103 protein-coding genes, 2 tRNA genes and 1 pseudogene (2 of these 106 running past the window's edge) are annotated in these 113,698 nt (G+C 71.3%); 52 read left to right on the top strand and 54 right to left on the bottom strand.

What is annotated here, in order from left to right; translation table 11 throughout:
- From VF289_RS12200 to VF289_RS12190, 3 genes are all read right to left on the bottom strand, one after another.
- Positions 1–553, bottom strand: the 5' portion of a protein-coding gene (locus VF289_RS12200; RefSeq protein ID WP_330884159.1) for a Bax inhibitor-1/YccA family protein. Its footprint begins 362 nt before the window's first position; 553 of the gene's 915 nt are visible here — the first part of the coding sequence; the start codon lies at positions 551–553; the stop codon falls past the left edge of the window.
- 137 nt (positions 554–690) lie between these two features.
- Positions 691–1,827, bottom strand: a complete 1,137-nt coding sequence (locus VF289_RS12195) for a PLP-dependent aspartate aminotransferase family protein (RefSeq protein ID WP_330884158.1) — start codon at positions 1,825–1,827, stop codon at positions 691–693.
- Positions 1,828–1,947: 120 nt separating this feature from the next.
- A complete protein-coding gene (locus VF289_RS12190) occupies positions 1,948–3,369 on the bottom strand; it encodes an MFS transporter (RefSeq protein WP_330884157.1) in 1,422 nt (473 codons plus the stop codon).
- Positions 3,370–3,529: 160 nt separating this feature from the next.
- Here VF289_RS12190 and VF289_RS12185 point away from each other — a divergent pair, with 160 nt between their 5' ends.
- Positions 3,530–4,639, top strand: a complete 1,110-nt coding sequence (locus tag VF289_RS12185) for an ROK family transcriptional regulator (protein ID WP_330884156.1) — start codon at positions 3,530–3,532, stop codon at positions 4,637–4,639.
- 14 nt (positions 4,640–4,653) lie between these two features.
- Here the strand turns inward: VF289_RS12185 and VF289_RS12180 are convergent, their stop codons facing one another.
- Together VF289_RS12180 and VF289_RS12175 are read right to left on the bottom strand one after the other, a co-directional pair.
- On the bottom strand, positions 4,654–5,448 hold the full coding sequence (locus VF289_RS12180; protein ID WP_414644477.1) for a YggS family pyridoxal phosphate-dependent enzyme: 795 nt from the start codon (positions 5,446–5,448) through the stop codon (positions 4,654–4,656).
- A 28-nt stretch (positions 5,449–5,476) separates the two neighbouring features.
- Positions 5,477–5,550: transfer RNA gene (locus tag VF289_RS12175), tRNA-Leu, on the bottom strand.
- Positions 5,551–5,611: 61 nt separating this feature from the next.
- Between VF289_RS12175 and VF289_RS12170 the strand changes: the two genes are divergently transcribed.
- Positions 5,612–7,771 (top strand): helicase-associated domain-containing protein, encoded by a 2,160-nt coding sequence (locus tag VF289_RS12170; protein WP_330884155.1) that lies wholly within the window; start codon positions 5,612–5,614, stop codon positions 7,769–7,771.
- Positions 7,772–7,934: 163 nt separating this feature from the next.
- Positions 7,935–8,198, top strand: coding sequence for a hypothetical protein (locus VF289_RS12165; RefSeq protein ID WP_330884154.1), 264 nt, complete (start codon positions 7,935–7,937; stop codon positions 8,196–8,198).
- Between the two features lie 95 nt (positions 8,199–8,293).
- Here the strand turns inward: VF289_RS12165 and gndA are convergent, their stop codons facing one another.
- Entirely contained in the window at positions 8,294–9,754 is a 1,461-nt protein-coding gene (gene gndA, locus VF289_RS12160) for an NADP-dependent phosphogluconate dehydrogenase (RefSeq protein ID WP_330884153.1), read from the bottom strand.
- A gap of 266 nt (positions 9,755–10,020) precedes the next feature.
- On the opposite strand from gndA, the gene VF289_RS12155 reads away from it, so the two are divergent.
- From VF289_RS12155 to VF289_RS12130, 6 genes are all read left to right on the top strand, one after another.
- Entirely contained in the window at positions 10,021–10,830 is an 810-nt protein-coding gene (locus VF289_RS12155; RefSeq protein ID WP_330884152.1) for a hypothetical protein, read from the top strand.
- 67 nt (positions 10,831–10,897) lie between these two features.
- A complete protein-coding gene (locus tag VF289_RS12150) occupies positions 10,898–11,581 on the top strand; it encodes a hypothetical protein (RefSeq protein ID WP_330884151.1) in 684 nt (227 codons plus the stop codon).
- A gap of 21 nt (positions 11,582–11,602) precedes the next feature.
- Positions 11,603–13,267: a DNA repair helicase XPB gene (locus VF289_RS12145; protein ID WP_330884150.1), complete on the top strand. Its 1,665-nt coding sequence runs from the start codon at positions 11,603–11,605 to the stop codon at positions 13,265–13,267.
- 93 nt (positions 13,268–13,360) lie between these two features.
- Positions 13,361–13,861: a LapA family protein gene (locus VF289_RS12140; protein ID WP_330884149.1), complete on the top strand. Its 501-nt coding sequence runs from the start codon at positions 13,361–13,363 to the stop codon at positions 13,859–13,861.
- 54 nt (positions 13,862–13,915) lie between these two features.
- The gene (locus VF289_RS12135) at positions 13,916–14,635 is read left to right on the top strand and encodes a response regulator transcription factor (protein ID WP_330884148.1); all 720 of its coding nucleotides are present in this window, start codon (positions 13,916–13,918) and stop codon (positions 14,633–14,635) included.
- A gap of 36 nt (positions 14,636–14,671) precedes the next feature.
- Positions 14,672–16,204 (top strand): HAMP domain-containing sensor histidine kinase, encoded by a 1,533-nt coding sequence (locus tag VF289_RS12130; RefSeq protein WP_330884147.1) that lies wholly within the window; start codon positions 14,672–14,674, stop codon positions 16,202–16,204.
- 3 nt (positions 16,205–16,207) lie between these two features.
- On the opposite strand, the gene VF289_RS12125 is transcribed toward VF289_RS12130, so the two are convergent.
- The 7 genes from VF289_RS12125 to VF289_RS12095 all read right to left on the bottom strand — a co-directional run bounded on the left by VF289_RS12125 (position 16,208) and on the right by VF289_RS12095 (position 21,823).
- Complete coding sequence (locus tag VF289_RS12125; protein WP_330884146.1) at positions 16,208–16,762, bottom strand: DUF4031 domain-containing protein; 555 nt, start codon at positions 16,760–16,762, stop codon at positions 16,208–16,210.
- A complete protein-coding gene (locus VF289_RS12120; RefSeq protein ID WP_330884145.1) occupies positions 16,759–17,994 on the bottom strand; it encodes a DUF418 domain-containing protein in 1,236 nt (411 codons plus the stop codon). The genes VF289_RS12125 and VF289_RS12120 overlap by 4 nt, the downstream gene beginning before the upstream one ends.
- A gap of 83 nt (positions 17,995–18,077) precedes the next feature.
- On the bottom strand, positions 18,078–18,857 hold the full coding sequence (locus tag VF289_RS12115; protein WP_330884144.1) for a hypothetical protein: 780 nt from the start codon (positions 18,855–18,857) through the stop codon (positions 18,078–18,080).
- Complete coding sequence (locus VF289_RS12110; RefSeq protein WP_330884143.1) at positions 18,854–19,768, bottom strand: ABC transporter ATP-binding protein; 915 nt, start codon at positions 19,766–19,768, stop codon at positions 18,854–18,856. Before VF289_RS12110 ends, VF289_RS12115 begins: the two co-directional genes overlap by 4 nt.
- The gene (locus tag VF289_RS12105; protein ID WP_330884142.1) at positions 19,765–20,526 is read right to left on the bottom strand and encodes a hypothetical protein; all 762 of its coding nucleotides are present in this window, start codon (positions 20,524–20,526) and stop codon (positions 19,765–19,767) included. The genes VF289_RS12110 and VF289_RS12105 overlap by 4 nt, the downstream gene beginning before the upstream one ends.
- Complete coding sequence (locus tag VF289_RS12100; protein WP_330884141.1) at positions 20,523–21,449, bottom strand: ABC transporter ATP-binding protein; 927 nt, start codon at positions 21,447–21,449, stop codon at positions 20,523–20,525. Before VF289_RS12100 ends, VF289_RS12105 begins: the two co-directional genes overlap by 4 nt.
- On the bottom strand, positions 21,446–21,823 hold the full coding sequence (locus VF289_RS12095; protein WP_330884140.1) for a GntR family transcriptional regulator: 378 nt from the start codon (positions 21,821–21,823) through the stop codon (positions 21,446–21,448). The genes VF289_RS12100 and VF289_RS12095 overlap by 4 nt, the downstream gene beginning before the upstream one ends.
- Positions 21,824–22,258: 435 nt before the next feature.
- Between VF289_RS12095 and VF289_RS12090 the strand changes: the two genes are divergently transcribed.
- Entirely contained in the window at positions 22,259–23,932 is a 1,674-nt protein-coding gene (locus tag VF289_RS12090) for an HNH endonuclease signature motif containing protein (RefSeq protein WP_330884139.1), read from the top strand.
- Between the two features lie 94 nt (positions 23,933–24,026).
- Here VF289_RS12090 and VF289_RS12085 read toward each other — a convergent pair whose 3' ends face one another.
- The 6 genes from VF289_RS12085 to VF289_RS12060 form a co-directional block, all read right to left on the bottom strand.
- The gene (locus VF289_RS12085; RefSeq protein WP_330884138.1) at positions 24,027–25,037 is read right to left on the bottom strand and encodes a ribonuclease HI family protein; all 1,011 of its coding nucleotides are present in this window, start codon (positions 25,035–25,037) and stop codon (positions 24,027–24,029) included.
- A 46-nt stretch (positions 25,038–25,083) separates the two neighbouring features.
- Entirely contained in the window at positions 25,084–26,118 is a 1,035-nt protein-coding gene (locus tag VF289_RS12080) for an alcohol dehydrogenase catalytic domain-containing protein (RefSeq protein ID WP_330884137.1), read from the bottom strand.
- A gap of 10 nt (positions 26,119–26,128) precedes the next feature.
- Positions 26,129–27,154 carry a GNAT family N-acetyltransferase gene (locus VF289_RS12075; RefSeq protein ID WP_330884136.1) on the bottom strand — a complete coding sequence of 342 codons (1,026 nt, stop codon included), beginning with the start codon at positions 27,152–27,154 and terminating at the stop codon, positions 26,129–26,131.
- 47 nt (positions 27,155–27,201) lie between these two features.
- Positions 27,202–27,954 carry a class I SAM-dependent methyltransferase gene (locus VF289_RS12070; RefSeq protein ID WP_330884135.1) on the bottom strand — a complete coding sequence of 251 codons (753 nt, stop codon included), beginning with the start codon at positions 27,952–27,954 and terminating at the stop codon, positions 27,202–27,204.
- A gap of 79 nt (positions 27,955–28,033) precedes the next feature.
- Positions 28,034–30,052 (bottom strand): glycoside hydrolase family 2 protein, encoded by a 2,019-nt coding sequence (locus VF289_RS12065; RefSeq protein WP_414644476.1) that lies wholly within the window; start codon positions 30,050–30,052, stop codon positions 28,034–28,036.
- A gap of 62 nt (positions 30,053–30,114) precedes the next feature.
- Positions 30,115–31,158, bottom strand: coding sequence for a LacI family DNA-binding transcriptional regulator (locus VF289_RS12060; RefSeq protein ID WP_330884133.1), 1,044 nt, complete (start codon positions 31,156–31,158; stop codon positions 30,115–30,117).
- A gap of 396 nt (positions 31,159–31,554) precedes the next feature.
- Between VF289_RS12060 and VF289_RS12055 the strand changes: the two genes are divergently transcribed.
- Together VF289_RS12055 and VF289_RS12050 are read left to right on the top strand one after the other, a co-directional pair.
- Positions 31,555–33,093 carry a DEAD/DEAH box helicase gene (locus tag VF289_RS12055; RefSeq protein WP_330884132.1) on the top strand — a complete coding sequence of 513 codons (1,539 nt, stop codon included), beginning with the start codon at positions 31,555–31,557 and terminating at the stop codon, positions 33,091–33,093.
- A 92-nt stretch (positions 33,094–33,185) separates the two neighbouring features.
- On the top strand, positions 33,186–33,602 hold the full coding sequence (locus VF289_RS12050; RefSeq protein ID WP_330884131.1) for a rhodanese-like domain-containing protein: 417 nt from the start codon (positions 33,186–33,188) through the stop codon (positions 33,600–33,602).
- 29 nt (positions 33,603–33,631) lie between these two features.
- On the opposite strand, the gene VF289_RS12045 is transcribed toward VF289_RS12050, so the two are convergent.
- Positions 33,632–35,188 carry a long-chain fatty acid--CoA ligase gene (locus VF289_RS12045; RefSeq protein ID WP_330884130.1) on the bottom strand — a complete coding sequence of 519 codons (1,557 nt, stop codon included), beginning with the start codon at positions 35,186–35,188 and terminating at the stop codon, positions 33,632–33,634.
- 138 nt (positions 35,189–35,326) lie between these two features.
- Here VF289_RS12045 and VF289_RS12040 point away from each other — a divergent pair, with 138 nt between their 5' ends.
- The 5 genes from VF289_RS12040 to VF289_RS12020 all read left to right on the top strand — a co-directional run bounded on the left by VF289_RS12040 (position 35,327) and on the right by VF289_RS12020 (position 39,520).
- Positions 35,327–35,689, top strand: coding sequence for a metalloregulator ArsR/SmtB family transcription factor (locus VF289_RS12040; RefSeq protein ID WP_330884129.1), 363 nt, complete (start codon positions 35,327–35,329; stop codon positions 35,687–35,689).
- Positions 35,686–36,648, top strand: a complete 963-nt coding sequence (locus VF289_RS12035) for a cation diffusion facilitator family transporter (protein ID WP_330884128.1) — start codon at positions 35,686–35,688, stop codon at positions 36,646–36,648. Before VF289_RS12040 ends, VF289_RS12035 begins: the two co-directional genes overlap by 4 nt.
- Positions 36,649–36,658: 10 nt before the next feature.
- Positions 36,659–37,321, top strand: a complete 663-nt coding sequence (locus VF289_RS12030) for a hypothetical protein (RefSeq protein WP_330884127.1) — start codon at positions 36,659–36,661, stop codon at positions 37,319–37,321.
- Between the two features lie 73 nt (positions 37,322–37,394).
- Complete coding sequence (locus VF289_RS12025) at positions 37,395–38,813, top strand: FAD-binding oxidoreductase (protein ID WP_330884126.1); 1,419 nt, start codon at positions 37,395–37,397, stop codon at positions 38,811–38,813.
- 56 nt (positions 38,814–38,869) lie between these two features.
- The gene (locus VF289_RS12020) at positions 38,870–39,520 is read left to right on the top strand and encodes a hypothetical protein (RefSeq protein WP_330884125.1); all 651 of its coding nucleotides are present in this window, start codon (positions 38,870–38,872) and stop codon (positions 39,518–39,520) included.
- Between the two features lie 36 nt (positions 39,521–39,556).
- Here the strand turns inward: VF289_RS12020 and VF289_RS12015 are convergent, their stop codons facing one another.
- Positions 39,557–40,528 carry an MsnO8 family LLM class oxidoreductase gene (locus VF289_RS12015; protein ID WP_330884124.1) on the bottom strand — a complete coding sequence of 324 codons (972 nt, stop codon included), beginning with the start codon at positions 40,526–40,528 and terminating at the stop codon, positions 39,557–39,559.
- Between the two features lie 106 nt (positions 40,529–40,634).
- Here VF289_RS12015 and VF289_RS12010 point away from each other — a divergent pair.
- From VF289_RS12010 to VF289_RS11985, 6 genes and pseudogenes are all read left to right on the top strand, one after another.
- Positions 40,635–41,657, top strand: a pseudogene (locus tag VF289_RS12010) (LLM class flavin-dependent oxidoreductase).
- 110 nt (positions 41,658–41,767) lie between these two features.
- On the top strand, positions 41,768–42,634 hold the full coding sequence (locus VF289_RS12005; protein WP_330884123.1) for a CPBP family intramembrane glutamic endopeptidase: 867 nt from the start codon (positions 41,768–41,770) through the stop codon (positions 42,632–42,634).
- An 82-nt stretch (positions 42,635–42,716) separates the two neighbouring features.
- On the top strand, positions 42,717–43,556 hold the full coding sequence (locus VF289_RS12000) for an S-adenosyl-l-methionine hydroxide adenosyltransferase family protein (RefSeq protein WP_330884122.1): 840 nt from the start codon (positions 42,717–42,719) through the stop codon (positions 43,554–43,556).
- Between the two features lie 30 nt (positions 43,557–43,586).
- Positions 43,587–44,138: an ECF-type riboflavin transporter substrate-binding protein gene (locus tag VF289_RS11995; protein ID WP_330884121.1), complete on the top strand. Its 552-nt coding sequence runs from the start codon at positions 43,587–43,589 to the stop codon at positions 44,136–44,138.
- Between the two features lie 2 nt (positions 44,139–44,140).
- Positions 44,141–45,925 carry a DUF3744 domain-containing protein gene (locus VF289_RS11990; RefSeq protein ID WP_330884120.1) on the top strand — a complete coding sequence of 595 codons (1,785 nt, stop codon included), beginning with the start codon at positions 44,141–44,143 and terminating at the stop codon, positions 45,923–45,925.
- Entirely contained in the window at positions 45,922–46,752 is an 831-nt protein-coding gene (locus VF289_RS11985; protein WP_330884119.1) for an energy-coupling factor transporter transmembrane component T, read from the top strand. The genes VF289_RS11990 and VF289_RS11985 overlap by 4 nt, the downstream gene beginning before the upstream one ends.
- Before the next feature lie 110 nt (positions 46,753–46,862).
- On the opposite strand, the gene VF289_RS11980 is transcribed toward VF289_RS11985, so the two are convergent.
- The 7 genes from VF289_RS11980 to VF289_RS11950 form a co-directional block, all read right to left on the bottom strand.
- Positions 46,863–48,182, bottom strand: coding sequence for a TRAP transporter large permease (locus VF289_RS11980; RefSeq protein ID WP_330884118.1), 1,320 nt, complete (start codon positions 48,180–48,182; stop codon positions 46,863–46,865).
- Between the two features lie 3 nt (positions 48,183–48,185).
- Positions 48,186–48,761: a TRAP transporter small permease gene (locus tag VF289_RS11975; RefSeq protein ID WP_330884117.1), complete on the bottom strand. Its 576-nt coding sequence runs from the start codon at positions 48,759–48,761 to the stop codon at positions 48,186–48,188.
- Positions 48,758–49,831 (bottom strand): TRAP transporter substrate-binding protein, encoded by a 1,074-nt coding sequence (locus tag VF289_RS11970; protein WP_330884116.1) that lies wholly within the window; start codon positions 49,829–49,831, stop codon positions 48,758–48,760. Before VF289_RS11970 ends, VF289_RS11975 begins: the two co-directional genes overlap by 4 nt.
- Positions 49,832–50,024: 193 nt before the next feature.
- On the bottom strand, positions 50,025–50,867 hold the full coding sequence (locus VF289_RS11965; RefSeq protein ID WP_330884115.1) for a nitrilase-related carbon-nitrogen hydrolase: 843 nt from the start codon (positions 50,865–50,867) through the stop codon (positions 50,025–50,027).
- A 7-nt stretch (positions 50,868–50,874) separates the two neighbouring features.
- Positions 50,875–52,023 (bottom strand): hypothetical protein, encoded by a 1,149-nt coding sequence (locus tag VF289_RS11960; RefSeq protein WP_330884114.1) that lies wholly within the window; start codon positions 52,021–52,023, stop codon positions 50,875–50,877.
- Between the two features lie 102 nt (positions 52,024–52,125).
- Positions 52,126–53,127, bottom strand: a complete 1,002-nt coding sequence (locus tag VF289_RS11955) for an ester cyclase (RefSeq protein WP_330884113.1) — start codon at positions 53,125–53,127, stop codon at positions 52,126–52,128.
- A gap of 174 nt (positions 53,128–53,301) precedes the next feature.
- A complete protein-coding gene (locus VF289_RS11950; RefSeq protein ID WP_330884112.1) occupies positions 53,302–54,315 on the bottom strand; it encodes a LacI family DNA-binding transcriptional regulator in 1,014 nt (337 codons plus the stop codon).
- A 109-nt stretch (positions 54,316–54,424) separates the two neighbouring features.
- Between VF289_RS11950 and hisD (VF289_RS11945) the strand changes: the two genes are divergently transcribed.
- The 3 genes from hisD (VF289_RS11945) to VF289_RS11935 are packed head-to-tail and all read left to right on the top strand — an operon-like array spanning position 54,425 to position 57,276.
- The gene (gene hisD / locus VF289_RS11945; RefSeq protein WP_330884111.1) at positions 54,425–55,744 is read left to right on the top strand and encodes a histidinol dehydrogenase; all 1,320 of its coding nucleotides are present in this window, start codon (positions 54,425–54,427) and stop codon (positions 55,742–55,744) included.
- 3 nt (positions 55,745–55,747) lie between these two features.
- Positions 55,748–56,542: an SDR family oxidoreductase gene (locus VF289_RS11940; RefSeq protein WP_330884110.1), complete on the top strand. Its 795-nt coding sequence runs from the start codon at positions 55,748–55,750 to the stop codon at positions 56,540–56,542.
- An 8-nt stretch (positions 56,543–56,550) separates the two neighbouring features.
- On the top strand, positions 56,551–57,276 hold the full coding sequence (locus tag VF289_RS11935) for an HpcH/HpaI aldolase family protein (protein WP_330884109.1): 726 nt from the start codon (positions 56,551–56,553) through the stop codon (positions 57,274–57,276).
- Between the two features lie 35 nt (positions 57,277–57,311).
- On the opposite strand, the gene VF289_RS11930 is transcribed toward VF289_RS11935, so the two are convergent.
- From VF289_RS11930 to VF289_RS11900, 7 genes are all read right to left on the bottom strand, one after another.
- Entirely contained in the window at positions 57,312–58,004 is a 693-nt protein-coding gene (locus VF289_RS11930; protein WP_330884108.1) for an alpha/beta hydrolase, read from the bottom strand.
- Positions 58,005–58,029: 25 nt separating this feature from the next.
- The gene (locus tag VF289_RS11925; RefSeq protein WP_330884107.1) at positions 58,030–58,839 is read right to left on the bottom strand and encodes a carbohydrate ABC transporter permease; all 810 of its coding nucleotides are present in this window, start codon (positions 58,837–58,839) and stop codon (positions 58,030–58,032) included.
- Between the two features lie 71 nt (positions 58,840–58,910).
- Positions 58,911–59,780, bottom strand: coding sequence for a sugar ABC transporter permease (locus VF289_RS11920; RefSeq protein WP_330884106.1), 870 nt, complete (start codon positions 59,778–59,780; stop codon positions 58,911–58,913).
- 36 nt (positions 59,781–59,816) lie between these two features.
- On the bottom strand, positions 59,817–61,151 hold the full coding sequence (locus tag VF289_RS11915; RefSeq protein ID WP_330884105.1) for an ABC transporter substrate-binding protein: 1,335 nt from the start codon (positions 61,149–61,151) through the stop codon (positions 59,817–59,819).
- A gap of 70 nt (positions 61,152–61,221) precedes the next feature.
- Positions 61,222–62,538 carry a histidinol dehydrogenase gene (hisD, locus tag VF289_RS11910; RefSeq protein ID WP_330884104.1) on the bottom strand — a complete coding sequence of 439 codons (1,317 nt, stop codon included), beginning with the start codon at positions 62,536–62,538 and terminating at the stop codon, positions 61,222–61,224.
- Positions 62,539–62,847: 309 nt separating this feature from the next.
- A complete protein-coding gene (locus VF289_RS11905) occupies positions 62,848–63,306 on the bottom strand; it encodes an SRPBCC family protein (protein ID WP_330884103.1) in 459 nt (152 codons plus the stop codon).
- 148 nt (positions 63,307–63,454) lie between these two features.
- Positions 63,455–64,327, bottom strand: a complete 873-nt coding sequence (locus VF289_RS11900; protein WP_330884102.1) for an alpha/beta hydrolase family protein — start codon at positions 64,325–64,327, stop codon at positions 63,455–63,457.
- Positions 64,328–64,468: 141 nt separating this feature from the next.
- On the opposite strand from VF289_RS11900, the gene VF289_RS11895 reads away from it, so the two are divergent.
- Positions 64,469–65,107, top strand: coding sequence for a TetR/AcrR family transcriptional regulator (locus VF289_RS11895; protein ID WP_330884101.1), 639 nt, complete (start codon positions 64,469–64,471; stop codon positions 65,105–65,107).
- 139 nt (positions 65,108–65,246) lie between these two features.
- Here VF289_RS11895 and groL read toward each other — a convergent pair whose 3' ends face one another.
- The 3 genes from groL to VF289_RS11880 form a co-directional block, all read right to left on the bottom strand.
- A complete protein-coding gene (gene groL, locus VF289_RS11890; RefSeq protein WP_330884100.1) occupies positions 65,247–66,890 on the bottom strand; it encodes a chaperonin GroEL in 1,644 nt (547 codons plus the stop codon).
- Between the two features lie 304 nt (positions 66,891–67,194).
- Positions 67,195–67,785, bottom strand: coding sequence for a LytR C-terminal domain-containing protein (locus VF289_RS11885; protein ID WP_330884099.1), 591 nt, complete (start codon positions 67,783–67,785; stop codon positions 67,195–67,197).
- 62 nt (positions 67,786–67,847) lie between these two features.
- Positions 67,848–68,243: a DUF3263 domain-containing protein gene (locus tag VF289_RS11880; protein WP_330884098.1), complete on the bottom strand. Its 396-nt coding sequence runs from the start codon at positions 68,241–68,243 to the stop codon at positions 67,848–67,850.
- Between the two features lie 125 nt (positions 68,244–68,368).
- Between VF289_RS11880 and VF289_RS11875 the strand changes: the two genes are divergently transcribed.
- Positions 68,369–69,046 carry a uracil-DNA glycosylase gene (locus VF289_RS11875; RefSeq protein WP_330884097.1) on the top strand — a complete coding sequence of 226 codons (678 nt, stop codon included), beginning with the start codon at positions 68,369–68,371 and terminating at the stop codon, positions 69,044–69,046.
- Positions 69,047–69,123: 77 nt separating this feature from the next.
- On the opposite strand, the gene VF289_RS11870 is transcribed toward VF289_RS11875, so the two are convergent.
- The gene (locus tag VF289_RS11870; RefSeq protein WP_330884096.1) at positions 69,124–69,822 is read right to left on the bottom strand and encodes a hypothetical protein; all 699 of its coding nucleotides are present in this window, start codon (positions 69,820–69,822) and stop codon (positions 69,124–69,126) included.
- Between the two features lie 157 nt (positions 69,823–69,979).
- Here VF289_RS11870 and treS point away from each other — a divergent pair, with 157 nt between their 5' ends.
- Entirely contained in the window at positions 69,980–71,779 is a 1,800-nt protein-coding gene (treS, locus tag VF289_RS11865; protein WP_330884095.1) for a maltose alpha-D-glucosyltransferase, read from the top strand.
- 10 nt (positions 71,780–71,789) lie between these two features.
- Here treS and VF289_RS11860 read toward each other — a convergent pair whose 3' ends face one another.
- Positions 71,790–72,254: a hypothetical protein gene (locus VF289_RS11860; protein WP_330884094.1), complete on the bottom strand. Its 465-nt coding sequence runs from the start codon at positions 72,252–72,254 to the stop codon at positions 71,790–71,792.
- Positions 72,255–72,683: 429 nt separating this feature from the next.
- On the opposite strand from VF289_RS11860, the gene VF289_RS11855 reads away from it, so the two are divergent.
- The gene (locus tag VF289_RS11855; RefSeq protein ID WP_330884093.1) at positions 72,684–73,856 is read left to right on the top strand and encodes a hypothetical protein; all 1,173 of its coding nucleotides are present in this window, start codon (positions 72,684–72,686) and stop codon (positions 73,854–73,856) included.
- Between the two features lie 89 nt (positions 73,857–73,945).
- On the opposite strand, the gene VF289_RS11850 is transcribed toward VF289_RS11855, so the two are convergent.
- The 3 genes from VF289_RS11850 to VF289_RS11840 form a co-directional block, all read right to left on the bottom strand.
- Positions 73,946–74,017, bottom strand: a tRNA-Thr gene (locus tag VF289_RS11850).
- 52 nt (positions 74,018–74,069) lie between these two features.
- Entirely contained in the window at positions 74,070–74,885 is an 816-nt protein-coding gene (locus VF289_RS11845) for a DsbA family protein (RefSeq protein ID WP_330884092.1), read from the bottom strand.
- 117 nt (positions 74,886–75,002) lie between these two features.
- Positions 75,003–77,084 (bottom strand): serine/threonine-protein kinase, encoded by a 2,082-nt coding sequence (locus tag VF289_RS11840; protein WP_414644474.1) that lies wholly within the window; start codon positions 77,082–77,084, stop codon positions 75,003–75,005.
- 235 nt (positions 77,085–77,319) lie between these two features.
- Here VF289_RS11840 and VF289_RS11835 point away from each other — a divergent pair, with 235 nt between their 5' ends.
- From VF289_RS11835 to VF289_RS11815, 5 genes are all read left to right on the top strand, one after another.
- Positions 77,320–77,997 carry an AIM24 family protein gene (locus tag VF289_RS11835; protein WP_330884090.1) on the top strand — a complete coding sequence of 226 codons (678 nt, stop codon included), beginning with the start codon at positions 77,320–77,322 and terminating at the stop codon, positions 77,995–77,997.
- A 35-nt stretch (positions 77,998–78,032) separates the two neighbouring features.
- Entirely contained in the window at positions 78,033–80,351 is a 2,319-nt protein-coding gene (locus VF289_RS11830) for a circularly permuted type 2 ATP-grasp protein (RefSeq protein WP_330884089.1), read from the top strand.
- Positions 80,344–81,360: a transglutaminase family protein gene (locus VF289_RS11825; protein ID WP_330884088.1), complete on the top strand. Its 1,017-nt coding sequence runs from the start codon at positions 80,344–80,346 to the stop codon at positions 81,358–81,360. The genes VF289_RS11830 and VF289_RS11825 overlap by 8 nt, the downstream gene beginning before the upstream one ends.
- A 188-nt stretch (positions 81,361–81,548) precedes the next feature.
- Positions 81,549–83,015: an FAD-dependent oxidoreductase gene (locus VF289_RS11820; RefSeq protein ID WP_330884087.1), complete on the top strand. Its 1,467-nt coding sequence runs from the start codon at positions 81,549–81,551 to the stop codon at positions 83,013–83,015.
- Between the two features lie 190 nt (positions 83,016–83,205).
- Positions 83,206–84,183 carry a zinc-binding dehydrogenase gene (locus VF289_RS11815; RefSeq protein WP_330884176.1) on the top strand — a complete coding sequence of 326 codons (978 nt, stop codon included), beginning with the start codon at positions 83,206–83,208 and terminating at the stop codon, positions 84,181–84,183.
- A 66-nt stretch (positions 84,184–84,249) separates the two neighbouring features.
- Here VF289_RS11815 and VF289_RS11810 read toward each other — a convergent pair whose 3' ends face one another.
- A complete protein-coding gene (locus VF289_RS11810; RefSeq protein ID WP_330884086.1) occupies positions 84,250–84,837 on the bottom strand; it encodes a TetR/AcrR family transcriptional regulator in 588 nt (195 codons plus the stop codon).
- A gap of 149 nt (positions 84,838–84,986) precedes the next feature.
- Here VF289_RS11810 and VF289_RS11805 point away from each other — a divergent pair, with 149 nt between their 5' ends.
- Entirely contained in the window at positions 84,987–85,376 is a 390-nt protein-coding gene (locus tag VF289_RS11805; protein ID WP_330884085.1) for a DUF1304 domain-containing protein, read from the top strand.
- A gap of 59 nt (positions 85,377–85,435) precedes the next feature.
- Here VF289_RS11805 and VF289_RS11800 read toward each other — a convergent pair whose 3' ends face one another.
- Positions 85,436–86,647, bottom strand: a complete 1,212-nt coding sequence (locus tag VF289_RS11800; protein ID WP_330884084.1) for a pyridoxal phosphate-dependent aminotransferase — start codon at positions 86,645–86,647, stop codon at positions 85,436–85,438.
- Positions 86,648–86,824: 177 nt separating this feature from the next.
- Here VF289_RS11800 and VF289_RS11795 point away from each other — a divergent pair, with 177 nt between their 5' ends.
- The 4 genes from VF289_RS11795 to VF289_RS11780 are packed head-to-tail and all read left to right on the top strand — an operon-like array spanning position 86,825 to position 92,383.
- Positions 86,825–89,071, top strand: a complete 2,247-nt coding sequence (locus tag VF289_RS11795; RefSeq protein ID WP_330884083.1) for an alpha-galactosidase — start codon at positions 86,825–86,827, stop codon at positions 89,069–89,071.
- A 46-nt stretch (positions 89,072–89,117) separates the two neighbouring features.
- Complete coding sequence (locus VF289_RS11790) at positions 89,118–90,032, top strand: sugar ABC transporter permease (protein ID WP_330884082.1); 915 nt, start codon at positions 89,118–89,120, stop codon at positions 90,030–90,032.
- Positions 90,033–90,044: 12 nt separating this feature from the next.
- Positions 90,045–90,989, top strand: coding sequence for a carbohydrate ABC transporter permease (locus VF289_RS11785; RefSeq protein ID WP_330884081.1), 945 nt, complete (start codon positions 90,045–90,047; stop codon positions 90,987–90,989).
- 8 nt (positions 90,990–90,997) lie between these two features.
- Positions 90,998–92,383, top strand: coding sequence for a sugar ABC transporter substrate-binding protein (locus VF289_RS11780; protein WP_330884080.1), 1,386 nt, complete (start codon positions 90,998–91,000; stop codon positions 92,381–92,383).
- Positions 92,384–92,435: 52 nt separating this feature from the next.
- On the opposite strand, the gene VF289_RS11775 is transcribed toward VF289_RS11780, so the two are convergent.
- Positions 92,436–93,596 (bottom strand): ROK family transcriptional regulator, encoded by a 1,161-nt coding sequence (locus VF289_RS11775; RefSeq protein ID WP_330884079.1) that lies wholly within the window; start codon positions 93,594–93,596, stop codon positions 92,436–92,438.
- A 103-nt stretch (positions 93,597–93,699) separates the two neighbouring features.
- On the opposite strand from VF289_RS11775, the gene VF289_RS11770 reads away from it, so the two are divergent.
- Positions 93,700–94,374, top strand: a complete 675-nt coding sequence (locus VF289_RS11770; protein ID WP_330884078.1) for a hypothetical protein — start codon at positions 93,700–93,702, stop codon at positions 94,372–94,374.
- 43 nt (positions 94,375–94,417) lie between these two features.
- On the opposite strand, the gene VF289_RS11765 is transcribed toward VF289_RS11770, so the two are convergent.
- Positions 94,418–95,038 (bottom strand): DUF4126 domain-containing protein, encoded by a 621-nt coding sequence (locus VF289_RS11765; RefSeq protein ID WP_330884077.1) that lies wholly within the window; start codon positions 95,036–95,038, stop codon positions 94,418–94,420.
- A 70-nt stretch (positions 95,039–95,108) separates the two neighbouring features.
- On the bottom strand, positions 95,109–95,765 hold the full coding sequence (locus tag VF289_RS11760) for a PH domain-containing protein (protein ID WP_330884076.1): 657 nt from the start codon (positions 95,763–95,765) through the stop codon (positions 95,109–95,111).
- Between the two features lie 106 nt (positions 95,766–95,871).
- On the opposite strand from VF289_RS11760, the gene VF289_RS11755 reads away from it, so the two are divergent.
- The 6 genes from VF289_RS11755 (at position 95,872) to VF289_RS11730 (ending at position 102,740) form a co-directional block, all read left to right on the top strand.
- The gene (locus VF289_RS11755) at positions 95,872–96,498 is read left to right on the top strand and encodes a hypothetical protein (RefSeq protein ID WP_330884075.1); all 627 of its coding nucleotides are present in this window, start codon (positions 95,872–95,874) and stop codon (positions 96,496–96,498) included.
- Between the two features lie 315 nt (positions 96,499–96,813).
- Positions 96,814–97,446, top strand: coding sequence for a DUF47 domain-containing protein (locus VF289_RS11750; protein WP_330884074.1), 633 nt, complete (start codon positions 96,814–96,816; stop codon positions 97,444–97,446).
- Complete coding sequence (locus VF289_RS11745) at positions 97,447–98,463, top strand: inorganic phosphate transporter (protein ID WP_330884073.1); 1,017 nt, start codon at positions 97,447–97,449, stop codon at positions 98,461–98,463. It abuts the gene before it with no gap.
- 157 nt (positions 98,464–98,620) lie between these two features.
- On the top strand, positions 98,621–99,424 hold the full coding sequence (locus VF289_RS11740) for a hypothetical protein (RefSeq protein ID WP_330884072.1): 804 nt from the start codon (positions 98,621–98,623) through the stop codon (positions 99,422–99,424).
- A gap of 109 nt (positions 99,425–99,533) precedes the next feature.
- Positions 99,534–101,171 carry a phosphoglucomutase (alpha-D-glucose-1,6-bisphosphate-dependent) gene (pgm, locus tag VF289_RS11735; protein ID WP_330884175.1) on the top strand — a complete coding sequence of 546 codons (1,638 nt, stop codon included), beginning with the start codon at positions 99,534–99,536 and terminating at the stop codon, positions 101,169–101,171.
- A 384-nt stretch (positions 101,172–101,555) separates the two neighbouring features.
- Positions 101,556–102,740, top strand: coding sequence for a PT domain-containing protein (locus VF289_RS11730; protein ID WP_330884071.1), 1,185 nt, complete (start codon positions 101,556–101,558; stop codon positions 102,738–102,740).
- A gap of 63 nt (positions 102,741–102,803) precedes the next feature.
- Here VF289_RS11730 and VF289_RS11725 read toward each other — a convergent pair whose 3' ends face one another.
- A complete protein-coding gene (locus tag VF289_RS11725; protein ID WP_330884070.1) occupies positions 102,804–103,322 on the bottom strand; it encodes a protein tyrosine phosphatase in 519 nt (172 codons plus the stop codon).
- A 156-nt stretch (positions 103,323–103,478) separates the two neighbouring features.
- On the opposite strand from VF289_RS11725, the gene VF289_RS11720 reads away from it, so the two are divergent.
- From VF289_RS11720 to VF289_RS11710, 3 genes are read left to right on the top strand one after another with little or no spacing between them, the layout of a single operon-like run.
- Positions 103,479–103,964, top strand: coding sequence for a GNAT family N-acetyltransferase (locus VF289_RS11720; protein WP_330884069.1), 486 nt, complete (start codon positions 103,479–103,481; stop codon positions 103,962–103,964).
- A gap of 7 nt (positions 103,965–103,971) precedes the next feature.
- A complete protein-coding gene (locus VF289_RS11715; protein ID WP_330884068.1) occupies positions 103,972–105,078 on the top strand; it encodes an App1 family protein in 1,107 nt (368 codons plus the stop codon).
- Positions 105,075–105,632: a GNAT family N-acetyltransferase gene (locus tag VF289_RS11710; RefSeq protein WP_330884067.1), complete on the top strand. Its 558-nt coding sequence runs from the start codon at positions 105,075–105,077 to the stop codon at positions 105,630–105,632. Before VF289_RS11715 ends, VF289_RS11710 begins: the two co-directional genes overlap by 4 nt.
- A gap of 15 nt (positions 105,633–105,647) precedes the next feature.
- Here the strand turns inward: VF289_RS11710 and VF289_RS11705 are convergent, their stop codons facing one another.
- Positions 105,648–106,589, bottom strand: coding sequence for an aldo/keto reductase (locus tag VF289_RS11705; protein WP_330884066.1), 942 nt, complete (start codon positions 106,587–106,589; stop codon positions 105,648–105,650).
- A gap of 90 nt (positions 106,590–106,679) precedes the next feature.
- Between VF289_RS11705 and VF289_RS11700 the strand changes: the two genes are divergently transcribed.
- Both VF289_RS11700 and VF289_RS11695 read left to right on the top strand, forming a co-directional pair.
- A complete protein-coding gene (locus VF289_RS11700; RefSeq protein ID WP_330884065.1) occupies positions 106,680–107,282 on the top strand; it encodes a TetR family transcriptional regulator in 603 nt (200 codons plus the stop codon).
- Between the two features lie 66 nt (positions 107,283–107,348).
- The gene (locus tag VF289_RS11695; protein ID WP_330884064.1) at positions 107,349–108,365 is read left to right on the top strand and encodes an aldo/keto reductase; all 1,017 of its coding nucleotides are present in this window, start codon (positions 107,349–107,351) and stop codon (positions 108,363–108,365) included.
- A 76-nt stretch (positions 108,366–108,441) separates the two neighbouring features.
- On the opposite strand, the gene ppc is transcribed toward VF289_RS11695, so the two are convergent.
- The 4 genes from ppc to VF289_RS11675 form a co-directional block, all read right to left on the bottom strand.
- Positions 108,442–111,270, bottom strand: a complete 2,829-nt coding sequence (gene ppc / locus VF289_RS11690; protein WP_330884063.1) for a phosphoenolpyruvate carboxylase — start codon at positions 111,268–111,270, stop codon at positions 108,442–108,444.
- Positions 111,271–111,414: 144 nt separating this feature from the next.
- Entirely contained in the window at positions 111,415–112,152 is a 738-nt protein-coding gene (locus tag VF289_RS11685; RefSeq protein WP_330884174.1) for an amino acid ABC transporter ATP-binding protein, read from the bottom strand.
- Between the two features lie 64 nt (positions 112,153–112,216).
- The gene (ehuD, locus tag VF289_RS11680; protein ID WP_330884062.1) at positions 112,217–112,873 is read right to left on the bottom strand and encodes an ectoine/hydroxyectoine ABC transporter permease subunit EhuD; all 657 of its coding nucleotides are present in this window, start codon (positions 112,871–112,873) and stop codon (positions 112,217–112,219) included.
- Positions 112,870–113,698: the 3' portion of an amino acid ABC transporter permease gene (locus VF289_RS11675; RefSeq protein ID WP_330884061.1), read on the bottom strand. Its footprint extends 8 nt past the window's final position; only the last 829 of its 837 coding nucleotides appear in the window; its start codon lies beyond the right edge, outside the window; the stop codon is at positions 112,870–112,872. Before VF289_RS11675 ends, ehuD begins: the two co-directional genes overlap by 4 nt.

Below are 113,698 nucleotides of genomic sequence, written 5' to 3'. Positions count from 1 at the left end.
CGAGGGTGCCCACCACGGCCTGCAGCGCGATGCCCGGGTAGAAGTACTCCATGGTGCCGCTGAGGCCGCCGAGGAACAGGCCCTCGAATCCGGCGTAGAGCACCACCAGGAACGGCGAGGGCTGCTTCTTGAAGATGTTGATCATCGCGGTGACGAGACCGCCGATCACACCGATGAGGGTCGCCGCACCGGTGATCATCAGGCCCGCCTGGGCCCCGGCGTCGCCGGCCGCGAACGCCAGTGCGTAGGGCAGGATGCCCACGGCGAAGCCGACGACCATCACGATGCCGAGGGTCGCGGTGATGGCGTTGAGCGCATCCCGCATGGTCATCCGGCCGGTGTCGTGACCGCTCGCGGAGGGCCGGGCGTACATCGCCTCGAGATGCTCGGTGCTCTGCGCGGCGGAGCCTGCGCCCTGCGGAGCGAAGCCCGAGGACCACTGGGTGTTCTGAGCGGGTGCGGCCTGTGCGGACTGTCCGAAGCGGGGGGCGTTGTAGTTCGCGCCGCCCTGCACGGCCTGGTCCTGGCCGAACACGATGTTGTGGCGTGCCATGGTGCTCCTCACGTGGGATCGGATGGGTCGACGACAGGGGCCATGGTGCACCCGTCGGACCGACTCGCCCATCGTAGCGGTGCAGCCCGTGATCCACCTGGGTGCCCGCTCCGCCCTGGGCGAAGCGGGCGCCCCTCTCAGCGGGCGGCTGCGGCGAGGGCCTGGTCGAGGTCCTCCAGCAGGTCGCTCAGATCCTCGATCCCGACGCTGAGGCGCAGCAGCTCCTCGGAGATGCCCGCGGCCCGGCGTGCCTCGTCGGTCATCGCCTCGTGCGTCATGGCGGCGGGACGGCAGATCAGGGACTCGACCCCGCCGAGGCTCACCGCATAGGCCGGGTAGCGCAGCGCCTGGAGGAAGGCGACCCTGTCCAGTCCGTCGGCGAGCTCGAAGGACAGCACGGCCCCGCCGCCGACGGCCTGGGAGGCGTGGACGGCCGCCTCCTCCTCGCTGTGGGAGCCGGGATAGCGGACCCGGGCGATGTCCGCCCGGTCGCGCAGATGGGCGACGATCGCCTCGGCGTTCTGCTGCTGGCGCTCGAGCCGCAGCGGCAGGGTCTTGATCGACTGGATCAGGCGGAAGGAGTCCTGCGGCGCGAGCACCCCGCCCTGCGCCACCTGGCTGAGGTGGAAGGCGTCGGCGAGAGCGTCGTCGTTCGTGGTGATGACACCGGCCAGCATGTCCGAGTGCCCGGCGAGGTACTTGGTGGCGGACTGCACGACGACGTCGGCCCCCAGCTCGAGGGGTCTCTGCAGCACGGGGGTCATGAAGGTGTTGTCGACGATCACCAGCGCACCGTGGCGGTGCGCCAGCTCGGAGATGCGGCGCAGGTCGGTGATCCGCAGCGTCGGGTTGGCCGGGGTCTCCACGAAGACGGCACGGGTGGCGGGGGTGAAGTCGGCATCGCTCAGCGCACCGAGGTCGTCGACGAAGCGGCCGGTGACTCCGCGGCCGGGCAGCACCAGGTCCACGAAGCGGTAGGTGCCGCCGTAGACGCTCGCGGGCAGCAGGATCTCGTCGCCGACGCTCAGGGTGGACAGCGAGGCGGCGGTCGCGGCCATCCCGGAGGCGAAGGCGAAACCGTGCGCGGCGCCCTCGAGGGCGGCGAGCACCGTCTCGAGCTGCGCACGGGTGGGATTGGCGCCGCGCTGATAGGCGTACTGACCGTCCTCGCTCGCGCGGTCCAGCTCGAAGGTCGAGGAGAGGTGCACCGGAGGGACCACGGCGCCGTGCGCGAGGTCCTTCAGGGTATGCACGGCGGCGGTCTGGATGTGCACGGGCTCTCCTGGGGTCGGTGGCGTCCCCACCACAGTAGGACCGCCCCACGCCGTACCCCGAAGGCCCATGACCGTTTATGACGGCGGCGGCTCACGCGGCGCGACCGACCCGCCCGGGACTCAGGAGACGATCAGCACGGGCATCGAGCCGGTGGTGCTGGTGCTGGGGGCGGAAGTGGTGCGATCAGCCTCGGCCAGCTCCGGGTCGACCGCGGGGATCTGCCCGGTGTAGGTCTCCTCGTGCTCGCGCAGCACGGCCCGGGTGCGCCGTGCGCGCAGCTGCAGCGCCAGCAGAGCCCCGACGACGAGGAGGAAGCCCATGCTCGCCAGCATGATCGCGACCACCATCGGCGCCCGGAAGCCGAGCCCGCCGGCGATCACAGCCCCGCCGAGGGCCGCGCCGAGCGCGTTGGCGACGTTGAACGCGGCATGGTTCAGCGAGGCGCCGAGCACCTCGGAGCGATGGGCCACTCGGATCAGCCAGGTCTGCAGCGCGGGGCCGAGCGCGGAGCTGCCGACGTTGACCGCGAAGAAGCCGATCAGCAGGCCGGCCAGCGATCCCGGAGCGGCGAGGAACAGGCCCACCAGCGCCGCGATGTAGAGCGGGAAGCCCACCAGCAGGGTGCCGCGCAGGGAGCGGTCGGTGGTCACGCCGCCCAGGATGTTGCCCAGGGTCATGCCGAGGCCCGCCGAGGCGAGCACCCACGGGACCAGGGAGGCGGAGGCGCCGGAGACCTGGGTGGTGATGTCGGCGACGTAGCTGAACACGGCGAAACCGCCGGCGAATCCCACCGCCGCGATGCCCATGACCACCCACAGCTGCACCCGGCGCAGGGCCACGATCTCGTCGACGGCACGACGGCCGGGGACCGCGGGCTGGGCAGGGACGGCCCAGCGGAGGGCGAACACGGTGACCAGGAAGATCCCGGCGATCACCAGGTAGACCACGCGCCAGCCGGCGACCTGCCCGAGCGCCGTCATGAGCGGCACGCCGACGAGGTTCGCGACGGTCAGCCCCGACAGCGCCACGGCGACGCCCTTGCCCTGACTGCCCGGTCCCATGAGGGAGGCGGCCAGCAACGAGGCGACCCCGAAGTAGGCGCCGTGGGGCACTCCGGCGAGGAAGCGGGCGAGCACGGTGAGCTCGAAGGTGGGCATCGCCGCGGACAGCACGGTCCCGGCCGCGAGGGCGATGGCCAGGGCCGTGATCATCGTGGTGCGGCTCCAGCGCACCGACAGCAGGGCGAGGACGGGTGCTCCGACCACCACGCCGAGCGCGTAGGCGGTGATCAGCCCACCGGCGCGGGCGATGCCTGCTTCCGGATCGGTGTCCATCTGGGTGCTGAGCAGTCCGTCCGCGATGCCCGGCAGCAGGCCCATGGTCGCGAACTCGGAGGCGCCGATGCCCATGCCGCCGAGGGCGAGAGCGAGCAGGGCGAAGGTGCGGCGGCGCGCGGAGAGCTGGTGGGGCGCGGAGTCGTCGGCCGCGGCGGCGGCCGGCTCCGGGGGCGGGAGCGGGCGGAATCGGACGGTGCGGATCATGAAGGGTCCTCGATGATCGGGAGTCAGTGTCAGGAGGGCGTCATCGACCGAGGGACCACGATAAGACAACGCTGTTGCGATACGTCAAGGGCGGGTGGGACGATCCGTGTCACAGGGAGCATGCGCTGCTGAGCGAGCGGCCGTGGGCGGCCGTGGGAGGATGAGCGCCGTGAGACCGACCGGACCCCTCGACCGCGTGGCAGGCGCCCATGACGCCGCTCTGCTCGCCGTCGCCCGTCGCGGGGAGCCGGTGGCACGCACGGGCCTCGCCGCAGCCCTGCAGGTCACGCCCCAGGCGATCTCGAAGATCCTCACCCGGCTGATCGACCGCGGTCTGATGGCGGAGGTCGGGTCCTTCTCCTCCGGGCCGGGCAAGCCCACCACCCTGTACCGGATCGTCCCCGAGTCGCGCCGTGCGATCGGACTGCATCTGACCCGCTCCCGACTGCACGGGGTGGTGGCCGACCTCACGGGCCAGGTGCTCGCACGGCACACCGTGGAGATCGACCACGAGCAGCCGGTGCCGAGCCTCATCACCACCCTCGCACGCTCCGCCCGGGAGCTCTCCCGGCACGGGCCCGGGGAGCTGCTGGGCGTGGGGGTCGGGATGCCGGGACCCGTCGATCCCGTCGAGGGCGTCTACCTGGGGTCCCTCTCCCCCGTCACCGCCTGGCGCGGGGCTCCGCTGCGCGATCTGCTGCTCGAGGAGCTCGGCCTGCCCGTGCACCTGGACCACGACTCCCGGGCGGCGCTGGTGGGCGAGAGCTGGTCCCAGCCGGGGCTGCTCGACAACGCCGCTCTGGTGCTCGCCGAGGAGGGGCTGGGGGCGAGCCTGCGCCTGGACGGGTCGATCGTGCGGGGCGCGCACGCCCAGGCCGGGGAGGCCGGGCACATGGTCGTGCAGATGGACGGCCTGCCCTGCGAGTGCGGCCGGCGAGGCTGCGCGCAGAGCGAGTACCTCGCCGCGCTCGCCCATGAGGACCCCGAGCGCGCCGCGAGGGTGCTCGCCACCGTGGTGCTGGACCTGGTGCGCCTGGTCGACGTGGATCGGGTGGTGCTCGGCGGCCGTTCCGTCTACGCCCACCATCAGGTGACGATGGAGGCTGTGCGCCGGGCGCTGGACGACGGCCTGCGGGCCGAGGCACGGGGGCACGTCGAGGTGCTGCTGTCCACCCGCGGCGTGGACCTGATCGCCGCCGGCGCCGCCTGCCAGGTGCTCGAGGACGAATACGGCCTGCCGACCGCGCTGGTGGGCCCCGGCGCGGGATAGGCCTCGGGCAGAGCTCAGCTGGGGCGGGCGCCGAAGACGGCCGAGCCGAGCCGGACGATGCTCGCTCCCTCCTCCACCGCAATCTCGAGGTCTCCGCTCATGCCCATCGACAGCTCGGTGAGCTCGGGAGCCCCGAGCTGCTCGCGCAGGGCGTCACGCAGCTCCCGCAGCCGGCGCAGGGAGGCGCGCACGGCGGTGGCGTCGCTGGTGTTGGCGCCGATCGTCATCAGGCCGACGGGCCGCAGCACCTCGCTGCCCCGCAGCCGCTCCACGATCGGGGCGAGCTCCTCCACGGTGGGAGCGAATCCGCCTTTGGACTCCTCGCCGGAGGTGTTGACCTGGACCAGCACGTCCCGCCGCACGCCCGCCGCCTCGGCGCGGCGCTCGAGCGCGTCGGCGATCCCCTCACGATCCACGCTCTGGATCATCTCGGCGAAGGCGACCACGTCTCGGGCCTTGTTAGTCTGCAGCCGGCCGATGAAGTGGCGGGGCACGCCGTTGTCCACCAGCAGCGGATCGGCGTGCTTGGCGATCTCCTGAGCCCGGTTCTCGCCGACCGCGATCCGTCGATCCCGCGCGCGCAGCAGCTCCACCGCCGCGGCGATCTCCTCCGGGGTGCGGGTCTTGGTGGCCAGCAGCACGGCGATCTCCCGGCTGTCTCGGCCGACGCGCTCGGCGGCGGCATCGAGTCGGGCGAGCACCTCGTCGAGTCGGGCGGCGAGCTGCGGGCGCGGGTCAGCAGCTGGGCCGGCTGGGCCGGTCGAGCCATCAGAGCTCATCGGGATCGTGTCGTCGGCGGAGGAGGTCATGGCCACCATTGTGGCCGACCTGCCGCCGTGCCCCCACCGGGACTCGAACCCGGACTGTGCCGATTTTAAGTCGGCCGCCTCTGCCGATTGGGCTATGGGGGCGAGGAGCGGGGCGGATGCGCTCCGGGACCTCACAGCGGATCACCCTATGCTGGAAGGCATCATGACCGCTGTGATCCGGTCCCTCGCGGACTCCCTGCGACGGTTCGGCGACGACCGGCTCGAGGCCCTGTTCGTCGCCCGACCGGACCTCGCCTCGCCCCTGCCCCGCGGGATCGGACCGCTCGCGGCCCGCGCCGGCGGTGCCACCTCCGCCCGGCGGGCCCTGGAGGCGCTGACCCTGCCCGAGCTGCACCTCGTGGAGGCCCTCGCGGTGCTCGAGGATCGCAGCTCCCCCGCTCAGCTGGCGGCCGCCGTCTCCTCCGACCCGGCCACGATCGCTCCGGCGCTCGAACGTCTGATCACCCTCGCCCTGGTGTGGGGCGAGGACGAGATGTCCCTGATCCGTCCGCTGCGGGACGGGCTGCGCACCCCGGCGGGCCTGGCCGCACCCTCCCCCGAGGACCCGTCGGCCGAGGAGTCCGCCCGCCGTGTGGAGCGAGCCCGCCGCACGCATGCGGAGGCGCTCGAGGCGCTCACCTGGGGGCCCGCGACGGTCACCGGCACCGGCCGGCTCGCCGCGGAGCTGCTGGACGCCGGGATCGTGGTGGCCGACGGCGAGGCGCTGCACCTCCCCCGCCCGCTCCACCTCGCCCTGCGCGATGGACGGGTGCGGCGGAGCCACGCGGCCCAGCGGCCGCTCCCCACCGGTCCCGACCGCACCGAGCGGATCCCCGGCTCGCGCACCGCCCAGGCGGTCGAGCGCGCCTTCGAGGCGCTGCGCCTGCTGGGCACCGTCCGGGGGTTCGACGAGGACCCGCCCGGGGTGCTGCGCCGCGGCGGGCTGCCCCAGCGGGATCTGCGGCGGATGGCCGACCGTGCCGGCACCCCCGTGATCTCCCTGGCGACCGTGCTGCAGTCCGCCTGGCAGGCGGGGCTGATCGGGCACGACGGCCAGGAGTGGCGCCCCACCCGGGACTGGGACTCGCATCGTCGGCTGCCCGCGGAGAGACGCTGGGCGGAGCTCGTCCTCGCCTGGGCGCGCGGGCACCACCTGGCCGCGGTGGTCGGCACCCCGGACTCCTCCGGCGCCGGCCGTTCCCTGCTCTCGGACCTCACCCGCCGGGACGGGGTGCGCACCCGCCGCGGCAGCCTGCTGCGCGTGCTGCGCACCTCCCCCTCCGTCGACGCCACCGAGGACTCCCTCGCTGCGGCGCTCGCCTGGGCGTTTCCCCTGGTCCCGGCGGAGGTGATCCAGGAGGAGACCTCCGCGCTGCTCGCCGAGGGCGAGGTGCTGGGAGTGCTCGACGGCGGGGCTCTCAGCGTGCTCGGCCAGGAGCTGGTGCTCGCCCTGGACGAGGATGTCACCAGTGCCGATGACCGTCTCGCGGCCGCGCTCGAGGCGGCCGCCCCGCCACCGGTCCAGGAGGTGCTGCTGGATGCGGACCTCACGGTGGTGATCCCCGGCCGGCCCGCGGAGCGCCTGCTGGTGCTGCTGGACTGGACGGAGCCGGTCTCCCGCGGCGGGGCGCTCACCCTGCGCTTCACCGCGGCCTCGGTGCGCCGCGCCCTGGCCGACGGACGTGACGGCGAAGCGCTGCTGTCCCTGCTGGCGGAGGTCTCCCGCTCCCCCGTCCCGCAGTCGCTCACCTATCTGCTGCGGGATGAGCAGCGACGCCACGGCCGGGTCCAGGTCTCCCGTGCCACCACCGTGCTGACTGCCGAGGCCGAGGTCCTCGATCTGCTGCAGGCCGCCCCCGAGGCGGCCGCTCTGGGCCTGCACCGCCTGGCCCCCACCGTCGCCGTCACCCTCACCGATCCCGGCTTCGCCCTCCAGACCGCCCGCCTGGCCGGGCTGTCCCCGCAGGCGGTGGGAGCCGACGGGAAGCCAGTCGCGGAGGAGCTCACCCATGCGCTGCGCGGCGGTCCCGTGGAGCCCGACCTGGTCACCATCGACGGGCCGGAGCTGCGCGTACCCGCCGCCGAGGCCGTCGCTCGACTGCGCGCCGCCGAGGAGGGCGGGGCCGACCTCTCCGTCACCGACCGCCTGCTCGACGCGATCGCCCGTGGCGAGGAGATCCCGCTGGGGATCGTCGACGGTCGCGGAGGCGTGGTGGTCAAGCGGGCCCTTCCCCTCTCCCTCGAGGGCGGGCGGCTGCGCGCCCGCGACGCCGCGGGCGACGAGGAGTTCACCGTGCTGGTCCACCGGGTGACGCTGGGCTGACCTCTTGATGCACATCGGTCATGGGGAGTGCTCCCCATGGCGTGGATCCCCCTGGATCGGGATATGATTCGGCACGCCAGGACCGGACACACGAGAACACCCGACCTGGGTTCGGGGGCACCAGCGCCCTCGGAGCTCGATCATCAGGAAGAAGGGGATTCCCATGACCGTACCCACCTCGGGCCACGACATCGAGGCCATCAAGAAGAAGGCACTGATCTGGACGATCGTCGGCTTCATCTGCGGTGGCGTCATCGCCGGCGTGTTCGGCCTGCTCGGCTACCTCAAGGCGGACCAGGAGCCGGAGACGGCGAAGAAGTTCACCAAGATCGCCATGATCATCACGATCGTCGTCGTCGTGCTGTACGTGATCGTCGGCATCCTCTACGCAGTGCTCATCGGCGTCGCCGCGTCCAGCGGTATGTGACGAGCCGCTCCAGACGGCGAAGGCCCCGGACCTGCTGGTCCGGGGCCTTCGTCGTCCGCGGGGCGGGGTGCGGGCGAGCACCCCGCCCTGAGCGATCAGTCCTGCGTGGTCTCGCGGCGGTCCTCGCTCCACTCCACGTGGAAGGTGCCCTCGGCGTCGACGCGCTGGTAGGTGTGCGCACCGAAGTAGTCGCGCTGCGCCTGGACCAGGGCGGCCGGGAGGCGCTCGGCGCGGACCGCGTCGTAGTAAGACAGGGTCGAGGAGAACACCGGGACCGGGTAGCCGCTCGAGGCGGCGAAGGCCACGATCCGACGCCAGGCCGGGATGCACTTGGCGATCTCGGTGGTGAAGTACTCGTCCGCCAGCAGCAGCGGGAGCTTCGCGTCGCGCTCGTAGGCCTCCGTGATGCGGTTGAGGAAGCGGGCGCGGATGATGCAGCCGCCGCGCCAGATCCGAGCCATCGCACCCAGGTCGATGTCCCAGCCGAACTCCTCCGCACCGGCGGCGATCTCGTCGAAGCCCTGCGAGTACGAGACCAGCTTCGCGGCGTAGAGCGCCTTCTGGAGGTCGTCGATGAACTGCGCCGGGTCGGCGATCTCGAGGGTCTGCGCCTCGGCCGGCAGGACCTTGCGGCCGGCCTCGCGCTGCGGGGTCGAGCCCGAGGTGGAGCGGGCGAAGGTCGCCTCGGCGATACCGGTGACCGGGACGCCGAGGTCCAGGGCCGTCTGGACGGTCCAGGCGCCGGTGCCCTTCTGGGCGGCGCGGTCGAGGATGACGTCCACGAACGGCTTGCCGGAGGTGGCGTCGGTGTGGTGGAGCACCTCCGCGGTGATCTCGATGAGGAAGGACTCCAGGTCGCCCTTGTTCCACTCGGCGAAGACGTCGCCGATGGCCGGGGCGTCCATGCCGAGGGCCTTCGACATCAGGTCGTACGCCTCGGAGATGACCTGCATGTCCGCGTACTCGATGCCGTTGTGGACCATCTTCACGAAGTGGCCGGCACCATCGGCGCCGACGTGGGTGCAGCAGGGCACGCCGTCGACATGGGCGGAGATCTTCTCGAACATCGGGCCGAGGCGGTCGTAGGACTCCTTGGTGCCGCCGGGCATGATCGAGGGGCCGTTCAGCGCGCCCTCCTCACCACCGGAGACGCCGGAGCCCACGAAGTGCAGGCCCTTCTCGCGCAGCGCGGCCTCGCGGCGGCGGGTGTCGCCGAACAGCGCATTGCCGGCGTCGACGATGATGTCCCCCTCCTCCATGAGGGAGGCGAGCTCGTCGATGACGGCGTCGGTGGGCTTGCCGGCCTTGACCATGATGATCGCGACGCGCGGCTTCTGCAGCGAGGCGACGAAGTCGGCCATGGACTCCGAGGGGTAGAACTCGCCGTCCGTGCCGTGATCGGCGATGACCTTCTCGGTCTTGGGGACGGAGCGGTTGTGGATCGCGACCTTGAAGCCGTTCCGGGCGAAGTTGCGGGCCAGGTTGGAGCCCATCACCGCCATTCCGGTGACGCCGATGTCCGCGACATCGGCGGGGGACGGAGCGAAGCTAGCCATGTGTTCTCCTCAGGTCGGGTGACAGTCGAGCCGGGCGGGACCGCGGCGGCCGACGGGGTGGTCGGCGGCGCTGGGCGTCCCGGTCCTTCGGCGTCCATCTTAGGGACCTCGGCCCGACACTGCGTCGGAGTGCCGAGCCTTGCCGTGGCGCACCGCTCACCTCCTGTGGGACGACACCGTCCCACGGTTCCGGGCACGTACTGTGGGCGGGACAGCCCAGGACCGCCGGCACGCACCGGCTCACGCGCCACGAGAGAGCCCTCCCGATGACCGTTCCCCCGTCGCCGTACCCGGCTTCGGCCCCTGTTCCCGACGGCACCCCTGTTCCCGACGGCTCCGGCATGCCAGGGCCCGTCGGCGCGACCCCGCCCCGTCCCGGGCCCGGCCAGGATCTGGGCGCGGATCTCGGTGCCGCCCTCCGGTTCGCCGGCAGCGCCCTGCTGCGCAACTGGGTGTCCTTCCTGGTCGTCGGCCTCGTCTACTGCCTCGTCATCACCGTGCTCCTGGTCGGCGGCTTCGTGGGCGGCGTCGTCGCGATGTTCCCGATGCTCGCCGAGCTGGGCCCCTCCGAGGAGCCCCCGCTGGAGGCGACGCTGCTGTTCCTCGCGATCTTCTACGGTGCGGCTCTGCTCAGCGCCCCCTTCTTCCTGCTGTGGCAGTCCGGGTCCGCCCGCGCGGCCGAGGTGGTCCTCGAGGGAGGTCGCCCGCGCCTCGGCCAGGCCTTCGTGGGACCGCTGCGCATCATCCTCACCGCCCTCCTGGTCGGAGCGATCACGCTGGTGGGCATGCTGCTGCTGTACATCCCGGGCCTCATCGCCTCCGTGCTGCTGATCTTCGCGGTCCCGGCCGCCGCCCGCGGGGCCTCCCCGGTCGCCGCGCTCCGGCAGAGCGTCTCGCTGGTCAGGAACAACCTCGCGAACTCGATCGTGACCTACCTCGTGATCGGCATCATCGGCTCGATCGCCGGATCGCTCGTCGTCACCGTCCTCGCCCTGGTCCCCTTCCTGCTGCTCTTCGAGCTCGGCATGTTCGAACGGCTCAACGGCCGCGAGCTGCCGGAGCCGGCCCGGGCCTGAGCTCGCTGCGCCCCGCGAGGGCGGCCCGTCCTCCTCCCCGAACGCCCCGATGATCGCCGGCGGCCCGGTGGCCGCCGCCATCCGCTGGGCCTGGAGCGCCCTCACCCGCAACCTCGGCGCCTTCCTGGTGCCGGCGCTGGTCTACGGCGCGGTGATGATCGCAGGGATCATCGTCTTCGTGTCCATCAGCGTCATGGTCGCGATGACCTCCTACCGCACCGGCGGAGCCCCGGCATACGGCGCCGAGGCGCCGGCGGTCACCGTCGGCGGCCTGATCATCTCGGTCCTCATGGCGCTCGTCGGCGCCCTGTGGGCCTCGGGCATCCTCCGTGCCGGCACCGCAGTCCTCGCCGGCCGTCGGCCGACGATCAAGGAGGGCTTCCTCGGCAACGGGACCACCATCGCCATGGCGTTCGTGGTCGCGCTCCTCAGCAGCGTCCTGAACCAGCTCGGACAGGGCGTGAGCTTCGTGTTCCATCTCCCGGCGATCGCCGTCTCCTTCCTGCTCTACTTCGCCACCGTCGAGGCCGCCCGCAACGCAGGCTTCGGTGAGGCGATCTCCGCCAGCGCGCGTCTCGTGGGGAAGAACATCGGGACGGTCATCGTCACCACGCTGCTCGCCGTCGCGATCTGTCTGACCCTGATCCTCCCGATCCTCGCTGTCGCCGTGATCCCGATCGTGCAGCTGCTGGTGCTCGGCGTGCACCAGCGGGTGACGGGGAACGCGCTCGTCGAGCCCGCCGAGGCCTGAGCGGGGACGTAGCCTGAGGGGATGACCGACGGCCCTCTCATCGTCCAGAGCGACAAGTCCCTCCTGCTCGAGGTCGACCACCCGGCCGCGCAGACCGCGCGGATCGCGATCGCCGCCTTCGCGGAGCTCGAGCGCGCCCCGGAGCACGTGCACACCTACCGCATCACCGATCTGGGCCTGTGGAACGCCCGGGCCGCCGGCTACGACGCCGAGAGCGTGGTCGCCGCGCTGGTGGACCACTCCCGCTATCCGGTCCCCCACTCCCTGCTGATCGACGTCGCGGACACCATGGACCGCTATGGCCGCTTGCAGCTGCGCTCGGACCCCACCCACGGCCTGGTGCTGCACGCCCTGGACCGGCCGGTGCTCGAGGAGGTCTCCCGGGCCAAGCGGATCCAGGGCATGCTCGGCGCCCGGATCGACGAGTCGACGGTCGCCGTCCACCCCTCCGAGCGCGGCGCCCTCAAGCAGGCGCTGCTGAAGCTCGGCTGGCCCGCCGAGGACCACGCCGGCTACGTCGACGGCGAGGCGCACCCGATCACGCTCGCCGAGGACGGCTGGTCCCTGCGGCCCTACCAGCAGGAGGCGGTCGACGGCTTCCGCCACGGCGGCAGCGGAGTGGTGGTGCTGCCCTGCGGCGCGGGCAAGACCCTCGTCGGCGCCGGGGCGATGGCCGCGATGCAGCGCACCACGCTGATCCTGGTGACCTCGACGGTCTCGGCGCGGCAGTGGAAGACCGAGCTGCTGGCCCGCACCACGCTCACCGAGGAGGAGATCGGCGAGTACTCCGGCGCCTCCAAGGAGGTGCGCCCGGTGACGATCGCGACCTACCAGGTGCTCACCATGAAGCGCGGCGGGGTCCATCCCCACCTGGAGCTGATGAGCGCCCGGGACTGGGGCCTGATCGTCTACGACGAGGTGCACCTGCTGCCCGCCCCGGTGTTCCGCATGACCGCGGACCTGCAGGCCAGGCGCCGGCTGGGGCTGACGGCCACCCTGGTGCGCGAGGACGGCCGCGAGGGCGAGGTGTTCTCCCTGATCGGCCCCAAGCGCTACGACGCCCCGTGGAAGGACATCGAGGCCCAGGGCTACATCGCGCCCGCCGTCTGCACGGAGGTGCGCGCGACCATGCCGGCCTCGGACCGCATGGCCTATGCGATGGCGGAGGCCTCGGACCGGCCCCGCCTGGGCGCCGCCCATCCCGCCAAGATCGACGTGGTCCAGAAGATCACGCAGCGCCATCAGGGCGAGCCGATGCTCGTGATCGGCCAGTACATCGATCAGCTCGAGGAGATCGCGGAGCGGCTCGGCGCGGATCTCATCACCGGCCAGACGCCGGTCAGGCGCCGCCAGGAGCTGTTCGACGCCTTCCGCGCCGGCACCATCGACCGGCTGGTCGTCTCCAAGGTCGCGAACTTCTCCATCGATCTGCCGGAGGCCTCGGTCGCGGTGCAGGTGAGCGGCGCGTTCGGCTCCCGCCAGGAGGAGGCGCAGCGTCTGGGTCGGCTGCTGCGGCCGAAGACCGACGGCCGCAGCGCCCACTTCTACACCGTGGTCATGCGGGACACCCAGGACCAGGACTACGCGGCGCATCGCCAGCGCTTCCTCGCCGAGCAGGGGTATGCGTACACGATCGTGGACGCCGAGGAGCTCACGCAGCAGGAGCGTCCGGCCGACGAGCGCTGAGGCCGGTCCGCGCCGAGCCGCACCGCCCTGGCTAGAGTGGGCGCTGCACACCCCTCCCCGCCGCACCGTCGGCCATCCCCTCAGGAGATCGACATGAGCTCATCCGACGATCCCACCCGTCCCACCGCAGGCGACGACGCGAAGCGCGCGGGCGAGCGCCTCGAGACCCCGGCGACCGACCGCCGCAGCACGACGGCTCCCGGCGAGGTCGGCCGGACCGACGCCGACCGGCGCGATCCCGACGGGCACATGACGGACCGGCGCGGGACGGACCGGCCCCGGAAGGACGACCCCGCCGCGGACGTCCCGGACACCTCGAGCGGCGGCAAGACGGCCGGCATGTGGATCGGCCTGATCCTCGGCGCGATCATCCTCGTGCTGCTGCTCATCTTCGTGATCCAGAACAACGTGACCGCCGGGTTCCAGTACTTCGGCGCACAGTTCGATCTCCCGCTCGGGGTGGCGATGCTGCTCGCCGCGATCGCCGGCGCTCTGGTGATGGCGCTGGTCGGGTCGGTGCGGATGCTCCAGATGAGCCTCACGATCCGCAAGCTGCGCAAGCAGCAGGAGAGGATCCACCGCGCCACCCGCTGAACCCGTCCAGCAGACGTCCAGCAGATTCCCAACCTCGAGGAGGACGGTGGTCGCATGACTTCGCATGAGGAACAGGACTTCGAGGCACGACTCCTCGTCGTCGACGACGAACCCAACATCCGCGACCTGCTCGCCACCTCGCTCCGCTTCGCCGGCTTCGAGGTGTTCACCGCCTCGACCGGCAACGAGGCGATCCGGGAGGCCACCGAGAACCAGCCCGATCTGGTGGTGCTGGACGTGATGCTGCCGGACATGGACGGCTTCACCGTCACCCGCCGCCTGCGCGACCGGGGCGAGCAGTACCCGATCCTCTTCCTCACCGCCAAGGACGAGACCCAGGACAAGGTCGCCGGCCTCACCGTCGGCGGCGACGACTATGTCACCAAGCCGTTCAGCCTCGAGGAGGTCGTGGCCCGCATCCGCGCCGTGCTGCGCCGCACACACGGCGGGACGGAGTCCACGGTGGACAGCGCCCTGGTGGTCGCGGACCTGCGCCTGGACGAGGACTCGCACGAGGTCCACCGTGCGGACGTGAACATCGAGCTGTCCCCCACCGAGTTCAAGCTGCTGCGGTACCTGATGCTCAACGCCGGTCGTGTGGTCTCCAAGACGCAGATCCTCGATCACGTCTGGGACTACGACTGGTCCGGCGAGGTGGGGATCGTGGAGTCCTACATCTCCTACCTGCGGCGCAAGATCGACGTGATCGGCGACCCGATGATCCACACCAAGCGAGGCATCGGCTACGTGCTGCGCGCTCCCGAAGGCTCCTGAGGATTGGCCCTGCCGAGCCTGCGAGCAGAACGGCCCGTGTCGCTGTGGACACGGATCGTCGCCCTCATCTCGCTGCTGCTGGTGCTCGGCACCGTCGTCACCGGGAGCCTGTCGCTGTTCCTGCTGAACCGCACCCTGATCCAGTCGGTCGACAACAACCTGCAGTCCGGGATGGGCGACATGCTGAGCCTGGCCCAGCATGAGCTGGCGGGGGACGACGCAGCGATCCAGAACAGCACCTACACCCCGGTCGAGTACGCGGTCGAGGTCCGGGATCGACACGGCCGCACGATCGAGAACGCGGTGGTGCACTACGGGCCCGGGCACGTCACCCTCCCCTTCCCCGACCTCACCGACGAGCAGATCCTCCAGCGCGGCGGCCGGCCCTTCACCGTGCTGGACTCCTCGGAGAACCGCTGGCGCGTGGTCGCGATGGTGAACTCCGCCCCGGAGGGCGGCAGCGTCTTCGTCGCCCTCCCGCTGACCGGGGTGGACCGCACGATGCACGAGATGGCACTGATCATCGTGCTGGTCGGCACGCTCGTGGTGCTGGTGGGGATGGGGCTCGGCGGATACGTCACCCATCGGGCGCTCGAGCCGCTGCGGGATGTCGAATCCACCGCCTCCCAGATCGCCGGCGGCGATCTCTCGCGCCGTGTCCCGGTGACGGAGACCAGCCTCGAGGTGCAGGAGCTCGCGCTGTCCCTGAACGAGATGCTGGTGCGCATCGAGCAGTCCTTCGCCGCCCAGTCCGCCTCGGAGGAGAGGGCCACGCGGTCCGAGGCGAGGATGCGGCGCTTCGTGGGCGACGCCTCGCACGAGCTGCGCACCCCGCTGGCGGCGATCCGCGGCTTCGGCGAGCTGTACCGGATGGGGGCGCTGCCCCATGACGAGGACGTCGCCTCCGCGATGCGGCGCATCGAGGACGAGTCCCGACGGATGGGCTCCCTGGTGGAGAACCTGCTGCGACTGGCCCGGCTGGACGAGAAGCCGGAGCTGGATCTCGAACCGGTGGACTTCACCGATGCCCTCTTCGACGCGGCCCAGGACCTGCGGGCCCTGGATCCGGGGCGTCAGGTGATGGTGACCTCGCTGTCCGGGACCCCGCTGTCGGTGCAGCCGCACCTCGCGATCGGGGTGCTGGGCGATGAGGCCTCGCTGCGCCAGGTGATCCTGAACCTGGTGGGCAACGCCAGCCGACACACCCCCAAGGGCTCCCCGGTCGAGATCGCGGTGGGCTACACCTCCGCAGAGACCGTGCGCATCGAGGTCCGCGATCACGGCGAGGGCATCGACGACGACCAGCGCGAGAAGGTGTTCGAGCGCTTCTACCGCACCGACTCCTCCCGGGTGCGCTCGGCGAGCCAGGGCGGCGGGGCAGGGCTCGGCCTCTCGATCGCCGCCTCGATCGTGCAGCAGCACCGCGGCGAGATCGGGGTGACCGGGACCACGGGCGGGGGCGCCACCTTCTGGGTCGAGCTGCAGGGCACCGAGATCACCCCGGAGCAGCAGGTCGAGCCCGATCAGCGCCGGGCCCTGGGCGAGGAGACCACCCCTGGGGAGCCGTGAGCGTCAGGGGGCCGGCGTCGGGCCGTCCATCACCTGGCCCACGAAGCCGGACCCGGTGCGAGCGCGAGCGAGGTCCTCGAGCCGGGCCAGCAGCGCTGCGGCTGCGCGGCGGCCGTCCGCGTCATGCGCTTCGATCCGCGGGGCACCCTCCGGGTGGTCCCGCGTGAGCCGGAACGCGCCGGGCTCGTCGGGCAGCGGATCGACATGGCCGCGCAGGCCGACGATGAGGTCCCGCGGCACCGGCTCCACACCGAGCGAGGCGGCATGCTCGGCGCTGCGCCGGGCACGGGCCGCCGCGCGGTCCCGGAGCCTGATCCGCAGGCCGGAGGCGATGAGGATCCGGGTGAGCTCCCCGTCGGCCACGAACCTCACGCCCACCGCCGCCAGGGCGTCCCGCGCGGAGGTGGGCCAGTCGTAATGGTCCAGGTCGAAGGAGCGCGGGGGCAGGCCCGCCCGGTCGGCGACCTCGTGCAGCTCCTCGAGCGAGGTGTCGGAGATCAGATGCCCCCACAGCAGTCCGTGGCGGGGCCAGCGCGGGGTGTCGGCGAAGACGGTCACGATCGGGATCCCTTCGGGGTGGGGACTGAGGGGCGCGCTCGGCGCGGATCCGCGGTGGTGGGGCCGGCCAGGCGCCGCAGCAGCACCTCGAGCGGTCCGCGACGGCCCCGACGGTGCAGCAGAGATGCGAGCGGGATCATGGCCAGCCAGCCCGCGACCACGATGACGGCCGTGCCGGCGCTGCCGAGCCGTGCGCCGAGGTCGAGCGTGTACGGCGGGAACAGCGCCATGTACAGCACCGACTGGGCGAGGTAGGCGCTCAGCGAGACGGTGCCCAGCGCCTTGATGCCGCGCACGGCGGCGCCGGCTGCCCTCGTCGGGCGGGTCCCGCCGCCGCGCACCCGCTCGGCCAGCAGGGCCGCGGCCGCGGCGAGGCCGAGCGCACCGGCCAGGCCCGAGTACTGATGCAGCAGGCCCAGCACGCCCAGCAGCGTCGGGCTGTCGAGGTGGGCGTGGCCGGGATCGAGCACGAGCACGGAGGCGAGGGGCACCGCCCCGAGCAGGCCGATCCCCAGCCCCCAGCGGGCCAGCGGCAGCAGCAGGTCACGGTGCGCCTCGACCCGTTCGAGCAGATGGATGCGCGCCAGCAGAGCACCGAGCGCCATCGGGGCGAGCAGAGCCGCGTCGTAGAGGACCGCGAGGGCGAGCTCACGCAGGACACCTCCCGAGCGGATCCCGACTCCGGCGAGATAGCTGGGGGCGGAGGCTTCGGCGTACCCGCTCTGCCCGCTCAGAGCGATGACGCCGTCCGTCCAGCCCCACACCCCGAGCGCTGGCAGGGCGATCACCCCGGCCAGCGGCAGCGCGACGCGGTGCCGGGGGACCAGCAGCACCACGACCATGCCGATGATGGCGTAGGCGACCAGGATGTCCCCGGAGAACAGCAGGATCGCGTGGGCGAGGCCGATGCCGAGCAGCACCAGATGGCGTCGGCCCATCCGCAGGATGAACCGTCGTGCGTCCTCCCCGCGCTCCCGGGACCGGCGGTACAGCACCCCGATGCCGTAGCCGAACAGCAGCGCGAACAGCGGGAAGCCACGGTTGTCGGCCAGCAGGGCGATGAGCACGTCGACCGTGCGATCCAGGCCCGTTCCCTCGCGCTGCTTCAGCAGCACGGTCCACTCCCGCCCGTGCAGCCAGCCCACCATGTTGGCCAGGGCGATGCCCAGCAGCGAGAGCCCGCGGGCGAGATCCGGGCCACCGGCGCGCTGCGCGAGGGGGACGGAGCTCATCACCGCGCCCGCCGCGGCAGGGGGTGCGCGGCGCTGCCGGCAGGGCGGGGGCTCATGCGCGCCATGGTCCCACAGGGTGCAGGTCAGGCGCGGCGCACCCAGCGCCGGCAGCGGAGCACCAGGGCGGTGATCCCGCCGCCGAGGGCGAGGCTCAGGGCGATCGCTTGCGCGGCATCCTTGCTGAACCGGAGGTGGGCGTAGGGGTCGTCGTCGGCGCCGCTGCGCAGCTGCAGTTCAGCGGCCAGCATCCCGCTCAGGGAGAGCACGATGCCGAGGAGGAGGCAGACTCCGAGGTAGACCGAGACCGCCCTGCGCCCGGTCAGTCCCGCCCCGGGCCGGAACGCGTCCCCGCCGATGAGTGCATGGGTCCAGGCGATCGCCCCGCTGAACATCCCGATGTCCACGAGGTGGTCCCGCAGGGTGGGGGATGTGGGGCCGGGGTTCTGCGAGGTGGCCACCTGAATCGTGCTCCAGTGCTGCGTGCCGGGCGCCCAGTCGCTGAGCAGGATCACCCCGGCCGTGCCCAGGACGAGCAGCAGCTGTCCGGCGCTGATCAGCACAGTGCGCGCCCGCACTGCGTCGGCGCGGGAGATCCCCAGGGCGCTGCGCAGCTGTGCACCGTTCTCGAGCACCGGATCGGCGAGATCGGCCGGGAGCCGCACGGCGAGCAGGATCAGCACGAACCCGAGCCGCAGATCGAGGAGGTCCGCACACAGCAGGGTCACCGTCATGAACGTGCCGTACACGGCGAACAGGTCCCGGTGCCGTCGCAGCTCATGGCCGAGCGCGCGGCGCAGCGGGGTCGAAGGGCGCTGCGGGGTCGACGGGCGCTGCGGCACGGTGTTCGCGGTGCGTCCGGTCATCGTGAGACCTCCCGGAGGGTGAAGGTGAGGACGTCCTGGAGCGTGGGGCGGCGCAGGTCCATCAGTCCTGCCAGCCCCACGGCGTCCTCGGCCCGGACCAGCGCCTCGAGCAGCTCCCCGCTGCGGCGGGCGCCCTGCAGCATCGCGGCAGGCGGGGCGGCGGAGGCTTCTATGGTGACCAACACGTGGTCCTCGAGCAGGTCGAGCGCACTGCCCTCGAGCACCACTCTCCCCTCGTGCAGGAGCACGACGTGGTCGACGAAGCGGTCGATCTCGCCGAGGTCGTGGGTGGACAGCAGGATCGTGCGGTCCTCACCGCCGGCGAGGTGCTCGCGCAGCTGATCGAGAACCTCGCTGCGGGCAAGAGGGTCCAGATGGGCGAAGGGCTCGTCGAGCATCAGGAGAGTGGGCCGGATGCCGAGGGCGACGGCGAGCAGCAACCGGGTGCGCTGCCCCGCGGAGAGGCGGCGCAGCTGCGCCGACGGTGTGATGCGGCCCTGTCGCAGCAGGCGACCGACCAGGCGCGCGTCGTAGTCGGGTTCGGCCCGGCGCTGGGCGATCACGAGGTCGTCGGCGCTCCAGTGCTCGGGCTGGAAGGGGGCATCCGGCACGATGCCGATCCCGGCGGGCAGGGCGTCCTCGGGGCCGCCGATCGGTGCTCCCTCGACCTCGACCCTTCCTGAGCTCGGCGCGAGCGCTCCGGAGAGGGTGCGCAGCAGGGTGGTCTTGCCCGCGCCGTTGGTGCCGACGAGGGCGGTGACCTGCCCGCGGTGCACGTCGAAGGAGATGCCCCGCAGCACGTGGCGCAGCGGCCGGGTCCAGCGCTTCGGGTCGGGGAGATCCACCTCGAGCCCGCGCACGGAGACGGCTGTGTCGAGGGAGGACTCGAGGGCGCTGTCGAGGGGAGTCATCGGCCGACCGCCTCCGGCGAGGAGTCCAGCTCGCGGATCCAGCGGCGCGCCCTGGCGCGCAGCGCGAGCACGAGCGCGACGACCGCCACCGCGAGCAGACCCGCGACCACCGGGGTGCCGAGCGTGCCGTCCCAGGGGTCGATGTTCATCACGATCGTCACGAGCAGCAGGGGGATCGTCAGCAGCAGCCCGACGAGGAAGTAGGTCAGAAGGCTCAGCACCGCCATGCTCCGGGCGGGTCGGCGCGTCGTGCAGTCGCCGCCCACCACGATGCCCGTACCGAGCAGAGAGATCGCCGAGAACAGCGCCCCGGCGAGGACGATCCACAGCTGCGGGCCCGACGGGTCGCCGCTGAAGGAGAACGGGGCCGCTCCCCCGGTGCTCGCCCTGCCCAGACGTACGGAGAGCACGGCGCACGCGGCGACCGTGGTGACCACCGTGGCCTGCTCCGCGAGGACCAGCACCACCCGGGCCCGCACCCGGTCCGCGCGGCTGAGTCCGAGGCTCGCGCGCAGCTCCTCGCGCTCGATGGTGTCGGCGCGGCCGTAGCGGTACCAGGCGACCGCCGCCCACAGGGTGAGGACCCCCGAGAACTGGTCGGTGGAGATCGCCGCCCAGACCAGCGCAACGGCGCAGGCGAGAAGCGTGATGGCTGCCCGGCCGGCGTTCAGCCGCAGCTCGGTGCGGAGGGCGAGGCCCGGCCGCTGTACGTCACCGGGCCGCATGGCAGAGGCGCGGGAGGTGTCGGTGCTGGTCATCGTGCGGTCCTCCTCGGAGGCTCGGCCTCGTGGCGGGCGGCGCGCAGCAGGTGGGTGACGATCTCATGCACGTCGGGCCGGCGCAGCGAGGCGATTCTCGGCAGGCCGACGGCGTCATCGACGGCGATCAGGGCACGTGTGCCCGTCCCCGTGGTGACCGCGCCCACGAGGGCCTGATCTGTCGGGTCGACGGTCTCGGACCGCTCGAGCTCGCACAGCAGGAACTCGTCGCGCAGCGACTCGACATCACCGCTGAGCACATCGGCACCCCGGGCGAGAACCACAAGATGGTCCGCGAAGCGCTCGATGCCGTCGAGGTCGTGGGTGGCCAGCAGCAGTGTGCGCTCCTCACCGGTCATGAAGTCCCGCAGCACGTCGACGAGCTCGGTGCGGGCCAGCGGATCGAGAGGGGCGAAGGGCTCGTCGAGGAGGAGCAGCTGGGGGTCCTGCGCCAGGGCGGCGGCGAGACCCAGCTGGGTGGCCTGTCCCTGGGACAGGCGCCTCAGCTCCTGCCCGTGCGGGACGCGGAAGGCGGTCAGGAGCTCCTCGAAGCGCGCGGTGTCGAAGCCGGGGAGCGCGTCCTGGCGCAGTCGGGCCACGTGCCGCGGGGTCCAACGCCGCGGATGAGCGGAAAGACCCGGGACGCTGGCGACGCCCTGCGGGGGTGGGACGCGTGCCGGGCCGAGCGCGGTGCCGAGCACCTCGATCGACCCGGCCGAGAACGGATGCGCTCCGGTGATCGCCCGCAGGGTGGTGCTCTTGCCGGCGCCGTTGGCGCCGACCATCACGGTGACCTGGCCGCTCGGGACCGTGAGGTCCAGCCCGCGCACGGCGGGCAGCGCCTCGGCGTAGGGCCGCTCCCCTGGAGGGAGGCGCACGTCCAGGCCGCGGACGATCACGGCGTCGCTGCGGTGGTGGTTCATCGTTCCCCCTCGAGTCTCTGCGTGAGGCGGCTGCTCAGCTCCCGGTCCTCGATCCCCGCGCTGCGGGCGACGCGCACCGCCGCATCGAGCGCTTCGTCGATCTGCTCGAGTGCCCGGTGGCGCAGCTGGTCCGGGTCCTGGGCACGGACGAACACGCCCTTGCCCCGCACGGCGTCGACGAGGTCGTCGGCGACCAGTTCGTTGTAGGCACGGGTGGTGGTGATGACGCTGACCCGCAGGTCACGGGCGAGGGAGCGGATCGAGGGGAGTGCCTGGCCCGGGGCGAGGTCACCGGTGAGGATCGCGGCGGTGATGCCTTCGCGGATCTGCTCGTAGATCGGCGCGGAGGCGGAGGGGTCGATCGGGATGTGCATCGCTCCCCCTCCTTCGCGCTTCCCCACCGAGTGAACTTACTGTCTATAGACAGCATAGACAGTAGGGGTCCGACGGCGTCAACACTCGGGGCGGCGACACCCTTCACCCAAGCTGGCGCTCGGGACTGCTCAGTACACAGGGTGCGGTATTCGTCCACATTCTCCGGGCGACCTTGACACATCCCCCTTCTTCCCCTCGCCGCTTCCCGCCTTTTCGACATTTCTGCATTTCTGCATTTCTGAGTTTCTGTATTTCTGCACTCCTTGCGGATCGCGGGCCTCAGGCGACGAGCCATCGGAGGCTGCGAGCCATGAGTTGACGACCTTTCCTCCACAGTGACCACTCATGCACATTTTCATCCACATTCTCAGGGTGTCATCCACAGATTTCCCCACGGGGTGGCGACCTGTTTCGAACCTGCATACGATGACGGCATGATGTCGACACCGATGCACAGCGGGGACCGCCCCGGCGAGGACGCTCCTCGCCGGGACGTGATCGCTCCGTCGGGGGACGTCCTCGAAGAGGTGCTGGCTCGCTTCGGCGAGGTCGAGGCCGGTCCCCCGGCCCGCGCGCTGCTCGCTCAGGTCCTCGCCGCAACCCTGCTGGCGTTCACCCAGACCCGCTCGGTGCGCGATCCGCTGCCGGACACCACCCCCGGGAGCGCCGAGGAGGCTCTCGCCGTCCTCGCCGGGATCGACCATCTGCGCGCCTCCCTCGCCGCGGTCGGCGCGATCTGGCAGGTCACGGCCGAGGATCGGATCCGCCGCGATGATTCCGCGCAGGGCGTGCCGTCCTCCCGGCAGGGCCGCGGCGCCGGGCAGGAGATCGCGCTCGCGCGCCGGATCTCCCCGTCCGCCTCCTCTCTCTCCCAGGCGAAGGCTCGTCGGCTCGTGCAGAACATGCCCGGTGCGGTGGACGGCCTCTGGTCCGGTGCCATGACGGATCACCAGGCCTCCGCGATCTCCGGCGCGCTCGACGGTGCCGGTGCGGACACCTGTCGCAGGATCGACGACCACCTCCGTGAGCACCCCGAGTTCTTCGAGGGCAAGGGCAGCAGGCGTCTGCAGGCCGATGTCCGGGACCTGGTCCAGAAGCTCGAACCCGAGACGTCCCGCGAGCGAGCGGAGCGCGCCGCCCGTGCCCGGCACGTGAGGATGACCCCTCTGGCCGACGGCATGGCCCGGATGACCGCCGTGCTGCGCGGGATCGACGCCGTCGCTCTGATGCAATCCCTGCACACGCGCGCCGAGTCGCTCCGCGCCGCCGGCGCGAAGACCTCCCTTCCCGCCCTGGAGGCGGACCTGCTCGTCGAGGACGTCCTCCGGGGCGCAGGCGAGGCGACACCGAGTCCCGATCGGCCTCGCCTCCGCCCCGGCCTGGACATCGGGATCGTCCTCACCGACACGGCGCTGCTGGGACGGGACGACGACGCCGAGACCGCCGAGCTCGCGGGCTACGGCACGATTCCCGCGCACATCGTCCGCGACAACCTGCTCGGCAGTCCGCCGGGCCACCTGAGGGCCGACGAGGAGATGCACCCTGACCAGGAGGTCTCAGCGTTCTTCCGTCGGCTGTACCGGAGCCCGCGCACCGGCGAGCTGGTCGCGATGGAGTCCCGGGCCCGCGCCTTCCCCGCGGGGCTGGCGCGGATGATCCTCTGGCGCGACACCACCTGTCGCACCCCCTGGTGCAATGCGAGGATCCGCCACAGCGATCACGTCGTCCCTCACCATCGAGGCGGAGAGACCAGCCTCGCGAATGGCCAAGGGCTGTGCGCGCGCTGCAACCTGCTCAAGGAGCACGGACTGTGGATCCTCAGTCCGCTGAGCCGCTCGCGGACCCGTGGTGAGGATGCCGCGTCGCACCAGGGATCGAGAGCAGACAGCACCGACCAGTCACCCTCCGACTCCTCGATCCCGCCGGCGGGATGGCTCTGGGTGAGTCCGCACGGAGCCCTCGGCGCATCCCCCACTCCTCCGCTCATCAATCCTTGGCCGGATCCACCGCCAGGGCCGACGGAGTCACCGCCCGCGCCGTCGGATCCGCCGCCCGCAGCGGAAGGCCACGAAGATCTGGCGCCACCAGGGGAATCATCCGCCCCGTAGCCCTCTCGAGGCGCGCAGCCCTGCCGAGGTCCCCTCGACACCCTGGCCGGCGCCTTGACCAGCTCCCGCCCACACGTCAGCGAGAGCGACAGCGTCAGCTGCCGAGCGGAGTGCCCTGGTGGTGGCGCAGCAGCCAACGGCCGTTCTCGCGCACCCAGAGAGAGGAGCGCTCGGCCGCCCCCGCGGGACCTGTGGTCACATACCGCAGCAGCACCACACCGGGCGCGACCTCATCGGCGACGAACTCCGCGGCATCGAGGTCCCCCAGCGGGGCGAGATGGGCGAGGATCTCCTCGCGGTCATAGCGTCGGCCGCTCGCGCCGATCTCGGTGAACGCGGGATGCAGCAGCTCGGCGGCGCTCGGCGGATCGGCGCGCAGACGGTCTCCCAGCAGCGCCTGCTCACGGGCCGTGACCTGCTCGAAGTCGGTGGTCCCCGGGCCATCGGCCACCAGAGCGGTCTCCTCCACGGCGGTGCTGCAGCTCGCAGCGGAAGCCTCCTCGACCTGGTCGAACATGCTGAAGAGGTCGTCGGCCGACTCGGAGGCTGGGCCGGGAGCCGCGACGCCGGGAGCCGCAGCGGCGGGCGCTGTGGTGGCGGTGGCCGTGGTGGCTGGAGGCGCTGCGACCGCTCCCCCGCGCCCTCGATAGCCGGGCCCCACGTCCGGGTCCTGCTTCCTCTGGAAGGCGGTGGCGGCGGCGTTGGCGCGCTTGTCCGCCGCCTCATTCATCGCGTGGCCGGAATGCCCCTTGACCCACTCGAACTCGACGCTGCGCCCGGCGAGCGCGCGATCGATGTCCTTCAGCAGCTCGACGTTCAGCACCGGCTTGCCGTCCTTCTTGCGCCAGCCCTTGCGCTTCCATCCCGGCATCCACTTGGTGACCGAGTTGATGACGTACTGGCTGTCGCACAGGATGTGCAGGTGCTGATCGGCGTCGACGGCTGTGGCCTCGAGTAGGTCGAGCACGGCCTTCAGCTCGCCCATGTTGTTGGTGCCGTGGGGCCAGCCGCCCGCGCGCCAGGTGTCCTCATCGATGTACCAGGCCCAGCCGGCCGGGCCGGGGTTGCCGAGGGCGGAGCCGTCGGCCGCTGCAGTGATGCTCATGGGCTCAATGCTTCCACAGCAGAAGGCGCGCACCGGACCGGTCAGTTCAGACCCAGCGGGCCACCGTCATCCCGGCAGCGGTGGGCGGGTGATCCATCGCGAGCATCGCGGCGGGCAGATCGTCCGCATCGATGATGCGGCCGACGGTCCGTGCCAGGTCCAGTCGCCCCGCCGCGATGTCCGCCAGCAGCTCGGCGTACTCGGCGACGGCGAGTCCATGGCTGCCCAGGATCTGGAGCTCCTGGGCGATCACGCGCCCCATCGGCAGGGCCGGGTCAGCATCCTCCCCGAGCAGCAGCCCCACCTGCACGTGCCGGCCGCGGGGGCGCAGCGAGGAGATCGCGGCGCGCGCGGTCGCCGCCGCGCCGAGCGCATCGACGGTGACGTGGGCGCCGCCGCCGGTCGTCTCGGCCACCCGCTCCGCGATGTCCGGCGCGGAGAGGAGTGCTCGCGCGCCGAGCGCCTCGGCGGCGGCGAGGGCGGTCGGGGAGACGTCGATCGCCAGCACCTCGGCACCGGCGGCCAGCGCGATCATCACGCAGGCCAGCCCCAGCCCACCGCAGCCGAACACCGCCACGGTCTCACCGGGGAGCACCGCGGCCTGCGCACGCACGGCATGGTGCGCGGTGCCCACGCGGCAGCCGAGCCCCGCTGCGAGGGTCATGTCGATCCCGTCCGGCAGCGCCACGAGGTTGTGGGCGGCCTCCGTCACGACCACCTGCTCCGCCCAGGCGCCCTGCTGGTCGAAGCCGGGCTGCTGCTGATCGGGGCACACCTGCGGAGCTCCTGCGAGGCACTGCGCGCAGCGACCGCAGGCCAGGATGAACGGTGCGGTGACCCGGTCCCCCACGGAGAACCCTGTGACCTCCTCCCCCACCTCCGCGACGACACCTGCGAACTCGTGCCCAGGCACGTGCGGCAGCGTCACCGAGTCGTCGTGCCCCTGCCAGGCGTGCCAGTCGCTGCGGCACACCCCGGTGGCATGCACGGTGACGACCGCGCCCCGGGGCGGGCACGCCGGGGCCGGCATCTCGACCATCTCGGGCGGGGTCCCGAAGGACGCGAAGCGCACTGCTCTCATCGGCTGCCCCTCAGACCAGTCGGCCGACGGGCTTCTCGTAGGTGCCGTAGACGGCCTCACGGGCGAAGCCGAGCGCTTCGTACAGCCGCGTCGCACCGGTGAGGGACTCGGCGTCGACCTCGAGCTCGGCGCTCGCATACCCTGCCTCCGCGGCGGCGGCGAGGCTGCGGGCGATGACGGCGCGCGCCAGCCCCCGACCGCGGGCCTCCGGGCGGGTGCCCACCAGGGCGATGTGGAGCACGCCGGGCTTGTCCTCCGAGGTGAGCACGTAGGCGAGGACGGTGCCGTCCGCGTCGAGCGCGATGCTGGAGAGTGCGCGACGCGAGGTGTGGGAGGACCACCAGATCGCCCAGCGCTCGGGCGGGACCGGCGCCGAGCCCCAATGGTCGGCGAAGGCGGCGAGATGGGCGAGGCGAGTGGGCTCGGCCCGGGAGTCCTCGGGGGCGATCACCTGCACCCCGTCACGAGCGATCTCGGGGAGTGCGGCACCGGGCAGCTCGCGGCGCATCACCAGCCAGCTGCGGGCCCGGGAGTAGCCGCGCCGCTCCAGCAGGGGGCGCACGTCGGCGCCGCCGGTCAGCGGGGCGTCCTCCGCCGCGTCGAGGTCCGGGTCGCGGCCGCCGGAGGCGCGGAAGACGGCGTCGACCTCCTCCTGGTGGCGCTCGGCGGCGAGCTGCGCGGCGCGGGCCTCGGCCCAGTCGAACAGGCCCGTCCCCAATCCCCGGCGGCGGTGGTCGGGATCCACCCCACCCATCAGCTGACAGCGCACCCGGCCATCGCGATCCAGGGAGTCGTGGACGTCGACCACGGAGAAGCCGAGCAGCTCCTCCCCCGCACGGACTGCGAGGGTGTCGCGCTCCAGGTCGAGCCCCGGCATGCCGAGCGCTTCGCGGATGCTGGGCTCCTCGGCGGGTTCGCCGAGATCGTCGGCCGCATCGATGCGGTTCAGCAGCGCGGTGACGGCGGGGACGTCGTCGAGGGTCAGGGGAGGACGGGCTGTCGCCGTGCCGGCGTGCGTGGTGTCGGTGGAGGTCACCGCACCAGCGTAATCGGATCCCGGGGACGGGCTCTGCGGAGACTGGCTCAGCGAGGGAGCCGGTAGACGCTCACATGGCTGGCGGAGTCCGCGGTGAACTCCGAGCGGTCCCAGTCCGCCCAGCGGCTCTCCAGCTGGAAGCCGGCGAGCTGCGCCATGAGATCCAGCTCGGCGGGCCAGATGAAGCGGTGCGGGGTGCGATTCAGACGCGCCCCGCGGGCCCCGTCCACCCGGGCCTCGAAGCGCACGTGATGGGAGACGACCTGCTGGCGGAGGAGATCATAGGTGTCCACGAGCAGATAGCCCGGCTCGGAGACCTCGACCGTGCCGCCATGACCGGGGGCGAGCGCCCGCAGCTGCGGCACCCACAGCTCGATGACGAAGCAGCCGCCCGGCGCGAGGTGCCGAGCCGCATTGCGGAAGCACTCGACCTGCTCCTCCTGGGTGAGCAGATTGCTGATCGTGTTGAACACCAGATAGGCGAGCGAGAACCCCTCCCCCGCGCTCGCGGTGGTCATGTCCCCGTGCACGACGGGGATCTCGTCGGCCCCCGCCTTCTCCCGCAGGCGCGCGAGCATCGGCTCCGAGAGCTCGATGCCGCTCACCGCGACTCCCGCCTCGCGCAGCGGGAGCGCGACCCGCCCGGTGCCGATCGCGAGCTCGAGGGCGCGGCCGCCGGCGGCGAGTCCGGCCAGGACCTCGACCGTCGGCCCGAGCACCTCGGGGGCGAACATCCCCTGCCCGGGGGTGTCGTACTCGGCGGCGGCGTGGGCGTCCCAGAGGCGCGATTGATCGACCATGGGCTCATCGTGCCTCCATGGCGAGGGCCCGGCCAGCGATTACTCCTCGCCGGCCGGGCCCTCGCGCTCAGGCCCGCGCTCAGTCCTGTTCGTAGGCGGCGGTGCGCTCCTGCACGGCGCGCAGGCGGGCGAGATCGAGCTTGCGACCGCGCGCGAAGTCGACCACGCCGTTCTTCTCCTGGAAGACGTCCGTCATCTGGGTGTAGCAGTAGGCGAACATCAGCGGGTCCTCGAGCAGCACCCGGGTGAGGCCCTCGAAGCGCTCGTAGAGCTCCTCCTCACTGCGGATCCGCTGGCCGTAGCCCCAGGACTCGGCGGCGTTGTTGCCGGCGCGGTCGGCCTCCTCGGCTCGGCGCGCCTCCTCCTCGTTCCACCAGATACCGCCGTACTCCGAGACGAAGTAGGGCTGGCCGGCGAAGGGCAGGGAGAAGGCGCCGTCGGCGAAGGGGAAGTCGTCGGGGCCCAGATCCCGACGGTTCACGAAGGGCTCGCCGGCGGCGAGGCCGGACTGCTCCTCGCGGAAGCGCTCCGGATCCTGCTCGTAGGAGTGGGAGTCGTAGATGTCCGCCCCGCGCACCCGATGGGAGTACCCCGAGGCATCCAGCACCGGCCGGGTGGGATCGGCGAGCTTGGTCGCGTCGTACATCGCCTGGGTCACCGCATCGAGCTGTGTGATGCGGTCGTGCAGGAGCTGGTGGGTCTCGTTCAGCGGGCACCAGCCGACGATCGAGGGGTGGTTCAGATCGCGCTGGACCGCCTCGATCCATTGGCCGACGAACGTCGCCGGCGGCTGCTGGTTGTCCCCGTCCGGGCCGAAGCCGTGGACGCCCCAGTCGCCGAACTCCCCCCAGGTGAGGTAGCCGTGCAGGTCCGACCAGAAGTGCATGCGCTGCTCGAAGACCTTCTGGTGCAGGCGGGCGCCGTTGAAGCCGGCCTCGAGAGCGAGACGGATGTCGGTGGTGATCGCCGCATCCGTGGGGGCGGTCATGAACGACTCCTCCCAGTACCCCTGGTCGAGGACGAGCCGCTGGAAGACCTTCTCGCCGTTGATCCGGAACTCGTGGTCCCGCAGGGAGGTCGAGCGGAGCCCCGCGTAGGAGCGCACCTCGTCGAGCACCGCGCCCGCGCCGTCGAGCAGGCGCACAGTGAGGGCGTAGAGCTCGGGCGCGCCGGGGCCCCATACCCGCACCGCGTCCTCGGGGATCACGAGCTCGAGGTGCGGGGCGAGGTCGATATCGGCGCGCACCGCGGCCCGCGCCACCTCCTCGCCTCCCGGCACGGAGGCGACGACCTCGAGACGGGTGCCCGGCGTGGCCCGGGACAGCGGCACGTCGAGCGCGAAGGACCGCCCGCCCAGCGAGGGCAGGATCCGCAGCGAGCGGATCTCGTCGGCGGGGACCCCCTCGAGCCAGACGCTCTGCCAGATCCCGGTGGTGCGGTGGTAGTTCGCGGCGGTGGGTCGGAACTCGTGCGACTGCTTGCCGCGGGCCTGCGGGACGCCGTGGGGGTCCCGGGCGCGCACGACGATCTCGACCTCCTCGCCGGGGCCGGTGCCGGGGACGCCCGAGAGATCGGCGGCGAACGGGGTGAAGCCGCCTCGGTGACGGGCGACCTCCTGACCGTTCACCCAGACGGTCGCATCCTGGTCCACGGCTTCGAAGCGCAGGATCGGGCGCAGGCCCTCCCAGTCGGCAGGGATCGTGGGGGTGCGCCGGTACCAGACGGCCTCGAGATAGTCGCGGTTGCCGATCCCGGAGGCCTCGGTCTCCGGCGCGAAGGGCACCAGGATCTCGGAGCCGAGCTCGCGCTCGAGCAGGCCGCGGTCGCGGCCCGAGTCGCCCTGGTCGATCTCGAACTGCCAGGTCCCGTTGAGGGTGAGCCATGTGGGCCGGTGCAGCTGAGGGCGCGGGTGCTCGGGCCGGGGCACGTCGGCGACGGCCGACAGCGGGGCATCGAGGAGGTCGGCGAGCTCACCGGCCCGGGCGAAGAGGGCCGAGAGGCTCGCGGGGAGATGGTCTGCAGAGTGGTCGGCTGAGGGTGAGGCCACGGGGCGGCTCCTGTGATCGGGATCTGCGCTGATCGGACAGCACCATTCCATCGCATCCCGGCCAGCATTGCAACGTGGGAATCACGCCGGCGGTCCGCCCGGACCGCCTGCCCTCAGCGGTCGGCGGCCGCGGACGTCGATCCGCGCTCGATGAGTCGGTGGCCGACGACTGTCTCGACCCCGCCGACGACGGAGGCGCCGCCGTCACCACCGGCCTTCCGCGTCGAGTCCGCGAGGGCGGCGTCCAGCGCGGCCGCGACCAGGGCCTCGAGGTCCGGGGCGATGGTGGTCAGCCCGGGCCGCGACCAGGCCGCCTCGGGGATGTCGTCCCAGCCCACCACCGCCACCTCTCCGGGAACGTCCACCCCGTGCTCGATCAGCGCAGACATCGCACCGAGGGCGAGCAGGTCGTTCCCGGCCACCACGGCGTCGACCTCGAGACCCGAGGCGAGCACCTGCTCCATCTCCTCGCGGCCGGATTCCCGGTCCCAGCCCGCGACGGTGCGCACCCGCTGCGCCTCGAGGGGGAGGTCGGCGAAGCGCAGCGCCGCCCGGATGCCGGCCAGTCGATCGGTGGCGGTCGAGCGCACGGCCCCGTCGCCTCCCAGGAACAGCGGGTGCCTCCGCCCCTGGGCGACCAGGAGGCGCACCACGTCCGCCGCGGAGGCGACGTTGTCGATCGCCACATGGGAGATCTCCGGTGCGGCCGGCAGCATCTCGCCCAGCAGGACCACCCGCGGCCCCCCGGAGACCTGGAGGTCCGGCGGGGTCAGCGCCGAGGGCGAGATGATCACCGCGTCGACGGGGCGCGGGGTGTTCCCGCGCAGATGGGCGCGCTCGGTCTCCGCGACGCCGAGCGAGACCTCGACGCTCACCATGTACCCGCGCTCCCGAGCGGCGACCTGCATGCGCTCGGCGAGGCGGGCGAAGTAGGGGTTCTGCAGCTCCGGCACCACCAGTGCCAGGGCGTGGGTGGGTCCGCCTCGCAGCTCGCGGCCGGCACGGTTGGGCACGTAGCCGAGCTCCTCGATCGCCTGCTCCACGCGGACCCGCGTCTCCTCCCGCACCACCGGCCGGTCGTTGACCACGTTGGAGACGGTCTTCCAGGAGACCCCGGCCCGCAGGGCGACGTCCTTGATGCTCACACGTCGCGCCATGGGCCCTTCCTCAGGTCGGTCTCGGGGCCGGCACAGCGGCCGGTGGGGACGAGGATACGGGACCACCCCTCCTCCCACGTGGGAACATCGGCCCCGCCTCCCGGACCTCCCCGGGTGAGCGCCCGAGCGGCCCCGGCCGGGCGGTGGTATCTCACACCGACGTGCCGGTTCATCGCCACGCAGGTGACCGGCGCGTACTGTGAGCAGCAGTGCCGTCCTCCCGCCGCGGCACAGGTCCCGGACGGACAGCCCCGATCCGGTCCGACGCCCCGCGTCGGACCCCGAGATCGGCAGGCTCCGTCCCGGTGACAGCTTCGGCCGAGGATCGCTGCTCCGCGCAGCGCCGCATGACGACGCCCCGGGCGGGATTGCACCACACAGAACGGATCACCTCACGTGACCACCCCTGACTTCGCACGCCTCGGCGTGCCGTCCGCCCTGACCGACGCGCTCGCGCCGATGGGCATCACCGAGCCCACCCCCATCCAGGCCGCCACCCTGCCGGACTCGCTGTCCGGCCGGGACGTGCTGGGCCGGGGCCGCACCGGCTCGGGGAAGACCTTCGCCTTCCTGCTGCCGCTGGTGGCCCGCCTCATCGAGCAGCCGCGCAAGCGCGTGGCCCGTCGGCCCCGTTCCCTGGTGCTCGCCCCCACCCGCGAGCTGGCCTCGCAGATCGCCGAGTCGCTGAAGCCGCTGGAGGCCGCCGCAGGACTGCGCAGCACCGTGGTGTTCGGCGGCGTGGGCCAGAACCCGCAGGTGAATGCCCTGGCACGGGGCGTCGACGTGCTCGTGGCCTGCCCCGGCCGACTCCTGGACCTCATGAACCAGGGCCATGTGGATCTCAGCGCGATCGAGATCACCGTCATCGACGAGGCCGACCACATGGCCGACATGGGCTTCCTGCCGATGGTGCGCAAGATCCTCGTGAAGACCCCGCCCAAGGGCCAGCGGATGCTCTTCTCCGCAACCCTCGACTCCGGGGTGAACAAGCTCGTCAAGGAGTTCCTGCACGAGCCCGTCACCCACTCGGCGGATCCGGCCACGAGCCCCGTGGGCACCATGGAGCACCACGTGCTCGAGGTGCACTCCGCAGCCCGCTTCGACGTGCTGCGCGACCTGGCCGCCGCACCGGGGCGCACGATCATGTTCACCCGCACCAAGTACGGCGCGAAGAACCTGGCCCGCAAGCTCTCCGCCCGCGGCGTGGACGCGGTGGACCTCCACGGCAACCTCTCCCAGAACGCCCGCACCCGGAACCTCGAGGCCTTCGGCTCCGGGACCGCGACCACCATGGTCTGCACCGACATCGCCGCGCGCGGCATCCACGTCGACGAGGTGGCCCTGGTGGTCCACGCCGATCCGCCCGTCGAGCACAAGGCGTACCTGCACCGCAGCGGCCGCACCGCCCGCGCCGGCGAGTCCGGCACCGTGATCACCGTGCAGACCCCGGACCAGAAGCGCGACGTCAGCGACCTGATGCGCAAGGCCGGGATCACGGCCACGCACCACGCCTCGGTGACGGCGCTGAGCCCGGTGCTCGCCGAGCTCGCCCCCGGCGAGCGGGTCGAGACCCACGAGCCGAAGCAGCCCGAGGCCCCGCTCGACGAGGCGCGGCTGAAGGGTGAGCGCGGCGGCGGCCGCGGGCGCGGTGGCCAGGGTCGCGGCGGACAGGGTCGCGGCGGCCAGGGCGGTCGTGACAGCCAGGGCGGCGAGGGCCAGGGCTCCCGCGGCGGGCGTCGTGGCGGCCAGGACGGCCAGTCGGGTCGTCGCGAGCAGGGTGGCGCCGGCGGCGGTTCCCGCTCCGGCGGCCGCGGACGCTCCGGCCAGGGCCGTTCCGGCGGTCGCCAGGGCGGCTCCTCCACCAGCTACTCGACCTCGAGCTCGGACGGCCGCTCGGGCGGTCTCGCCGCGTTCTCCTCGGGGCGCGGCCGCTGAGCAGCGCTCCTCGCGAGCACCGGGGCGGCCCCGACGGACATCACGTCCGGCGGGGCCGTCCCGTCGACGGACCAGCGCGCCATACTGGGACCATGTCCGCTCCCCCGCCCTCACCCCGCATCGACGAGATCCTCGCGCAGGCCCGGGACGGCGTGGCCCAGCTGGAACCGGCCGAGGTGCCGGCGGCCCTCGCCCGCGGTGCGCACCTGATCGACGTGCGCTCGGCCGTCACCCGCGACGTCGAAGGGCACGTGCCCGGCGCAGTGGTGATCGAACGCCTGGTGCTGGAGTGGCGACTGGACCCGAGCGCCCCCTGGCGCATGGAGGACGGCCCCGCGCTCGACGACGAGGTGGTCGTGCTGTGCAACGAGGGCTACCACTCCACGCTCGCCGCCCGCGACCTGCGCGACCTCGGCTTCCACCGCGCGACGGACCTGCGCGGCGGGTTCCGCGCGTACCACCGGCTGGGCCTGCCGGTCGCGGGAGCCCCCACGCGATACGTGGACTGAGCGATCCGGGTGGACCCGGAGCGGGTCCCTCAGCGCAGCTCGCGCTTGAGGATCTTGCCGGTGGAGGTCATCGGCAGCTCCTCGTCGATGACGATCGTCCGCGGGTACTTGTAGTCCGCCATCTGCTCCTTGGCCCAGTCCCGCAGCTCCTCGACGGTGATCGTGGCGCCCTTCTCGAGGATCACATGGGCAGTGATCTCCTCACCGAGGCGCTCGTGCGGCACCCCGATCACGGCGGCGAGGGAGACCTGCTCATGGGTGAGCAGCACCTCCTCCACCTCCCGCGGATACACGTTGTAGCCGCCGCGCACGATCATGTCCTTGGAGCGGTCCACCACGAAGTAGAAGCCGTCCTCGTCCCGGCGCCCCAGGTCGCCGGTGCGGAACCAGCCGTCCCGGATCACGGCGGCGGTCTCCTCGGGGCGGCGGAGGTAGCCGGTCATGATGTTGTGCCCGCGCACCACGATCTCCCCGATCGCGCCGGGCTCGCGCACTCGCGCCCAGTCCGGGTCGGTGGGGTCGATGAGGTCCATCTCGACGCCCCAGACCGGCAGGCCGATGGAGCCCGGCCGCGGCCGCTCGGGTCGTGAGAAGCTCGCCACCGGTGAGGTCTCGGAGAGGCCGTAGCCCTCCATGATCGAGATGCCGAGCGTCTCGTGCACGCCGCGGAGGATCTCCATCGGCAGCGCCGAACCGCCGGAGACGCCCAGCCGCAGGTGCTCGGCGAGGTCCCCCACCTCGGCCCCGCCCTCGGAGAGCAGCCGCAGCAGAGCCCACCACATGGTGGGGACCCCGGCGAAGAGGGTCACCCGGTGGGCCAGCAGCAGATCCAGGGCCTGGCGGGGTTCGAAGCGCGGCAGCAGCACGAGGGTGGCGCCCATGGAGAAGCCGGCGTTGAGGTTCACCGTGGCGCCGAAGGTGTGGAACAGCGGCAGGGCGACCAGATGGACGTCCTCCCCGGGCAGGGAGCCGAACAGGCGGTTGCAGGTCAGGGCGTTCATGACCTGGTTGGAATGGCTGAGCTCGGCACCCTTGGGGTGACCGGTGGTGCCGGAGGTGTAGAGCACCACGGCGGTGTCCGTCTCCCGGCGCAGGACGGTCTCGAAGGTGTCGGGGAGCTCCGCGACGGCTCGGGCCAGCGTGAGCACGCCCTCGTAGGGGCTCTCGGCCTGCGGGTCGGCCGTCATGAGCACGACCTGCGGGGGCCGGGCCGCGGCCTGCGCCCCTTCGACCACGAAGCGCCCGATGGGGAGCTCCTCGGTGCCCTCGAAGGCGAAGACCACAGAGGCCTCGGCGTCCTCGAGATAGTAGGTCACCTCCCGGGACTTGTTCAGCACGTTCAGCGGCACCACCACCGCTCCGGCCTTGAGGATCCCGAAGTAGACGATCGGGAACTGCGGCAGGTTGGGGCAGCTCAGCGCGACCCGGTCCCCGGGCTCGACGCCGAGGGAGACCAGGAGGTGCGCCACCCGATTCGCGGCGGCGTCCACCTGGGCGTAGGTCAGGATGGTCTCCCCCAGCACCAGGGCGGGCCTGTCGGGGACGGTACGGGCGCTGTCCTCCAGCACCACGGCGAGGTTGTACATGCGTGTCCTTTCCGGACGACGGTGTCTCGGGGGACACAGGATAGAGCCGCTCCGACCCGAGAGACCCCCTGTCGGCCACCTCACCTCCCACACTTCGTTGATTGCGCGAATGACGAATCGTGGGGGAGGATGCCGCCCATGACCTCACCCCCTCACCAGCCGCCCACCGAGCCGCAGCTCGCCGCCGCGGCGGACACCTTCTCCATGCTCGCCAGCCCCGCACGGCTCCAGCTGGTGTGGCTGATGAGCTCGGGCCGCTTCGACGTGGGCGAGCTGGCCGAGCGGGTGGGGCTGAGCCTGCCCACCACCAGCCAGCACCTGCGCAAGCTCCGCCTGACGGGCATCGTCTCGGCGACCCGGGAGGGACGGCACAGCTACTACACCGTCGAGGATCCGCACGTGGTCCAGCTGGTGGAGCAGATCTTCGAGCACATCGCAGCCGACGGCTCCCTCGCCCCCGATCCGCCCCGACCCTCCCCCACGAAGGACTCCCCCGCATGAGCACCCCTGCCGACCAGCGCGTCGATCTGCGCAAGTTCGCGTGGCTGTCGATCGTCGCCGCGATCCTCACCATCGCCCTGAAGACGGGCGCCTGGGCGATGACGGGCTCCGTCGGCCTGCTCTCCGACGCGGCCGAGTCGACCGTGAACCTGGTCGCCGCGGTGGTCGCCCTGATCGCGCTGACCGTCGCCGCCCGGCCCGCGACCGAGCGCTTCCTCTACGGCCGCGCGAAGGCCGAGTACTTCTCCGCCGCGGTCGAGGGGCTGATGATCTTCGTGGCCGCGGCGGTCATCATGATCACCGCGGTCGAGCGCTTCATCAATCCACGGCCGCTCGAGAACCTCGGCATCGGGCTGCTCATCGTGGTGATCGCCTCGCTGATCAACGGCGGCGTGGCGATCGTGCTGCTGCGTGCGGGCAGGACCCACAACTCGATCACCCTGCGCGCCGACGGCAAGCACCTGATGACCGATGTGGTCACCAGCGCGGGGATCCTCATCGGCGTGGGCCTGGTGGCGCTGACCGGCTGGGAGCGGCTGGATGCGCTGGTGGCCTTCGCGGTCGGCGTGAACATCATCGTCACCGGCATCGGACTGCTGAAGGAGTCCGCCGGCGGCCTGCTGGACAAGGCGCTGCCGGACGAGGACCACGAGATCATCACCGAGGTGCTGCGCCGCCGCACCGACGGCACCGTCACCTTCCACGGGCTGCAGACCCGCGAGGCCGGGCAGCAGAAGTACATGAACGTGCACGTCCTGGTGCCGGATGAATGGACCGTCAAGCGGGGCCACGACTACATCGAGGGCCTCGAGGAGGAGCTGCGCGGCTGCCTGCCGGACCTCACCGTGCTCACCCACCTCGAGCCGATCTCCGACCCGGCCTCCTATGCGGACATCCCGGAACAGCACGTTCCGATCCACGGCGACGACCACGACCCGACGCGGCCGCCGGAAGGATGAGCCCACCGCGGTGACCGTCCACAGGTCCGTGCACGATGGTCTGCACACTGCCTACGATGAGCAGATCGACCACGAACGCTCTGGGGGAACGATGGTTCACTGGCCGCACGACAGCGGGACGACGGCGAGGGACGACGGGCACACGATTCCCGGAGAGCTCGTCGGGACCGGGATGGTCGCCCCCGGGGGACGCAGCTACGACCCGCTGGCCGGGCCGGGCACGGCACCCCCGCACCGCCCCGCCGAGGTCCAGCTCCGCACCGCACCCCACGACCCGTGGCGTGCGGCCGCGCCGGCACCGCTGCCGCCCCCACCCCGGAAGAGCGTGGGGCTGGCCTTCCTGCTCACGTTCCTCTTCGGCCCTCTGGGCATGCTCTACTCGACCGTCACCGGAGCCCTGGTCATGCTGGGCATCACCGCCGTGGTCTCGGTGATAGCCGGCGTGTTCGTCGGGCTGATCTCGCTGGCGACCTTCGGCCTGGGCGCGCTCCTGGTGGTGCTGGCTCCGCTGGTGGGGCTCCCGATCTGGATCGCGAGCATGATCTGGTCCTGCCTGGCCGCCTCCGGCCACAACGACCGCGTGCAGCGGCAGTACGCGCAGCACGGCGCCGCGCACGCGCAGTACGGCGCGCAGCAGGCGAGCGCACAGGGATTCGGCCCCGCGGGGTTCTGAGGCTGCAGGGATCTGACATCGCGGGGACGGCTCGCCCCCGCGGAACGCGCACCACCTCTCCGAGGAGCACCCCATGACCGGCACCGACCCGTCCGACGGCGACCTCGAACCCCTTGCCGCCCGACTGCGCGAGGCGCTCGGCGAGGACGCGGTGGTGGTGGCGCCCGGGCCGCACTACCGAGGCGACCAGGCCGACCCCGGCGCCGCGGGAACGCGATTCGTGCTGGTGCTCCCCCACGACGTCGAGGGCGTGCAGGCCGCGATGCGGATCGCGCACGAGGCGGTCGTGCCGGTGGTGCCGCGCGGCGCCGGTTCCGGGCTCTCCGGCGGCGCGGTGGCGATCGACGGCGGGATCGTGCTGGGCCTGGAGCGGCTGAGCGCGATCCGCGAGATCGACGTGCTCGACGAGGTGGCCGTGGTCGAGGCCGGAGTGATCACCGCCGACATCTCCGCAGCCCTGTCCCCGCAGGGCTTCTTCTACGCCCCGGACCCGGCGAGCGCCGCGATCTCGACGATCGGGGGCACCATCGCCACCAACGCCGGCGGCCTGCACTGCGCGAAGTACGGCGTGACCCGGGAGTCGGTGCTCGGCCTCGAGGTCGTGCTGGCCGACGGGACACTGCTGCGCACCGGCCACCGCTCCCTCAAGGGCGTCACCGGGCTCGACCTCACCCAGCTGCTGATCGGCTCCGAGGGCACGCTCGCCGTGATCGTCGCCGCCACCGTGCGGATCCGGCCGCTGCCGGTCGCGCGCCGCACGGTGCTGGCCCGCTTCACCACCACCGCCCAGGCCACCGGCGGAGTGAACGCGATCTCGCGCTCCCCGGTGCGCCCGGCGGCGACCGAGCTGCTGGACGTCGGCGCGGTCACGGACATCGACGCCCACAACGGCTCCTCCCTCGGTGCGGACCCGGAGCTCGGCGTGCCGAGCTCCACCGGCGCAGTGCTGCTCATCGAGCTCGACGGGTACGGCATCGAGGAGCAGGCCGCGGATCTCACCCGCGCGCTCCGGGAGGTGGGGGCCGACGTGCGGGTCGTCGACGACGAGGCGGAGGCGGCGCACCTGTGGGAGCTGCGTCGCTCCAGCCGCGCCGCGGGCGGAGGTCGGGCCCGGCTCGGCGAGGACGTGGCGGTGCCGAAGTCCCGCCTGGCGGAGATGGTCGACCGGATCGAGGAGATCGGCCGACGCCACGGCGTGGCCACCTCGGCCGTCGCCCACGCGGGGGACGGCAACCTGCACCCCTCCCTCTCGCTGCCCGGCGTCCCCGAGGACCCCTCCGGCACGCTGCCGGCACAGATCCTCGCAGCCGCCGACGAGGTCGTGCGTGCGGCGCTCGACCTCGGCGGCACCATCAGCGGGGAGCACGGCATCGGGACCGCGAAGCAGCGATGGCTGGACCTCGAGCTCTCCCCCGTCTCGCGGGAGCTCCAACGCCGGGTGAAGGCGGCCTTCGACCCGCACGGGCTGATGAACCCGGGCCGCGCCCTGTAGGAGCAGGCCGCGGGGAGTCGGCGGGACTCCGTGCGCATCGCCTGTACTCCTTCGGCGTGACCCCTCTGGACTCGCCCTCTGACGCGGACCAGGTGGTGATGCTCCTCGCCGGCCCCGCCTTCAGCCTGGTCACGGGCATGGCCATGCAGCTGTGGACCCCGCTGCGCACGCGCGGTGACCTCCTGCATCTGGTGTGGCTGTGGTTCGCCTTCGTCTCGGTGCAGGAGGGGATCATGTACCTGTGCCTGACCCCGTTCGGCGCTGGGGACACGGGGATGGCGGCCCAGCTGCTCGGGCCCCCCTTCGCGCTCCAGTTCGTGGCCCTCGCGGCCGGCGTGGGCGGGATGTTCCTCAATGCGCGCGCCTTCGCCCCGCACATGGCGCGCCATGCCGGGGCGGAGGCACGACCTCGCAACGCCATGACGCTGTTCCCCTGGCTCTGCGGGATGATCATCTCGGTGCTGCTGAGCGTCCTGTATCTCGCGATCAGTCCGGCCGACATCCCGGCCACGGCCCAGATCGCGGTCCTGGCGGCGGGGAGGGCGCTCCTGGTGTTCGCGCCGATGTCCCACCTCTTCGCGCGCAGCGTCGCCGAGGTGCCCCATGAGCCGCTGCGCCTGCGTGCCGTGCCGGTCGGCGCTCTGGTGGTGCTCGCCCTCATGGTGCTGGGGAACATCCTGCTCAGCCTCGGGGTGGAGGTCGGCTGAGCGGACGGCGGCGCAGACCGTCGGCGTCACCGCAGCTCACCCCAGCAGCAGTCGTCCGAGCTCGCGATCCGAGGCGGCGAGCGCCCGGCGGTCGTAGGTCGCGCCGGTCGCGAGGATCTCCTCAGCACCGGTGCGTTCGAGCAGCTGCTCGATCCGGAGGCGCACCGTGGAGGCCGAGCCCGCCACGGTCGCGGCGAGGCCGCGCTCGAGCCGTCGGCCTTCCCGCTCGCTGATCTCCGCGGCGCGGATCCGCTCCACCGGCTCGAGCGGTCCGAACTCCCCCGTCGTGCGCGAGCGCACCATCGCCCAGACCTCCGGCAGCGCGAGCTCCCGGGCCTCGGCGTCGGTGTCCGCGACCAGGGCGTCCACGGAGACGATGACCTGCGGGGCGCTGCCCCGATGCGGGCGGAACGCTCGACGATAGGCGTCGAGCCGCTCCGGCAGCTCCGGGGAGTCCAGGAACTGGCCACCGAGCACCACCGGCAGGCCCAGCTCGGCGGCGGTGTCGATCCCGCTGCCGGTCGCGAGCACGAACAGCGGCACCTCACCGGCGTCGGCGGGCCGGGCGGTGAGCGGAGCCGAGTTCTCGAGGTAGCCGCGCACCTCCGCGATCTCACGGGCGAAGGACGCCGGATCCGCCTCGAGTCGGCCCAGAGCGGCCCGCACCGGTTCGGTGAAGCCCAGCGAGCGGCCCAGCCCCAGGTCGATGCGGTCCGGATGCAGCGCCGCCAGCATCCGGAACTGCTCGGCGACCACGAGCGGACGATGGTTGGGGAGCATGATGCCGCCGGAGCCGAGACGGATCCGGGCGGTGCGGACCCCGATCGCGGCGAGCAGCACCGCCGGGGAGCCGCTGGCGATGCCGGGCACCGTATGGTGCTCGGCCACCCAGAATCGCTCGTAGCCCAGGGCTTCGACCTCGACGGCCCGCTCCACGGAGTGGGTGAGAGCGGCGGTCTCCGCCTGCCCATGGCGCGTGCGGGAGCGGTCGAGCAGGGAGAGCCTCATGCTGTGATCAACGCGGGAGAGCCCGGAGACCTTCCCCGGGACGAGGACGACAAGGTCTCATCCTCGAGCCGTCCGCTGCGACCGGTCCCTGGATAGCCTGAGACGCATGAACGCTCCTCACGTGCCGCTGTCCCTGCTCGATCTCGTCCCCATCTCGGAGGGCATGACCACGCGGGAGGCCATCGCCGCGTCGATGGAGGGGGCCCGCGCCGCGGATCGCCTCGGCTATGAGCGGCTCTGGTACGCCGAGCACCACAACACGAACAGCCTCGCCTCGAGCGCGACGGCGCTGCTGATCGATCGCGCCGCCTCGCTCACCGAGCGGATCCGCGTCGGCTCCGGCGGCATCATGCTGCCCAACCACTCCCCGCTCTCCGTCATCGAGCAGTTCGGCACCCTGGTCCAGTTCCACGGCGACCGGATCGACCTGGGCCTGGGGCGCGCACCGGGCACCGACCAGCTCACCGCGCAGCTGCTGGCCCGCACCTCCGCGGAGCCGTCGGCGTTCATCGCCGCGGTCGAGCAGATGCGCGACTGGTCCCGCGAGGAGACCAGCGGCGGGATGCCGATCACGGCGGACGTCGCCCGCGGCACCGAGGTGCCGATGTGGATCCTCGGCTCGACCGCCAACGGGGCACGGCTGGCCGCCCAGCTGGGCATGCCGTTCTCCGTCGCCTCGCACTTCGCGCCCTTCCAGTACCTGCACGCCCTGCACACCTACCGGGACAACTTCGACGCCGGCGCCCCCTCGGCGCAGATCTCCGCACCCCGCACCATGGTCGGCGTGAACCTGGTGATCTCGGAGACCGACGAGGAGGCGCAGCGCCAGTTCACCACGCTCCAGCAGATGTTCCTGGGGGTCGTCACCGGTCAGCGACAGAAGATCCAGCCGCCGCGCCCGATCGAGGAGGTCGCCGACCCGCACCTGCTCTCCCAGGTCGATTAGACTCTGTCGATCAGGGCCGTCGGCTCCCCCGCCACCGTGGTGCGCCAGCTCGAGGAGATCGTCGCCGCCACCGAGGCCGACGAGCTCATCCTCACCGCCTACTACTTCGATCCCGCGGACCGGCTGCGCGGACTCGAGCTGCTGGCCGAGGCCTGGGGGCTGGACGGAGCGGCGGTGCGCTGACGATGAGGTCCTCGCCCGCGGTGCTCTGCGAGGACACCGCCGAGCTGGTGATCGCCGCGAACGACATGTGAGTGCGCACGACCGGCCGGCCGGGATGGCATGCTGTGCCCATGGCGACGCCGCCCCCTCCCGCCGCTGAACCGACCGCATCGACCCCGCCGCAGTCCTCCGCGCCGTCCGCTCCGCAGCCCACCCCGCGGATCGGTCTGCTGCCAGCCCTCGGTGTGTCCCTCTCTGCCTTCCTGCTGTTCGGGCTCCAGCTCGCCGGCTGGGGGCACGGCCTGCTCGCGCTCAGCCTGCTCGGCGCGTTCCTGGTCTCGCGGGAGCTGGGCAAGGACCTGTCCCTGATCGGCCTCGGCATCGCCGTCGTCTCGGTCACCTCGGTGAAGGCGGACGTGGACTGGGACCGGTTCTTCACCATCGGCACCGTGCTGATCCTCGCCGTCACCCTGCCGCTGCTGGTGGACCGCCTGCTCCTGCGACGCCGGGCGATCCGCTTCCCGTGGCTCTCCGGGCAGCCGTGGAACCGCTGGCAGTGGGGATATCTCATCGCCGTCCCGGTGCTGGGCTGGCTGCTGCTGCCCTACTACTTCATCACCTCGGGCGCCTACGAGAACTGGCCCCACATCACCGACGCCGGGGCGCTGGGTCGCTTCTTCGTGGGCGTGAACTTCGTGGGCACGTGGGACGAGCTGTTCTTCATCTGCACCTGCTTCGCGCTGCTGCGCCGCCACTTCGGGCTCTGGACGGCCAACCTCCTGCAGGCGACCATCTTCGTGTCCTTCCTGTGGGAGCTCGGCTACCAGGAATGGGGGCCCCTGCTCACCGCTCCGTTCGCACTGCTGCAGGGCTGGCTCTTCACCCGCACCGGGTCCCTGCTGTACGTGCTGATCGTGCACCTGCTGTTCGACGTGGTGGTCTTCCTCGCGATCGTCCACGCGCACAACCCCGGGCTGATCCCGATCTTCCTGGTCTGAGCACAGGGCTCGCCGAGCTCGGCGGCGTCTCATGGCGTCTCACAGCTGTGCAGGCCGTGGCCGGAGAACCCATACTTCCCCCATGAGCTCCCTCGTCCTGCAGTCAGATTTCGGCCTCGACGACGGCGCCGTCAGCGCCATGTACGGCGTGGCCGTCGGCGTCGACCCCACCCTGCGGATCCACGACGTCACCCACAACATCCCGCCCTATGACATCTGGGAGGGCTCCTACCGGCTCGCCCAGGTGCTCACCTACTGGCCCGAGGGCACCGTGTTCGTCTCCGTGGTCGACCCCGGGGTGGGCTCGGACCGGCTGTCGGTCGTGGCCCGCACCGCGACCGGGCACTACGTGGTCACCCCCGACAACGGCACCCTCACCCACCTCGAGGACATCTTCGGCATCACCGAGCTGCGGGAGATCGACGAGACCCGCAACCGCCGCCCCGGCTCCGAGGAGTCCTACACCTTCCACGGCCGGGACATCTACGCCTTCACCGGCGCTCGTCTGGCCTCCGCAGCGACCTCTTTCGAGGACGTCGGCCGCACCGTGGACCTCGGTGAGCTGGTGCGCCTGCCGATCACCGCACCGACACTGCGCGACGGCTCGATCCGCGGGATCATCGACACCCTCGACGTGCGCTACGGCTCCCTGTGGACCTCCATCCCTCGCGAGCTGTTCCGCGAGCTCGCCGTCGCCCCGGGTGACCGGGTGAGGGTGCGGGTCCATCACCACGACACGGTCGTGCACGCCGCGCAGGTGACCTATGCCCACAGCTTCGCCTCCGTCGAGATCGGCGAGTCGCTGCTGTACGTGAACTCGCTGGACAGGATGGCGATCGCGATCAATCGTGGTCACTACGCTCGCGCCTTCTCCCTCGGCACCGGCGCGTCCTGGCACGTGACCCTCGACCCCGTGCGCTGACCCTCCCCCACCTCTCGACAAGGACCCGTCATGACCCGCACCTCTCCCGTGACCCAGGTGGTCGCCATCGGCATCGGCGCCGCGCTCTTCTTCGTGCTCGGACGCTTCGTCGCGATCCCGACCCCGATCCCGAACACCTCGATCAGCATCCAGTACGCGATCCTCGCCGTGTTCGCCGTGCTCTACGGACCGCTGGTCGGTGCGCTGGCCGGGTTCATCGGCCATCTGCTCATCGACGCCACCGGCTACGGGATCTGGCTCAGCTGGGAGCTGGCCTCCGGGGTCTTCGGGCTGCTCGTCGGGGTGCTCCTGCTGCGCAATGCTCTGGCAGACGGAGAGTTCGGCCGGGGATCGGCGCTGCGGTTCTCGGGGGCCGTGGTCCTCGCGAACCTGGTGGCCTGGCTGGTGATCGCCCCGCTGGGCGACGTGCTGATCTACTCGGAGCCGGCGAACAAGGTGTGGACCCAGGGCGCCCTCGCCTTCGTGTCGAACTCGGTGACCGCCGTGGTGCTGGGCCTGCTGATCCTCTCCCTCTACGCCCGCACCCGCACCAGGACCGGGTCGCTGAGCCACGACCAGTGACGATGCCGGATGCTCGCGGCCCTGCCGGGGAACCGCTGATCGAGCTGTCCGCGTACTCGTTCCAGTACCGGGCGCAGTCCGCCCCGACCCTGCACGACATCGACCTGGTGGTGCGGCGCGGGGAGAAGGTCGCCGTCGTCGGCGCCTCCGGCTCCGGGAAGTCCACGCTGCTGCGCGCCCTGAACGGACTGATCCCGCACCATCACCGCGGCACCGCCACGGGCACCGTGCGCGTGCAGGGGAAGGACCCCGCTCGCATCCCGCTGGTGGAGACCTCGGGCGTGGTCGGCACGGTGCTGCAGGACAGCAGCAGCCAGTTCGTGGGCCTCTCGGTGGTCGAGGACATCGCCTTCAGCCTCGAGAACCGGCAGGTCCCCCGGGAGGAGATGCCCGCCCGGATCGAGAGCGCCGCACGACTCGCCGGCATCGAGGACCGTCTGGAGTCCTCCCCGCACGATCTCTCGGGCGGGCAGAAGCAGCGCGTCGCGATCGCGGGCGTGCTGGTCGACGAGGTCGAGGTGCTGCTGCTGGACGAGCCGCTGGCGAACCTCGACCCGGCAACCGGTCGCGCCGCCGTCGAGCTCGTGGACGCACTGCACCGGGACCACGGCACCACTGTGCTGATCGTCGAGCACCGCCTCGAGGACGTCCTGCACCGGGACGTGGACCGCATCGTGCTCATGGACCGCGGACGCATCATCGCCGACGCCTCCCCGGACGAGGTCATCGCCTCCGGCCTGCTCGAGCAGCACGGCATCCGCCCGCCGCTGCACGTCGCGGCCCTGCGCCACGCCGGGGTCCCGGCCCATGCCGGCCAGCGCCCCTCCCGCAGCAGCGACATCCACCTCACCCCGCAGCAGATCGCCGCCGTCCGTGCCTGGGTCCTGGACGCGGCGGTCGACGACGCGCCCGAGGCGGCGGGGACGGATGCTGCAGAAGCGGGCCCGGACGCTGCGGAGGCGGCGCTCGAGCTCCGCGGCGTCCGCAGCGAGATCTCCGTCGGCCCCGGACGCAGCACCCTCGCCCTGTCCCGTGTCGACGCCCGCATCGCGCGAGGCGAGATGATCGGGGTGCTCGGCTCCAACGGCGCCGGGAAGTCGACCCTCGCCCGTGTGATCTGCGGGTTCGAGAGGACGACCGACGGTCAGGTGCTGATCGGAGGGGCCGATGCCGCCTCCTGGAGCCTCGCCGAGCGCGGCCGTCGGGTGGGCTTCGTGCTGCAGGAGCCCGGGCAGTCGATCTCCCAGCCCCGGGTGGCCGACGAGATCGCGCTCGGGATGCGCACCCGCGGTCTCGACGCGGAGGAGATCGCACGGCGCACGACCGCCGTGCTCGAGGTCTGCGGGCTGCGTCCGTTCCGCACCTGGCCGCTCTCGGCGCTCAGCCACGGCCAGAAGAAGCGCGTCAGCATCGCCGCGATCCTCGCCCTGGAGCCGGAGGTGCTGCTCCTGGACGAGCCCACGGCCGGGCAGGACCACGCCCACTACACCGAGTTCATGGAGTTCCTGCGCCGGGTCAACGACGCCGGCACCACCGTCGTGCTGATCACCCACGACATGCACCTCGCCCTCGAATACACCGATCGGGTGCTGGTCCTCTCCGGCGGGGACCTGCTGGCCGACGACGATCCGGCCGTGGTGCTCACCGATCCGGAGCTCACCCGACGCGCCGACCTGGTGACGACGGGACTCTACGACCTCGCCAGGCGCTGCGGCATCACGGAACCCCACCGGCTCGTCCGCCGCTTCGTCGCGGTGGACCGGGCCGCGCGCGAGGTGGCGCCATGACCGCTCCCGTCCTCGGCTACATCGACCGCCCGGGCCCCCTGCACTCCCTCGCCGGCGTCTCCAAGCTGATGCTCGCCCTCGGGGTGGTGCTCGGCGCGATGATCGGCTTCGACGTGCGCTACCTCGCCGCGGTGTCGCTGGGCTCGCTCGTGCTGTGGGGGTTCTCGCGGGTGCGCCCGCGGGATCTTGCCGTGGTGCTGTGGCTGATCCTGGTGTTCATGGTGCTGAACAACATCGGGATCTTCCTGTTCGCCCCCGGCTACGGCACGGAGCTGTTCGGCACCCGGCACCTGCTGCTCGATGGCCCCTGGCAGTGGGATGTGACCGCCGAGCAGCTGTTCTACCAGCTCGCGGTCACCCTGAAGTACGTCGCAGTGCTGCCGGCGGTGCTCCTCTTCGTGGCCACCACCCGCCCCCCGGAGTTCGCCTCCTCCCTGGCGCGGATCGGCGTGCCCTATCGGATCGCGTACGCCGTGTCGCTCGCGCTGCGGTACATCCCCGACCTGCAGCGGGAGTTCCGCACGATCTCCCAGGCGCAGCAGGCGCGCGGCCTCGACACCAGCCGCGGCGTCGGTCTCTCCACCCGGGTGCGGAACCTCGCCTCGGTGCTGATGCCGCTGCTGCTGGGAACCTTCGACCGCATCGAGTCGGTCTCGGCCGCGATGGAGCTGCGTGGCTTCGGGCGTGGGAGGCGGCGCACCTGGCTGGTCAGCACGTCGCTGCGGGCCCGGGACCTGGTGCTGATCGCGGTCGCCGTGGTGCTGGTGGTGATCCCGCTCATGCTGCTGGTGGTCAACGGCGGGCGGTTCTGGAACCCCTTCGTCTGAGCATCGTGCAGGCCCCGGGCACGACGATCCCCGCATCCCTCTGCGCCGCAGAGGGATGCGGGGATCGGTGGTCGCGCGGAACGGCCGCGCCGTGAGACCGCGCCGGCGGGTCAGCCCGCCTCGCCGGTCATGCCCAGCAGATCGGGCAGGAACATCGAGATCTGCGGGATGAACACCACCAGCACCAGGCCGATGAACAGGGCGAGGAAGAACGGCAGCATCGCCTTGATGACGGGCTCGACCTGCACCCCGCCCACCTTCGCGCTGATGAACAGGATGTTCCCCACGGGCGGGGTGATCGTGCCCAGCGACAGGTTGAAGGTGATCATCATGCCGAAGTGGATCGGATCCACCCCGAGCTCGAGGGCGATCGGCAGGAAGATCGGCGTGAAGATGAGGATCGCCGGGGTGGGGTCCATGAAGGCGCCCACGGCCAGCAGGATCAGCATCATCAGCAGCAGGATGACCGTCGTGGAGTCCGCGAGCCCCAGCAGCGCCGTGGAGATCGACTGCGGGATCATCGCGTAGGACAGCACCCAGCTCAGCGCCGAGGAGACGGCCACCAGCAGCATCACGACCGCGGTCGTGCGGGCGGCGCCCGCGACCACCGAGGGCAGGTTCTTCAGCGTGAGCTGCCGGTAGACGAGCCCCAGCACGAAGGAGTACGCGACGGCGATCACCGCGGACTCGGTCGCGGTGAAGAAGCCGGCCAGCAGGCCGCCGACCACGACCACGATCATGAAGATCGCGGGCACCGCCTTGAGCAGGGTCCGCAGCGCGAGGCCCAGCGGGATGCGCTCGCCGCGCGTCAACATGTCGGGCCGGCGCCGGGCGATGAGCGCGACGACGATCAGGCAGGCGAGCACCCAGACGATGCCGGGACCGTAGCCCGCCATGAACAGCGTCGCCACCGAGGTCGAGGAAACCAGTGAGTACACGATCAGGGTGTTCGACGGCGGGATCATCATGCCCGCCGGCGCGGAGGCGGCGTTGACGGCGGCGGAGAACGCCGGGTCGTAGCCCTCCTTGCGCATGCGGGGGCCGAGGGTGGAGCCCATCGCCGCGGCCGAGGCCACGGCCGCCCCGGAGACGGAGCTGAACAGGGCGTTGCCCACGACGTTCGTCTGGGCGAGGGAGCCGGGCATCCGGCCCACGAGCACCTTGGCGGCGTCGATGAGGCGCTCGGCGATGCCGCCGGTGTTCATCAGCGAACCGGCGAGCACGAAGAACGGGATCGCCAGCAGCGTGAAGGAGCTCGCCCCCGTGAACATGCGCTGGGAGGCGACGAACACCGCCTGCTCGGTGCCTACCACCGCGGCGAGCGCCACGATCGAGGGCAGGCCGATCGCGACGGCGATCGGGGCGCCGATGCCGATGAGCACGACGACGCCGGAGATGAGGATGATGCCTGCGAGAGTTGCGGGGTCCACGGCTCAGGCTCCCTTCTGCGTGGTCGGGCCGGTCGGGGAGGTGCCGTCGGTCGTGTCCGCACCGGCGGCCTCGAGCGCCGCCTCGGCCTGGGCGTCGTCGCCGCCGAGCATGTCCTCGCCGCGCGCGGCGCGCACGAGGTCCTCGAGCGCGAACAGGGCGATGAGCACGCCCGCTACCGGCAGGGCCAGGTACATCTGCCCGACCGTGACCGGCAGGCCCGGGATCGCCTGGTCGAAGGAGATCGACATGCCTCGGATCCCTCCCCAGACCAGGCCCAGGAGGGCGAAGGCGAGGATCGCGACCTCGACGAGCATCGCCGTGCCGCGCTGCGCGGGCCGCGGCAGCAGGCGGGCGAGGAAGTCCACCGCCACATGGCCCCGCTCTCCGAACACCATCGCGACCGCGAAGAGCACCAGCCAGATGAACAGGTACTGGGAGACGGTGGTGGTCCAGGCGCTCGGGGCCTGCAGCACTTGGCGGGTGAACACCTGCCACATCACCACCAGCACGAGCACCACGAACAGCGCGATGCTGATCCAGGTCAGGCCCTGGACGATCCTTCTGCGCGGCGCGCTCATCGCTGAACCCCCATGTCCTCAGCGAGCGCGCGCACGCGCTCGTACAGGTCCTCGTCCTCAGGGCTGCCCAGGAAGGAGCGCCCCACCTCCTCGATCGCCGGGGTGAACGCCTCAGGATCGGGTTCGGTGATCTCGACCCCCGCATCGAGCATCGCCTGCGTGCTGGACTCGGTCTCCTGCGCCCACAGGCGCACGAACTCCTCCTGCGCGGCGGTGAAGCACTGAGAGAAGGCCTCCTGGTCCGCGCCGTCCATCTCCCCGATCCGGTCCACGTTCGCCATCACGTAGTCGAGCCCCACCAGGTGGTTGGTGAGGGTGAAGTGCGGAGCGATCTCGTAGTGGCGCTGGGTCACGTAGCTGACCTCGTTGTTCTCGGCGCCGTTGAGCACCCCGGCCTGCAGCGCGGTGTACACCTCGCCGTAGGCCATCGGGGTGGGTGACGCGCCGAGCGCGCGGGTCAGCGCCATGAACACGTCGGACTCCTGGACGCGGACCTTCAGCCCGGCGAGGTCCTCGGGGCTCTCGATCGGGCCGCGGTCGGTGTAGACGTGGCGGGACCCCTGGGTGAATCCGCCGAGCACGCGCAGGCGCCGCTCGTCCTCGAGGGAGGAGAACAGCTCCCCCACGATCGACTCGTCCTGCAGCACGGCGGTCTGGTGCTCGATGTCCACGAAGGCGCCGGGCAGGTTCAGCGGGCGGAACGCCATCGAGAGGTTCTCGACCTGCGGAGCGGAGATGATCGCCATGTCGACGCTGCCGTCGGAGACGAGCTGGACGACCTCCTGCTGGGCGCCGAGCGCCTCATTGGCGTAGATGCGGGCGCCCCAGCGGCCGCCCGTCGCCTCGGCGAGCTGCTCGCCGAAGTAGGTCAGCGCGAGATAGCTGGGGTGGGTCTCGGTCTGGTTCAGGGAGACCGTCAGGATGTTCTCGACGTCGGTGGCCGCGCCGGCGTCCGACGGTGCACAGCCCGCCATCGCGAGCGCTCCGGCGCCGAGCAGCGGGATCCCCGTCAGCAGCGTGCGCCGTCCGAGTCGTGGGCCTGGTGGTCTCGGGGTCGTCCTCGACCTCATTCGCTCCTCCTCCTCAAGGCGTCGAGGAGTCGGCACGCGGCCTCCTCGACGGGTTTCACCAGCCATGATGTCCGCGGAGGAGGGAGGGCGCCTGCTCTTGCCGGAGGTTTCCCGGCCGATCGTCAGCGACCGGCGAGCACGCCCCGCCGCGGAGGTCGCCCCGCTGAGCCCGTCCTCCCGCGACGTCGTCGGGTCACCGGTCGTCGTCCCCATAGAGCGCCGGCCGCCGGTCGCCCCAGACGTGCGCCTGCCGCGTGAGGGCCTTGCACCGCCCGTCGCGCAGATCGATGTCGGCGATGACCGTCGCCGCCGCCGCCGTCCCGTCAGTGGTCGCGGGACCCGCCAGCAGGTATCCGCCGGCGTCGGCGACCAGGCTCCCGCCCACCCAGTCGGTGCCGCGCTCGCGGCCGCAGCGGTCGGCGACGACCATCGGCACCCGGTAGGCGGCGGCCGCCGCCCTGATCTTGGCGACCTCCACCGCGACCTGGCCGTCCGGTCTGGGCATCAGCGGCCAGTTGACCGGCACGGCGAGGACGTCGACCCGATCCTGGGCCGCGCGTCGCACCCATTCGGGGAACTCCGCGTCGTAGCAGATCATCACGCCCACCCGCCCGAGGCTCGTGTCCACCACCAGGGGCGGCCCGTCCCCGGGCGTGAAGAGGAGCTTCTCCTCGTCCCAGAGATGCACCTTCCGGTAGATCCCGCGCACCTCGCCCCGATCGGCGATCACGGCGCTGTTGCACACGTGGGCGCCGTCCCGCTCCGGGAACCCCGCGACGAGGACGCAGCCGTGCTCGGCGCTGACCCGCGCAGCGAACGCCGCGGTGCGTCCGTCGGGCCGCTCCGCGAGCTCCTCCAGCTCGTCACCCGAGCGGAACACGTATCCGCTCAGTGCGAGCTCGGGGAGGACGATCAGCCGCGCTCCGGCGCCGGCCGCGTCCGCGACGGTCCGTTCGATCTCCTCCAACGGTGTCGGCGCGTCGATGTCGATGCGCAGCTGGCAGGCCGCCGCGCGCAGCACGGGGTCACCGTCCACGATGCGCTCAGCGCGGGGTCGGCGAGTTCGCGAGCAGCGCCGAGGGCGCGACGTAACCGTTGGGATCGAGCACCCAACCGGCATCCTGCGCCGCGGCGACCACCTCATCGCTCCACCGCTGATGCGCTCGGCCGTCGCCCTCGACGACGACGAGGATCTCAGAGGTGCCGTCCTCGCCCGCCGCCAGGGCCTTCAGGGAACGACGCGCGCCCGGGGGGATCGAGACCGCGTCGAGCCGGTTCAGCTCCACAGTCTGCAGGCCCTCCTCTGTCTCGAAGGCGACCTCCCAGCTCCCGGTCCGTGCAACCAGCACCTGGTGACGGTCGATCGTGTGCTCGAGCATGCCCTCCCCCTGCGCCGCCCGCAGCCACGCCACGGTGAAGGAGTGCGGATCGTGCAGGCGCGGGACGTCACGGACCTGCTCGGTGAGGCCGTACCCGATGATGAGGGACAGCTCGGCACGACCGCCCGGCAGCACCGAGCAGAGGAACGGCCGCTCCTGCCAGACACGGTCCTGCGGCCTGGTGACCCGCGTCGCGAACTGCTCCTCGGTCACGACGTCGAGCCGATCGATCTCCGCCTGCGGCATCGGCTCGATGAGCTCGACCCCCTCAAGCGAGTCACCCTGTGTCGTGTCCACGAGCTGGTTGTCCGAGGACAGGTACAGGCCGTGCTTCCCTGCCTCCTCGATGACCTTGGGCCCCCAGATGATGCCTCCGGTGCGGTCCTGGCCGAGGACGGTGAGCAGGACGCCGTCGCCGGAGCCCTCGTTGGTGAAGCCGCGGAAGACCCACGGCGGCACCGAGATGATGTCGCCGTCCAGGGACCGGTACGTCCCCTGCTCCCCCTCGGCTCCCCAGCGCAGCAGGTAGTCGCCGTCGAAGTTGATGAACACCTCGGCGGTGAAGTGCAGGTGAAGGCTGTTGACGAGACCGTGCGGCATGCCGGCGGCGCCCATGTTGAAGCCGTGGGGTTCGGCGATGTTCACGAACTGGTCGGAGTTCTGGCTGACCCCGGGGCCGATGAAGGAGTAGTTGTCCTTCTGGTCCGAGCCCGGCGTCCTGGTGTCGATGAAGGCCGTCTTGCAGGGGACCCAGTCGGTGCGGAGGATGGTGCGGCTCGCGGCGTCGGTGCCGGAGGGGGCGGTCGTGGTCATGGCGTTGCTCCTGTGGCGGGTGTCGAGGTGCGGATGCGGGGGTGCGGCGCTGCGGCCGATGGGCCACCGGCGGCGTGCCGGCGGAGGCCTGCCGGTGGGGCGTCAGTAGATGTTGGTGCCGATCATCGAGGAGTTCTCGTCCTGGTGGACGGCGATCTGCGCGCGCAGGGCGATCTCGTCATAGACCCGGATCTCTCGAACGATCCGTCCGTTCTGGATAAGGAACTGGGAGACGCCCATCAGATCGACCGGCGCGTTCGTGAGCGGGCCGAACGAGGGGACGCCGGCGTAGACGCCCGTCATCTGCCAGAGCACGGCGACCCGCAGGCCCGCGTAGTCCGGATGGTCGTGGGCCTGGACGTCCCGCACCGAGAACCGGCAGTCGGTGAACGGGGCGATGAGCGAGAGCAGGTCCTTCTGATATCCCTCGGGGCGCAGGACGGTGGAGTCGCCGACGGTGTGGAGGAAGAGGTCCCGGACCATGTACTCGTGGACCTGATCTAGGCGCCGCTTGTTCCACACCTCCTCGATCATGTCCAGCACCATCGCGCAGCTGGCGTTCGCGGTGCTGGGCCGCGGTCCGCTCTCGCCGCTGCGCAGCGGGTCCGCGGGCGACTGCTGCGTCCAGGAGCCCTCGTGGCCGACGAATCGCATCTCCGCAGCGGCCTCCTCCGGAGGGATCCCCCGCTGGAGGCAGTCCGCGAGCGAGTCGCGGACCACCCACTCCTCCACCATCCGCCCCCGCCGATAGAGGCAGTTGGCGACGGTGCGGGAGCGCACCCGGCGCAGGCGACCGTCGACGATGTGCTCGTCACTGGAGAAGACCAGGTGCGAGCTGAGGAAGGCGTCCTCTCCCCTCTGCTCCCAGATGACGTCCTCGGCGACCCCGACGTGCTGCGGGACGGTCGCGATCCTCATCGTGGTGCCGTCGATGACGCCCTGGCGGCCGACGGTCGTCCCCAGGCTCCCGTGGACGATCGAATCCTCTTCGTAGTTCTCAATGATGTGGTCGATGTCCCGACCGACCCAGATCCGGTCGGTCACCTCGCGGATGAACTCATCGGGATCGCTGTACGGCTGATATGCAATCGGGTCCAGACTCACGGACTCGCTCCTCCTCGTCGCGACTGTGCTTCGTCACGAGGGTATGCGTATGCACACGGTTCGTCAACATGTCGACAGCTCATCTCGCAGGGGCCGGCCGGACGGTCGAGCGGGCACGGGGGCCGCCCGGGGTGCCGCGCAGGGGCGCGGACGGGGACTCTCGCCGATGCGCGGTCAGGAACGGGTGGGCGCGACGCCGAGGCTGCGTCGGCGCACCAGCGAGCTGGGAAGCACGACGGCTTCGAGCTCAACCTCGGCGCCCGGCACACTCTCCATCCGTCGCACCATCGCCCGAGCCGCCGCCCGGGCCATCCCCTCGAGGTCGTAGCGGACGGTCGTCAGCTGCACGATCGGCCAGCTCGCCGTCGGCAGATCATCGAAGCCCACCACGGACACGTCCTCGGGCACCCTCAGACCCCGGGCCGCCGCGGCGTTCAGGGCCCCCAGGGCGACGTCGTCGTTCCCGCAGACGATCACCGACGGGCGCCGCTCTGCGTCGAGCAGCTCCCCGGCGAGGAGGTTCCCGCACTCCACGGAGAAGTCGCCGCGACGGGTGCTCTCATCGCGGAGCGTCAGGCCATGAGCGGCGAGCGCCCGCCGCAGCGCGAACTCCCGGGCCACGCCCGTGCTCGTGTTGCTGGGGCCGAGCACCGCCCCGACCTGCTCGTGCCCGAGCTCCGCCAGGGCGGCCGCGAGCTCGCCGAGGCCGACCTCGGGATCCACCTGCACAGAATCCGCGGCCACCAGCTCCGAGACGCGGTTGAAGTAGACGAACGGGATCGATCGGTCCGCGAGCCGGATCGGCAGCAGCGAGGCGGTCGTCGTGGTCGCCAGGATGACGCCACCGAGCCCCAAGGAGGAGACCCGCGCCTCGATCCCGTCCGCCCCGGAGGACTCCGTCAGCAGGATCATCTCGTGGCCACTCCCACCCAGCTCGTCATGGATCGCCGCGAGGACGTTGATGAAGAAGTGGTTGTCGAGATCCGTGACGAGCAGGCCCACGCGCGTGGAGCGCCCGGTCGCCAGGGCGCGACCGAAGGCGTTGGGCGAGTACCCGAGCTGCTCGGCCGCGCTGCGCACCTTCTGCTTCGTGGCCTCGGTCAGGCGAGGGTCTCCGCGCAGGGCCCGGGAGACGGTGGGCTGGGAGACCCCTGCGAGGCGCGCGACATCCTTGCTGCTGACCATCATCACCCCTGCTCCTCGCAACGAGAGGCCTCCGCCCCCTTGACGCCCCGAGCCTACCTCGGGCACACTTGCCGCACTTCATGCATGCGCATGCCAAAGGAGGAGTGTACTGATGGTGAAGGTGCTCAAGGCCGCCACGGGTGAGGGTGGGAGCGGCCGCACGGAGGCCCGCGAGCTCTCCGGTCGCGTCCAGGAGATCATCGAGGACATCCGCAGCAACGGAGACGAGGCGGTCCGCCGGTACTCGGAGCGGTTCGATTCGTGGTCCCCCGACTCGTTCCGCCTGGGGGACGAGGAAATCGAGCGGATCATCGCGCCGCTGAGCGCGCAGACGCTCGAGGACATCGGCACTGTGCAGGCCTCCGTCAGGCAGTTCGCGCAGGCGCAGCGCGGGACGCTCACGGACCTCGAGATCGAGACCCAGCCCGGGGTGCTCCTCGGACACACGCACGTTCCGATCCGGAGCGCCGGCTCCTACGTCCCGGGAGGTCGTTATCCGCTCACCGCCTCCGCGCACATGACGATCGTGACCGCGAAGGTCGCCGGCGTCGAGCGGGTGGCTGCGGCGACCCCTCCGATCATGGGCGAGATCCCGGCGGCGACGATCGCCGCCATGCGCAGCGCCGGTGCCGACGAGATCTACGTCCTGGGCGGCGTGCAGGCGGTGGCCGCCCTCGCCGTGGGCACCGAGACCATCGCGCCGGTGAATCTGCTGGCGGGCCCCGGGAACGCCTTCGTCGCCGAGGCGAAGCGCCTCCTGTTCGGCGAGGTGGGCATCGACCTCTTCGCCGGCCCGACAGAGGTGCTCATCCTCGCCGACGGCACGGCGGACCCGTTCACCATCGCCGTCGACCTCCTCTCCCAGGCAGAGCATGGCCCCGACTCCCCTGCCGTCCTGATCACCACGGACGAGGCCCAGGCCGCAGAGGTGCTCGAGATCGTCGAGCGGCTCCTGGTGGACATGCCCACCCGCGACATGGCCGGCCCGGCCTGGCGCGACCACGGGCGCATCGAGATCGCCGAGGACATGGACGAGCTGTGGCATCTCGCGGACCAGAACGCCGCCGAGCACGTCCAGGTCATGACCGCCGAGCCGCGACAGGCACTGGAGCGCCTGCACGACTACGGTGCGCTGTTCCTCGGTGAGAACACGTGCGTCTCCTACGGGGACAAGGTCATCGGCACCAACCATGTGCTGCCCACCCGCGGCGCCGCCCGCTACACCGGCGGCCTGTGGGTCGGGAAGTACCTCAAGACGGTCACGTACCAGGAGGTCACCTCTCCGCGGACCAGCGCCGAGCTCGGACGGCTGTGCGGGCGCGCCGCGCGCGTCGAGCGGTTCGAGGGCCATGCACGCTCCGGGGACCTGCGCGCCCACCTGCACGGCGGAGACCCCGTCGACTGGATCACCGCGGCGAAGGCCGAGGGCTGAGGCATGGTCACAGGCACGGATTCGGGCGAGCACGCAGGCACCGAGGACCTCGCCGACCGGACGGCCGTGGTGACCGGCGCCGGCACCGGGCTGGGACGGGCGATCGCCGCGCGCCTGGTGCGCTCGGGCGCTCGCGTGATCGCCGTCGGCCGTCGGCCGGCACCGCTCGAAGAGCTCGCCGCCGTGCACCCCGGCGCCGTGCTCCCCGCCCCCTGCGACGTCTCCTCCCCGGAGGACGTCACAGCGCTTGCCGAGCGGCTCAGGGACGAGGACGTCTCGATCCTCGTCAACAACGCCGGGATCGGCGGCCCCGTCGCAGATCTCGTCGACATCGATCCGGAGGAGTGGGACGAGGTCTTCGCCGTCAACGTGCGGGGCACGTTCCTCATGTGCCGTGCCCTGCTCCCCGGGATGATGCGCCGCGGCGCGGGCGACATCATCAACCTGGCCTCCGTCTCCGGCAAGCGCCCTCTCGAGGGTCGCACCCCGTACTGCGCCTCCAAGATGGCCGTGCTGGGCCTGACCTCCACGCTCGCCTTCGAGGCGGGGCGCGGGGGTGTGCGCGTGAACGCACTGTCCCCCGGCCCCGTGGAGAGCGAGCGCATGGAGCACAACTACCGGGCCGAGGCGAGACGCCGCGGCATCACGCCGGAGGAGGCCCGTCAGGCCTTCGTCGGGCGTGCCGCTCTGGGGCGCATGGTCACCCCGGAGGAGGTCGCCGGCGCGGTGCACTCGATCCTCGGCATGCCTGGGATGACGGGGGCGGACGTGGACCTCTCCGCGGGGATGGTCGCATGAGGGAGCTGGTGAGCATCTCCTCCTCGCTGCACGGAGCACTGCTGAGGATGCCCGCGGAGGACACCGTGGAGATGCTCGCGGTGGCCGGCCTGGACTTCCTGGTGCTGGACCTCGAGCACGGCCCGCACGACGCCACGGCGCTCAAGCACCACCTCGCCCTGGCACAGGTGCACGGCCTGCCGGTGCTGGTCCGGCCCGGTGAGCGCGACCCCCACGTCATCCAGCGCGCTCTCGACCTCGGCGCCGCCGGTGCGGTGGTCCCGCACATCGACGACCCGGCCGGCGCGGCGGAGGCGGTGCGCTGGGCCCGTTATCCCCCGCAGGGCGAGAGGGGCATCGCCACCTACACGCGCGCCGGGCGGTTCGGCACCCGTTCGGCCGAGGAGCACGCCGCCGCCGCCGAGGACCATCTCCTGCTGGTGATGCTCGAGTCCCCCGCCGCCGTGGACGCCGCTCCGGCGATCCTCGCCACCCCCGGGGTCGACGGGTACATGATCGGGCCCGGGGACCTCGCCTTCGCCCTGGCCCACGACGAGGCGGAGACCCGTACGCTCGCGCAGCTGACGGACGCGGTGCATCGGGCCGGTCGGGAGGCCGGCGCGGTCCGGACCGACATCGTCTCCACCCTCGGCGGCGCTGACGCTGCCTCTGCCCAGGGCTGCCGCCTGATCGTCCACAACCTCGCAGCACACATGATGGCGAGCTTCTCCCGACTGGCCAGGTCAGATCGCTGAGAACAGGGCGGGCAGCGCCGCCCGGAGGGGTGCTCTCAGCGCTCCAACCAGGCCACCAGCGACTTCGCGACCTCGGTCGGGCTCTCCAGGGGGGACAGGTGCCCGGTGCGCGGGATGAGCCGGAGGGTGGCGTCGGGCACCAGGGCCGTGATCTCCTCGTGCCGCTCCGGCGGACAGAGCGCATCGTCCCGGCCCGCAACGACGGAGACCGGAACCCCGATGCCGGGCAGATGATCGCGCTCGTCCCGGCGCGTGCCCTGGATCGCGTACTGCTGGGCGAGGCTGTCGACGCCGGTCTCCTCCCCCATCCGGACCACCTCGCGCCCGAGCCGGGACAGATGCCGAGGATGGACGAGCACGTCCAGCAGCTCCCTCTGCACCTCCTGAGCGCTGGCGCCGGTCGCCAGCCTCCGGCGCTGACGCGCGAAGGCCGCGAGCTGCACGGGTTCGGGCGCGCGAGCGTTCGTGTCCAGCAGGCAGAGCCTGTCGACGCGCTCCGGCGCCGTGCGCAGCAGCGCCATGGCGACGATCCCTCCGAGGCTCAGCCCCGCCAGGGCGAAGCGCTCCGGGAGCACGGCCAGCAGGTTCTCCACGCACTGCTCGAGCGAGGCACCGAGGAGCTCGCCGTGGTGGACGGTGCGCCCCCGCAGCGCGGGCAGGACGGGCGCCCAGAGCCGTGGGGTGCAGTTCATCCCCGGCAGGAGGACGACGGGGATCTCCGCGGTCACCGTCGGCTCCTCCCCCGCTGACGCCTCATCCCTTCACCGATCCGGCGTTGAGGCCGGCGACCATGTACTTCTGCGCGATCAGTGCGAAGGCGATCACGGGCAGCGTGAGCAGCACCGACGCCGCCCCCGCCTGCTGGAGCATGGGCAGAGTCTGGCCCAGCTGAGTCGCGATGAACACCGGGACGGTCCGGGCGTCGACGTTGCTGAGGATGACGGCCGTGAGGTACTCCTGGAACGCGAACAGGAACATAAAGATCCCGGCGGTGAGGATCCCCGGCCCCATGAGCGGGATCATCACGCGCAGCAGGGTCTGGAAGCGACTGCATCCGTCGATCATCGCCGCCTCGTCGAGGGAGCTCGGGATCTCGGCGAAGAAGTTGCGCAGCAGCCAGATGGAGAACGGCTGGTTGATCGCGACCAGCGCCGCCCCCACCGCGAAGCGGGTGTCGTAGATGCCCAGCTGCTGTGCGAGGTCATACATCGGCAGCAGGATCGAGAACCGCGGCAGCGCGCGGAAGATCAGGGCGACCACCAGGAGCAGGGCGGAGATCCAGCCGGGGAAGCGCGAGAGCGCGTACGCCGCCGGGATCCCGAGCACCAGCGCGGCGATCGTCGAGGCGACCGCCACGATGACGGTGTTGAGGAGGTCGAGGTAGAAGTTCGTCGTCTGCCACAGGTCGACGAACGCCTGCAGGGTGGGAATCCAGGTGAAGACGGGTGGGTTCAGGAAGGCGACGTTGGTCGGCTTGGTGACCGACGCCAGCGTCCACAGCACCGGGGACAGCATCATCAGGCAGAACAGCAGCAGGAACATGCCGATCAGCAGGCGCTTCACTCCTCCTGCGCCGCCTGCGCGCCGTCGGCGCCCTGAGGCCGCGTTCCTCTGCCTCGCGGGACGGGTCGAGCTCATGCGCGGGCCCCTTCCTTCGCCGTTCCGCGCAGGAACGGGAGCAGGAGGATGAAGATGACGACGATCAGGAGGATGTTGACGGCGCTGCCCAGCCCCAGCTGCTGGCCGCCGTCGCGGAAGGCGATGTTGTAGATGTAAAGCATCGCGGACTCGTTCCCGATCTGGACCGCCTGCGGGGACAGGGGAATGAGCTGATCGAAGACTCGCAGCACATCCATGATCAGGATCAGCGAGACGAAGCCGAGCACGCCCCGGATGGTCGGGACGATGACTTTCAGATGGAGCTGGAGGGTGGAGACGCCGTCGAGCTCCGCGGCCTCGAGCATCTCCTCTGGGACTCCTTGCAGACCTGCGAGTATGACGAGCATCGCGAAAGGGATCAGGCCCCAGGCCACGGACAGGAGCAGCAGCAGACGGTTGGGCCAGGCCTCGGTGAGCCATAGGACGTCCTCGCCGGTCACCAGCGTGAGCAGATGGTTCGCGACCCCGCCGAAGCTGGGGTTGAACAGCCATCCGAACATCGTCGCCCCGATCACCTGGGGGACCACGTAGCTCACCAGCAGCGTTCCCAGCACCAGCGGACGGATCCGACCGAGCTGATTCACCAGCACCGCCAGCACGTATGCGATCAGCACCACCACCACGAACGTGGCCGCCGTGAGCCCGATCGTGAAACCGATCGCCCGGAGGAACCGGGGATCCCCCAGCGCGGAGGTGTAGTTCGTCAGCCCGACCCAGGTGCCCGGCTGCCCGTAGTCCACGCGCTGGAAGCTCCATTGGAGCGTGCGCAGCAGCGGGAGGGCCAGGAGGCCGAACATTACGATCATGCTGGGTGCGACGAGCACTGCGTACTCCCGACGCCTCATGCGTCACCTTCCTTCGCCATCGTCGCGCTCCGGCGCTCAGCCCGAGTACGCGGCCAGCAGGTCCGCGCTCGTGGTCTGCATCTGGGACAGGCCGTCCTCGACGGAGACCTGCTCGAGGAAGACGCTCGCGATGAGCGGCGTGATCGCGTTCGTGAGCTCTGCCGTCCAGGGGTACGGCTCCGAGGGCGGGACGTCCTCGATCGTCGTGTTCGCGGCGACGGCGTACGGACTCGAGTCCTCGTCGACCATGCCCTCGCGGGCGGGGTACGCGGCCGGAACGGCCTCCCGGGACGCCTCCTCGCTCAGCGATGAGGCGATCATCTGGAACAGCGAGGCCTTGTCAGTCGACGCGTTGGTCGGGATCGACCAGCCGTCCACGGAGAGCGAGGCGAAGTAGTGCCCGCCCTCGACGACGGTGGGCGGCGGGGCAAACGCGAACTGCGGAGCGAGCTCGGTGTTCGACTCCATGGTGAGGTCGTTCATGCGCCCCGAGAACATGATCGCGATGGCGGCTGTGCCGTTGTACATCTGCTGCTGAACGGACGGCTGGTCGAAGGTCGTGACCTCCGGATCCATGTAGGGGATGAGCGACATCAGCTCCTCGAAGGCCTGCGCGGCCTCGGGGGCGTCGAAGTTCCCCGTCGTCCCCTCCGCGTCGGTCATATCCACCCCAAGGCTGCCCAGCGCCATGTCGTAGGCGGTGGCGAGATCGGCATCGGCCTTGAGCGGCATGGCGATCGGGTGCTCGATCTCCCCCGCCTCCTGGATCGCCTTTGCCGCCGCTCTCAGCTCCTCGAAGGTGGCGGGCGCCTCGAGGCCCAGCTCATCGAAGATGTCCTGGCGGTACGCCATGAGGTGCATCTGCGCCTGCATCGGCAGGGCGTAGAGCTCGCCGTCGTAGGTCATCGCCTCGAGCATCGCGTCGCTCAGCGCGTCGAGACCGTACGCCTCGCCGAACTCCTCCAGGTACTGGTTCAGGCCGACGACAGTGCCCTCGTCCCCGAACTGGGGGATCACGAAGCTGTACGTCTCAATGATGTCGTACGTGCCTGTCTCGCCCGCGAGCGTCGCCTGGGTGCGCTGCACTTGTCCCGCGAAGTCGATCGGCTCGTGCCGAAGCGTGATGTTCCCCGACGTGCAACTGTTTACCAGCGTATTGGTGAACGGGTCGATCGACGAGGAGTTGTAGGCGAGCACGTTGATGGTGACGGCCGAGTCCGGCTGCGGCACCTCGCAGGCGACCTTCGCCGCCTGCTCGGCAGGGTTGCGGGAGCCGGCCCCGCAGGCCGTGAGGCCCGCGAGCCCTGCCAGGCCTAGCCCCGCCAGAGCGGCGCGGCGGGTGGCGGAGGGGAGGATGGAGTGCACTGTCATGTCGCTGTCCTTCACTGCGTTGTGAGACGGCGAACCGCGGGTGCGGCCCGGAACATCGAGTGCCCGGCGGTCAGCCGGAGCGGAGCATGCGGAGGCGGAGCGCGGCGGAGTCCCGGTGCGCGGGCATCCCCTCGAACTCCGAGATGGTCACGACGGGCTCGGCCTGTGTCGCCGTGGCCTCCTTCGTCGCGCGCTGGTAGGTCACGCACTTCATGAAGCCCGCCACGGACAGCCCGCCGGTGAAGCGCGCGTTGCGGCCGGTGGGCAGGACGTGATTGGTCCCGGACATCCCCTTGTCCGCATAGGCGACCGTGGACCAGGGCCCGAGGAAGAGGGAGCCGTAGCTCGTGAGGTTCTCCAGATACCAGTCGAGGTCCTCGGCGAGCACCTCGAGGTGCTCCGGAGCGAGCAGGTTCATGATGTCGACGGCGGCACGCCGGTCCTCGGCGAGGTAAACGGAGCCGAAGTCCCGCCAGGCGGCACCGGCGATGCTCGCGGTGTCGAGCCCCTCCAGCTGGCGTGCGATCTCCTCCTCGATCTCCGCGGCGATCCGCTCCGAGGTGGTCACCAGACACGCGGGCGAGGTCGGTCCGTGCTCGGCCTGTCCGAGGAGATCGGCGGCGACCATCTCGGTGGGGGCGGAGTCGTCGGCGATGACCGCCACCTCGGAGGGACCGGCGAGCACGTCGATCCCGACCTGGCCGAACAACTGCCGCTTCGCGGCGGCGACATAGGCGTTGCCGGCGCCGACGATCAGGTCCGACGGCGGTGCGTCGAGCAGACCGAAGGCCATCGAGGCGAGCGCCTGGACCCCTCCGAGCGCGTAGACCTGCTCGGCCCCGGAGAGGTGCGCGGCGTAGAGCACCGCGGGGTGCGCAACGCCGTCCCGGCTCGGCGGCGTGCAGGCCACGAGGTTCGGCACCCCGGCGACGCCCGCCACGCCGACAGTCATGAAGGCACTGGCCAGCAGTGGGAAACGGCCCGCTGGCAGGTACGCGCCCACGCTCTGGACCGGGATGTGCCGCTGACCGCAGACCACCCCGGGGACGACCTCCTCTTCGAAGTCGAGCAGCCGCTCACGCTGCAACGTCGCGAACCGTCCGGTGCGCTCGGCCCCCGCACGGAGGGCCTCGCGGAGGCTCTCGGGGAGCTCCTCGCCCGCCGCTTCGAGCTGCGGGGAGCTGATCAGGAAGCTGTCGGAGCGGTCGCCGTCGAGCTCGCGCGCGTAGCGGCGCACGGCATCCATGCCCTCGGCCTCGATCTCGGAGAGCATCCGGGAGACGGTCGCCTCCACCTCGGGATCCGACTGCGCCGAACGATCCGGGACGCCGGATTCCTTGACGACGCGGACGCGCGCTCCGAGCAGCTCTTTGTCCAGTGAACTCATGTGCATACGCATACACTAACCCAGGTCACCTTCCGACTCAATGCCGGACGCCCTGGAAACTATCCTTGAGCACCGTCGAACCCTGGGCGCCCTCTGCAGTTCTCGACCATCGCCGCAGGTGACAGCCGACTCTTTGCAATGACTGCCGATTTCCCTGCGCGTCGACGCGCAAGCCTCGCCGACGACGCCGCCCCAGGGCGGCCCCACATTCCACTTCCGTCTCCCCTCACGGAATACGTAGATCCAGATGTCCAGCCATGGTGGACGGGCGTCGTCGGCTGCTCGGCGGCCTCGGGTGGGTGCGGCCACTCAGCCGTTCGCGAGCACGCCCCGGATCGCCTCGAGCGTGGCGGGGATCCCGGTGCGCGCGGCCTCGTGGCGCACCTGGATCTCCTCCTCCGCGCGATCTCCGTACCGCTCGGCGAAGACCGCCTCGAAGGACGGCGTGGTGCGCGTGTACTCGGTGAGCTCGGTGCCGCCGTCGACCGGACGCATCCGGTACCCCCACTCGGCGCGGCCCGGGCCGACGGACCACGCGAAGTGCTCACCGGGGACGTCCGCGATCACCTCGGAGACCGTCTCCCACTCCCGCTGCGGGGTGCGGTTGTGCCCGACGAAGCGGGCGCCCTTCCCGCGCCGCTCGTCCTCCCACTCGCAGCGGTGGCACTGCGGACTCCACTCCCCCGTGCGGGTGACGTCGCTGACCAGCGCGTGGACCTCCTGCGTGGTGGCGGGGACGATGATCGATTCCTGGAGCTCATAGGTCATGAACACATCGTGCCCGGTCGAGCACAGCGACGGGCCCCGACCCTCCGGAGAGGATCGGGGCCCGTCGAACGCTCGGGGCGAGCGGCAGGAGTCATCCCTGAGGCGGGATCACCTCCTGCCGCGCGCGTCACCGCCGGCTGACGCGGGGTCAGAACGGGCAGGTGGACCTGGCATCGCTCCAGGTGAGGCCCGTCTGCGGTCCGGGGCAGACGAACTGATCGTAGCGGACGTCGTCATCCACGAATCGCTTGAGCCAGGCGATGCTGGTGCTCGCGATGCTCGTGTTCGAACGGTTCGGCGCCAGGTGCGAGGCGCCACGCAGCTCCAGGTAGGCCTTGTCGGTCGATTCCGGGATCCCCTCGTACAGCGGCACGGCGTGGGTGCGCACGGAGGCGACCGAGTCGTTCTGCGCGCCGACCACGAGGGTGGGGGTCGAGATCTCCGGCCAGGACTTGTCGAGGTTCCACGGGGTCATCGCCACGGCGGCCTTCAGCTCGGGCCGATCCTTCGCGGCCTCGAGGGTCCCGCCCCCGCCCATGGAGTGCCCGATCACGGCCAGGCGCTGGGGGTCGATGCGGTCGCTGACGGCGCTGCTGTCGGTGAGATAGTCCAGGGCGGCCAGCAGCTGATCGCCTCGCGAGGAGGGCTGGTCGTAGCGGGAGTTGGTGTCGATCGTGAAGACCACGAAGCCCTGGGAGGCGAAGCGGGGGCCCATCCACGCGATGCTCGACTGGCCCGCCGTGTACCCCGGAGAGATGACGACCGCCCCGAAGGTCCCCTCCGCCGTGGACGTCGGGTAATAGATGGTGCCGCCGCCGAAGCCGCGGACCCTCAGCGAGGACACCCTGGTGGAGTCGATGTCGAAGCTGCCGCGCGTGGCCTCGATGCTCTGCTGCGTGGGATCGGGACCCCGTTGGTGCCCGCTGTCGGCCAGGGCCGAGGCCTGGGTGAGCGACAGGGTTCCCAGCATGACGATCAGGGTTGCCAGCAGAGCGCTGACCTGACGGGTGCGTGTGTGCATGACGTCTCCTCGGTGGCTCGTGGAGGGAGGATGGCCCGGCGGTCCCGGGGGCGCTGCATCGCGCCAGAAGTGACTCTACCGATCGGTATAGGCAGATGCCAGGGGTGTCCCGCGATCGGCATCCGGTGGTATACGGGGGACATGACCGATCACATCGACGGCCGACGTCGCCGTTTCGAGCACCGTCGCGGCGAGATCGTCGCCGCGGCGACCGCACACGTCCTCGAGCACGGCGTCGGATCGCTGTCCCTGCGCACCCTCGCCCGATCGGTGGGGATCAGCCATGCGACGCTGCTGCACCACTTCTCGAATCGGGAGGCGCTCGTGGCGGAGGTCGTCGACGCGGCGATCGCCCGCGCCCTGAGCCTGCCCGACCTCGAGGCAGACAATCGCCCCGATCCCCTGCGAGACATCTGGGAGCGGGCCCGCACCCCGCACGGCCGGCAGCACGTGCGGCTCTTCGTCGAGCTCACCGGCATCTCGATGTACTCCGAGACCGCGGTCCGGGCCGCCGTCGCGCGCTCGATGGGCGAACGCGCGCAGGCTCTCGCGGCAGGGGTCGCGCGCGCGGGCTGCCCGGCGGACGAGGCCGCCGCGATGTCCGCTTGGGTGCTCAGCGCGCTCCGCGGCCTCATGGCCGAGCTGCTCGTGACGGGGGACGAGGAGCACGCCGATGCCGCCTTCGAGGACCTGCACCGCACGGTCATGGACCGCGCGGCGGGCTGGACGGCGCAGGCGCGTCACGAACGGCCGGCCGGACCCCCGATCCCCCGGACATGACGACGGGCCCCGACCCTCCGGAGAGGATCGGGGCCCGTCATGCGCTCGGGTACGAGCGGCAGGAGTCAGCCGTGAGGCGGGAATCCCTGTACCGGTCTCCTGCCGCTCGCTAGCTCGCAGCACGTCGACCGGCGGCGGATCACATCATGCCGCCCATGCCACCCATGCCGCCCATGCCGCCCATGTCGTCGCCGCCGCCGGCCGGAGCGGGCTCCGGCTTGTCGGCCACGACGGCCTCGGTGGTGAGGAACAGGCCCGCGATGGACGCCGCGTTCTGCAGCGCGGAGCGGGTGACCTTGACCGGGTCGATGATGCCGGCGGCGAGGAGGTCCTCGTACTCGCCGGTCGCGGCGTTCAGGCCCTCGCCCACGGGGAGCGACTTGACCTTCTCCGCGACGACGCCGCCCTCGAGACCGGCGTTGACCGCGATCTGCTTGAGCGGGGCCTCGATGGCGACCTGGACGATGTTGGCACCGGTGGCCTCGTCACCCTCGAGGGTGAGCTTGCCGAAGGTGTCCGCACCGGCCTGCAGCAGCGCGACGCCGCCACCGGCGACGACGCCCTCGTCCACAGCGGCCTTGGCGTTGCGCACGGCATCCTCGATGCGGTGCTTGCGCTCCTTGAGCTCCACCTCGGTCGCCGCGCCGGCCTTGATGACGGCCACGCCGCCGGCCAGCTTCGCGAGGCGCTCCTGGAGCTTCTCGCGGTCGTAGTCCGAGTCGGAGTTCTCGATCTCCGCGCGGATCTGGGACACGCGAGCGGCGATGCGCTCGGCGTCGCCGGATCCCTCGACCAGGGTGGTCTCGTCCTTGGAGACGACGATCTTGCGCGCCTGGCCCAGCAGCTCGAGACCCGCGGTCTCCAGCTTGAGGCCGACCTCCTCGGAGATGACCTGGCCACCGGTGAGGATGGCCATGTCCTCCAGCATCGCCTTGCGGCGATCGCCGAAGCCGGGAGCCTTGACGGCCACGGACTTGAAGGAGCCCTTGAGCTTGTTGACGACGAGCACCGCGAGGGCCTCGCCCTCGACGTCCTCGGCGATGATCGCCAGCGGCTTGCCGGACTGGATGACCTTCTCCAGCAGCGGCAGCAGATCCTTGACGGAGGAGACCTTGGAGGAGAGCAGGAGGATGTAGGGATCCTCGAGCACGGTCTCCTGGCGGTCCGCGTCGGTGACGAAGTAGGGCGAGATGTAGCCCTTGTCGAACCGCATGCCCTCGGTGAGCTCCAGCTCGAGGCCCATGGTGTTGGACTCCTCGACTGTGATCACGCCTTCCTTGCCGACCTTGTCGAGGGCCTCGGCGATGAGCTCGCCGATGGCCGGGTCGGCCGCGGAGATGGCGGCGGTGGAGGCGATCTGCTCCTTGGTCTCGATCTCGTGGGCCTGCGCGAGCAGGGTCTGCGAGACCGCGGCCACGGCCTGGTCGATGCCGCGCTTGAGCGCGATCGGGTTCGCGCCGGCGGCGACGTTGCGCAGGCCCTCCTTGACCAGGGCCTGGGCGAGGACGGTGGCGGTGGTGGTGCCGTCGCCCGCGATGTCGTCGGTCTTCTTGGCGACCTCCTTCACCAGCTCGGCGCCGATCTTCTCGTAGGGATCGTCGAGCTCGATCTCCTTGGCGATCGACACGCCGTCGTTGGTGATGGTGGGTGCTCCCCAGGACTTCTCGAGCACGACGTTGCGACCCTTGGGGCCGAGGGTGACCTTGACGGCGTCAGCGAGCTGGTTCATTCCCCGCTCGAGGCCGCGCCGGGCCTCCTCGTCGTATGCGATGAGCTTGGCCATTATGGAATCTCTCCCGTGTGGTGTGGTGTCCACCCGGCCCTGTGCCCGCGACGGACGAGCGCCACCGCCGTGTTCATGTCCCACGGCGACGACACCCTCACGGGGCCGGAATGTTCGTGGCCGACCAGGCGGTGGACCGCCGGCCGATCATGCCCACGGGGTCCGGGAGAGCTGCGCGAGACGCGCTGTCACTCTCGTTCCCCGAGTGCCAGATCATCATAAGCACTCGGAGGGGGAGAGTGCTAACTCTGGGAGTGCTGACCCTGCGCTGTCAGCGGACGAGCGACGGGCATTCGGAGGGCGCTCAGCCCTCGCCCTCGCCGCCCATGTCCTCGCCGGGCTCGGAGACCGCGACGAAGGTGACGGCGGCGTCATACTCGTCGCTCTGACGCGCCTCACCGGCGCCGACGCTGTCGGCGAGCGCCTGGGCGGTCCCCGCGTCCTCCTCGGAGCGGTAGAACACCACTGCTTCCTGCTGGGCGTTGTCCGCGGTGGCGAGGCTCACGTCCTCCCAGCCGTCGCCCTCGAGCGCGGACTGCCAGGTGCCGGCCAGGCCGTTGATGCCTCCTGCGTTGACGACCAGCACCGGCGTGGACTTGTCCGCCTCTGCCGCCGAGGTCTCCTCGGCCTCGGACTCGGTCGCCTCGCCCTCGGCCGCCTCGCTCTCGGAGGCCGCAGTGGTGGGGTCGTCCGCGCGGTCGTCGCCCGAGCCCCCCATGCCGCCGATGAAGAACAGGAGCACGACCAGCAGCACCACGGCAGCGCCGATGATGATGATGTACAGCAGGTTCTCCCGCCAGAACGGCAGCTCGGCGCGGTGGGCGCCGTGGAAGGACACGGCGTCCGCCTCGTCATCGAAACGGTCCGGGGGGTACGGATACTGGGAATCAGCCACGGCCCCATTAAACCTGCTCTGCCGGACTGCGCGCGGGAGCACACGCCCTGGAGCCCCGAGGCTCAGGCGACGCGGTGGGTCCCCTCGGCGGCCCCGGCGCCCTCCGGGGCGCCGTCCTCGGAGGTCCGTCGGCCGCGCAGCCGATGGATCAACGACGGGGCGGCACGCAGCGCCGCCGGCTCGTCGAGCAGGGAGTTCAGCCGCACGTAGTAGGCGACCTTGGAGATCCCGAGCTCCTCGCGGATGGCCCGCTCCTTGGCGCCCACATACCGGAAGGTGCGGCCCTCGAGCGCGAGGATCCGACGGTCCTGTGCGCTCAGACCGCCCTGGGGCCCGGGCAGTGACGCATCGGACATCCCCTCGGCCGCGTCGGCTGGGGGTCCATCGGCTGCGGAGGGCTCGACGGCGTCGTGCTCGGCTGCGGCGGGGTCCACAGCGGGGGCGGGGTCGGCGGGCATGCCACGAGGGTACGGGCGCTCGGGGCGGCGTCGGTCGCGGCGCGCCGCCGGCACGCCGAGGGCACGACGAGGGTGGGAGCCGGGTCACCGAGCCGGCTGCGCGGAGCGGATGGGAGACTGAGCGCATGCCGACCTCGCTCCCCCAGACCCTCGCCGCCGACTGGGCGGCGGTGCTCGCCCCGGTGGAGGATCGCCTCCACGGCCTCGGCGACTTCCTGCGCGCGGAGACCGCGGCCGGCCGCGGCTACCTGCCCGCCGGCGACCAGGTGCTGCGTGCCTTCACCCGGCCGCTGTCCGAGGTGCGCGTGTTGATCGTGGGCCAGGACCCCTACCCCACGCCGGGGCATCCGATCGGTCTCTCCTTCGCGGTGGACCGCGAGGTGCGGCCGCTCCCCCGCTCCCTGGGCAACATCTACACGGAGCTCGAGAGCGATCTCGGGATCGCTCGCGCCTCGCACGGCGACCTCTCCGCCTGGCAGGACCAGGGCGTGCTGCTGCTGAACCGTGTGCTCACCGTGATGCCCGGCGCACCGGCCTCGCACCGCCGACGGGGCTGGGAGGAGATCACCGAGCATGCGCTGCGCGCACTGGTGGAGCGCGGCGGCCCCCTGGTGGCGATCCTGTGGGGTCGGGACGCGCAGTCCTTGATCCCCCTGCTGGGCGAGGTGCCGCACCTCGCCAGCGCGCATCCCAGCCCGCTGTCGGCCTCCCGCGGGTTCTTCGGCTCGCGTCCGTTCTCGCAGGCGAACGCGCTGCTCGAGCAGCAGGGTGCGGCGCCGATCGACTGGCGGATTCCCGACTGAGCCGAGCCGCGTCTGCGCACCTGCTCGATTGCGCGTCTGCGCGGCTGGCCGCCCGTCATGCACTGCGCCGCCGTCCCTCAGGCCGCCGCGCCCTGCCAGGTCCAGGTCTCCAGGAGCGCGCGCACCTCGGGGGACAGCTCGCTCGCCCCGTGCGTCTCGACGACGATCTGGACGAGGTTCGTGCCGGCGTCGGCGCAGTACATCTCCGCCACCGCGTCCTGACCGTCGTGGGTGCCCAGCGTGCGGTGGGCCGGGACCGCCGTGCCGCCCAGGGTGACCGGCTCGAGCTCCTCGGGATCCTCGGCCTCGTCCCAGGCGAAGCCGTTCCACACCGCCTGGGACCGGCAGGCCCCGACGGCCTGGTACTGGGAGTCGTAGACGTACACGACGATGCTCTGGGGGGCGAACTCGTCGAACGCGTCCGGGGGGATGTCCTCATCGCCCAGCTGCACCACCGCCCCGGTGCCCTCGAGCGTCTCGGCATCGCTGAGGTCGAACCAGCCGGCCGGGTAGTCGAAGGTGAAGTAGTCGTGCTCGAAGGTCGCCAGCTCTACGGCGTCCGTGGTGGGGGACGCGGCGGGGTCCTCGCCGCCGCGGGTGGCCAGATAGACCACACCGCCGGTCACGGCGAGGAAGCCGAGCACCAGCACGACGAGCACGCAGGCCAGCCCGACCCAGAGCCCGGCGCGGGACCGCCTCGGCGGCTCTCCCGGTCCGGGCTGCGTCGGACCTCCCTGCCACGGCTGCGGCGCTCCTGCGCCCTGCGGCATCCCCATGCCCTGCCCCCTGTCTTCCTCGCCACGGGCGGCGAGCGCCCGCGGACCGCTGCGGCCCGCGGGCCGCACTGCCCGCGGCGTCCACCGTCATGGTACGGAGGCCGCTACTGTGGTGCCACGTCGAGCGCTCGTCCCTGTCACCGCCGTGGAGGATCCGATGCCCCTGAACGCCGCACAGTTCACGCCGCAGGGACCAGGGGTCGACTACGACCCCCACTGGTATCGCAAGGCCGTCTTCTACGAGGTGCTGGTGCGCGCCTTCGCCGACGGGAACGGGGACGGCACCGGCGACTTCACCGGCCTCATCGAGCGTCTGGACTACCTCCAGTGGCTGGGCATCGACTGCCTGTGGCTGCCTCCGTTCATGGCCTCTCCGCTGCGGGACGGCGGCTACGACATCTCCGACTACGAGTCGGTGCTGCCGGAGTTCGGCTCGATCACCGACTTCGAGCGCCTGGTCTCCGAGGCGCACCAGCGCGGGATCCGCGTGATCATCGACCTGCCGATGAACCACACCAGCGACAAGCACCCGTGGTTCCTCGAGTCCCGCTCGGACCCCGAGGGCCCCTACGGCGACTTCTACGTGTGGTCGGCCACCGACTCCCTCTACTCCGAGGCCCGCATCATCTTCGTGGACACCGAGGAGTCCAACTGGGCCTTCGACCCGGTGCGTCGGCAGTTCTTCTGGCACCGCTTCTTCTCCCACCAGCCGGACCTGAACTTCGAGAACCCGAAGGTCCGCGAGGCGATGTTCGAGGTGGTGCGCTTCTGGATGGACAAGGGGATCGACGGCTTCCGGGCCGATGCCATCCCCTATCTCTTCGAGCAGGAGGGGACCGACGGCGAGAACCTCCCGGCCACGCACGACTTCCTCGCCGAGCTGCGCACCTTCGTCGACGAGCACTGGCCCGGCCGGGTGATCATCGCCGAGGCGAACCAGTGGCCGGCGGACGTCGTGGACTACTTCGGCTCCGACGAGAGGCCCGAGTGCCACATGTGCTTCCACTTCCCGGTGATGCCGCGCCTGTTCTACGCGCTGCGAGAGGGCAGCGCCCGACAGATCATCGACATCCTCGAGGACACCCCGGAGATCCCCACCGGCGCCCAGTGGGGCACCTTCCTGCGCAACCACGACGAGCTCACCCTCGAGATGGTCACCGGCGAGGAGCGCTCGGCGATGCTCGGCTGGTACGCACCGGATTCCCGGATGCGGGCGAACGTGGGGATCCGTCGCCGGCTGGCCCCGCTGCTGGACAACTCCCGCGGCGAGCTCGAGCTGATCCACGGCCTGCTGCTGTCGCTGCCCGGCTCCCCGTTCCTCTACTACGGCGACGAGATCGCGATGGGCGACAACATCTGGCTCACCGACCGCGATGCGGTGCGCACCCCGATGCAGTGGACGCCCGACCGCAACGCCGGCTTCAGCGAGATCACCGATCCGGGCAAGCTGTATCTGCCGGTGATCCAGTCCCTCGTCTACCACTACGCCACCACCAACGTCGAAGCGCAGATGGCGCACTCGAGCTCCCTGCTGCACTTCGTGCGCTGGATGCTCGCGGTGCGCAAGGAGCACGAGGCCTTCGGCATGGGCGCCTACCGCGGCATCCCCGCGGATTCGGAGCGGGTGCTCGCCTTCACCCGCACCTATGACGGCGCCGAGCACGGGGAGGACGCAGAGCATCACGCCGAGACGCTGCTGTGCGTGTTCAACCTGTCCGCGCAGCCGGTGACCACCGCTCTCGACGCGGGCGGCCTCGCCCGACGCACCGTGCGCGACCTGTTCGGCGGCCACGAGTTCCCCCCGATCGGCGAGGACGGCGCACTGACCATCACCCTCGGCGGGCACGGCTACTACTGGCTCAAGGTGCGCCCGCTGCATCCGGACGGCGAGCCGATGACGGTCACCACCGCGCTGCCGGTGATCGGGGCGGAGGAGCCGCCCTCATCGGAGAGCTGACGGCGGACCCTCAGCCCGTGAGAGCGCCGACGAGGGTCGCACCGGCGAGGATGACCCCTCCCACCATCGCCAGGATCCCGATGATCTCCATCGGGATCCAGAACACCGAATGGGGGCCGTGACGGCCGAGCGTGCGGCGGCCGTCGGCGATGACGGACTCGATCATCTGCGCCGCCTCCTCGGGACTGCTGGGCCGCGTGTTGCCGACCACGAGCGCGCCGCGGTCCGCCGCGTCCTCGAGACGGGGCCGTTCGGCCTCCTCCCACTGGTCCGCCCGCGTCCGGGGGCGGAGCACGTTGAGGTACCAGCCGTGCAGCGCCGTCAGCGCCCCGCCGAGGAGGATGCCCAGGCCCGCCAGCGGCCCCGCCGCCGTCGAGGACTGCAGGAGCGAGGCACCGATCAGCCCTCCGAAGAACGCCGCGCACAGCCCGATGTACACGACTGCCAGGAACCCCCAGCCTCGCCAGATGATCACGTCGCCCTCTCCCTCGCGGCACCTCCGGCACCGTCTCCCATGAACGTCCGCGGCACCTGCGCGGCTCAGTGGTCGACAGTAGCGAGACCCCGGGTCCATGGACATGGGGAGAACTCCCCGGCGGCACCGGGCGAACCGGCTCCCGTGTGACCTGGCACCGTGAGCCGCGCTCCCCGGGGAGGGCGCGTGTGCGCAGATCCCCATCGAGCCGTGTGAAACACCCCTGACCAGCACCGATGGGGTGCACTCCCCACGGCTCGACCGCATGTCGCCGCGTCCGGTCAGGCGTGATCTGCCTCCGCCGCAGGACGGGCCGGACTGCACCGTCCCGGCGCCGTGTGCCATTCTCGACTGTCGACATGACGCCCCGGCACGGAGCCGGTGCGCGCACGGCGCCGACGGCGCGGCGTGCGGCGAAGGGAGAATGCGGTGGCAGAGCCCCGATCTGCGGCAGAGGAGGCCGGCGATCCGAGCACCAGCCCGGAGCGCCTGCTCGAGCTCACCGAGAAGCACCCCCAGCTGCAGAAGCTGATCGTGCTGAATCCGTCGTGCCCGGAGGTGGCCCGCCAGTGGATCCTGGCGACCAACCCGTGGGCGAAGCAGGCCTACGAGAAGAGCCTCGCTCCGGCGACCGACCCCGAGCCCGGCGCCGGCGCCGAGGAGGACGAGGAGGACCGCGACGCCGTCTCGGTCTGGGGCGACCTCGGGACGCCCTCGGCGTCGAGCGGCTCGGATGCCGCCCCTGCCTCCTCCGTGAGGATCGCCCGGAATGCCGGCGTGGTGCCGCTGGGCCCTGCGGCCTCGTCCACCGCTGCGACCCCGCAGCCCGCACCGACGGCTCCCACCGCGTTCCCGGCCCCGGCAGCGCCTCCTGCGCCGCGCGCGCCGGAGAGCACCCCGGCGCCCGCCGCGAGCTCCGCCGCCCCCGCGGCGCCCGGACCTCGCGGCGCCTCACCGGCTCCGGGCGGGCCGGCCGTCGCACCCGCTCCCGCACCGGGCTTCGCCGGGAGTACGACGGAGACCGATGACGACGGCTCCCGCACGCGAGTCCGGGCCCTCTGGGCCTGCGGCGGCTGCCTGGTGCTGGCCCTGCTGCTGGTGATCGTCGCGGCTCTGGCGGGCCGTGCCTGGCTCGGCGGTGACGAGGAGCAGTACCAGCGCGACAGCTCGACCACGTCGGCGCAGGAGGCACCCACCGAGGAGCCGTCGGAGGAGGCGACCGAGGAGACCCCGAGCCAGGACCCCGTCTCCCCCGCCCCCGACGACGCGCAGGAGATGACCGCGCTGAGCTCCCCCACCGGCAACATCACGTGCCTGCTGGAGGAGGACTCGGTGGCCTGCTCGGTCGTGGACCGCGACTTCAGCGAGGCCGGGCTCGAGGACTGCTCGGACGGGCCGTTCTCGATCATGGTCGCCGAGGGCGAGGCCACCGCGGACTGCGGCTCGTCCTACCTCAGCGACTCGGCCGAGACCCTCGAGTACGACCAGAGCGCCACCTACGGCGATATGGCCTGCACCAGCCGCTTCGACGGCATGACCTGCTGGAACACCATGACCGGCAAGGGGTTCATGGTGAACCGGGCGACCTACGAGACGCTCTGACCCCGCAGGAGCTCCCCGCAGGAGCACGACAGCCCCTCACCAGCGACCATCCTCAGGGATGTTCTCGCAGGTGAAGGGCTGTTTCTTCGAGCTGGAGACGGGAATCGAACCCGCAACCACCTGTTTACAAGACAGGTGCGCTACCGTTGCGCCACTCCAGCGGGCGGGACCGGCCGAGCGATCGACCGGTCCCGGAAAGTGTAGGACCTCGACTCAGCTCTCGCCGCCGTCGGAGGCCCCGCCGGCATCCGAGGCCGAGGAGCCGCCGGCCTCCAGCACGGTCTCGCGCAGCGCGCCCGGCGCGCTCCAGTCCTCGAGCTGGGTGCCGTCGATCTCGACGTAGGGCGTTCCGCTGGCCTTGTCGGCGCCGTAGGGCTCGGCGACCTGTCGGACCCACGGCACGTACGTCTTCCCGTCGACGGCGGCCTTGGCCGACTCGTCGGCGCCCGCCTCCTGGGCGAAGGACCACAGCTGCTCGTCGGTCAGGCCCGCGGTTCCCTCTGCCGGCTGGTTCTCGAAGAGCAGCTGCTGGAACCTCCAGGCCGCGCCGGGGTCCTGCTCGTAGACCGCCGCGAAGGCGCTGGCCGCGCGGGAGGAGTAGTCACCGGTGGTCGACCGAGCGTCCAGGAAGCGCCGCGGCACGATGTGGACGGTCGCCTCCTCGTTGTCGACGATCGTCTGGAGGTCCTCGCCGTTGATCTGCTCGAACTGGCCGCAGACCGGGCAGATGAAGTCCAGGTGGATCTCGAGGACCGGCTTGCCGGACTCCTCGGGGGCGCCGAAGCTCAGGTACGGCTGGTCCTCGCTCATCCCCTCGGGCACGGCGACGGGCCCGGCCGGTTGCATCGCCCGGTAGATGTACACGCCGCCGAGGGAGAGCAGCGCGAGCGCGATCACGGTGACGACGGCGATCACGATCGTGCGCACGGTGCGCTGGCGGGAGAGCTCTGCCTGGCGCTGCTTGCGCAGCACCTCCCGCTGAGCCTCCCGGCGCTCCTGAGCTGACTTGGACGGACCGGACGCGGCCATGGAATCTCCTCGCCCCGGATGGGCTGCAGTGGATGAGGGGTCGGTGAGAGTTTAACGGTCTCTGTCTGTGTGCTCAGGGTGGCATTCCGCACGCCGGGGACGGGGCGCCCCGGAGCTTCACCGCCGCCAGACAGCGATGTCCTCGAGCCGCGGTCCGCCGGTGAAGGGGAAGTAGTCGACCATCCCCTCCCGGGCCAGCAGCGTGGAGACCACCGCCGCCAGCAGCAGGAGCAGCAGGACCAGCACCACCGCGCCCCAGAGCCGATCCGGTGCGGCGGCGTCGAGCATCCGATGCGCGCCGTTGCGGGTGGTGGCGCTTCCGAGGCCCACCCAGGTGATCAGCAGGGTGATCGCGATCGCGAGGGCGAAGGGGGCGCCATCCGGAGGCGCGGTGCCCCGCAGCAGGGTCCAGCCCGCATCGACGGCGATGCCCACGAGCACGCCGAGGACCAGCGGCAGAAGAGCCTGCAGCGCGATCTCCAACAGCCCCAGCACGAAGCGGAAGGGGCTGGCCATCCCGACGCGCCAGCTGGGTCCGGACCCGGTCGCGCCGCGCATCCGCTGCGTGGTCACGCTGCGGTGCGAGCGCTCCCAGGTGCGGGCGGCGGCGCCCAGCAGCAGCAGCACGACCAGGGACGCATAGGGAGCGATCCCGGCGAGGCACACGATGAGCAGATGCCCGATCCACACCAGCAGCGGCCGCCGCGGCGGGGGCTCCGGCCACGGTCCGTGGGCGGCCGGCGGCTCACCGGCCGCTGGCGGGTACTCCGGTGCCCACTGCTGACGCGCCTGCATCTCCTGCTGGGCACGGACCTGCGGATCCGGATGCTGGCCGTAGCCGTACTGCGGGGCGGGATGCTGCTGCACCGGTGGCCGCTGCTGGGCAGGATGCTGCTGGGCAGGATGCTGCTGGGCTACGGGCTGCGTGACCGGGGAGCGGCGCGGATCCGGCATCTGCTGCGGCGGCGGCGCGGCGGGCCCACCGGAGGGCGGCACCACGGGCAGCGCCATGGTGGGTGCTCCGGTCACCGGCAGCGCCTCGGTGACCGGCTCCTCCGGCGTGGTGATCCGCGGGAGTGCTTCCGTGGGCTGCTCGGGCGGGGTGCCCACGGCGGGCAGGACCTCGGTGCGCGGGCCGTCATCCTCGGCGACGGGCGTCGGCGTCGTGGTGTGCGAGATCGAGGCGCCCGAGCTCGTGGCGTCCGACGGCGAGGACTCCGACGCCGTGCCCTCCGACACGGCCACCGGCAGCACGGCCGTGCGGCCGACGGCGTCGAGCAGCTCGGTGTCGCCCGGATCGTCGTAGCGGGTGAGATCCAGGGCCGCGAGCTGCTCGAGCATCCGGACCGGTTCGGGACGGTGCGCGGGATCCGAGTGCAGCGCCGCGCGCAACCAGTCCGCGAGCTCGGTGGGGACGCCCTCGACGTCGATCTCCCCCCGCTCGGCCCGCAGGAAGACCAGATCAGCACGGCCGCTGCCATAGGGCTCCCGGCCGGTCGCCGCGAAGGACAGCAGCGCCGCCCAGGCCCACCAGTCCCCGGCCTCCCCGGCCTGATCGGTGCGGATCACCTCGGGATCGAGATAGGCGGCGGTGCCCATCACCAGTCCGGTCGAGGTCAGGCGCGACTCCTCGGCGGCGATCGCGATGCCGAAGTCGATGATCACGGGGTCCAGGCGGTCGCCCGCGGGGTCGAAGCCGGCGAGGTCATGCTCGGCGGCGCCGCGCAGCATCACGTTGCTGGGCTTCAGGTCGCGGTGGATGACCCCGGCGCCGTGCATGTCGCGCAGGGTCTCCCCCATCACCAGCCCGATCTCGCGCACCGCCTCGGGATGGAGCCCGCCGTGGGTGCGCACCGCATCCTCGAGGGTGGGGCCGGGGATGAACTCGGTGACCACGAAGGCCTCCGGGGAGTCGAGCTCCGCGTCCAGGATCCGCACGATGTTGTCGTTGCGCACCAGCTTCTGGGCCGTGACCTCTCGCGCCAGCCGGTCCCGGGCCCGGGCGTCGTCGGAGATCTCGTGACGCAGCAGCTTGATCGCCACATCGTTCCCGTCGGCGTCGTGCGCCCGATAGACGATCCCCATGCCGCCGGCGCCGATCCTGCCGAGGATCTCGTAGCCGGATTCCTCGGCGAGCGCGGTGAGCCGCGGATCGCGGGACTCGCGACGGGGCGTACGGGACGGGACCATGACCGCCATGCTACGAGGCCCGCGCGCGTAACGGCGCCGGCTTCACCGCTCCCCCACAGGGTCCGCACCGCGCCGACCCGGAACCGGGCCGTCCCCGCGGTCCAACGGGCCGGGCCGGTCGACCCTCAGCGAGGCCTCCCCCGACCGCGCCGGGGCGTGAGACGATCACCCCGCGGCGCGGTGGGCGCCGCGCTGCCGTGGCCCCGCCGCCCGGCATCCTCGAGCTACGGAAGGCACAGCCGCCATGCGATCGAACCTCTTCGATGCGTCCAACCAGGAGCGCCAGACCAACGAGCGCTGGGCGCTGCAGTCCAACAAGATGCTGCGCTGCTCCCTGAACCCCCAGGCCCCGGAGATCATCTCCGCCTCCGGAGCGATGGTCGCCTACCAGGGCCAGATGGACTTCTCGTACCAGGGCTCCGGCGGCGGCATGAAGCTGCTGAAGAAGATGGCCACCGGCGAGGGCGGCAACATGATGCGCACCCGCGGCCAGGGCGAGATCTTCTTCGCCCGTCAGGCGAACGAGATCTTCCTGATCCAGCTTGAAGGCGAGGCCCTCACCCTGAACACCAAGAACATGCTCGCCTTCGACAGCTCCATCCAGTGGGACATCAAGTCCCTCGGCGGCGCGGGCTTCATGGCCGGTGGCCTGTTCAACCTGTTCCTCCAGGGCCAGGGCATGGTCGCGGTGACCTCCGACGGCCCGCCGATGCTGCTGGACTGCTCCCAGCAGCCCACCTTCGTGGACCCGCAGGCCGCCGTGTGCTGGTCGGCGAACCTCCAGCCGCAGATCAAGAACGACTTCAAGATGGGCTCCCTCATCGGTCGCGGCTCGGGCGAGTCCTTCCAGCTCGGCTTCCATGGCCCGGGCTTCGTGGTGGTCCAGCCCTCCGAGGGCATCCCGGTCGCCGCCTCCTCCTGAGCGCCCGCCCGCGGAGGCGTGTCTACGATGTCCGGGTGACTTCCACACCTCCGCAGGCCCTGGTCGATGAGCTCGAGGCTCTCGGCCCGCGGGGTCGACGACGGGCGGCGGCCTCGGCGGCGAACATGTTCGCCGCCGATGTCTCCGCCGCGGCGCCCGTCGGCGACCCCGTCCCCGTGGTCCTGGACGCCGAGGACTGGTCCCAGCTCTCCGCCGGCCTCGTCCAGCGGATGCGACTGCTCGATGCGCTGTACGCGGATCTCTACGGTCCTCGCACGGTGCTCGCGACCGACGTCGCCCCGGTCGCGCAGCTGCTGCAGGACCCCGCCTACCTCCGCACCGCGGTGGGCATGCCCACGCGCGGGAACCACCATCTGTTCGCGCTGACCTGCACGGTGGCCCGTACGGCCGACGGCTCCTGGGTGGTGCTCGAGGACGCGGTCGATGTGCCCGATGGCGGCGGCACCACCCTCGAGCTGCGCCGGGTGCTCTCCCGCTGCGCGCCGACGCTGTACCGCTCCACGCCGCTGCGCCGGCTGCACCCCTTCTTCGACACCGTGCGCACCTCGCTGCATCAGCGCACCCGGGCCGACGGACGGGCCGGCCGCACCGTGGTCCTCACCGAGGACTCCTCGGATCCGCTGCGAGCCTTCGACCACAGCTGGCTGGCGAATCTGCTGGGAGCGCCCGTGGTCTCCGTCGGCGACCTGCGCACGGGGTCCGGCACTCTGACGTTGCGCCTGCCCGGCCTGGACTCCGATCCCGGCGACGCCGTCGATGCGCTGCTGCGCCTTGTGCCCTCCCCTCTCGTGGACCCGCTCGACCTCGGGCCCACTCCGCTGGGCGGGGTGACCGGTCTGGTGGAGGCGGCGCGCTGCGGGGACGTGGAGATCTTCAATCCTCTCGGTGCGGGCCTGCTGGAGAATCCTCACCTGCGCTCCGCCCTCCCGGACCTCTGCCGGCAGCTGCTGCACGAGGATCTGCAGCTGCGCCCGGCCGGCCCCGACACCGAACCGGCCACCTGGCTCGGACTGGACCCGTCCGGGGGCGATGACCTGATCGAGCGTCCGGTGCGGCTCCGACTGCTCGTGATGGGCACCGAGGACGGCTACGAGGTGCTGCCCGGCGGGATCGGGGTCACCGCCGATGACTCTCCCGAGGCGCTGAAGGACGTGTGGGTCACCGTCCCGGAGACCGCCGCGGTCCCCGGGGTCGGGGACACCGACCGGACGCTCGAGCACGGGGCCTCTGCCTCCGGGCTCGCGGACGTCTCCGGACCCACGGAGCTCTCGCGGGCGACCTCTCCCGGCGTGCTCACCGCCTACCCGGCGATGACCCGCTCGATCGGCTCGGACCTGTTCTGGTTCGGACGCTACCTCGAACGGGTCGACTCCACCGCCCGCCTGCTGCGCACCGTGCTGGACACCGTCAACGACCTCGACGCGGAGCGCAGCGCCAGCGCGGGCACCGCCCAGGCGGTCCTGCTGGGAGCGGTCACCGAGGTCACCACCACCTATCCGGGCTTCCCGGCCCTCGACCTGCGCTCCCGCGAGACCGTGCGCCGCGAGATCGAGAGCCTGCTCACCGACCGCCACCGCCCCGGCTCCCTCGCCCAGTCGTACTCCGCCCTCGCCCACACCACCCGCACCCTGCGCGATCTGATCTCCGACGACATCTGGCCGGTGATCGCACGGATGAGCCAGCACCTGCGCACCCTCGGCGGGCAGGATTCTCCGCCTCCCTCACCGCCGCAGGAGCAGGGCCTCACGGAGATCGTCGACGGCTGCCTGACCCTCTCCGGCGCGGTCGCCGACTCGATGCCCCGCAACCTGGGCTGGGACCTCACGGAGGTGGGGCGCAAGATCGAACGCACCATGAGCCTGCTGGCCCTGCTCAAGTCCGTCCTGGGGCGCCGGCGCTCCCGTGCGGCAGAGGCCCGCATCGCCGGGGCGGTGGCGCTGATCACCGAGTCCGGCGCCTCCTACCGGCGCTCGTACCATGCCGCGGTCCAGCCCGAGCTGCTGCTGGAGCTGCTGCTGGCGGACACCTCCCTCCCGCGGTCGATCGCCTTCCAGCTGGACCGGCTGGGGCTGGCCCTGGACCGGCTGCCGGAGGTCACCCCCTCCCCCGAGCTGCGCGCCCCGCTGATCGCGCTGCGCACCCGCATCGGCGGCTGGGAGCCCCAGGAGCTCCTGCACCCCTTGGACGGGGAGACCTCCGACGGGGCGCCCACCGCCTTCCTGGAAGAGGCCGACGCCGCCATGGACACGCTGCGCGAGCTCGCCACCGCCGTCGAGAACCGCTTCTTCCGCCCTTCGGAATCCACCTCGAGATGGGGGATCGACGATGTCTGAGACCGCTCCAAAACCGAGGCACGCAGTCGCCGCGGCCCGCCCACGCCCGCTGCTCCCCCTGCGCGAGGAGGAGATCCCTGCGGTCGAGCCGATCCACTACCGGGTCCACCACCTCACCTCCTACCGGTACGCGAAGCCGGTCTCGCGCAACTACGGCCGCGCGCACATCGAGCCGCGCGCCACCCCGCACCAGCGGATCCTCTCCCATGAGGTGGTCGTGGACCCGGCCCCGGCCCGCCTCACGGCGCACACCGACTTCTACGGGAACTCCTCCACGTACCTACTGGTGGACACTCCCCACACGCGGCTGGACGTGCATTCCCATGCCCGGGTCTCGGTCGCCGAGCGCCGCTACCCGCTCGAGCCGATGTCCCGCCCCTGGGAGCAGTGCACCCCCGAGAACTGGGGATCGCTGCTGCCGGACTCGGGACTGGACTTCGTCCACGCCTCGCCGCGCATCCCCGCCGGCACCGCGGCCCGGGAGATCTCCGCCGAGGTGTTCACGCCGGGGCGCGCCATCGGGGAATGCCTGGCGGATCTCACCGCGCTGATCCACACGGACTTCACCTACGACTCCGCCGCCACCACCGTCTCCTCGACCCTCGAGGAGGTGCTCGCCGCCCGGCACGGGGTCTGCCAGGACTTCTCCCACGTCGGCGTCGCCGCGGTGCGTGCGGCGGGTCTCGCCGCCCGCTACGTCTCGGGGTACCTGCGCACCGCCCCGTCGGTCGGCGGGGAGCTGGGTACAGCGCCCGTCGGGGAGATGATCGGCTCCGCCGCATCCCACGCCTGGCTGAGCGTGCTGGTCCCGGGCACCGGCTGGGTGGACATCGACCCCACCAACCGCACCTTCGTCGACCAGCGCTTCGTCACCACGGCCTGGGGCCGGGACTATGCGGACGTGCCCCCGCTGAAGGGGATCGTGGTGGGACCGCCCGGGGCGACCAGCACGCTGGAGGTCGCCGTCGGGGTCGTGCCGGAGCCGCCCGAGGGCGGCAGCCCGTCATGACGTGCACCGCGGGTCGCGCTCGGCGGACCGGGCGCGGCACGTCGGCCCGCTCACAGTGACCGGGAAGGTCGCGAATATCGCGTATAGAATGGTGCGGAAATCTGTGCAGGGCGTGGCGCGGCGCGAGACCCGCGACCGCTCCGGACCGCATCCGACCCGGCGCGATCGCGCCACGAGACCGAGGTGAGATGTCCTCCCCCCAGCAGCCCATCCGTCTGGCCGTGATCGGCTCCGGCCCGGCCGGCGTCTACGCCGCCGAGACCCTGCTGCGCTCCGCGCCGGTCAAGAGCGGTGAGCTCGAGGTCAGCATCGACCTGTTCGACCGCCTGCCCGCCCCCTTCGGGCTGATCCGCTACGGCGTCGCCCCCGACCATCCGCGCATCAAGGGCATCATCACGGCCCTGCACCGCATCCTGGGCCGCGGAGATATCCGCTTCCTCGGCGACGTGGAGTTCGGCACCGATCTCACCCTCGAGGATCTGCGCACCCACTACGACGCGGTCCTCTTCGCCACCGGCGCCCTGAAGGATGCGGATCTCGCGATCCCCGGCATCGAGCTGGAGGGCTCCCACGGCGCCGCGGACTTCGTGGCCTGGTACGACGGCAACCCCGACTACCCGCGCACCTGGGAGCTGGACGCCGAATCCGTCGCGGTGATCGGCAACGGCAACGTCGCGCTCGACGTGGCCCGCGTGCTCTCCAAGAGCGCCGACGAGCTGCTGCGCACCGAGATCCCTGCGAACGTGCACGAGGGCCTGCAGGCCGCACGGACCACGGACGTGCACGTCTTCGGGCGCCGCGGTCCCGCCCAGACGAAGTTCTCCCCTCTCGAGGCGCGCGAGCTCGCCCACCCCGAGGGCCTCCAGGTGGTCATGGACCCCCGCGACGTCGAGCAGATCACCGAGGCGGAGTGGGAGATCATCCACGCGGACAAGCGCACCGCTCAGGTCACCCAGACCTTCGTGGGATGGCTCGAGGAGCAGCAGCGACGTGAGGCCGCGGGCGAGGAGCCGACGGACAAGGACGGCGGGCCCGTGCGGCGCCGCCTGCACATGCACTTCTGGCACCGCCCGGTCAAGGTCCTCGGCGAGGACGGCCGCGTCACCGGGATGCGCTTCGAGCGCACCCGACTGGATGCCGAGGGCAACGTCGAGGGCACCGGGGAGCTCGTGGACTACGAGCTCGGCGCGGTCTACCGCGCCGTCGGATACCACGGCTCCGAGCTGCCGGGCATCCCCTACGACGCGAAGCGCGGCGTGATCCACAATGCCGCCGGCCGGGTCACCGAGGCCGGTGGCAGCGTGATCCCCGGGCTCTACGCCAACGGCTGGATCAAGCGCGGTCCGGTGGGGCTCATCGGAGCGACGAAGTCCGATGCCCTCGAGACGATCGCCGCGCTGCTCGAGGACATCTCCGCCGGCAGCCTCCCCACCGCACCCGAGCGGGACGATGACGCGATCCTGCGCCTGTTCGAGGACCGCGGCGTGCAGTACACGACCTGGGACGGCTGGATGGCGCTGGACGAGCACGAGAAGTCGCTGGGCGCCTCTGCGGTCGATGCCGACGGCGAGCCGCGGGCCCGCATCAAGGTCGTCGAGCGCGAGGAGATGGTGCGCGTCTCGCGCGACGGGGCGCACCAGCCCTCCCCCGCCTGAGCGGCCCCACCCCGCACCCCGACAGGGCCGGGATCGATCCGCGACGACGGATCGACCCCGGCCCTTCGGCATGCCCGGACCGTGATGCTCTGACCGTGATGCCCCGTCTGTGATGCTCGGAACGCGCCTGATGGTGCTGACCGTCGCACGGCTTATTGTGGAGCGCACGTTCCACTATCGAGAGGTCCCCATGCGCACCGTGTCCTACGACCAGTTCGGCGATCCCGCCGACGTCCTTCGCACCCAGGAGGTCGAGGCCCCGGCCCCGGCCTCCGGCGAGGTGCTGCTGCGGATGGTGCTGAGCCCGATCCATCACCACGACCTGTGGACGATCCGCGGGACCTACGGCGTCCGCCCCGAGCTCCCGGCCCGGCCCGGCAGCGAGGCGGTCGCGATCGTCGAGGCTCTCGGCGAGGGCGCCCAGGGGGTCGCCGTCGGTGACCGGGTCGCGGCGACTGCCGTCCCCGGCACCTGGGCGGAGCTCTTCACCGCGCCCGTCGCCTCGCTGATCCCGCTGCCTGCAGAGCTGCCGGACGAGGCCGCCGCCCAACTGGTGGCGATGCCCTTCAGCGCCGTCTCGCTGCTGGAGCACCTGGCCCTCGCCCCCGGGGAGGTGCTCGTCCAGAACGCCGCGACGGGTGCCGTCGGCCGACTCGTGGCGCAGTTCGCCGCGGCCCGCGGCCTCCGCGTCATCAGCCTGGTGCGCCGCACCGACGGCATCGAGGAGCTCGCCGAGCAGGGCATCGGCGACGTGGTCGCGACCGACCACCCCGACTGGGAGGCGCAGGCCCGCGCCCTGATCGGCGACGCCCATGTGGCCGCCGGGCTCGACTCCGTGGGCGGAGAGGCCGCGGCCCAGGTGATGACCCTGATCGGTGACGGCGGGCGACTCGTGGTGTTCGGGGCGATGGGCGGCTCCGTGATGAGCCTGCCCTCGGGTCCGATCATCTTCCGCGATCTGCGCGTGGAGGGGTTCTGGGGCGCGCGCGTCTCGACCCGGATGGATGCCGCACTGCGCCGGCGCCTGGTCGAGGAGATCATCCGCGGCCTGCTCTCCGGGGAGGCCACCCTCCCGGTCGCGGCGACCTTCGGTCTCGACGAGGCGGTGGATGCCGTCGCGGCGACCCTCACCGATGGCCGCCGGGGGAAGGTGCTGCTGCGACCCTGAGGTCCGGGGCTCGGGCGCCGGGCCGTGGATGTCGGACCCTGGGCGCCGGGTCGTGGTCGCGCGGCGTCAGCCCTCACGAGCGGCGAGATGGGAGAGCGCGGCGTCGAGGGCGGCGAGCGCCGCGGCCTGATCCACCCGCGCCATGACCAGCGCACTGATCAGCAGCGCGACGAGGGTCTCGGCGAGACGCTCGTGCACGTCGGGCGGCTCGTGCGGGGCCCGGGCTGCGGCGCCGCGCAGGAAGGCGGCCCGCAGCTCGGCGCGGTAGGCACCCACCGCTTCGGCGATCCCGTCGTCCCGGGCGAGACCCGAGCAGGCGGTGTTGACCAGCAGGCAGCCGTCGGGCAGGACGCGGCCGGTCGGATCTGCGAGGATCGCGCGGGCGGCTCCGAAGTACTGCGCGAGCGCCCCGGGGTCGACCCGCTCGCCGTGGAAGCGGGCCAGCCCGGGCCGCACCACGCGCTCGAGGTAGTCCTCGACCGCCGCATCGAACAGTCCGCGCTTGGACCCGAAGGCGTGATAGAGGCTGCTGGCATTCAGTCCGGTGGCCGACTGGAGGCTCGCCATGGAGGCTCCGTCGTAGCCGTCCTGCCAGAACACGTCCCGGGCGGCGCTCACTGCGTCCTCCCGCACGAAGGTCGTACGTCGCCCCATGCCCACTCCTTCCGCTCGCCGCACGGTTCCGCGCACCACCGGCGCACATCCCACCGCCGACAGGCGCAGGCGGACACGGACTGCTGCAGACGCGCGCGGTCCCGCACACTATACTGGAACGATCATTCCATGAGGCTTCGGAGGCCACCATGCTCATCCTCGGCTCGATCCTGGCACTCGCCGCCGCCGCGCTCCACGTCGTCATCTTCCGCCTGGAGTCGCTCGTCTGGGGCGGACCGCAGGCACAGAAGGTGTTCGGCCCGCAGAGCCCCGAGCAGATCGCCGCCACCCGCCAGATGGCCTTCAACCAGGGCTTCTACAACCTCTTCCTCGCCGTGCTCGCGGCGCTCGGCGCGGCCCTCACACTGCTCGGGGCGGTGACGGTGGGGGCGACGCTCGTGCTGGCGGGGACCGGCGCGATGCTCGCCGCCGCGACCGTGCTGCTGCTGAGCTCCCGCGCCCACCGCCGCGCGGCGGTCACGCAGGGCACGCTCCCGCTGCTCGCCGTCCTCGCCACGGTGCTCGGCCTGCTGATCTGACGCGGCGCGCGCCACGCCATCGAGGACCCCGCCGAGGACACCGCCTCGAGCGCGGCGGCTCAGCGCCGGATCGAGGCGAGATGGTCGGCGATGCGGTCCACGGCGTCCGCGAGCAGGTCCACGGCCGGCAGGGTGACCAGCCGGAAGTGGTCGGGGTCGGGATAGTTGAAGCCGGTGCCGTGCGTGACGAGGAGCTTCTTCGAGCGGAGCAGGTCGTAGGCGAACTGCTCGTCATCGTCGATCCGGTACATCTCGCGGTCGATGCGCGGGAACATGTACAGCGCTCCGGCCGCCTTGGCCACCTGCACGCCGTCGATCGCGCTGAGCCCCTCGTAGGCGACGTCGCGCTGCTCCCGCAGGCGCCCGCCGGGCAGCAGGAGGGCACCGACGCTCTGCTGGCCGCCGAGGGCGGTCGCGATCACGTGCTGCGCGGGGACGTTCGGACACAGCCGCATGTTCGAGAGCACGTCCAGGCCTTCGATGAAGCTCGTCGCGTGATCCTTCGGCCCGTACAGCGCCATCCAGCCGGCCCGGAAGCCGGCCACCCGGTACGCCTTGGACAGGCCGTTGAAGGTGATGGTCAGCAGGTCCGGGGCGAGGCGTGCGATGTGCGTGTGGACCGCGTCGTCGTAGAGGATCTTGTCGTAGATCTCGTCGGCCAGGATCATCAGGCCGTGCTTGCGGGCGACCTCGACGATCTCGCGCAGCACGTGCTCGGGGTAGACCGCACCGGTGGGGTTGTTGGGGTTGATGACGACGATCGCCTTGGTGCGGGGGGTGACCTTGTCCGCGATGTCGGAGACGTCAGGCCACCACTGCTGCTCCTCGTCGCAGCGGTAGTGCACGGCGTGACCGCCGGCGAGCGCGATCGACGCCGTCCACAGCGGGTAGTCCGGCGCGGGCACGAGCACCTCGTCGCCGTCGTCCACGAGCGCCTGACAGGTCATCTGGATGAGCTCGGAGACCCCGTTGCCGAGGTAGATGTCATCCAGCTCCATCCCCGGCATGCCCTTGGTCTGGTAGTACTGCGCGACCGCGCGACGGGCGGAGACGATCCCCTTGGAGTCCGAGTAGCCCTGCGCAGTGGGCAGGGTGCGGATCATGTCCACGAGGATCTCGTCGGGCGCCTCGAAGCCGAAGGGGGCGGGGTTGCCGATGTTGAGCTTGATGATCTGGTGACCCTCGGCCTCCATCCGTGCGGCCTCTGCGGGCACCGGTCCTCGGATCTCGTAGCACACGTCGCGCAGCTTCGAGGACTGGGTGAAGATCATTCGGGGACTCCTGGCCGTCTCGGGTAGAGCGCCAGGGTAGCGGGGGCGCGGTCCGGTCCGCGCCGCGACAGCCCGCGGCGAGACGGCACTTGACACGACGGCATTTACTTTCATACTTTCAGTAATGCGCGGGCTGGTCGTCCTCGCGCTCGTCATCTGCTCCCCTGGAGGCCCTCGTTGACCCCTCGCCGGCTCCCTGTCGACACCACCGTCACCGCGCCGCTCCCCGGCGCGACACAGCGCCTGCACCTGCGCGCGGCCGGGGTCTCCGTGGTCCTGGACGTCACGGACGGGCGGATCCCGGTCCTCTCCCACTGGGGCGCGGATCTCGGTGAGCTCGCCGCCACCGGCCTCGATGCGGTGTGCGAGGCGGCCATCGACCCGGTCCCGCACAATGCCGTGGACGTCCCGGTGCGGATCGGGCTCCTCCCCCAGCAGTCCGACGGCTGGATCGGCCGGCCCGGGCTCTCAGGGTCCCGGCCCGACGGCTCAGGCTGGGTCCCGCGCCTGGTGACCGGCGGCATCGAGCTCGACGGGCAGCCGACGTCGGCGACCCACCTCGAGACCGGCCCGGCGACGGTGGGCTTCGCGCTGGCCGATGCGGAGCAGGGCCTCGAGGCCGCCCTCGAGGTGCAGCTGCTGCCCACCGGACTGCTGCGCCTGCGGGCCGCCCTCACCAACACCGGCGCCGCCCCCTACACCCTCGAGGAGCTCACCCTCGCCGTGCCGGTCCCGGCCGAGGCCGACGAGCTGCTGGACTTCGCCGGGCGCTGGACCAAGGAGCGCACCCCGCAGCGCCGCGCCTTCACCGTCGGCACCCACCTGCGGGAGAACCGCCGGGGCCGCACCGGGGCGGACGCCGCCCACGTGCTCCACGCCGGCCACGCCGGCTTCGGCTTCCGCGGCGGCGAGGTGTGGGGCGTGCACACCGCGTTCTCCGGCAATCACCGCCACCTCGCCGAGCAGATCAACACCGGGCGCCGTGTGCTGGGCGGCGGTGAGCTGCTGCTCCCCGGCGAGGTGCGGCTGGACCGCGGCGAGCGGTACACCGGGCCCTGGCTGTACGCCTCCTACGGCGACGGGCTGGATGCCGTGGCCTCCCGCTTCCACCGCCATCTCCGTGCCCGCGAGCACCATGTGGACCGTCGGCGCCCGGTCACCCTGAACGTGTGGGAGGCGGTCTACTTCGACCACGACCTCGCCCGACTCACCGACCTCGCCGACCGGGCCGCCGCCCTCGGTGTGGAGCGCTATGTGCTGGACGACGGCTGGTTCGGATCCCGCCGGGACGACTTCTCCGGCCTCGGCGACTGGGTGGTCTCTGACGAGGTCTGGCCGGACGGCCTGGGCCCCCTGGTCGACCACGTCACAGGGCTCGGGATGGAGTTCGGGCTGTGGTTCGAGCCGGAGATGGTCAACGAGGACTCCGAGGTCGCCCGGGCGCACCCCGACTGGATCCTGGGCCCCACCCCGTCGGCGCTGCCGCTCGAGTCCCGGCATCAGCAGGTGCTGAACCTGACGATCGCGCAGGCCTACGCGCACGTGCGCGACCAGATGATGGCGGTGCTCAGCACCTACGACATCGGCTACCTCAAGTGGGACCAGAACCGGGACCTGCTGGAGGCCGCGACCCGCGCCACCGGCCGGGCCGCCGTGCACGAGCAGACCCTGGCCGCCTACCGGCTGATGGACGAGCTGAAGGCCGCCCACCCCGGCCTCGAGATCGAGGCCTGCGCCTCCGGCGGGGCACGGGTGGATCTGGAGGTCCTCGAGCACACCGACCGGGTGTGGGTCTCGGACTGCATCGATCCGCTCGAGCGCCAGCAGATGCACCGCTGGACCTCGCAGCTGATCCCGCTGGAGCTGATGGGCAGCCACATCGCCTCCGGCCGCTCCCACACCACCGGGCGCCTGCACACCCTCTCCTTCCGTGCGCATTCGGCGCTGTTCGGGCACCTCGGCATCGAATGGGACCTCGCCGACGCGAGCGAGGCCGAGCTCGCCGAGCTGCGGGCCTGGATCGAGCTCTACCGGGAGCGCCGGGAGCTGCTGTTCCGCGGGGACCTGGTGCGCGCCGACCGGGGCGAGAGCTCGCTGTGGCTCCAGGGCGTGGTCTCGCCGGAACGGGACGAGGCCCTGTTCTCGCTCTCCGCCGTCGGCCGCGCCGCGACCTCGCAGGAGCCCCGACTGCGCCTGCCCGGGCTCGACCCCGCCGCCACCTACCGCCTGCGCCCGCTGCTGATCGGCGAACGCCCCTCGAACCTGATCGCACCGCCGTGGTGGCAGCGCGCCGTGGACGAGGACGGCCTGGTGCTGCCGGGCACCGTGCTGCTGCACGCCGGGCTCACCGCCCCGCTGATCGATCCCGAGCAGGGCCTGCTGCTCTCCCTGCGCCGCGAGTCCGACCCGGCCGCCGCGCACTGACAAGAACGTTCCGACCCCGACCCACCCCCACCGAAAGAAGGAAGCCATGTCCACCGCGACGACGTCGACGCGGTCGGCCCCCACCAGACGCCGCCGGAAGGACGACACGAAGCTCGCGCTGCTGTTCATCACGCCCGCCTCGGTCGGCCTGCTGGTGTTCCTCGTCTGGCCGCTGCTGACCGGCCTGTACTACTCCTTCACGGAGTACACGACCCTCACCCCTCCGCAGTGGGTGGGCCTGGAGAACTACAGCCGACTGCTGAGCGACCCGGTGTTCTGGAACTCGCTGAAGGTGACGATCTGGTACGTCATCCTCAACATCGGCATCCAGACGATCGTGGCCCTGGTGGTCGCGGTGCTCATGCAGCGCCTCACCCAGTCCACGGTCCTGCGCTCCCTGGTGCTGGCGCCGTACCTCGTCTCCAATGTGGTCGCGGCGCTCGTGTTCCTGTGGATCCTGGACACCCAGCTGGGCATCTTCAACATCTTCCTGCAGTGGATCGGCTTCGACCCGGTCGCCTTCTGGGCCTCGGAGACCTGGGTGATCCCGACGATCGCCCTGGTCAACGTGTGGCGGCATGTGGGCTACACCGCCCTGCTGCTGTTCGCGGGCCTGCAGTCCATCCCCGCCCACCTCTATGAGGCGGCCCGCACGGAGGGCGCCGGGGAGATCGCGATGTTCCGCCGGATCACGATGCCGCTGCTGCGACCGATCCTGGCGCTGGTGCTGATCATGACCATCATCGGCTCCTTCCAGGTCTTCGACACCGTCTCGGTGACCACCGGCGGCGGCCCGGCCGACGCCTCGAAGGTGCTGCAGATGTACATCTACGACAACGCCTTCGCCCAGTACGAGTTCGGCTACGCCTCGGCGCTGTCGGTGGCGCTTCTGGTGATCCTCATGATCATCACCTTCGCGCAGTACCGGATGAGCAACGCCGGTCAGTCGGACCTGGACTGAGAGGACGCAGCCATGACCACCACCACTCCCGCCGTCGCCGCCGACACCACCGCCGCGCGTCCCGCCGGCACCCGACCCCGACGCCCCTTCCCTTGGGGGAAGATCCTCGCGTGGGCGGTGATGATCTTCTTCCTGTTCCTCACCGTCTTCCCCTTCTACTGGATGCTGCGCACCGCACTGTCCAGCAACAATGCTCTGGCCACCGATCCGTCCAGCCTGCTCCCCGTGGGGCTGAACATCGGCGGCTTCGAACGGGTCTTCGGCCTCCAGGACGTCGAGACCGCGATCTCCCAGGGCGGCTCCGGCGCCTCCATCAACTTCTGGCGCTACCTGCTGAACTCGGTGATCGTCGCGACCACGATCACCGTCGTGCAGACCTTCTCCTGCGCGATGGCGGCCTACGCCTTCTCACGCCTGCGCTGGCGCGGCCGGGAGACGGTGTTCATGATCTTCCTGGGATCGCTGATGATCCCGCAGATCTTCACCCTGCTGCCCAACTTCATCCTCATCAAGAACCTGGGCCTGGTGGACACGCTGCTGGGGATCATGCTGCCCTCGCTGTTCATCTCGAGCTTCGCGATCTTCTTCCTGCGGCAGTTCTTCAACAACATCTCGCGCGAGGTCGAGGAGGCGGCGCTGATCGACGGCGCCGGCAAGGTGCGGGTGTTCTTCACCCTGATCATGCCGATGGCGAGCGCGCCGCTGGCGACCCTGGCGCTGCTGACGTACATGTCCGCCTGGAACGAGTACTTCTGGTCGCTGATGGTCTCGTACACCGATCAGTCCCGCGTCCTCACCGTCGCGCTGGGCGTCTTCCGCGCCCAGGCACCGGGCACCGGTCCGGACTGGTCGGGGCTGATGGCCGCGACCCTGGTCGCGGCCGCACCCATGCTGATCCTCTTCGCCCTGTTCGCGAAGAAGATCGTCAACTCCATCGGCTTCAGCGGGATCAAGTGAGGTCAGACATGAACACCCGAGCACATTCTCCCCGCTCCCCCCTCTCCCGTCGTCGCCTGCTGCAGGGCTCCGCGGCCCTCGCGGCCGGTGCGGCCGGCTCCGCCGCTCTGGCGGCGTGCGGCGGCAGCGCCGCTCCCGCAGGTGCCACCGAGATCGACTACTGGTTGTGGGACGCCAATCAGCTGCCCGCCTACTCCGCGGCGATCGACCTGTTCATGGAGCAGAACCCGGACGTCTTCGTGCGCATCACGCAGCTGGGCTGGGACGACTACTGGACGAAGCTCACCGCGAGCTTCGTCGCGGAGGCCGGCCCGGATGCCTTCGCCGACCACCTCGCCCGTTTCCCGGAGTTCGTGCGCCTCGGGGTGATCGCCCCGCTGGACGACCTCGCCCCGCTCGCGGACATCACGGCAGACCACTTCCAGGAGGGTCTCCAGGAGCTGTGGAGCGATCAGGACGGCACCCGCTACGGGATCCCCAAGGACTACGACACCATCGCGGTGATGTACGACAAGAACCTCCTCGCCGAGGAGGGGCTCGCCCCCGAGGACCTCGAGGGCCTGGACTGGAACCCCGAGGACGGCGGCAGCTTCGAACGGATGCTGGCCCGGCTCACCCTGGACACCCACGGCGTGCGCGGCGATGAGGACGGCTTCGACCCGACCAGCATCGCCCGGTACGGCCTCGCCGCTGATGCGGGGACCGACTACACCGGGCAGACCAGCTGGTCGCCCTTCGCTCTCTCGACCGGATGGACCTTCACCGACGCGGAGACCTGGGGCACCAGCTTCAACTACGACGACGACCGCTTCACCGCGACGATGGACTGGTACTTCGGCCTGGTCGACAAGGGCTTCTTCCCGCCCTTCGGCACCTTCGGGGACTCCTCCCCCGCTCAGACCCAGCTGCAGTCCGGCTCGGCGGCGCTGGCGACGGTGGGCTCGTGGATGATCACCACCTTCGCGGGGATGGAGGGCATGGACCTGGGGATCGCGCCGCTGCCCGCTGGCCCGGTCGGCACCGCGATCTCCATGTTCAACGGGCTCGGCGATTCGATCTCCTCGCAGTCCCCGCACAAGGAGGAGGCGGCGCGGCTGATCGCCTTCCTCGCCTCGGACGAGGCGCAGCGGGTCATCGGGGAGCGGGCGCCGTTCTTCCCCGCGACCGACGCGGGCACGGAGGCGGCGATCGCGAGCTACGCCGAGGCGGGCCTGGACGTCACCCCGTTCACGGACCGGGTGGCGAACGGCGAGACCTCGCTGTACCCCTTGGTGGAGAACTCGGCATCGATCATGTCGATCATGCAGCCGGCCTTCGACGAGTGCTGGATGCGGCGGGCCGACGGCGAGGACTTCGTCGCCTACGACGAACGGGTCGACGCGCTGTTCGAGTGACTGCGCCGTTTGAGTGACAGCTCAGATCAGCTGCTCACGCCGGGGTCGTGCCTCAGGGCACGGCTCCGGCGAACTCCTGGATGGCGATCACGGCGACCCCGCGCGCCCACTCGTCGAAGTCTCCGCTGAGGGTGCGCACCACGAGATCGCGCTGACCTCCGCCGATGCCCTCGCGCAGGGTGTCCTCGAAGACGGAGCCGGCCGCGCGCAGCAGGTCCACGTTCTCGCCGCCGAGCACGATCGCCTCGGGATCGACCACGGCGACCAGGCCGACAGCGGCGATCGCGACCGCGCGCGCCGTCTGCGCCGCGATCGCAAGGGCGCCGGAGTCCTCGGCCGTGATCAGGGCGCGCAGCTCCTCGATCCCGTCCCCGTCGGTGAGCACCCCCTGCTCCCGTGCCCGCCGCAGCACCGCCGCCGTGCTCGCCAGCTCCCGGATCGGGATCGGATCTCCGTCGGCTGTGCGGTCCACGGGGAGCCGTCCCGTCAGCCCCGCCATGTGGTGGCGGCCGCGCACCACGCGGCCGTCGATCACGGTCGCGAGCCCCACCCCGGCGCCGACGGTGAGCACCGCGAAGGAGTCGTAGGTGCGGCCTATCCCGAACCAGTGCAGTCCGCTCACCATGGCGACCAGGTCGTTCTCGACGACCACCGGAAGGTGGACCCGGTCCTCGAGGGCGGCGGCGAGCTCGACGGGCTCCGCCCAGTCCAGAAGGTGCGAGGAGACCACTGTGCGGCGCTCGGCCACCAGGCCGCCCAGGCCCACCCCGATCCCGGCCACGTACGGGTGCGCGGCGATCATCGCCTCGGCCGCGACCAGGAGGGTCTCCAGGAGCGACTCCGGCGCGGTGCTGTCCAGTGCGAGCACGAGCTCCTCGAGGACGTTGCCGCGCACGGTGGTCACCACGGCGTGGACCTCTTCGGAGGTGACCTTGATGCCGATGAAGCGGGGCCCGCGGTTCTCCTCGATGTCCAGCGGCTCCTGGGGGCGTCCCTTGGTGCGGGCCACGGCGTCCAGGGGGTGGAGCAGGTCTCGCTCGAGCAGGTCCCGGGTGACGCGGGTGACCGTGGGAGCGGACAGCCCCAGTCGCCCGGACAGCTCGCTGCGGGAGCGGGGGCCGAAGCGCAGCAGGTCGCGGTAGACCGCGCGTGTGCTCTCGCCGACGAGCCCGGTGCTCACCGCGGCGGCGTCCGTGAGTTCTTCCCGCTGCATCCTGCGAGTTTATCCGCGCCCGGCGCGAATCTGACATGCTTCCTGTGACACCACTGCCGGGCGTCGTCCTCGATGCCCGCACCGCGACACCCCGGGGGGACCTATGAGCGAGAGCACCACGACCGACGAGCAGGTCACGATCTACACGGCGTACGAGATCGACTTCATGCTGGGCCTGCGGGACACCGACAACGGTCGCATCACGCGCGAGCAGGTGGGACTGCGCAGCGCTCCGGAGGCCGCGCAGGAGTTCGTCACCGCTGCGGTCACCTCCGGCCTGCGTGCCCGCGGGAAGGTGGAGCGCTCCGAGGACGGCCAGTGGCTGCTGGGCGAGGAGGGCCAGGTGGTCGCGACCGCGCTGACCGCCGCCGATCGCTGGCTGGGGATCGCCCTCGCCGAGGGCGAGGCGATGCGCATGGCCTTCATCATCAAGGCCAACGAGGCGGTCATCATGCTCACCCAGGACGAGCTGGACTCCTTCGTGGTCACCGCCCTGCCGGGGCCGGACCAGGTCCCCGCCTCGGTCTCCGACATCGTCGTGGCCTTCCTCGAGGGCGGCAACGAGCGCACCGTCTCCCTGCGCCGCACCGAGCTGGCCGCCCCCCAGGACCCGGTCCCGCTGATGTTCCACGTCGAGGCCGATGGCAGCTGGAAGTCCGGTCACCTGCCGCTGGACGAGGAGGGCGTCCTCAGCGTCTCCGATGTCAGCGCCGAGTCCGTGACCGAGGCCGCCCGCGCCCTGTGGGAGGACGGCGTCAGCCGGACGCCGGGCGCCTGACCCTGGCGCCCGACCTCGGAGCTCGGAGCTCGGAGCTCGGGGGTCAGGCCCCCGTCGGCGGCGTCCCCGTCGGCGGGGCTCCGGCTCGGCGGGCGCGGGCCTCGCTCAGCCGCCCCCTCAGGCCGTGATAGACGCGGCGGATCCGTACGACCAGGTAGATCCCGAGGCCCAGCAGGCCCAGGGCGAGCACCGCGGCGAGCGCCGGCAGCAGGAGCGTGAGCAGCCCCATGACCACCGCGGCGCCGTCCTCAGCGGTGGAGACCAGCGCGTTGGAGACAGGTTCCGGGGAGACGTTCACCGCGGCCCGCGCGGTGGACTTCGCGGCGTGGGCGCCGAAGGCGGTGGCTCCGCCGATCACTGCCATCACGATCGCGGTGGTGGTGTCGGTCTCGCCTCCCAGCAGGTAGCCGATCGCGCCGCCGGCGAGGGGGCGGATCACGGTGTGCAGCTGGTCCCAGGAGGAGTCGAGGAAGGCGATCTTGTCCGCGGCGAGGTCGACCAGCAGCAGGATCCCGGTGATCACCAGCAGATCGGTGCGCTGGAGCACCTCGGGGACCTGCTCGATGCCGAACACCCTCCCGCTGATCCCGAGCAGGAACATCATGAAGTAGGGCCGGACCCCGCTCACCCAGCCCGAGCCCAGCGTCATCAGCAGTGCGTCCATGCCGCTCCTCCTTCATCGATCCTGCCGCGGTCCTTCTCGGGCCCTGGCCCGTCCCGCACCTCTGGCGCGGTCAGAACGGGCGGCGGCCCGCCTGCTCGTACCTGCGCAGCTCGATCCGCAGGGCACGGATGTCCTGTCCGGAGGGCTGCCCGTAGGTCCAGATGTGGCGGTCGAAGGCCGGCATCAGCACGCGGGAGCCGTCGCGCAGCCGCAGCGCGGCGGTGAGCCAGTGCACGGGGTGCACCACCCGGGACTCGACCGCGTGGATGTCCTGCCAGGCGACGCTGCGGGAGCGGAACGCCCCGACCACGTACAGGCCGTCCTCGGAGATCTCGACCCGGGAGCGCGCGGTGGCCAGGGCCACCGCGCCGAAGCGGAGGCCCAGCAGCAGCAGGAGCAGGCCGCAGCTGCCGAGCGCGAACAGGACGATCAGCAGTCCGGTCCCCGGAGAACGGCCGTCCTCGACGGTCGCCAGCAGCAGCGCGATCGCGACGGCCGCGATCAGGGCACCTCCCAGCAGCAGGGCGGAGACGATGGCCCGCAGCGCGGTGTCCCTCGTGGCGGCGGCCGGGAACAGGGCGCGCACCTTTCTCCCGCTGCGGCGCTTCGCCCCTGCTCCTCGGCGCAGGTCGGAGACCATGCGCTCGACGGTCGCGCTGCTGCGGCCGTAGTCGGGCAGGGCGGTGCGCGGCCCGGACTCGGGGCCGATCTGCCGGGGGATGGTCATGTCACCACAGTAGTGCGGTCCGCGGTGCAGCGCGCGGTGGTCGACCACGCAGCGGCTGCCCGCGCAGTGGTGCGACCGGGGGGATCCGGCGCGTAGTGTGCGGAGCATGTCCTCGCACGGCTCGCCCGCTCCTCGATTCCGCCGCCCTGCCCCGCTGTACGCCTCGGTCGCAGAGAGCATCCCCGGCGCGCCGGATCCGGCGGCCTCCTCTGATCTTGCCCACGACTCCGCCCGCGCCCTGCTGGACGGTGTCTTCCACAGCTCGGATCCGGAGGTCGTCGAGCGCGTCGTCGCCCTCGCCTCCGAGGACGGCCTCACCGATCTCGCGGCCCTGTGGTCGGGTGCCCCCGCGACCACGCTGCCCGGGGCGCTGTGGCGCCTGTATGTGCTGTACACGTGGTCGCAGCGCAACGGCGACGATGTGGTGCGCCGATACCGCGCGGGCTCCCGCACCGTGCCGGGCCTGCGCTACCTCTCGGGCTTCTCGGAGCCGCCGGATGTCGCGCAGGTGCATCGCACGATGGACGACATCCTCCGCGGCGCCTTCACCGGCGACCTCGGGATGGCGCTGCGTCGCGCGGGAGCGGTGGCCACGATCGTGGCCCACGGGACGGCTCATCTGGCGGACGAGGACACCGGCGACGAGCGCACGCGACAGGCGGAGCGGCTGCTGAGCACCGGGGAGGAGCTCACCGCCGCCGGACACCGGGCGGAGACCGGCCAGCTGGACTGAGCTCACGGTCCGGCGTGATGCATCGCGGCGAGTCATCACCCGGCGCGGTGAGGCTCGACGCGTCGCGACAGCGCGCAGTGAGGCGCACGCCATGACCTCACGGGCCCGGCTTGCTCCCGCGCCGCCGTCGTGTTCTACGATTGGGACCGCGTCGGGCCGCGGTTGCCCCGGGCTCCAACATTTGCCGCTTCGAGCGGCCTTCGCGCCGACAGGCGCATCCCGGTCCGGCGCCCCACATCATGAACCGATCCGCGCCCGTTCCCGAGGGCACCAGCGGCGTCAGGCGCCCGTCGGCGCGAGGAGGCGACACCAGTGGTGCAGTTCCTCTCGCGGCTGTTCCCGCAGCGCACCGAGCGCCCCCTCTACGACCTCTTCGCGGAGCTGTCCGAGCTGCTGGTCCAGGCCGCGGACACCCATTCGAAGCTGCTCGGTCACGGCTACCGCGAGCGCACTCGCATCGCACCCCGGCTGCACGAGCAGGCGACCGTCTCCGAGGAGCTGTGCCGACGCATCGCGCAGCGGCTCGCGCACTCGCTCATCACGCCCTACGAGGCCGAGCTGCTCTATGACTTCGCGCTGACCATCGCGGACACCGTCGACTCCATGGAGCACACTGCGGAGCTGATGGTCATCTCGAAGGTCGGCACCCTGCCCACCCCGCTGCTGGACGCCGCCAAGGGCATCGAGCGGACGTCGGAGCTCACCGTGGCCGTCACCTGGAAGCTGGCACGGGTGCGTGATCTGGGCGACTACTACGAGCAGGTCCGCAAGCTCAAGCGCCAGGGCGACCGCCTGGTGCGGCGCGCTCTCGGGGAGCTGTACTCGCGCGGCGGAGCGAGCCAGGAGCTGCTGCCCCTGCACGATGTCGCCGCCTCGATCCGGGAGACCATCATCCTGCAGGAGCGTGCCGCACGGATCGCTGATCTGCTGCGGGTCAAGGACTCCTGAGTGACGCCGGTCCTGCTCGTCCTGGTCGTCGTCATGGCGCTGGCCATGGCGTACATGAACGGTTTCCACGACGCGTCCAACGCGGTCTCCACCACGATCGCGACCCGCACCCTGCGCGAGTCCACGGCGCTCGCGATGGCGGCTCTGCTGAACCTGCTCGGGGCTCTGCTGGGGATGGCTCTGATCCTGGTCACCGCGGAGTGGGCGGTGCGCCTGCTGGGGCTGGCCCCACTCACCGAGGCGACCGCCCAGGTCCCGGACACGCTCGGTCTGGCCCTGCTCGCGATCATGCTCGCCACCGTCGGATGGGATCTGCTCACCTGGTGGTACGGAATGCCGGCCTCCACCTGGCACGCCTTCTTCGGAGCCTCCCTCGGGGCCACCCTCGTGATCGGGGCAACGGCCCCCTGGGCTCTGCTGGGGTCACTCCTGGTCATCTCGCTCGTGGGGCCGCTGCTGTCCGCCGGGATCGCCTATCTGCTGATGCAGGCCCTGCTCCGCGCCGGGCGGAACGAGCGCGTGCAGCGCGGTCATCTCCGCTTCGCCCAGACCTTCTCCGCGGGCGCAGTCGCGACCGGGCACGGGATCGCGGACTCCCGACTTCCGCTGGCGGTGATCGTGATCGCCGCCTCCGCCGCCGAGTGGTCGCCGAGCGGGATGGTCCCGATGATGGTCGCGGTCTCGGTCGCGGTGGGGGCGGGGACGTTGATGGGCGGCCATCGGATCATCCGCACCCTGGGACGGCATCTCACCGATCTGACGGTCGCCCAGGGACTGGCGGCCGAGGTCTCCGCCGCGGCGACCATGTCGGTGAGCCTGTTCGGCCTCGACGCGCCCGTCTCGACCTCGCACGCGCTGGCCTCGAGCGTCGTCGGCGCGGGGGCCGCCAAAGGGCTGCGGAACGTGCGCTGGAAGGTGGCGCGGACCATCGTGCTGATCTGGCTGGTCACGCCGCTGGCCACTGCGGTGCTGGGTGCAGCGCTCGTGGGGATCATGCTGGAGGTCACCGGGCACTGACCCGACCCCGCTCACCGCGACCCGGACACTGCGACCCGCACGCCGTGGCCCGCACGCCGTGGCACGAATCCTGAGGCCCGAATCCTGAGACCAGGTCCCCGGATCCTCGGAGGATGGGCCACTACCCTGGACGGATCCACCTCGTGAAGGAGCACTGATGTCCGACGGTGAGTCCGCGGCGCCCACGCCGCGACAGCGCCCCAGCTACGGGCTGCCGGGACCGACCGCGCCCTCCCCGAGCTCCGCACCGTCGGCCGCCCCGCAGGGGTCGTACGGCGCTCCCGGAGCGCACGGCGCTCCCGATGCGCACGGGACCTCCGGGGCCCACGGCGCGGCCGACGCGTACGGGCGGGACCCCTACGCCCCGCAGACGGGTCCGCTGCCCGGGAGCGGTCCGCAGCCAGGGGGCGGTCCGCTGCCGTCGTCGGGTCCGTCCCGCCCTCGCCGTCGCCGCGGCCTGTGGCCGCTGATCATCGGCCTGGTGCTCCTGCTGGTGATCGGCCCCGCTGCGACGATCGGCGGGATCGTGTGGTCGGTCGGCTCCCTCGCCGCCGACGCCTCCCAGGGACCGACGGTCATGGAGGGCGGCTCCGCCGAGGTCGAGGTGAGCGCCAACGAGATGCTCATCGTGTACGTCCCGCAGGCTGACGCCGCGTCGGCGCAGTGCACGGCGGAGGGCTCGGACCCCGGCGCGGTGACCACGGTGCCGAGCTCCAGCTCGATCACCTTCGCCGACGGCTCCGAGTACGTGCAGACCCTCGGCGTGGCCGCGATCGACGACACCACCGTCACCGTGTCCTGCACTGGCACCGAGGAGCCTGCCTACCTCGGCCCGTACAGCGTGTTCGGCATGGCCGCCCCGCTGCTGATCGGACCGATCGTCGGGCTGGTCTCCGGTCTGGTCGGACTGGTGCTGACCATCATCGGCATCGTGCTGCTGGTGCGTTCGCGGCGCTCCTGACCCACGCGGGCCCGCGCCGTCTCAGCACGCAGTCGCTCCCCGTCCCCGGGCCCCCTCCCTGTCCTACAGTGAGCCCAGGACCCCGACTCTCGAGGATGGAGTGGTGATGATGCACCCCCGTGCAGGCCAGAAGGCACTGGAGGAGGACCTCGTCGACGTCGACGCGCTCCTCGACGCGTACTACGACAACCATCCGGACCCCGCGGACCCCGATCAGGCGGTCGCCTTCGGCACCTCGGGACACCGTGGCTCCTCGCTCGACACGGCCTTCAACGAGGACCACATCGCCGCGACCACGCAGGCGATCGTCGAGTACCGCGCCGCGCAGGGGATCCGGGGGCCGCTGTTCATCGGGCGCGACACCCACGCCCTCTCCCGCCCCGCCTTCGACACCGCGCTCGAGGTGCTGGCCGCGAACGACGTCGCCGTCCAGGTCGACTCGCTCGACGGCTACACCCCCACCCCCGCGGTCTCCCACGCGATCCTGATGCACAACCGGGGCCGGGCGGCGAACGATCCCGGGCGGGCCGACGGCATCGTGGTCACCCCCAGCCACAACCCGCCCCGGGACGGCGGCTTCAAGTACAACCCGCCCCACGGCGGCCCCGCGGACACCGATGCGACCTCCTGGATCGCGGACCGCGCCAACGAGCTGCTCACCGAGAGCCTGCGCGGCGTGCGCCGCCACGGACGCCAGAAGGCGCTGCAGGACGCGGAGCGCTACGACTTCCTCCACACCTATGTGCAGGATCTTCCGAACGTCATCGATCTCGAGGCGATACGTCGGGCCGGGGTGCGCATCGGCGCGGATCCGCTGGGCGGCGCGGCGGTGGACTACTGGGCCGAGATCGGCGAGATGCACGACCTCGACCTCACCGTGGTCAACCCCGAGGTGGATCCCCGCTGGTCGTTCATGACCCTGGACCGCGACGGCAAGATCCGCATGGACTGCTCGAGCCCCTGGGCGATGGCCTCGCTGCTCGAGAAGCGCGACGAATACGACATCGCCACCGGCAATGACGCGGATGCGGACCGTCACGGGATCGTCACGCCCGACGCCGGGCTGATGAACCCCAACCACTACCTCGCCACCGCGATCCGCTACCTCTTCGCGCACCGGCCGCACTGGCCGACGACAGCGAAGGTGGGCAAGACCCTGGTCTCCTCCAGCCTGATCGACCGGGTCGTCGCCTCGCTGGGCCGCGAGCTGTACGAGGTGCCGGTGGGCTTCAAGTGGTTCGTGCCGGGCCTGATCGACTCCTCCGTGGGCTTCGGCGGCGAGGAGAGCGCCGGCGCCTCGTTCCTGCGCCACGACGGCTCGGTGTGGACCACGGACAAGGACGGCATCATCCTCGCGCTGCTGGCCTCGGAGATCCTAGCGGTCACGGGCCGCTCCCCCAGCACCCTGCACGCCGAGCTGGTCGAGGAGTTCGGCACGAGCTACTACGCCCGCACGGATGCCCCGGCGAACCGGGAGCAGAAGGCGAAGCTGAAGGCGCTCAGCGCCGATCAGGTCAGCGCCACCGAGCTCGCCGGGGAGCCGATCGTCTCGGCGATCACGGAGGCTCCTGCGGGCGGTGCGATCGGCGGCCTGAAGGTGTCCACGGAGTCGGCCTGGTTCGCCGCTCGCCCCTCGGGCACGGAGGACATCTACAAGATCTACGCCGAGTCCTTCCAGGGCGAGGAGCACCTGGCACAGGTCCAGGACGCCGCGAAGGCGCTCGTGGACGAGGCCCTCGCCGACTGACCCTCGCCCGCTCCCTCTCGCCGGGTGACAGCAGGTCCGGCGTCGCAGCGGTGCCCCGCCGGACCGAAACCCGCCGACCACTTTTCGGGCAACCGTTCTCCCACCTGCGAGGCGGTCCTGCGCGGGGCGAGCACTGTTTCCGCAGGTCGCTTGCAAAGCATTGGTCAAGCTATGGCCAATTTGACGTAACTCACGTGGGCGTGGCCCCGTGCACAGCTCCCTTGCGCAGGTCCTCCGACGGGTGAAACATGGGGTCGAAAGTAAAGGGTCGGTAGGGTAATGTGCTCCGTCGGACCCACCAGCCATGACACCGACCGCAGCCGCTGAGCTCGCGACAAGGGAGGGGGGACCACGCCTATGCGACTGCGTGCGCGTCTCTGTGCCGTGTCCGCGACGCTCGCCGTCGCGACGCCCTTCGCCGCAGCTCCCGCCCTCGCGGAGAGCCCGGACATCGCACCAGATGCCACGTCGCAGTCGGAGTCGAGCACGTCCACGGTCGTGGAGGCCCCGGACCCCGAGTCCATCGAGGATCGGCCCGAGCCGACCGAGGACGAGACCGAGCCGACCGAGGGCGAGGACGAGACTCCCGACAGCGAAGTCAAAGTCGAGGGCTCGCAATCCGACACCGAGGACAGTGTCGGCGAAGGCTCCGGCGGTGCCGACGAGTCAGAGGAAGTGCACGACTCCGATGGCATCTCAACCGGCGGCAACACCGTTCACGATCCGGTCTGCGGAGATCCCGACAAGGGCTCCGTCCTCGCCATAGTTCTGGAGTGCGACCTCTCGGGAGGCGGCGGGGACTCCAGCGGCGGGATCAAGGAGTCCGGGGGATCGAGTAATGGCGGCGATCGAGGCGACGTTGCGGCCCAGCCGACCGACGACGTGTCTGGCAAACCGACCAAGGAGCCGACCGAGGATCCGACCGACGGGCCGACCGAGGATCCGACCGACGGGCCGACCGAGGGTGCGACTGACGGGCCGACCGAGGATCCGACGGACAATGCGACCGAGGATCCCCCCACCGAGTCACCCACAACGAGCACTCCCCCCGAGTCGACCGAGCCCACGACTCCCCCTGCACCGGAGCCGACCGAGACCGAGTCCTCCGCCCCGGCGGAGCTGACACCCGAGCGCGAGTCACCGGAACCGGAACCGGAGCCCGCACCCGCGCCGGCTCCCGCTCCCGCCTCCGAGCCCGCCCCGGCAGATCCGACGGATGCGCCGGTGGAGCCCGAGAGCCCTGCCGCCAGCCGTTCGGGAGAGCGCGGAGAGACCAGCCAGACCAGCGGTTCCGCCGTGACCAGCGAGTCAGACAGCAGTGAGCAGGCGGGAGCCGCCACCAGCGAGGAGCCTCCCCTCTCCCCCAGTCCGGTCCCGCAGCCGACCCCCGCCTCCGAGGAGGGCGGTCCCGTCGTCCGGCTGTTCAACGCCATCTCCGACGGCTCCGACTCCGCGTTCGGGAAGATGCGGCAGGTCATCATCATCGCGCTCGGGATCGGCTTCCTCACCACGGCCGGGTTCGTCGGTGCGACCGTCCACAGCAACCGCTCCACCGGGCACAAGGACTGACGGCGCACGAGAGCTGACGCCGGGACGGCCGCCCCCTCGCAGCCACTCCCCCGCGGGATCGCCTCAGCGCTCCGCGAGCAGCTCCCGGGCACGCGCGAGGATTCCCGGCACGCTCAGCTGCATCTGCCGGATCGTCCGGTCGAAGGCGCCCTGCCCCTCGTACCACGGGTCCTCGACAGCGATATCCGTCGCCGGCGCCTCCGCCGGGATGCCCGGCTCGAAGCGCCGCCACATCCGGATCTCGGGCACGGCGGCGCCCTCGGGCGCCTGCTCCACCATCCGCCGCATGCGCTGGGCGTGGTCCGCCGTCATCGGCAGCACCAGATCCCAGGCCAGCAGCTCGGTGAGGTGGATGGTGCGCGCGGCATGCTCGAACGGGCGGGAGTAGCCGGCGCGCTCGAGGGCGAGCTCGGTGCGGTCATCCATCGGCATCCCCTCCGCCTCCCAGCTGGTGCCCGCGGATCCGACCTCGACACGCCCGGCCAGCCCCTCCTCGGCGAGGGCGGCGCGCAGCATCACCGCGGCGGCCGGGGAACGGCACACATTGCCGGTGCAGACGGTCAGCAGGCGAAGAGGCTCCATCCCCCCATTGTGTCAACGTCCAGCCGATGGGAGCGCCGAACCGCTGGGGAACGTACACTGGATGGCGAGTGCATGCGGTGCCTGCGGCAACGCGAGAGCATGATCGCCAGGGCCCCACGGCCCGTGACCACGCAACGACGGCTCAGGAGGACACCCATGGCCGAAATCATCCGCGCCCACGACGACGACTGGTCGCTCGTGCGCGAGATCCGTCTCCGGTCCCTCAGCACGGATCCTGCCGCCTTCGGGCAGAGCTGGGAGAAGGAATCCACCTACGAGGACACCGTCTGGGAGCAGCGCGTGCAGGACGCCGCCTGGTTCCTGGCCGTCGAGGACGATCAGCCGGTCGCGGTCGTCGCGGTCCGCCACGAGCAGGACTCCCCCGCCAACGAGCGTGAGCTCCAGGCGATGTGGGTGACCCCGAAGTCACGTCACGAGGGCATCGCCGGCAAGCTCGCCGAGGCCGTCTTCGAGTGGTCGCGCGAGGACGGTGCGGACACCATCACGCTGTACGTCGGCCCGAAGAACGATGGAGCTCGCGCCCTTTACGAGGCGCTGGGCTTCGCCGACACGGGCGACCGCTGGGAGATCGTCGAGGATGACCCCGACGGTGCCTGGCTGAAGATGTCACGCGGCCTCTGAGACCCCGGTGGGGATCTCGTCACGGCTGAGCTCGGCCCGCGGGGCGCTCCGCGCCGTCGCCTCCCGTTCGAGCACCGACCGCCCGCACTGGGCGGCGCAGATCGAGGACGTCAAGAATTCGGTGGTGGGCGGCGCTCTGCGTCGCCTGCGCTGGGACCTGCGGCTCCAGCCGTTCCACGGCTTCGGCTCCGGTGATCGGGTGCGGGTGCTGGCGAAGGTCCTCTACGCCTCGCCCGGCACCCCTGCGGACTTCCACGACCAGCCGGTCCACGACATGCGCACGATGGCGGTGCGCGGCTGGCGGAACTTCGCGTCACAGGTGGCTCCTCACCGCACCGTCCACGTGCTCCTCGGCGATCAGCAGTTCACGGTGCGAGCGGACCGGTCCGGGATCGTCGACGCCGAGCTCGACATCGCCCTGTCCCCAGGTCGCCACGCGGCCGTGCTGTGGACCGTCCCCGGCAACGAGGTCACGGCGGACATCACGGTGGTCCCGCGCGAGACACGGGTCGGCCTGGTCAGCGACATCGACGACACCGTGATGGTGACCTGGCTGCCGCGGCCGATGCTCGCCTTCTGGAACGCCTTCGTGATCCACCAGTCCTCCCGGCAGGTGGTGCCCGGCATGCCGATGCTCTATCAGCGCCTGGCCCGCGAGCACCCGTCGATGCCTGTCTTCTACCTCTCCACCGGCGCCTGGAACGTGTTCCCCGTGCTGAAACGGTTCCTCTACCGCAACGGCTATCCGGACGGCCCGCTGCTGCTCACCGACTGGGGCCCGACCAACACCGGATTCTTCCGCTCCGGCCCCGAGCACAAGCATCGTGCCCTGGAGCAGCTCGCCGCGGAGTTCCCGGAGCTGCGCTGGATCCTGGTGGGAGACGATGGCCAGCACGACCCCACGATCTATGCAGAGTTCTCCGACCGCCACCCGGAGCAGGTCGACTCCGTGCTGATCCGTCAGCTCACCGAGCCCGAGCAGATCCTCTCCCACGGCTCCCGACGACCGCGGGAGTCCTCCGGTCTCCACCAGGGAACACCGCTGACCCTCTCCGCTCCCGACGGCCATGGCCTGCTCGTCGAGCTCCAGCGCACCGGGCGCATCTCCTCATGACGGCGCGGCCCGGCACGCGGGGCGGCACGGAGGTGCTCCTCCGCCCCGCGCACGAGGACGACGTGGACGCGCTGGTGGACCTGGTGCAGCGGGCCTATCGCGGCGAGGGCGGCTGGACCACCGAAGCGCATCTGGTGGACGGCCACCGGACGGACGCCGACGAGGTCCGGGCCCTGCTCGCCGATCCCGCGATCACCCTGCTGGTCGCCGAGACAGGCGGCGTGGCCGTCGGCTGCTGCTACACCCGCCGTGATCCCGCCGACGCGGACGGCACGCGCCGGGCGGAGCTGGGCCTGTTCGCCGTGGATCCCTCGGCCCAGTCCCGGGGGCTCGGGGGCCGCCTGCTGGAGGCGCAGGCCGAGCTCCTGCGCGAGGCGGGCATCGACCTGCTGGTGATCCAGGTCCTGCAGTCCCGTCCCGAGCTGCACGCCTGGTACGAGCGCCACGGCTTCGTCACGGTGGGCCGCTCCGTCCCGTTCGCGGGCAATCCCGAGTGGCTGAAGGTGGCCGGCCTCGGGATGGACGTCATGGAGCGCTCGCTGCGCATGCCGTAGGCGATCGGTGAGCGCTCAGAAGTCCAGCCGCCCGCCGATGCCTCCCTCGGGGACGATCGACGCGATCCGATCGAGGTCCGCGGCACTGAGCTCGAGGGCTGCGGCGGCGATGTTCTCGTCCACCCGTGCGGCGCTGCGCGAGCCGGGGATGGGGACGATCTCCTCGTGCTGGGCGAGGAGCCACGCAAGGGACAGCTGGGAGATCGTCGCGTCCCGGCTCTCGGCGAGGGCCGTGAGCTCGGCGACCAGTTCCTGGTTGGCCTCGAAGTTGCCCGGTGCCCACCACGGGGTGAGCTGTCGGGCGTCGTCGGCTTCGTACGCTGTCCGCGGTCGCGCCGCGCCGGTGAGGAATCCGCGGGCCAGCGGCGAGTAGGCCACCAGTCCGATCCCCAGCTCCTCCAGGATGGGCAGGATCTCCTCCGCCTCCCTCGCGAAGAGCGAGTACTCGGTCTGGAGCACGCTGATCGGGTGCACGGCGTGAGCGCGGCGGATGTTCGCGACGGAGGTGTTGGACAGGCCGAGGTAGGAGACCGTGCCGGCCTGGACTTGCTCCGCCATCACTCCCACGACCTCCTCGATCGGCACGGCAGGATCATCGATGTGCTGATAGAGCACATCGAGATGGTCGACGCCGAGGTTGCGCAGGCTTCCCTCGACCACCTCACGGATGTGCTCGGGCCGGGAATCGGTGCCATAGGAGGGCGTGAACCCGAACTTGGTGGCGATGGTGACCTGGTTCCGGATAGGGCGGAGCGCCGCGCCCAGGAGCTTCTCCCCCTCGCCCCAGCCGTAGAGCTCGGCGGTGTCGAAGTGGGTGACGCCCGAGTCGTGGGCGCGACGGATGGCGGCGATGGACTCGGTGTCGTCGCTGGGACCGTAGGCCATCTTGGTGCCCATGGCGCCGTAGCCGATCGCGGAGGCGGTGAGCCCCTGCTGGCCGAGGGTTCGTGTCTGCATGAGGGATCCTTCTCGTCGGGAACTGTGATGTCAGCATACGCCACATCTGTCTGAGTCAGACACTTTTGGCTCTCGGCGTATCATGGCCGCATGGTTGAGACCTCCCCGCCCCGGCCACGCGCACTGCGTCAGATCACGCGCGACGCCGTCCGCACCCGCATCGCCGACATCGCGATCGACCTGTTCGCCGAGCACGGCTTCGACAGGGTGACCGTGGACCAGATCGCCGCGGCCGCCGGCATCTCGACCCGCAGCTTCAACCGCTACTTCCCCGTGAAGGAGGACACGGTGATGGGCGACGCGGAGCTCTGGGGCGAGACCGTCCGGGACGCCTTCATCGCCCGCCCGTCCGAGGAGCCGGCATGGGCTTCCCTGCACTCGGCCTTCGACAGGATGCTCGCGACCTCGCAGGTGGACGCCGCCCGGGAGAAGAAGATGCTCCTCGTGCTGGTCGGCGCTCCGACGCTGCGGGCCCGCCACCTCGAGAAGCACCAGTCCTGGGCCGGACTGCTGGTCCCGCTCGTGCGCGAGAGACTGGCGGGGAGCGACACGGAGGTGCGCGCCGAGGCGATCGTCCACGCCGCCATCGCCTGCTTCGACGTGGCCGTGATGTCCTGGGCACGTGCTGAGGAGGACCGTCCCGCACGGGAGTTCCTGCGGATCGCCTTCGACGCGCGTCTCGTCTCCGCCTGAGCCGCGGCCATCTCACCGGCGGGACGGCCGCCCTTGCCGACGAGAGCCTGCGACTAGGGTCAGGAGATGAGCACTGACGCCTACCTCCCGGCAGCCTCCCGCTATGACCGCACCCCGTACCGTCGCGTCGGCCGATCCGGCGTACAGCTGCCCCCGATCTCCCTGGGCCTCTGGCAGAACTTCGGCGAGAACCGTGATCCCCTGACCCTGCGCACCATCGTGCGCCGCGCCTTCGACCTCGGCGTGAACCACTTCGACCTGGCCAACAACTACGGCCCTCCCCCGGGCAGTGCAGAGACCCAGCTGGGCCGCATCCTCGCCCAGGACTTCCGCGCCCACCGCGACGAGCTCGTCATCTCCTCGAAGGCCGGCTACCGCATGTGGGAGGGCCCCTTCGGCGACGGCGGCTCCCGGAAGTACCTGCTGAACTCCCTGGACCAGTCGCTGGATCGCCTGGGCCTGGATCACGTGGACATCTTCTACCACCACCGCGGGGACTCCGAGACCCCGCTCGAGGAGACCATGGGAGCCCTGGACCAGGCCGTCCGCAGCGGCCGCGCCCTGTACGCGGGAGTCTCGAACTACTCCCCCGAGAAGACTCGCCAGGCCGCGCAGATCCTGGCCGACCTCGGTACGCCGCTGCTGATCCACCAGCCCTCGTACTCGATGTTCAACCGCCACGTCGAGGGCGGTCTGCTCGAGACCGTGGACGAGCTCGGTGTGGGCCTGGCCGTCTTCTCCCCGCTGCAGCAGGGACTGCTCACCAGCCGCTACCTCACCGGGGTCCCGGACACCTCCCGGGCTGCGGGCTCCGGGGGCTCGCTCAGCGAGCGCCAGGTCACCGGTTCGGACTACCTCGCGCGGGTGCGCGGGCTCTCCGCGATCGCCGAGGAGCGCGGCCAGAGCCTCGCCCAGCTCGCCCTCGCCTGGACCCTGCGCCACCCGCAGGTGAGCACCGCCCTGGTGGGGGCCTCCTCGGTGCAGCAGCTCGAGCAGAACATCGCCGCCGCCGAGAAGCTGGACCTCGGCGAGGAGGAGCTGGCACGGATCGAGCAGTTCGCGGTCGACGGCACCGCCCGCTGACCACGCCCGGCAGCACGACGACGGCGCGGGCGGCACCCCAGGGGGTGCCGCCCGCGCCGCTGTGCGGAGCCGGGGCTCAGCCGGTGTTCTTCAGACCCGCTGCGACACCGTTGATGGTGGTCAGCAGCGCGCGCTGCAGCTCGGGCGAGAGCTCCTCGCCGCGGGCCGAGGCGGCACGCGCCCGCTGCAGCATCGCGACCTGCATGTAGGAGATCGGATCGAGGTAGCGGTCGCGCACCGCGAGGGTGCGCTTGAGGATGGGCTGGTTGTCCAGCAGATCCAGCACCCCGGTGAGCCGCTCGATCTCCGCGACAGAGAGCTCGTACTCCTCACGGATCAGGTCGAAGAGGTACCACAGGTGCTCCGGCACCAGCGAGTGCACGTAGTGCGCGGCGATCTGCATGTCCGTCTTCGCGAGCGTCATCTCGACGTTGCTGATCACGGTGCGGAAGAAGTGCCAGTTGCGGTACATCTCGTGCAGATCGGGCTCGAGGCCCGCCTCGCGGGCGGCCTTCAGGCCGGAACCGGCGCCGAACCAGCCGGGCACGATCTGCCGCGACTGGGTCCAGCCGAACACCCACGGGATCGCCCGCAGCCCGTCCAAGCCCTTGGAGGAGGTGGTGCGCTTGGAGGGGCGCGAGCCGATGTTCAGGTCGCCGAGCTGCTCGACCGGGGTCGCGGAGACGAAGTACTCCGGCAGGTTCTCGTCGTCCACCAGCGTGCGGTAGCGCGCGAAGGATGCATCGGAGACCGACTGCATGACCTCGCCGAAACGCTCCAGCTGCTCGGGGGTGGACCGCGGAGAGGTGTGCAGCGCGGAGCCCTCGAGCACGGCGGCCAGCGACAGGTCCAGGTTCTCCCGGGCCAGCGAGGGCAGCATGTACTTGTCGGAGATGACCTCGCCCTGCTCGGTGAACTTGATCTCGCCCTCGAGCACGCCGTACGGCTGGGCCAGGATCGCGTCATAGGTGGGGCCGCCGCCGCGGCCGACGGACCCGCCGCGGCCGTGGAACAGGCGCAGGGTCACGCCGTGGCGCGCCGCCGTATCGCGCAGCGAACGCTGGGCCTGGTGGATCTCCCACTGGGAGGTGATCACACCGGCATCCTTGTTGCCGTCCGAGTAGCCGAGCATGACCTCCTGGCGATCGCCGCGCAGGCGGACGATCTCCCGGTAGGAGGGATCGCCCAGCAGCTCGTCGAGGATCTCGCCCGCGTGGCGCAGCTCGGAGACCTCCTCCAGCAGCGGCACGAAACCGATGTCGGCGCGATGCTCCTCGCTTCCGGCGATGCTGATCAGGCCCGCCTCGCGGGCCAGCAGCGCGGCCGCGAGCACGTCGTCGGCGCCGTGGGTCATCGAGATGATGTACGTCTCGATGACGGAGGTGCCGTAGAGGCGGTGCGCGTCCCGGATCTCACGGAACACGTTGTAGGTGGTGCGGGTGGCGTCGTCGAGGATCGAGGAGTCCTCGGTGATCGCGGAGCCGACCAGCGGTCGCCGGCTGCCCAGCTCGCGTCCCAGCACCGAGGTGCGCTCCTCGCGGCTCAGCTCCATGTAGGGCCGGTCCAGCTCGCCCACCCGGTCGAACAGCAGCGCGAGCACCTCGTGATGCTTCTCGGAGTGCTCTCGCACGTCGAGGGTGGCGAGGTTGAGGCCGGAGGCGGCCAGCACCTGCTGCGCGACGGCGAGGGCGCCGTCGGCGGCGCGCTCCCCGCCGTGGCGGCGCAGGGCCTCGCGCAGCACCGTGAAGTCCTCCTGGAGCTCCGCGCCGTCGCTGTAGTCGCGGCCGTGGACATGCGCGTCGCCGGTGCGGATGCGCTCCTTGGTGGCGCGCAGCTTCGAGCGCATCGCCCCGAGCTTGAGGCGATAGGGCTCCTCGCGGTAGAGGTCCTGCTGGAGGGGATCGAGCTCGGACTCGTGGGAGAGGTCCTCGGCCAGGCTCTCGCGCAGCGCCTCGTCCTCGCCGGTGAGCTCGCTGGAGACCGACAGCTCGAGGATCAGGTCCGAGAGCAGCTCGACGGCGAAGTCGATCGAGGTCTCGGCCTGCAGCTGCAGCACCTCGCGGGTGACCTGGGCGGTGACGAAGGGGTTGCCGTCGCGGTCGCCGCCGATCCAGGAGCCGAAGCGCAGCGGGACCTGGCCGTCGCGCAGGTCTGCGCCGTGGGCGCGCAGCTCCTCGCGCAGATCGTCGAGCATGCCCGGCATCGTCTGGCGGAAGATCTGGCGCAGGTAGTACAGGGCGTTGCGGGCCTCGTCCTGCGGGGTGGGGCGCTGGCGGCGCAGCTCGTCGGTCTGCCACAGCGTCTCGACGAGCTCGGCGAGGTCACGGTCCTGGCGCCGGCGCTCGACCGTCCCCTCCTCGGTCTCCTCCCCGAGGATGTCCGAGATGCGGCGGAGCTTCGTCAACACGGCGCGGCGGGAGGCCTCCGTGGGATGCGCGGTGAAGACCAGGCGCACGTCGAGGGAGTCCACGGCCTGCTGCAGACCCTCCGGGCCGAGCTCCTCATGGACGGCGCGCACGGTGCGCGGCATCCAGGACTCGGCCCCGGGCCGCTCGTCGAGCGCTCGCACCCGGTAGACCTGCTCGGCCGCGTTGGCGAGCAGGAAGTACTGCGCGAACGCGCGCGTCAGAGCCGTGGCCTGCTCGATCGGGAGCTCGGCGAGCCGCTTCTGCACGTCCAGGGCACTGGCCTCGGAATCGGCGGACTTCGCCTCCTTCGTCAGCTTGCGGACCTGCTCGACGAGGTCGAGCATCTCCTGTCCGTGCTGGTCTGCGAGGGCACGGCCCAGCAGGGTCGACAGGCGGCGGACGGTCGCCCGCAGCGGGGCGTCGATATGAGGGTCGTCGCCGACGACGGGGAACTCGCTCGTCAGCGTCGGGACGGCGATGGCGTCGGGGTGTGGCACAGGGTCTCCTGGGGTCGGCACGCCGGACAGCGGCCGCCGACAGAACACGCAGGGCGACCGCGTCGGCGCGGAACGAACGGGCACAGACTACAGCGACGAGCGCCGCGGCAGCCGAGAGGGACAGTTCGCGGACTGGTGGACGGATCAGAGGATGGCGTGCAGGAAGTCCCGGGTGCGCTGGTGCTCGGGATCGCTGAAGATCCGCTCCGGGGAGGCCTGCTCCACGACGGAGCCCTGGTCGAACATCATCACGCGGTCCGAGACGTCGCGCGCGAACTGCATCTCATGGGTGACGATCAGCATCGAGATGTCGGTCTCGGCGGCGATGTCCTTGAGCACCGCGAGCACCTCGCCCACGAGCTCGGGATCCAGGGCCGAGGTGACCTCGTCCAGGAGCAGGATCTCGGGATCCATGGCGAGCGCCCGGGCGATGGCGATGCGCTGCTGCTGACCGCCCGAGAGCTCGGAGGGTCGGGCGTCCTTCTTCCAGGCCATGCCCACCTTGTCCAGCAGCGACTCGGCCTTCTCGACGGCCGCGGCCTTAGACAGGCCCATCACGTGCATCGGCGCCTCGATGACGTTCTCCATCACGGTCATGTTGGGGAACAGGTTGAAGTGCTGGAACACCATGCCGATGTCGGTGGTGGTGCGGCGGCGGCGCTTGTCGGGGATGCGCATCCGCTTCCCGCCCTGCTCCTCGTACTGCAACGGGTTCCCGCCGACGTGGATGTACCCGCCGGTGAGCTCCTCGAGGGTCATCACCAGGCGCAGGATCGTGGTCTTCCCCGAGCCGGAGGGCCCGATCAGGGTGACGCGCTCTCCCTTGCTGACGGTGAAGTTGAGGTCGTTCAGCACGGTGTGGTCACCGAACTTCTTGACCACGTCCCGGAACTCGATGTGGGCGGAGCCCTCCGGGGCGGGGCTCGCAGTGCTCTCAGGCTCGTGCTCAGGCAAGTTTCTTCTCCAGTCGTCGGATCAGGAGGGAGGTGGGATAGCTGGCGGCCAGGAAGATCAGGCCGGCCAGCGTGATCGCCTCGGTGTACCGGAAGGTGTCACCGCCGTAGGTCTGCGCGACCCGCACCATCTCCAGGATGTAGATCACGTAGAGGAACGGGGTCTCCTTGAACATCGAGATCGCGTAGTTGCCCAGCGCCGGCAGGGTGTTGCGGATCGCCTGCGGGGCGATGACCGCGCGCCAGGTGCGTGCGCGCGGCAGGGACAGCGCGGTCGCCGCCTCCCACTGGCCCGTCGGCACCGAGTCGATCCCCGCGCGGTACACCTCGGCCATGTACGTCGTGTAGTGGATGCCGAGCACCCAGATGCCGATCGCGAGGGTGGAGTCGACGTACGGGGAGAGCGTGAGGTTCGCGAACACCAGCTGCACCACCAGCGGGGTCATGCGGATGAACTCGACCAGCCAGGTGAAAGGCCTGTTGAGGAGCGGGGGTGCGCTGCGACGGATGATGGCGACCACCAGTCCGAGCACGATCGCGATGAGGGTGCCCATGACGGTGGCGAACAGGGTGATCTTGAATCCGTCGAGCAGCAGGGGCAGGACCGCGGCGGCGTGGTCCCAGTTCCACCAGGAGATCTCCGGGCTCATGCCGCACCACCTCCTGCCGGTCCCGACGCGGCCGCGACCGCACGGTCCTGGACCACGCGGGCCGACTTCCCGCCCGAGGGCGTGGTGCCGGGAGCCTGGAAGAGGGAGCGCCAGCTGTGCCGCAGCGCGGGACCGCGACCGATCCGGTGCTTGGCCTGCACCTCGAGTCCGTTCATGAGGATCACGATCAACCAGGCGATCAGGTAGTAGGCCAGCAGGGCGAAGAGGTAGGCGAACCAGGTGCCGGTGCGGTCACGGAGCTGTTCGACCTGGAAGAACAGGTCGTACAGCAGCACGGAGCTGACGATCGCACTCCCCTTGAGCAGCTGGATCCACAGGTTGGACAGCGAGGGGAGCATGAGGGCCCATGCCTGGGGGATGACGATGCGGAACATGCCGCGCGCGGGACTCAGGCTGAGGGCGCTGATCGCCTCGTACTGCCCCTTGGGCACCGAGTTGATCGAGCCGCGCACGACCTCCGCCGCGTAGGCGCCGTAGTTCAGGCCCAGGGCCAGGACGGCGACCAGCAGCGGTTCGAGCCGGAATCCCAGGGGGTACGGGAGCTGCGGGAGCACGAAGGCGAGCCAGAACAGCTGGACCACCAGCGAGGTGCCTCGGAAGAACTCGACGAAGAGGCGCGCGAGGACCCGCACCACGAAGATCTTCGAGAGCTGCGCCAGCCCGAAGACGAAGGCGATCACCAGCGCGAGCAGCGCTCCGAGCGCCGTGGCCAGGAGGGTGGTCCCGAGGCCGTCGAGGATCATCGACATCCGCTCGAGCACCAGCTGGAGGTTCGGACCGAGGTCCAGGAAGAAGCCGATCACT

This window comes from Brachybacterium sp. (assembly GCF_036379615.1).
In the GTDB taxonomy this organism is placed as follows: Bacteria; Actinomycetota; Actinomycetes; order Actinomycetales; family Dermabacteraceae; genus Brachybacterium.
The sequence above is the reverse complement of the archived record's forward strand: the minus strand, read 5'-3'. Positions and strand labels throughout refer to the sequence as shown.

What these genes read in the sequence shown, in the direction of transcription:
- VF289_RS12190 (WP_330884157.1), bottom strand. Translation starts at nt 3,369, where the DNA reads ATGATCCGCACCGTCCGATTCCGCCCGCTCCCGCCCCCGGAGCCGGCC.
- VF289_RS12185 (WP_330884156.1), top strand. Translation starts at nt 3,530, where the DNA reads ATGAGCGCCGTGAGACCGACCGGACCCCTCGACCGCGTGGCAGGCGCC.
- VF289_RS12180 (WP_414644477.1), bottom strand. Translation starts at nt 5,448, where the DNA reads ATGACCTCCTCCGCCGACGACACGATCCCGATGAGCTCTGATGGCTCG.
- VF289_RS12170 (WP_330884155.1), top strand. Translation starts at nt 5,612, where the DNA reads ATGACCGCTGTGATCCGGTCCCTCGCGGACTCCCTGCGACGGTTCGGC.
- VF289_RS12165 (WP_330884154.1), top strand. Translation starts at nt 7,935, where the DNA reads ATGACCGTACCCACCTCGGGCCACGACATCGAGGCCATCAAGAAGAAG.
- gndA (WP_330884153.1), bottom strand. Translation starts at nt 9,754, where the DNA reads ATGGCTAGCTTCGCTCCGTCCCCCGCCGATGTCGCGGACATCGGCGTC.
- VF289_RS12155 (WP_330884152.1), top strand. Translation starts at nt 10,021, where the DNA reads ATGACCGTTCCCCCGTCGCCGTACCCGGCTTCGGCCCCTGTTCCCGAC.
- VF289_RS12145 (WP_330884150.1), top strand. Translation starts at nt 11,603, where the DNA reads ATGACCGACGGCCCTCTCATCGTCCAGAGCGACAAGTCCCTCCTGCTC.
- VF289_RS12140 (WP_330884149.1), top strand. Translation starts at nt 13,361, where the DNA reads ATGAGCTCATCCGACGATCCCACCCGTCCCACCGCAGGCGACGACGCG.
- VF289_RS12135 (WP_330884148.1), top strand. Translation starts at nt 13,916, where the DNA reads ATGACTTCGCATGAGGAACAGGACTTCGAGGCACGACTCCTCGTCGTC.
- VF289_RS12120 (WP_330884145.1), bottom strand. Translation starts at nt 17,994, where the DNA reads ATGAGCTCCGTCCCCCTCGCGCAGCGCGCCGGTGGCCCGGATCTCGCC.
- VF289_RS12115 (WP_330884144.1), bottom strand. Translation starts at nt 18,857, where the DNA reads ATGACCGGACGCACCGCGAACACCGTGCCGCAGCGCCCGTCGACCCCG.
- VF289_RS12110 (WP_330884143.1), bottom strand. Translation starts at nt 19,768, where the DNA reads ATGACTCCCCTCGACAGCGCCCTCGAGTCCTCCCTCGACACAGCCGTC.
- VF289_RS12105 (WP_330884142.1), bottom strand. Translation starts at nt 20,526, where the DNA reads ATGACCAGCACCGACACCTCCCGCGCCTCTGCCATGCGGCCCGGTGAC.
- VF289_RS12100 (WP_330884141.1), bottom strand. Translation starts at nt 21,449, where the DNA reads ATGAACCACCACCGCAGCGACGCCGTGATCGTCCGCGGCCTGGACGTG.
- VF289_RS12095 (WP_330884140.1), bottom strand. Translation starts at nt 21,823, where the DNA reads ATGCACATCCCGATCGACCCCTCCGCCTCCGCGCCGATCTACGAGCAG.
- VF289_RS12090 (WP_330884139.1), top strand. Translation starts at nt 22,259, where the DNA reads ATGATGTCGACACCGATGCACAGCGGGGACCGCCCCGGCGAGGACGCT.
- VF289_RS12085 (WP_330884138.1), bottom strand. Translation starts at nt 25,037, where the DNA reads ATGAGCATCACTGCAGCGGCCGACGGCTCCGCCCTCGGCAACCCCGGC.
- VF289_RS12080 (WP_330884137.1), bottom strand. Translation starts at nt 26,118, where the DNA reads ATGAGAGCAGTGCGCTTCGCGTCCTTCGGGACCCCGCCCGAGATGGTC.
- VF289_RS12070 (WP_330884135.1), bottom strand. Translation starts at nt 27,954, where the DNA reads ATGGTCGATCAATCGCGCCTCTGGGACGCCCACGCCGCCGCCGAGTAC.
- VF289_RS12065 (WP_414644476.1), bottom strand. Translation starts at nt 30,052, where the DNA reads ATGGAATGGTGCTGTCCGATCAGCGCAGATCCCGATCACAGGAGCCGC.
- VF289_RS12060 (WP_330884133.1), bottom strand. Translation starts at nt 31,158, where the DNA reads ATGGCGCGACGTGTGAGCATCAAGGACGTCGCCCTGCGGGCCGGGGTC.
- VF289_RS12050 (WP_330884131.1), top strand. Translation starts at nt 33,186, where the DNA reads ATGTCCGCTCCCCCGCCCTCACCCCGCATCGACGAGATCCTCGCGCAG.
- VF289_RS12045 (WP_330884130.1), bottom strand. Translation starts at nt 35,188, where the DNA reads ATGTACAACCTCGCCGTGGTGCTGGAGGACAGCGCCCGTACCGTCCCC.
- VF289_RS12040 (WP_330884129.1), top strand. Translation starts at nt 35,327, where the DNA reads ATGACCTCACCCCCTCACCAGCCGCCCACCGAGCCGCAGCTCGCCGCC.
- VF289_RS12035 (WP_330884128.1), top strand. Translation starts at nt 35,686, where the DNA reads ATGAGCACCCCTGCCGACCAGCGCGTCGATCTGCGCAAGTTCGCGTGG.
- VF289_RS12025 (WP_330884126.1), top strand. Translation starts at nt 37,395, where the DNA reads ATGACCGGCACCGACCCGTCCGACGGCGACCTCGAACCCCTTGCCGCC.
- VF289_RS12015 (WP_330884124.1), bottom strand. Translation starts at nt 40,528, where the DNA reads ATGAGGCTCTCCCTGCTCGACCGCTCCCGCACGCGCCATGGGCAGGCG.
- VF289_RS12005 (WP_330884123.1), top strand. Translation starts at nt 41,768, where the DNA reads ATGGCGACGCCGCCCCCTCCCGCCGCTGAACCGACCGCATCGACCCCG.
- VF289_RS12000 (WP_330884122.1), top strand. Translation starts at nt 42,717, where the DNA reads ATGAGCTCCCTCGTCCTGCAGTCAGATTTCGGCCTCGACGACGGCGCC.
- VF289_RS11995 (WP_330884121.1), top strand. Translation starts at nt 43,587, where the DNA reads ATGACCCGCACCTCTCCCGTGACCCAGGTGGTCGCCATCGGCATCGGC.
- VF289_RS11990 (WP_330884120.1), top strand. Translation starts at nt 44,141, where the DNA reads ATGCCGGATGCTCGCGGCCCTGCCGGGGAACCGCTGATCGAGCTGTCC.
- VF289_RS11985 (WP_330884119.1), top strand. Translation starts at nt 45,922, where the DNA reads ATGACCGCTCCCGTCCTCGGCTACATCGACCGCCCGGGCCCCCTGCAC.
- VF289_RS11975 (WP_330884117.1), bottom strand. Translation starts at nt 48,761, where the DNA reads ATGAGCGCGCCGCGCAGAAGGATCGTCCAGGGCCTGACCTGGATCAGC.
- VF289_RS11970 (WP_330884116.1), bottom strand. Translation starts at nt 49,831, where the DNA reads ATGAGGTCGAGGACGACCCCGAGACCACCAGGCCCACGACTCGGACGG.
- VF289_RS11960 (WP_330884114.1), bottom strand. Translation starts at nt 52,023, where the DNA reads ATGACCACGACCGCCCCCTCCGGCACCGACGCCGCGAGCCGCACCATC.
- VF289_RS11950 (WP_330884112.1), bottom strand. Translation starts at nt 54,315, where the DNA reads ATGATGGTCAGCAGCAAGGATGTCGCGCGCCTCGCAGGGGTCTCCCAG.
- hisD (WP_330884111.1), top strand. Translation starts at nt 54,425, where the DNA reads ATGGTGAAGGTGCTCAAGGCCGCCACGGGTGAGGGTGGGAGCGGCCGC.
- VF289_RS11940 (WP_330884110.1), top strand. Translation starts at nt 55,748, where the DNA reads ATGGTCACAGGCACGGATTCGGGCGAGCACGCAGGCACCGAGGACCTC.
- VF289_RS11920 (WP_330884106.1), bottom strand. Translation starts at nt 59,780, where the DNA reads ATGAGGCGTCGGGAGTACGCAGTGCTCGTCGCACCCAGCATGATCGTA.
- VF289_RS11915 (WP_330884105.1), bottom strand. Translation starts at nt 61,151, where the DNA reads ATGACAGTGCACTCCATCCTCCCCTCCGCCACCCGCCGCGCCGCTCTG.
- hisD (WP_330884104.1), bottom strand. Translation starts at nt 62,538, where the DNA reads ATGAGTTCACTGGACAAAGAGCTGCTCGGAGCGCGCGTCCGCGTCGTC.
- VF289_RS11905 (WP_330884103.1), bottom strand. Translation starts at nt 63,306, where the DNA reads ATGACCTATGAGCTCCAGGAATCGATCATCGTCCCCGCCACCACGCAG.
- VF289_RS11900 (WP_330884102.1), bottom strand. Translation starts at nt 64,327, where the DNA reads ATGCACACACGCACCCGTCAGGTCAGCGCTCTGCTGGCAACCCTGATC.
- VF289_RS11895 (WP_330884101.1), top strand. Translation starts at nt 64,469, where the DNA reads ATGACCGATCACATCGACGGCCGACGTCGCCGTTTCGAGCACCGTCGC.
- groL (WP_330884100.1), bottom strand. Translation starts at nt 66,890, where the DNA reads ATGGCCAAGCTCATCGCATACGACGAGGAGGCCCGGCGCGGCCTCGAG.
- VF289_RS11880 (WP_330884098.1), bottom strand. Translation starts at nt 68,243, where the DNA reads ATGCCCGCCGACCCCGCCCCCGCTGTGGACCCCGCCGCAGCCGAGCAC.
- VF289_RS11875 (WP_330884097.1), top strand. Translation starts at nt 68,369, where the DNA reads ATGCCGACCTCGCTCCCCCAGACCCTCGCCGCCGACTGGGCGGCGGTG.
- VF289_RS11870 (WP_330884096.1), bottom strand. Translation starts at nt 69,822, where the DNA reads ATGGGGATGCCGCAGGGCGCAGGAGCGCCGCAGCCGTGGCAGGGAGGT.
- treS (WP_330884095.1), top strand. Translation starts at nt 69,980, where the DNA reads ATGCCCCTGAACGCCGCACAGTTCACGCCGCAGGGACCAGGGGTCGAC.
- VF289_RS11845 (WP_330884092.1), bottom strand. Translation starts at nt 74,885, where the DNA reads ATGGCCGCGTCCGGTCCGTCCAAGTCAGCTCAGGAGCGCCGGGAGGCT.
- VF289_RS11840 (WP_414644474.1), bottom strand. Translation starts at nt 77,084, where the DNA reads ATGGCGGTCATGGTCCCGTCCCGTACGCCCCGTCGCGAGTCCCGCGAT.
- VF289_RS11835 (WP_330884090.1), top strand. Translation starts at nt 77,320, where the DNA reads ATGCGATCGAACCTCTTCGATGCGTCCAACCAGGAGCGCCAGACCAAC.
- VF289_RS11825 (WP_330884088.1), top strand. Translation starts at nt 80,344, where the DNA reads ATGTCTGAGACCGCTCCAAAACCGAGGCACGCAGTCGCCGCGGCCCGC.
- VF289_RS11820 (WP_330884087.1), top strand. Translation starts at nt 81,549, where the DNA reads ATGTCCTCCCCCCAGCAGCCCATCCGTCTGGCCGTGATCGGCTCCGGC.
- VF289_RS11815 (WP_330884176.1), top strand. Translation starts at nt 83,206, where the DNA reads ATGCGCACCGTGTCCTACGACCAGTTCGGCGATCCCGCCGACGTCCTT.
- VF289_RS11810 (WP_330884086.1), bottom strand. Translation starts at nt 84,837, where the DNA reads ATGGGGCGACGTACGACCTTCGTGCGGGAGGACGCAGTGAGCGCCGCC.
- VF289_RS11805 (WP_330884085.1), top strand. Translation starts at nt 84,987, where the DNA reads ATGCTCATCCTCGGCTCGATCCTGGCACTCGCCGCCGCCGCGCTCCAC.
- VF289_RS11800 (WP_330884084.1), bottom strand. Translation starts at nt 86,647, where the DNA reads ATGATCTTCACCCAGTCCTCGAAGCTGCGCGACGTGTGCTACGAGATC.
- VF289_RS11790 (WP_330884082.1), top strand. Translation starts at nt 89,118, where the DNA reads ATGTCCACCGCGACGACGTCGACGCGGTCGGCCCCCACCAGACGCCGC.
- VF289_RS11785 (WP_330884081.1), top strand. Translation starts at nt 90,045, where the DNA reads ATGACCACCACCACTCCCGCCGTCGCCGCCGACACCACCGCCGCGCGT.
- VF289_RS11780 (WP_330884080.1), top strand. Translation starts at nt 90,998, where the DNA reads ATGAACACCCGAGCACATTCTCCCCGCTCCCCCCTCTCCCGTCGTCGC.
- VF289_RS11775 (WP_330884079.1), bottom strand. Translation starts at nt 93,596, where the DNA reads ATGCAGCGGGAAGAACTCACGGACGCCGCCGCGGTGAGCACCGGGCTC.
- VF289_RS11770 (WP_330884078.1), top strand. Translation starts at nt 93,700, where the DNA reads ATGAGCGAGAGCACCACGACCGACGAGCAGGTCACGATCTACACGGCG.
- VF289_RS11765 (WP_330884077.1), bottom strand. Translation starts at nt 95,038, where the DNA reads ATGGACGCACTGCTGATGACGCTGGGCTCGGGCTGGGTGAGCGGGGTC.
- VF289_RS11760 (WP_330884076.1), bottom strand. Translation starts at nt 95,765, where the DNA reads ATGACCATCCCCCGGCAGATCGGCCCCGAGTCCGGGCCGCGCACCGCC.
- VF289_RS11755 (WP_330884075.1), top strand. Translation starts at nt 95,872, where the DNA reads ATGTCCTCGCACGGCTCGCCCGCTCCTCGATTCCGCCGCCCTGCCCCG.
- VF289_RS11740 (WP_330884072.1), top strand. Translation starts at nt 98,621, where the DNA reads ATGTCCGACGGTGAGTCCGCGGCGCCCACGCCGCGACAGCGCCCCAGC.
- pgm (WP_330884175.1), top strand. Translation starts at nt 99,534, where the DNA reads ATGCACCCCCGTGCAGGCCAGAAGGCACTGGAGGAGGACCTCGTCGAC.
- VF289_RS11725 (WP_330884070.1), bottom strand. Translation starts at nt 103,322, where the DNA reads ATGGAGCCTCTTCGCCTGCTGACCGTCTGCACCGGCAATGTGTGCCGT.
- VF289_RS11720 (WP_330884069.1), top strand. Translation starts at nt 103,479, where the DNA reads ATGGCCGAAATCATCCGCGCCCACGACGACGACTGGTCGCTCGTGCGC.
- VF289_RS11710 (WP_330884067.1), top strand. Translation starts at nt 105,075, where the DNA reads ATGACGGCGCGGCCCGGCACGCGGGGCGGCACGGAGGTGCTCCTCCGC.
- VF289_RS11705 (WP_330884066.1), bottom strand. Translation starts at nt 106,589, where the DNA reads ATGCAGACACGAACCCTCGGCCAGCAGGGGCTCACCGCCTCCGCGATC.
- VF289_RS11700 (WP_330884065.1), top strand. Translation starts at nt 106,680, where the DNA reads ATGGTTGAGACCTCCCCGCCCCGGCCACGCGCACTGCGTCAGATCACG.
- VF289_RS11695 (WP_330884064.1), top strand. Translation starts at nt 107,349, where the DNA reads ATGAGCACTGACGCCTACCTCCCGGCAGCCTCCCGCTATGACCGCACC.
- ehuD (WP_330884062.1), bottom strand. Translation starts at nt 112,873, where the DNA reads ATGAGCCCGGAGATCTCCTGGTGGAACTGGGACCACGCCGCCGCGGTC.